We start from the raw sequence: 113,933 nt of genomic DNA, 5'->3' as shown, positions 1-113,933 counted from the left end.
TCCGTATCAATGCCGGGACCTTTAAAGGTGACATAGCCGTTTGGCTGGATGCAACTATAGGTTGATGCACTGGTGGTGGAAGCCATACCGTAGGTCGGATCGGATGCGCTATAACCGCAATATTGACTGGCGCCCTGGCCTGGCAGTGAGCTGATCCTGATCAGATCTGCGCGAATTGGGCTGAAATCTTTGACCCGGATCTGGATCTTGCCAGTGCTGGTGGTCACGTAGCTGGTAATTGGCGTTTGTTGCCAGTAGCGTGTGAACTCCAGACCGGAATTCAGATGGGTCAGTTTAATGCCCACATAAGGAAAATAGGTGGCGAAGTAATTAGGATAGCCGTCCAACGCACCAAGATCGTAATAACCGCCCACCCGATCGTCACCGTTGGTGGCGAACACTTCATAGATATCGCCGGCGTCGCTGGCATCGCATTCGTACAGCACTTTCTCCGGATCGGGATAGCGCACGCCGGTGGTCAGGTTAAATACGCTGCTGCCGAGCGGCGTGCCGACCGGTTGCAGATAGGTACTGGTCAGGTTCACCCGGCCAAGCCCGATGCCGACGCCGCAAGCGTCGCACCCTGCGTCGATCGTCGGGGATACGCGGGTGCAGGTGGCGAAGACGGGCGCCGTGGCGAAGGGGAGCAGCAAAAATAATCCCGCCCGTAGATAGGCAATAATTCTCATGAACAATCTCTCCTGATATTGACGGTTTATCGGCATGGGGCGCTGAGCCGTTGGATCGGCGCATCTTCAGCCGCGGGCGCGCGGTAATGCAGGCGGCACTGCTGGTTTGCCTGTTTCCCCCATTGCAGCGTCAAGGTATCCTCGGTTTTGTCACTGCGCAGATAGATCTGGTTGCCCTGGCCCACCATGCCGACATTCTTGCCGGCGGAATCCAACACGGCGGTTCCCATTGGGATAGTGCCGTTGCCAGGGTGCTGTGCGGTAATCAACAGCGCCTGGCCGCGCACGGTGTTGAAGTTGAGCCTTACCGTGGCGCCAGCGTAGGGCGCCACGCGTTTTTGCCCATCCTCCAGCTCTGTTTTGTTGCTCATCCCCTCAGGGTTTAGGGCGATGGTGTTGTAGTGATAAGGGGTTAATGCCGGCGCCAGTGCGTAGCCGAAACGATCGATACGCGCGCCCTGGCCATCCATCACCTTCGCACCGTTGGCGCCCGGCGCTTCGATCAGCGCGAAGCTGTCGCCTACGTACGGCCCGAGCGTTACGCCGCCACGGTGCGCTACCACGGCGCCCTGCAGCGATGCCGAACCCTGCCAGTATTGGCGCGAGGTGGAAGCAGAACCGGTTACGTTGGCATAAGGCAGGCTGGTTTGCAGGTTGCCGCCCCACAGGTTTTGCCGGGTATCGTCGTCGGTTGAGAAGTTAAGCCCGTAGCTGACGGGGTGTTCTTCGCCAACGTTGCCGGAAAGCACGGCCTGGTAGTTGCTGCCCTGCCCCTGGCTGTGGTTAGCCAGCAGCGAAGCGCTTGGCGCCGAGGATGAACGCCCCAGAGGGAAGCTGAACGTCAGTGCGGTAACGGTCTGTTTAGTTGTGCTGGTCTGCGCATTGCCATAGATGTTGTCATAGCTATAGGCACTGGTGCTATAGCTGTTGCTCAGTGTGCGTGTTTTGGTCACAGACAGGTTAAGCGCCACGCCGTTGCCGAAGGTTTTGCCCCAGCCGAACTGTAACTGGTTATCTCGGCCGCGTTTGTCGCGGTAATCCTGGGTCGAGCCGGATAGCATCAGGTTGCCCAGCGGGCCCATTCCCTGATTTAAGGCCACTTCAAAACGCGAGCGCTGGCGATAGGTGTCGGATGTCCAGTTCTGGCCGTGGACGGCGGCATTGCGCACGCCAAGCACGTCGTTCAGATCGCGAAACCCTTCGGTGGAATAGCGGTAGCCGGCGATGGAGAGCGTGGTGTTGGTCGGGGTAAACGTCCGGCTGTAGGACAGGTGCATCATCCAGCCGCTGGTACTGTCATCCGGCAGGCTGGCGTGCGAATAGGTAGTGTCCATGCCAAACGCCCCCAGCCAACTGCTGTAAACGCCACCCAGCATAAACGCCTGGTAGCCGTCGGCCAGTTGGTTGCCAGCGTTGAAGGTTAGTGCGTTGGTCACCCCCTGCTGCCAGGTGATTTCGCTGAACAGATCGTTATCCCCGACGTAACGCGAACGGCCAATCGTGGCGGCATAGCGCGATTGGCCGGGGCGGATGGATTCCGGCACGGCGGCGAAAGGTACGGTAAAGGTGTTTCTGCTGCCGTCTGCTTCGGTAACCACAACGGTCAGATCGCCCGCATAATTGGTGGCGTACAGATCGTTGATGCTGAAGGGGCCTGGCGCCACAGTGGTTTCATACAAAGTGTTTTTGCCTTGCAATACCGTTACCCGCGCGTTGCTTTTGGCAATGCCGCGCACTACCGGCGCATAGCCGCGCTGGGAGTCCGGCAGCATGCGATCGTCTGAGCTTAGCTGCAGGCCGCGAAACCCCAGCCCAGAGAAAAAATGGCCGCTGGTGAATCCTTCACCCAGCAGGATTTCGCTGCGCAAAGGCAGAATGGCGCGCTGTACATAGCGGCGGTTGGTGTCCCAGTGGTTGCCGTTTTCCTTGTCATAATGGAAGCTGGACTGCTGGCGGTAGCGCCATAGCCCTAGGTTGAGGCCGCCGTTAAGGCTGGCGTAAGTGGAGTCCAGATCGCTGGCCTGGGTTTGCCGATAGCTGACGTGATATTGGCTGACGTTATAGTTGATAAAACCCATGGTTTCGCCGCTGTCCAAGCTGTCGGCGCTAACGCTGCCGCGCGGCGGGCGGTTCATCATCGCCTGCGGGATGCTCAGATCCAGGCGGAGTTGGGCAATATTCACCTGCGCGGTGATGTCTGGCACATCCTGCCCGGGTTGCAGGCAAGCGTCCGCCGCTGCTTTGGGCTGCTTTTTCAACCCGAAGCGCGCCAGTTGGCTCGGTGTAAAACAGGGCTGAACTTTTTCCGCCTTTCCGCGCACCAACTGCACACGGGTACGTTCGATGAAAACGCCGTTGATAAACAGATCGACCCGATAGTGGCCCGGTTTTACCGTATCTTGTTGGTTAAACTGGCTGAGTTCACTGTTGCTTAGCACGCTGCCGCGCAACAGGGACGCGTCGAATGTGTAAGTGTCATCGGCGGCTTGCGCCAGACAACTGAAAGGCAAGGCTAAAAACAGGCTGCGGGCAAGCAACGATAACCTTGTGTTAAGCATAATCATTAGAACGTCCCTGTCCTTGTTTAGTGTGATGGTGTAAGCGTACGCGTAACCTCAACGCCATAATCGTTGACCACGCGCAGCGTAATCTTCACTTCCCCTGCAGGAAACTGTGCCAGCGGCCAAGTGGCTTCTGAAAAGGGCGGGATCATCTCTGCTTGCGGGATCCTGGCGTGCTTGCCACCCATTTCGGCTACGGCATAGCTGATGTTGGCGTAATATGGCGTCGGGTTGCTGACCCGCAGCGCCTTGCCGGCACGTTGGATGGTTAATTGTTCAACGACGTGATTGGCTTCTCCAGCCAGACCTTCAGGGCGATAAAAAACTTTCAGCCGGTTGGTCAGCAGCAGCATCAGTTTGTTTTTGTCGCTGTCCGTCTGCTTGACGGCGGGGACCTGTAGAAAATTGAGGTAAAACAGCGATTCGCGATCGGTGGGCAGCTTCTTTTGCCCGGAAAAGACCAGGCGAACCATCTGCCCGCTGTGCGGCGCCATACGGAAGATCTGCGGCGAGGCAATAAAAGGTGCGTCTGCGGTTTCCGGCGTGGACTTCGGATTGTTGATGTCCAGCCAGATCTGTATCAATGCCGGCGTTGCGTCGTCATTGCTGAATTGCAGCGTTTTCTCACGCGCCTGGGCGGGGTAAATCACCCGGTTGCCAAGCAGGGTTACGCTGGCTGAAGCGATATTTAAAGTGGTAAATAGCAGGCATAGCAGAAGTACCACCAGTTGAGTGACTGTGCGTGCTGTGTGTGCCATAAAATAAACCGATTGATGAGATTAATAAATCAGCGCTGCCCACGAAGGCCGGGCAGCGCTGGCGTTATTAATGATTTACGTTTATTGGTAGCTGATGGCGTATTGCGCAGTCGCAATGACTGAACCCGCAGTTACACCGGTGCTTTCCGCGTAATAACGGGCAACCAGATCCTGTGAAGTTGACGTTGCGCCTGAAGCCAGCGTCATGGCGCTAGTGGTCGCAACGGAACCCGAAGAGAAGGACAACGCTGTGTTGGCGTCGCTATCCAGCAGTTGGATAGAAACGTTAGTTGCGTCACCGGTGTTACCCAGGTTGCCATTGCTGGTGACGTTGTTGCCGGCAAATACTGTTTTAATTGCCGTGCTGCTATCAGCATTCGCAGTACAGCCTGTTACGTTCACTGTGAAAGTAGTAGCACCAGCTGCTGAACCTGCGGTAGCCAAAGTACTTGCTGCAACCGTTGGTAGTAATACTACTGGGTTAGATTCATTACCATTAATATTAACAGAACAGGTCTGGGTGCTGACTTCGCCTCTAAACTGAACCGTGTTTGCAGAGTCTGCAAAAGCGGCGCCAGAGAAAGTGACCAAGGCGAGTGCAACTAATTTCAGTTTCATAAGAAATACCCTTTAATTTACTTTTTTTGAAAGCAGTCCTGACAGTATTCGTATACTGCCGTGTTTGCATTTATATAAAGCATGTTACGTATATGTTTGTTCATGCGGAATGCGAGGGCATCTTAGCAGGATGAGAATTTTCCCAACACTTGATTTTTTTGCTTGTGAAACCAATATAAATCAATGTAACGTTTTGTTACATTTGTACTGCTATGGTGCATGAAAAAAATAGATCTATATCACTAAGTTACGCTTTTATTGGGTTGTTTATTTATTTGTTTGAAATGATTTGAAACATTTGTACTATTTTAGGTCTTATTTTATGTGCTACCAAGTTGTTAAAATAAATGGCGATGTCAAGGGGGAGTTTTAATCTTTTTAGACCAGACTAATGCCCCCAAAAATGAGACATGACAGAAAGCATGTTGATGGGTTATTAAGGAGTGTTTTAAATATCTGGATAGGAGATCCAATATGAGCGTGATTTATGTTGATCAATCGCCGTTGTGTTGGTATGGAATAAGGGCGTTATTGCCGAGAAGAGTATCTTTCTTTCCATTTCCACATATTAATCAGTTAAGCCCTCTGGGGTTATTACCCGAATTGGTGATCATGGATTTTCCGAGAAAAATTTACTTGTTCAATGAATATGTCTTATTTTTAAATTATCTCCGCTTCTGTAATCCGAATCTTAAAACGTTATTTTTTATCGATAATACCTCTCCCTTGGCGCTGTCACTGATTGCCAGAACTGCACCGGACGCCCTGTTGTACAAGGGGGAAAAACTGCAGACGGTACTCGATGTCTGCCTGGGGTTGTTGCAGCAGGGGAAGCCGGCGGGCGGTGGCCGGTTGCGTGGGATGCCGAAACCCGCGGTAATCACCCGTAGCGAAGCGCTGGTGCTGTGCGAAACTTCCCGTTGTGCCAATGTTGCCAGCGTGGCATGGCGATTAAACCTGAGCCCAAAAACGGTCTATGCCCATTTGGGCAGCGCCGTGCGGAAATTCGGCCTGAGCAACCGCGTGGAACTGCTCAAAATGATGGCATTGTGTCGTTAGCCCCATGCTGGGGAACGGGCTGGCCCGGAAAATATCAAGAGAGCCGCCAACATGCCGGCAATCAATAAGTCCAGGAAATTAAGAAGTAGGCTACGCAAGTATCACGCGGTGACCAAGAGGATGTTCGTGTCTCTCCCTGTATGGGGGTAAACATCGAACTGCATTGATTATTGCTTTCTGTGTGCTGGCCTGTTTCGGGCTGCTGGCTCTCAGGCTGTGAGTTTACATGGCCCTTTTTTCTCTGTTTTCCGCCAGCTTGTGCTGGAATTTTTCCAGGCTCCACGCATTACTGAGGGCTTCGCGTACCACCGCCTGCTGGTTTTTAGGCCCCTGATTGCCCAACGACGTATTGGCGTCGCAGTTGGTGGGGAAGGCATATCCGCGCGCCGCTATGTTGATCACGCTATTGAGCGCATCTGCGGCCAGTGTGCTGTTTTTTAACAACGGGTAGATGTTGTGCAGGATTTGTTCATGGTCGATCTCTTCCCGTGGAACGCAAAAGGCAGAAGACACCTGCAACAGGTTGGTCGTTCTCACCCGATCGGTGGTGGCATTATTGCCCTCGGTATGAAATAGCGCCGGATTAAAAAACAGACCGTCACCTTTATTGAGCGGCACTTGTACGTAATGCTCGGCGAAGTATTCGCTAAAATCCGCGCGCTGATACGCCATATAGATCAGTTCGTACTGATGCGACCATGGCAGCAGCCGCATAGGGCCGCAGGCGAGCGGCACATCAGTATGCGCGATCACGCCCCGTAGCGTCAGATACTGCGACAGAAGCTGCACGGGAATGGGGAATTGCGCGGCAAATGCGCTTTGCTGAATGCTGAGGTGATCATCGCGCTGCGGCGGTTGCACTGCGCCCCCAGGGCGCACCTGATGTACCTGCGAGGCCATGAGCCAGGTGGGGCCGAGCCACGCCTGGCAAATCAAGTTCAACATGGGGTTGGCATAATACTCGACGAAGGCTTCAGGGCTGGTTGCGGCCAGTTTTTGTAGCGCCAGCAAGATGCGTTGGCTATTACCGGCACCGGCCTGCGGGAAACGGTTGGCCCGAATTTTCGCTTTTGCTTCCGCCCGCATAATCTCTTCAAAAACGTGCGAAGTGCGATCAACGCTTTCTTCGTCGCTGTACAGCCCGCGCACAACAAAAACGCCTGGGCCATAAGAGAGTGCCCGGTGAAGTTCGCTCAAGACCGCTTTTTTATCCCGCTTAGCCGCCGCCGCTAACGTTAACCGATTATAAATAAGGACATCGGATACGGCTTCGCTCGCCAAAGGATACTCTGAAATATTGACACTTTGATCACAAAAGGCTTTGAAATCTTCAATAGAGATCTGGTCTTCATGCATAAAGTAGAGCGCTGTCATAATGACCTCATCATTTTGATATTTATTAGATAAAATGAAATTAATCATGCGCCGTGGAAGGCTGTTTCAGCGGCATGACAGGATTGATGTCTACAACATTAACAGTTACATTCTTTTAACATTAAATCAAAAAAACCTCATCGATACGTCATGTGATCTATGCCTAAATTTACGCAGAAACAGATTTCCGCTCAGTCAGGCTTAAGCCTGGCGACCATAGATCGCGCGTTGCACAACCGCGGGCACGTGCATCCACAAACGTTGCACCGCATTCAGCAAGCGATAGTCGATCTTGAATTGCAGCAGAAAATCAGTCTGGCGCAGGGAAGAACCCTCTATTTTGATGTGATCATTCACGCTCCCGAACGGTTCAGCGAGCTGGTGAAAGCGGCGTTCAGCAGCCAGATATCCAGCTTTAATTCGTTTAAAATTCAGCTGCGTTTTCACTGCAGGGAACATATGTCGGTGGACGAGGCCGAGCAGCTATTAAAAAAATGCTCGTTAAACACGCACGGTATCATCTTGAAGGCGATGAACTCGGAAAAGCTCATCCCGGTGATTAATAACCTGATTAAACAACGCATCCCGGTTGTGACCATCGTGACGGATATCATCGGTAGCGCCCGGCTACGGTATATCGGCATGGATAATTTTAATGCGGGGAAATCTTCCGCGTTTCTGATGGCCAAATGGCTGGCTAACGATAAGTGCACGATTGCCGCCATCACCGGCAGCCAGGATTTCATCGGCGAGCAGGAAAGAATCCAGGGCTTTGTGGAAGGGATGAAGACGTTTGCGCCGCAGAGTGAAATCAAGATCATTGCCGACGGGTTTGGCATTGATCACCTGATGTACGCGTGCTTAAAAACGTTCCTGCGTGAACACCCCCAGATTGATGCGGTATACACCGTCGGCGGCGGCAACAGCGGTATCTTGCGTGCCTTTAGCGAGCGGAATATTCAGCTAAAAGCCGTGATCGGCCACGATCTCGATCGTGAAAATAGGGCGTTAATGCAGGCAGGGAAAATCGATGCGCTGATCGACCATAATCTGCAGCTTGATGCGCAACACGCGTTTAAAATCCTGCTGGAGTTTCACGGTTTTTTGCCTGCCGAGAGCAACCATGCTTCCTATTCCCGCATTAACATCATTATGCGCTTTAATATGTATGCCTGAATGGATAAAGCCTGAAAAATCAGGCTTTATTATGCTGTTGCCGGCGTTTAACCATACTTGGGTTTGATCCACACCGCTCCTTGTTCGTGGCTGTCGACGACCGCATCCACGAAAGCAACGCCTTTCAACCCATCGGCGATTTGCGGAATTATCGCGCCGATGCCTTGCGGAGCCTGGTTCGCATCGCGTGCGCGGAGCGCCGCGGCGAAGCCGTTGTAGAGATTGCTGAACGCTTCGATATAGCCTTCAGGATGGCCTGGCGGCGTGCGGGTTCGCGCCTGAGTCAGCGCATCAAGATCGTCGCGGCCGCGTTTGATGATTTGTGTGTAGCCTTCCAGCGGCGTGTAGAGCAATTCGTTGGGCTGTTCCTGCGCCCAGGTCAGGCTGCCGGTTTCGCCGAACACGCGCAGCCGCAGCGAATTCGAACAGCCGATCGCCACCTGCGATGCCCACAGCATGCCGCGGGCGCCGCCTTCATAGCGAATGAGAACATGCGCGTTGTCATCCAGCGCCCGCCCTTCGACAAAAGTGGCCAGATCCGCCATCACGCTATCCACTTTCAGGCCGGTGACAAAGCCGGCAAGATGAAACGCATGGGTGCCGATGTCGCCAATAGCGCCGCCGCGCCCGTTCTTTTTAGGATCAACGCGCCAGGCGGCTTGTTGATTGTTCTTCAGTTCAACGCCGGTCGCCATCCATTCCAGTGGATACTCTACCTGCACGGTGCGCACCTTGCCGATCAGGCCCGCCTGAACGCGCGAACGGGCCTCCATGATCAGCGGATAGCCGGAGTAGGTGTAGGTTACGCCAAGAAAACGCCCCGTCTGGCTCACCATTTCCGCCATGGCTTCAGCATCTTGTAAGGTGGTGGTGAGCGGTTTTTCGCAAATCACATCAATACCCGCCGCAAGGAAGGCGCGGGCGATAGGGTAATGGGTGAAATTGGGGGTACAGATGGCGGCCACGTCAATGCCATCGTCGCGCGCGGCTTCGCCCGCGATCATGGCGGTGTAATCGTCGTAGGCGCGTTCCGGCGCGATAAAGTTCTGCGCGGCGAAACGGTGGCCGCGTTCGGCGTCAACATCGAATGCGCCCGCCACCAGCTCGAACTGATCGTCCAGGCGGGCGGCGAAGCGGTGGATCCCGCCAATATAAGCGCCAGTACCGCCGCCGACCATCCCCAGCCGAATACGCCGGCCTTTCAGTGATGACTTACTCATTGCTGCCTCCTTCAATACCCAATATTTTTCTGTTGAGCGAGCGATCCGCATAGGATTTACAAAAATCGTCAAAGGACTTATCCGTCACGCGAATAATGTGATCGCTGATGAATTGCGCGCCTTCACGCGCGCCATCTTCCGGATTTTTAAAGCAGCATTCCCATTCGAGCACCGCCCACCCATCAAAGCCGTAGCCAGTGAGTTTTGAGAAAATGCCGGTGAAGTCGGTCTGCCCGTCACCGGGCGAACGGAAGCGGCCGGCACGGCTGCTCCAGGGTTGATAGCCGCCATAAGCGCCGGTCTTGCCGTTCGGGCGGAATTCGGCGTCTTTCACGTGAAAGGCTTTGATGCGCTCGTGGTAGTGATCGATATAGGCCAGATAATCAATGCCCTGCAGTACCAGATGGCTCGGATCGTACATAATCTGGCAGCGTGTATGATTGCCGGTTTTTTCCAGGAAGCGCTCAAACGTCAGGCCGTCATGCAGATCCTCGGTGGGATGAATTTCGTAGCACAGATCGATCCCCTGTTCATCAAAGGCGTTCAGGAGCGGTGTCCAGCGGCGCGCCAACTCATTGAAGCCTTCATCAATTAAGCCCTCTGGCCATTGCGGATAGGGATAAAAATACGGCCAGAGCAGCGTACCGGAAAAGGTGACGTGCTTTGCCAGCCCCAGGCGGCGCGATGCCCGTGCGGCGAGATACAGCTGTTCCGTTGCCCACTGCTGGCGCGCCTGCGGGTTAGCGCGCACGAAGGCCGGCGCGAAGCTATCCGCCGGCAAATCAAACGCTGGGTGCAGGGCCACCAGCTGCCCCTGCAGATGGCTGGCGAGATCGGTGAGCACCAGCCCGTGTTCCTGCAGCGTGCCGATAATATCATCGGCGTAACTCTGGCTTTCCGCCGCTTTTTTCAGATCGATTAGCCGCGTATCCCAACTGGGGATTTCTACGCCTTTAAAGCCTTTTTCCGCCGCCCAGGCGGCCATGCCGCTTAGGGTATTAAACGGCGCTTCGTCGCCGGCAAACTGCGCCAGGAAAACCGCCGGGCCTTTAACCGTTTTCATAACCTCTCCTAAATCAAAACAGGTGCTGCAACCCACGCTGTTTCGCAGGCTGCAGAACGCACCTTGGTTAATTGGTCATAAACTTCTGGTAGTTTTCCGGTGTCACCAGTTGGAACGGAATAAAGTGGATATCCTGTATGCTTTCGCCCTTGGCAGCTTTCTCCGCCATATCCACCGCACCGTAAGCCTGTGATTTGGCGTCCTGGAACACGGTGACGGTTAACAGCCCGGTTTTTATCGCCTGCAGACCGTTCGGGCCGCCATCGGTACCGCCGACTAAAATATCCGTGCCGATTTTTATGCCGTTGCTTTTTATCGCCATGGCGGCGCCGATAGCCATTTCATCGGCGTTTGCGGAAAGAATGTCGATTTTGTCGCCTGATAAAATCCAGTTATTCATCAGGTTCATCCCGTCTTCACGCATCCATTTCGCCGTATCTTCAACAATCACGTGCATATTCGGGTGCTTGGCAATCACTTCTTTTGCGCCTTGGGTTCTAAAGCGGGTAGCATCATTACTTAACAACCCTTTCATGATGGCGACATTCACACTTTTTCGGTCTTTCACTTTATCGGCCAGGTACTGCATCTGTAGGCGCCCGGCTTCAATTTCATCGCTGCCGATGTAGCTTACGCCATTGCCCATTTTCGAATCGGAGGGCATCCTGTTGAGATATATCAGCGGGATTTTGGCCGCACGCGCCGCATCGGTCATATTTTTGGTGCCTTGGGTATCAACCGGATTAACAATAATTACGTCCACTTTGCCGTTAATAAAGTTTTGTACCTGGCTTAGCTGTTTATCGACGGCGCCTTGTGCATCTTCAAACTGAATTTTCATGTCGGGATATGTTTTCCCTTGCTCGATAATGTAACCACGCAGGCGGGAAAGGAACACATCATCCATTTGCGCAATACTGACGCCGACTTGTACTGCAAATACAGCAGGGCTGAGAGAGAAGAGAATAAGACAAAATAAAATTAATCTTTTCATGATGGTTATCTACCGTAATTATGGAGGCCAGAATAGATCTGACGTCTCAGGTTTTATTATCAAAATACGTTTCGTAGGGTTTACTGCTTTGACTACAATGCCGACGACTTAGCGATTTTTCTTGTTACGATACATATCAACAGAGACCGCACTCACAATAATAATCCCCTTAATAATGTCCTGAATATAAGCATCAATACCAATAAAGGTGAAACCGCTCTTAATTAAACCCAATATGCACGCGCCAATCAGCGTCCCCGTGATGCGGCCAACGCCGCCCATCAGGCTACTGCCGCCGATCACCGCGGCGGCGATCGCATCAAGTTCGTAGGAAACCCCCATGCTGGATTGCCCGCTGCTGACGCGTGCGGCAAGCACCACGCCGGCTAAACCGGCTAACCCGCCGGCAATGGTATACACCAGCACCAGGTATTTCTTCACGTTGATGCCGGAAACCTGCGCCGAAACAATATTCCCACCGATGGCATAGATGTATTTCCCGTAACGCGTGGAGCGCAGCGCCACATGGAATACGAAGGCCACCAGCAGAAATATCACCACCGGCATCGCACCCTGACCAATAGCGGTAAAACTGTCGGAAAGAAAACTGACCGGGTTGCCCTGGGTGTAATATTGCGCCAGGCCGCGGGCGGAAACCATCATCCCCAAGGTGGCGATAAAGGGAGGAATGCCCGTTCGGGTAATTAATATTCCATTGATAAAGCCACAGATAATCCCAACGCCAATACCGGCCGCGATCGGAACGATAGCGGGTAAATCCACCAGTGAAGGATAAACCGGTGAGATACTGTCCGAGGTTTGTGCCAGGCTGGCGGAAATAACGGCCGTTAACGCAATCAATGAGCCTGAGGATAAATCGATGCCGGCGGTAATAATGACCTGAGTCACCCCGACGGCGATAATGCCGATGATGGCGACCTGCAAAATAATCAGGAGCAATCTGTTGGTATTCAGCAGAAAAGATTGATCGCGTAAATACCATCCCGCACATTCAAATACGAGAGCGATTAATACCATAACAACAAATATGCCGGTATCTTTCGGCAGGCTACGGCGCAAAGACTGCCAGTTAAATGAAGGTTTTACTTCATTGACTTCAGTTGAATTACTGTCAGACATAACATTCTCCTCGTATTTCTTTCAGTACGCAGAAGCATAAAGCCAGAGCCAGACCTCCCTGCCTGACGTGATGCGTGAATTAGAGGGTTATCCAGCTTCTTTCTCGGGAAGAAGCAATCGCGGCATCAACCAGTTTCTGAATTTCAAAGGCTTCTTTGAAATCCGGGCCGGCGATATTGCCATCGGTGATAGCGTGAATAAATTCCAGCATTTCAATCGTCTTAAGATCGTTAAAGCCAAGCTGATGCCCCGGTGCCGGGCAGAACAGGCCGTAAGGATAATGCTCCGGCCCCGCTACCAGCGTGATAAAGCCGTTTGTATTTTCCGTTTCCGAGAAGCGGAAATATTGCAACTCATTGAAGCGTTCCTGATTGAAGATCAGCGCGCCTTGGGTGCCGGTGATTTCAAAGCCCAACTGCATTTTATGCCCGGATGCGATCCAGTTCGCTTCGATATGGCCGCTGCAACCGCGGGCGAATTTCACCGTCAGCCGGGCGATGTCATCCACTTCCACCGCTTTGCGCACCGTGGCGCCGGGGTTTTCCGGGCGCGATGTGATCACCGTTTCCAGATCGGCGAACAGTTCCGTCACCGGGCCGAGCAGAAAACGCGCCATGCTGAGAATATGGCTGCCCAGATCGGCAACCGCGCCTGCGCCGCCGGCCGGATCGACCCGCCACGACCACGGAACCGCCGGACTTGCCATAAAATCTTCGGCATGAATGCCCCTGAAACCGGTAATCTCACCCAGATCGCCCTCGGCGATCATCTTCCTGGCCAGCTTCAGCAGCGGGTTTTTGATGTAGTTAAACCCCACCTGGGTGACTACGCCGGCCTGCTCGGCGGCGCGATACATGCGTTCCGCGGTGGCGCTGTCCGGCGCCAGCGGCTTTTCGCAGTGCACATGTTTGCCAGCGGCAATCGCGGCGAGAGACTGTTCGGCGTGGAAACGGTTGGGCGTGGTGATGGAAATGACGTCAATCTCCGGATCGTGAATCAGATCCTGCCAGTTATTCGTCCAGCGCTGGAAGCCGAACTGTTGCTGGGCGCGCTGCGCCGCGTCGCTATCAATGTCCGCCACGCTGACCAGCACCGGCTGTACATCGCCCGAAAATGAAGCGGCCGATTTCCATGCCATGGCGTGTGAACGCCCCATAAAGCCCGTGCCAATCAGGCCAATACCTAACTTGCGCATCGTGGTGTTCCTCAATTCACGTTGACAACCGTAAGCGTGTCCGCAGAGCGCTGCGCGGCATCCGCCAGTTTTAACGCCTGACAACCGTCGTGGACGGTTATCGGTACTGCGCCATCGTTGCCGATGGCAGAAATGAATGATTCCATTTCAAGGTGATAAGCCTCGCTGTAGCGCTGCATAAAGAAGTTAAGCAGCGGGCCGCGGGCTTCCGTCGTCTGTGCGCCGAAGTGGCGCACGGTGGTTTCGCGCTGATTGTCGTTCAGCATCATGCCGCCGGCGCCAAAAACCTCCAGGCGTTGGTCATAGCCATACGCCGCCCGGCGGCTACAGTTGATCTGGCACTGTTTCCCGGAGGCGGTGCGCAACTGCACCATCACCGTGTCGTAGTCGCCCAACGCTTCCAGCGCCGGTTCGAACAGGCGGCTGCCGGTGGCGAATACTTCTACTGGTTCCTCACCGAGTATCCAGCGCGCCAGATCGAAATCATGAATCACCATGTCGCGGAAGATGCCGCCGGAGTGTTTCAGGTAGTTCATCGGCGCAAGGCCCGGATCGCGGCTGGTGATGATCACCTGATGCAGATCGCCGATGTCACCGTTGCGGATACGCCGATGGATTTCGTTAAAACCGGGATCAAAGCGGCGGTTGAACCCCAGCATGACGCGCCGGGCGTGCTGGCCAAGCGCACGTTCGGCTTCCAGGGCTTTGCCGATGTCGAGATCGACCGGCTTTTCGCACAGCACGGCTTTGCCGGCGCTGGCGGCCGCCAGCATGAGTTCGACGTGGGTATCGGTAGGGGAGCAGATCACCACCGCATCAATATCGGGATGGTTGATCGCATCAAGCGGGTTGTTCACCGCCTTCCCGCCATATTGCGCGGCGAGGGCTCTGGCGTTGTCGATCAAGGGATCGGCAACCAGCGCCAGTTGAGCATCGCGATGGCGTGCAACGTTCGCTGCATGCACCTGGCCGATGCGGCCGGCGCCGAGGATGGCAATCTTGAGCATGATATTCTCCGGTAAGAGGCGTTATTGTTCTCAGGGCTGTTGACTCATCAGCTTGTTAAGCTGCAGAACCTGCTTATTCACCACCAGTTCAGTATCCAGTTGGCCGTTGAAATACGTGACGATGTTTGTCGCCGCACACACCGACATACGGATCGCCGCTTCTTCGGTCAGGCCCGCCGAATGCGGGCTGAGTATTAGGCGGTCGGTTTGCGCCAGCAGGGCTGAGTGCAGGCGGGGTGGTTCGTCCTGCAACACGTCCAGTCCTGCGCCGCCAAGCGCGCCATTTTGCAACGCCCTGGCGAGCGCCTCTTCATCCACAATCCCGCCGCGTGCGGTGTTGATCAGCAGTGCGCCGTGCTTCATCTGCAACAGTTCCACCGCGCCGATAAGGGGTTTATCGCCGCTCAGCGGCAGATGCACCGTCACGGCGTCGGCCTGCTGCAAGCCGGCCGCGATCTCGGTTATCCGCCTTACGCCGTGCTCGGCGAACACCGAGTCAGGCAGGAAGGGATCGTAAGCGATGATCTGCATGCGGAAATTTTTTGCCAGGTTCGCTACCTCCCGGCCGATGCGGCCAAAGCCGAGGATAAACAGTGTTCTTCCCGCCAGTTCAACGGCGGAAAAACTGTTGCGGCGATTCCAATGCCCCTCGCGGACACTGCGATCGAAATAGCAGACGCGTTTTGCCAGCGCCAGCAGCAGCGACAGGGTATGTTCGGCCACCGAAAGCGAATTGACGTCGCCGACGATGGTCAGCGGAATATTGCGGGCGGTTAAGGCGTCAACATCCACCGAGTCGTAGCCCACACCGTGGCGGGAAACGATGCGCAGCTTGGGCGCGGCGTTGACTTCGCGCGCGGTTAACGGCTGGGTGCGAATCAGTAACGCATCGGCGTCGTTGAGGAACGGCGTGTAGCTATCCACGCTGATCTCGGAAACCTGTTTTATGTGGAAGCCCGCGGCATTGTGCAGAATCTCAAGGCCGGCCTGATGGATTTTGCCGGCGACCAGAATATTAGCCATCTCAGTATCCTCCCGGCTGGTCATGCCGGCCGGCCGCAGGCCCGTTGCCGTTGCGTTCGCGGAATTGTTGTACGCTGGCCGCGGCGGCGGAACGCAGCAGTTGTACATCGTTGGAGAGCGTGACCAAATCGAACCCCCATTCCGCCGCCTGCGCGGCGTAGGCCGCCGAACCGTTGTGGAGGCCGGCCTTTTTGCCGGCGCGGTGCGCGGTATGCAGGATATGTTTGATGGTTTCGACGATTTCCGGCTCCGTGCGGTCAAATCCCGTGCGGTATTTCCGCCCGGTCAGTCCCAGTGTTAAATCGGCAGGGCCGATATACACGCCGTCAAGGCCGGGTGTGGCGACGATCTCGTCAAGGTTTGCCACCGCTTCGGCGGTTTCAATCATGGCGAAACACACTACCTGATCGTCGGCGTGTTGGCCGTAATCCTGGCCGGCGGAGAAACTGACGCGCGTTGGCCCGAAGCTGCGGCTGCCGGTGGGCGGATAGCGCACGCAGGAAACCAGCGTTTGGGCTTGTTGCGCAGTGTTCACCATCGGGCAGATGATGCCCCAGGCGCCCGCGTCGAGCGCTTTCATGATGATACCCGGCTCCAGCCATGGCACGCGCACCATTGGCGCCACGCCGCTGGCGCGCATGGCTTGCAGCATATGCGTCGCCTGCTCGTAGCCGACGAAACCGTGTTGCAAATCAATGGTGAGCGCGTCGTAACCCTGTTCCGCCATGATTTCTGCCGTGAAGGCGCTGGCGATGCTCAACCAGCCGTTGAGCACTGTGCGCCCGTCATTCCAGCATGTTTTGATGTTGTTCTGTTTCATCACCCGCTCCTTACACCACGATTTGGGCCAGCTTGACGTTCATATAGTCATGAATGCCTTCACTGCCGCCTTCGCGCCCCATGCCGCTGGCTTTGATGCCGCCGAAAGGCACTTCGGCGGCGGCCAATGCATAGCTGTTGATGCCTACCATGCCGGATTCCAGGCGTGCGACCGTTTCGCGGATGCGGGCCGGATCGCGGGTGAAGGCGTAGGCGGCGAGGGCAAACTCAGAGTTGTTCACCCGGCGCCATAAATCTTCACTGTCGCTGAATGATGTGATGGCGGCGATAGGGCCGAAGTTTTCCGCCGCGATGGCCAGCGCGTCGTCCGGCACGTCGGTAATCACCGTGGGGGCATAGAAGAACCCTCCTTCCAGGGCGATGCGCTGGCCGCCGGTGACGATGCGGCCCCCCTTGCTGCGGGCATCCTCGACGATGGCTTCAATGGCCTTGAGGCGGCGCAGATTGATAAGCGGCCCCACCTGCGTGTCTTCTTTCAGGCCGTAACCCACTTTCAGCTTGCTGGCGCGCTCGGCAAAGCCCTGCACAAAGTCGTCATAGCGGCTTGCGTGGACATAAAAGCGATCGCAGGTGACGCAAACCTGGCCGCAGTTGGCAAATTTGGTTGCGACGGAGAGATCCAGCGCCGTTTCCAGATCGGCATCTTCATAGATGATGACCGGTGCGTTGCCGCCTAACTCCATGCTTAGGCGCTTAATGGTGGCCGCCGAATCACGGATCATCTGTTGGCCTAGCTGCGTGGAGCCGGTTAATGAGACTTTTTTGACGATCGGGGAGGCGATCAGCGGTTCATAGGTGTCCGCCGTGGCGCCGACCACTAGGTTCGCCACGCCGGCGGGCAGGCCGGCCTTGCGCAGGCATTCAAAAATCATCATGGCGGAGCCGGGCACTTCGCTGGACGGGCGCAGCACCACCGTGCAGCCGGCCGCCAACGCGGGGGCAAGCTTGCGTGCCACCAGCACCACCGGGAAATTCCAGGCGGTGAAGGCGGCGACAACGCCGACCGGTTCGTGCAGCACTTCGCAACGCCCGCCGGGCGCGCGGCTTTCAACAATGCGGCCATAAATGCGGCGTGCCTCTTCGGCGTACCAAACGAACTGATCGATGGACAATTCCCACTCGCGTTTGGCCTGTGCCAGCGGTTTTCCGCTCTCTTTCGATATCACCTCAATAGCGTCGTTGGTGCAAAGCGCCATGTGGCGCGCCACGTCTTGCAGTAAATCGGCGCGCGCCCAGTGCCGGGTCGCCTTCCAACTGCCCAGAGCGTGTTCCGCGCTGGCAAGCGCTTTCAGTGTGTCCGCCGCGGTGGCAGCCGGAATCTCTCCCAGCGATTTGCCATTGCCCGGATCGGTCACGATCACGGCTTCTTGGCTGCTGCCTGTACACCACTGGCCATTGATGAATTGTCCAAAATCTTGATACATGATGTTTCGATCCTCCGGCATCTGTTTCAGGCGTCGCCGATATGCGGTAAACCTGAATACGGGTTCGCTGTTGGGGTTCGCCGACTGAGCAAAAAAACCGCAAAAGCATCAATAGTTGCAATACTAGTTTCTTGGCAATAAAAATTGCAACGTGGTGCGAGCGATGAGGTCAAATTGAGGTGTTTTGTATTTTTTCATTTATTAATCAATGGTTAGTGTTATTTTCACTGGTCTGATTTGGCATGAAAATGATAATGAAATGTTAATTTTTAGAAGCGAATCACAAATATCGCGAAGAGTTTTTCCCAGGTTGTTGCAAATGCGTTAGAACTAATTGCATAAAACTTTAAATTGCAATTTTTATTGCGTTTGCGGGCCGGTGAGTTGAGCAGTTGAGCTGCAAAGGAATGATTGATGAGTAAAAGCGAGAAGCGTGAGGCCGTAGCGAAATCACTGCCCCATGAAAACTACGAGCAGATTGTGGATGAAATTACTCAGCGCTATCCACAGCTGTCGGTACGCCATCAGCAGGCCGCGCGGTACATCACCCAGAATCCGAACACCGTGGCGCTGGAGTCGATTAATGCCGTTGCCGCGAAATGCGGCGTGCACCCTTCGGTGCTGGTGCGTTTTGCGCAGGTGTTTGGCTACAGCGGTTTTAAGCAGATGCAAAGCGTCTTTCAGACGCGCCTTGCAACCGCCGCGCCGGGGTATAACGAGCGGATTACCGCGCTGGAAAATGACCTGCGCAAGAATGAACAAAAGGGCAGCCATGGTTTTCTGCAAAGCCTGGTGATCCGCGATATCGCAACGTTGCAGGAACTGCTGGGTAGCGTGACGCAGGCCGATCTGGATACCACCGCCGCCTTGCTGAAGGCGGCAGGGACTATCTATATCGCCGGCCAGCTGCGTTCTGAGCCGATCGCCTCGCTGTTGCGTTATCTGCTGACGATGCTCAATCGCCAGGTGATCCTGCTGGATTCCGCCGGCGGGTTGGCGCCGCAGATGGCGAAATGTATGCGCGACAACGATGTGCTGATCGCCATTGCGTTTCGTCATTATGCCAAAGAGGTGGTCGCCATTGCCGATGATGCCGGTGGCCGCCACATACCGGTGGTGGCGATCACCGACAGCCCGTTATCGCCATTGGCGAAGAACGCCAAGGTGCTGTTCACCATCCCGGAAGAGGAGTACAGCTTCTCACGTTCGCTGGCGGCGCCGGTTTGTTTGGTGCAAAGCATTGCGATGGCATTGGCGGCGGTGCTGCAGCCTGCGGGCACGCAGCCGCGCATTGAAACCATTACGGAACGCGAAAAACGCGCGGAAACCCAGCGCAAACGCAAACGTAGTAATCCGTCTTAACCGCTCCCGCCCGCGCTCATGCGGGAGCTTTATCGCCAGAAATTGCAACTTTTATTGCCGTGTCTAGTATTCGGCAATTTATGTTGCCGATCGAAACGCGATGCTGCTGCATGGCATCTACTAAGAGTGAGTGAAGATATGGCTACGATTCGTTGCACGACGGCTCAGGCAATAGTTCGCTATCTGAGCAACCAGTTTACCGAAATAGACGGCAAGCGAGTGCCGCTATTCCCCGGTGTTTACGCCATTTTTGGCCACGGCAATGTGACCTGTTTGGGGGAAGCGCTGGAAGCCGCGCAGGACACGCTGCCGACCTGGCGTGGCCAGAATGAACAGTCGATGGCATTCGCGGCGGTGGGGTTCGCCAAAGCGATGGTTCGCCGGCAGATTATGGTGGTGACGGCGTCAATCGGCCCTGGGACCACCAATCTGTTGACCGCAGCGGGTGTCGCGCATACCAGCCGCCTGCCGTTGCTGATGATTTGCGGCGACAGCTTTGCCCGCCGTCATCCCGATCCGGTTATGCAGCAGGTGGAGCACTTCAGCGATCCGACGCAAACCGTCAACGATGCGTTTAAAAGCGTTTCGCGCTATTGGGATCGCATCACTTATCCCGAGCAAATTCTCTCTTCCCTGCCGCAGGCGGTGGCAACCCTGTTGGATCCGGGGAATTGCGGCCCGGCCTTTATCGGCGTTTGCCAGGATGTGCAGGAGATGGCATGGGATTTCCCGGAAGCATTCTTCGCGCCGCGCCAGCACCTGATGCCGCGCCCACGGCCTGACCGTTTACTGCTTGCCCGCGCGGTGGAATGCCTGAAGCGCGCCAAGCGGCCGCTGATTATTGCCGGCGGCGGCGTGCGTTATTCGCAGGCCGAGGCTGAACTGGAACAGTTCGCTGTCGCCCACGGCATTCCGGTGGCGGAAACCATCGCCGGAAAGGGGACGTTTTCGCACGATAACCCGGTGCATATCGGGCCGATCGGCATTCTTGGCTCCACCTCGGCCAACGCCCTGGCGGCCAGCGCGGATGTGGTGATCGCCGTGGGAACGCGGCTGATGGATTTCGTGACCGGTTCCTGGACGGTCTTTGAACATAAAGCACAATTTATCTCGCTGAATGCGGCCCGTTTCGATGCGCATAAGCACTTTGCCATCCCCCTGGTGTGCGACGCCCGCGAAGGGATTGCCGAGTTGAACCAGGCGTTAGGGCAGTGGAAGGCCGGCGATGGCTGGCTGGAGAAGGGGCGTGAGGAATTCGCCAAATGGAATGCGCTGATTGCGCAAAGGCAGGCGCGCACGGTGACGGAAGGCGAGCCTACCTATGCGCAGGTGATTGGCGTGGTGAATGCGGCTGCCGCGCCGGAAGACTACATCATCAGCGCGGCGGGCGGCCTGCCGGGGGAGCTGGTGAAAGGCTGGCGGGTGAAAAATGCCGGCACTTTCGATTGCGAATTCGGTTTTTCCTGCATGGGCTATGAGCTTTCCGCCGGCTGGGGGGCGGCCATGGCGCGCCAGGATCGGGACGTTTTCGTGATGATTGGCGATGGCACCTACATGATGATGAATTCCGATATCTATTCCAGCGTGCTGGCCGGCCATAAATTCATTCTGCTGGTGTGCGATAACGGCGGCTTTGCCGTGATTAACCGCCTGCAGAACGCCAAAGGCGGCGCGTCGTTCAATAACTTGCTGAAAGATTGCCGCGTGAAGGAGCCGTTCCACGTCGATTTTGTCGCCCATGCGCAGGCCATGGGGGCGCTGGCGCGGAAAGTCACCTCACTGGATGAGCTGGAGGCGGCGATCCGCTGGGCGAAAGGCAACGATCGTACTACGGTGATTTCGATTGCCACCCATCCGGCCGACTGGACGCCGGGCGACGCGTGGTGGGATGTCGGCGTACCTGAAGTCAGCGCCCGCGAAAGCGTGAATCAGGCGTATGCGGAACATCTTCAAGGCCGCCAAAAACAACGTATAGGCATTTAATCGGGAGAACTTCACATGGTGCTTAAAGCAAAACTGGGTATTGCCCCTATCGCCTGGTCTAATGACGATCTCCCGCAACTGGGCGGCGACACGCCGCTGACCATCTGTCTGGCGGAGAGTCGCCAGGCCGGTTTCCAGGGCGTTGAAACGGGCGGCAAATTCCCCAAAACCACGGCCGAACTGTCCGCCGTATTGCGCGAATATCAGCTTGAGCTGGTCTCTGGCTGGTACTCCGGCACACTGCTGGACAATACCGTCGAAGAAGAGATTAAAAAGGCGTTGCCGCAGTTGCAGTTATTCCGCGATTGCGGCGCGGCGTGCCTGGTTTACGGCGAAACCGCCGGAACCATACAGAATCGGCAGGATGTGCCGTTGGCGAAGCGCCGCCGTCTTAACGACGAACAGATGCAGGCATATGCGGAAAAACTGTCGCGCTTTGCCGCATTTTGTCGTGATTTTGGCGTCCCGCTGGCGTTCCATCACCATATGGGCACCGCCATTGAAGACGAACACGATATCGATCGTTTAATGGCGGCCACTTCGGCGGAGGTGGGGCTGCTGTTTGATGCCGGCCACCTGGTGTTTGCCGGTGTAGATCCGCTGGCCATTCTGGCAAAACACGGCGCGCGTATTAATCACGTCCACACCAAAGACGTGCGCGCGGCGGTGTTGCAAGCGTTGAACTGGCAGCGTGACTCCTTCCTTGATGCCGTCTTAAAAGGCATTTACACCGTGCCCGGCGACGGCATGATTGATTTCAGCACCATTATCAACAAGCTGGCGCAAATAGGCTATGAGGGCTGGTTCGTGGTGGAAGCGGAGCAGGATCCGGCCAAGGCGCCGCCGCTGGAGTATGCGCAAATTGGTTACAAGACGCTTTGTTCTGCGTTGGACAAAGCAGGGTACACCCTGATTAAAGGAGCATTCTAATGGGGCAGTTGCACGGTAAGGTCGCCGTCGTCACCGGCGGCACGCAGGGACTCGGCGCCGCGATAGCGCGCCATTTTGCACAACAGGGCGCCGCCGCAGTGATCGTTTGTGGGCGTAATCAGGAGAAGGGCGAACAGATCGCACAACGGCTGAATAATGAAAACACCGGCAGTGTCGCTTTCGTCCGTGCGGATTTGTCTAAGGTTGAAGATTGCCGCCGGGTGATCGCCACGGCAGATGAGCGGTATGGCAGGGTGGATATTCTGGTTAACGCCGGCGGTATGACCGACCGCGGCACGATTCTTGATACCGAACCTGAGCTGTTTGATAGCATTTTCGCCACTAACGTGCGCGGCCCTTTTTTCCTGATGCAGGAAACGATTAAGGTCATGCGGCGCGAAAAGATTAACGGCAGCATCGTGAATATCTGCTCGATGTCCGCGCTCGCCGGCCAGCCGTTTATTGCCGCCTATTGCTCTTCGAAGGGGGCGCTGGCGACGCTAACGCGCAATACGGCCTATGCGCTGCTGCGCAACCGCATCCGTGTCAATGGGTTGAATATCGGCTGGATGGCGTCGGAAGGCGAAGACCGAATCATGAAGACGTATCACAATGCCGAGGATAACTGGTTGGAGAAAGCGGCGGCGGCGCAGCCGTTTGGCCGGTTGATCCAGCCGGAAGAGGTGGCGCGCGCCGTGGCATTCCTGGCGAGCGACGAGTCCGGTTTGATGACCGGCTCGGTGGTGGAGTTCGATCAGTCGGTCTGGGGCGGATACGATCAGGCGGCGGCGCCCGCGGCGCCGCTCTGAGGCTGATGTTATCAGCCTGCGTTGCGGGCTGATTGCTTATGTTTCTTTGACAGTGAGAAAAATATCCCGCAGCACCGCTGTCTTATCAACGGATGGGCAATATGGCCGTGCAACTGCAATTTGTATTCTCGGCATTTATTCTCACGCTGTTATTGGCGATTACCGATTTCAGTTTAGTTACCTCAACCAGAATCATCATTGCTCATTGATTTATGCGGAGGTTGAACCATGAACGTTTTTGCCCTTGAAGCTGAAGGCATCAGTAAATTTTTCCCCGGCGTGAAGGCGCTTGATAATGTGTCATTACGCGTGCGCCCCGGAACGGTGCATGCCCTGATGGGCGAAAACGGTGCGGGTAAATCCACGTTAATGAAATGCCTGATCGGGATATACCATCCCGACACCGGTTCTATTCGCATCAAGGGCGAACCGGTGAAGTTCCAGGATACGATGGACGCCCTGCGCTCCGGTATTTCGATGATTCACCAAGAGTTAAACCTGGTCACCCATATGACGGTGGCGGAGAATATCTGGCTGGGGCGTGAGCCCACGCGGTATGGCTTTGTCGATCACCGCAAACTCAATCAGCAGACCAGGGAACTGCTGGATAAGCTGAATATTCGTTTATCGCCGCAGAAGATGGTGGGCGAGCTGAGCATCGCTGCCCAGCAAATGGTGGAAATTGCCAAAGCGATGTCATGGGATGCGGACGTGGTTATTATGGATGAACCCACCTCTGCATTAACGGAAAGCGAGGTTGTTCACCTTTTCAATATTATTCGTGATTTACGCAAGCAGGGAAAAGCCATTATCTATATCAGCCATAAAATGGATGAAATATTTACCATTACCGATGAAATCAGCGTTTTTCGCGATGGCGCCTGGCTCGGCAGTAAGCAGACTTCGGAGTTTACCCGTCAGTCGTTGATCACCCAAATGGTCGGCCGTGAATTAACCCAGCTGTTCCCCAAATTTAATAACACCATTGGCGAAGATGTGCTGACGGTGCGTAATCTATGCCGCCAAGGGCATTTCCAGAATATCAACTTCAGCGTCCGGCGCGGGGAGATCCTCGGCGTCGCCGGCCTGGTGGGAGCCGGCCGTACTGAGGTGATGGAAAGCCTGTTTGGCATGGAGCGCTTTGACAGCGGCGAGGTGCTGATTGATGGCGTTCCGGTCAATATTGATTCTCCTTCGGTGGCGATTGATAACGGCATGGCGCTGCTGACGGAGGATCGTAAAAAGTCCGGTTTATTCCTGGTGCTGTCGGTATTAGAGAACATGAGTATCGTCAATATGCCGGAATATGTCGGCAAGAGCGGGTTCATCAAACACGTGAAAATGGCCCAGGACTGCATGAACCAAATCCATCGGCTGAATATAAAAACCCCGACCATGGATCAGATCATTAATAACCTGAGCGGCGGCAACCAGCAGAAGGTGTTAATTTCCCGTTGGCTATTGGCGCAGCCGAAAATCCTGATCCTGGATGAACCAACCCGTGGCATTGACGTAGGGGCGAAAGCGGAAATTTATCACCTGATCAGTGAACTGGCGAACCGCGGCGTCGCCATCATTATGGTGTCTTCTGAATTACCCGAGATTTTGGGAATGAGCGACCGTGTGATGGTCATGCATGAAGGGCGTATCACTGGCATTCTTGACCGGGAAGAGGCGGATCAGGAAACCATTTTGTCGTTGGCATCCCGTTGATCGAGGCTGCTGCGGCCGCCGTCATCGGTGGGCGCAGCATATAATACGAGTTCATTGGCTCGTCTGCGCGCCGATCCACGCGGCGCCGCGCACACCGCTGCTGTCGCCATGCCGTGCCGGTACGATCGGGGTGCAAAACCGGTCGGTAAAGGCATAGGCGCCGACGCTGGGGGCGAGATCCTGATACAGCGCCGGTGCGTTGGAAAGCCCGCCGCCGATGACGATCACCCCGGGATCGATCAGGTTGACGATCGTCGCCAGCATTCTGGCCAGGCGATCGCGATAGCGTGCGCATTGCTGTACCGCTTCGGCTTCGCCGCTTTCCGCCCGCGCGATAATTTCCTGCGGTGTGGCTTGCCGGCCGGTCGCCAGCTTATAGCGTTCGGCCAGCCCGGTGCCGGAAACAAAAGACTCCACGCAGTTGAACTGCCCGCAATAGCAGCGGACGGGCGGCCCATCGTTGGCCGGATCGTACCCCGGCAGCGGGTTGTGCCCGCATTCCGCCGCGTTGCCGTAGCCGCCGGTAATCAACTGCTGGTTGATCACCAGCCCGCCGCCGCAGCCGGTGCCGAGCGTCACGCCGAATACGCTATTGTGGCCCTTGCCGGCGCCGTCGGTGGCTTCAGACAGGGCGAAGCAGTTGGCGTCGTTGGCGATGGCGACGCGCTGCTTTAGCCGCTGCTGCAAATCCTGCTGTAGCGGCTGGCCGTTGAGCGGCAGAATGTTGGAATTCCTGATTAAACCGCTTTGCGGCGAAATGCTGCCCGGCAAAGCAATGCCGATCGATAACGGAACGTTAAACTTGCCCTGAAGCGTGGTGATTAGCTGGCAAACGTCGTGCAGGAACTGCGCGTAACTCTCTTTGCGCGTGGCAGTGCGTTGTTGCAGCAACAGCGCGCCATCCCCATCCAGCACCGCGGCGGCGATTTTTGTGCCGCCGATATCCAGGCCTAAATGCAGCATTTTCCCTCCTGTGGAGGGCAGGCGAGCCTGCCTGCCCTGGCTTGAGTAGCTTAGTACAGGTTGGCTTTGCCGGTGGAACCGAACAGCGCCATTTTGTGGCGGATCACCGCTTTGGCCGCTTTGATTGGTTCCGGGTAGATGGCGTTCGGATCCCACCAGGTTTCCCGGCTTAAGATTTCGCGCGCCTTCTGGAAGTAAGCGTACTTCATGTCGCTGGAAATGTTGATTTTGCCCACCCCCAGCGTGACCGCTTCGGCAATTTCAGCATCTGGGTTGGCGGAGCCGCCGTGCAGCACCAGCGGGATCGACAGCCGTTCGGCAATGTCGCGCAGAATGTGCATTTGCAACGCCGGCTTCAGGTCTTTCGGGTAGATGCCGTGTGCGGTGCCGATCGCCACTGCCAGCGTATCCACGCCGGTGCGTTTGACGAAATCTTCCGCCTGCGCCGGATCGGTATAGATCACCTTGGTGACGCCGCCTTCGATCGTGGTGCCGGTATCGCCGATGGTGCCCAGTTCACCTTCCACGGAAACGCCTACCGCGTGCGCCAGCTCCACCACCTGGCGCGTCAGCGCCACGTTTTCCTCATAGGGCAACAGCGAGCCGTCGATCATCACCGAGGTGAAGCCGCACTGGATGGCGCGCAGTACATGGGCGATCGACGCGCCGTGATCCAGGTGGATCACAAAGGGCACCGGGCTGCGCAGCGTGCGCTCGCGAACGTAGGCAAAGAATTCGTCGGTAACAAATTCCAGTTCGCTGGGGTGGATCGAAATAATCGCTGGGGTATGGGTGGATTCCGCTTCCTCCACCACCGCACGGATAAAGCAGCTGTCCGCCACGTTGAAAGCCCCAATGGCGAAATGGTGCTCGCGGGTGGGTTTTAGCATTTCGTGCATTGAAATCAACATGTTACTCTCCTTCAGTGTCTGGTTAAGGGTAAAGCTTTCCCGCACCGGTGCGGGGCACCGATGGTCTTACGTGAACGTGTGAAACGCGGCTTAGGCTTGTTGGGCGGAGCCGGACCAGCTTAGGTACTCGAACACCACTTCGCGGCTGGCGGCTTCCATCACCGCCATCAGATCGGCCAGTTCGCTGGCCGGGTGTTGTTGCAGGGCCTGTTGCAGCGCGCTTTTGCCGGCGGCGAACACCGCGGCGCCGACGTTGATCTTCGCCACGCCGTGCTGGCTGACGCGGCGAATATCTTCGGCGCGGGTGCCGCTGCCGCCGTGCAGCGCCAGCGGCACCGACGAGGCCTCATGCAGCGCGGCCAGGCGCTCAAAGTTAATCTGCGGCGTGACGTTCGGCGGATAGAGCCCGTGCGCGGTGCCGACCGAAACCGCCAGCAGATCGATACCGGTCTGGCTGATAAACGGCTGCACGTCCGCTACCTGTGTCATCTTCACGGCGGCATCGGCCAGATCGTAAACCGGTGCATCGGCGATATGGCCCAGTTCGCCTTCCACACACACCTCGGCGGTGGCGGCGATCTGCACCACCTGGCGGGTCTGGCGAATGTTTTCCGCCAGCGGGTGGCTGGAAGCATCGATCATCAGGCCGCTGAAACCGGCGCGGAATGCCTGGCCGATCAGATCAAACGCGTTGCCGTGATCTAGGCTAAGCGCCACCGGCACCGTGGCCTGCTGTGCCAGCGCGCTGACTACCGCCACCGCGACCGGGGGCGGAAAGTGCGCGCTGTGCCCCTGGTAAACGTTGAGGATCAACGGCGCCCGCTGCTGCTCGGCGGCGCTGATGGCGGCCCGCGCGGTTTCCAGGTTGAAACAGTTGATCGCCAGCACGGCATACCGCCGCTGATAGGCGTCGGCAATAACGGCTTTCATTGAGGCGTACATAGCCACTCCTGTTATTCAAGGGTGAATTTGATGTCTTCATCGCGCACGTTGCTGTCATCGGTATCGTCGAACTCTTCGTCCGCCTGCGTGACGCGTTTTTTCAGCAGCGACAGCATCACGCCGCAGATCGCCGTGCCGATGCCCAACGCCAGGCAGAACATCAGCGGTTTGGTGAACAACGGCACCACGAACATGCCGCCGTGCGGCACCGGCGCTTCCACCCCCCAGACCATGATCAGGCCGCCGGCGATGGCCGAAGCGACCACGCAGCTGGCGACGACGCGCAGCAGATCGCGCGCGGCGATCGGGATCACCCCTTCGGTGATCATGCAGATCCCCATCGGGAAGGCGGCCTTCAGCGCTTCTTTCTCTGCTTTGGTGTATTTATGGCGCGTCAGCAGGAAGGAGAGGGTGATGCCGAATGGCGGGATGATCGAACCGACAAACTTCACCGCTTCCGGGCCGTAGATGCCGTCCACCAGCATGCCGTCGGCGAACAGCGACATGGTTTTGTTCACCGGGCCGCCAAAATCAAAGGTGGCCATGGCGCCGAGGATCGCGCCCATCAGGAACTTCGATCCGCCCTGCATGGATTCCAGCAGGTGGATCAGCGCCTTTTGCAGCCAGACGATCGGCTGGCCGATAAACGTCATCATCAGCAAGCCGGCGATGATGGTGCTGAGCACCGGTAGGATCATCACCGGCATCAGCCCCTGCATCGAGGCCGGCAGTTTGATATAGCGGCGCAGCAGCAGCACGGTGTAGCCCACCAGAAAGCCGCCGAGGATGCCGCCGATAAAGCCGGTTTGGATCTGCCCGCAGATAAAGCCGACGATAAGCCCGGGAGCAAAGCCGGGGCGATCGGCGATCGAGTAGGCGATCGCCGCGCTGATCAGCGGTACGATCAGCCCCATGCCCCAACCGCCGATCTGGTTGAGCATCCAGGCGAAGCTGCCGGTTTTTTCTGCCACGTTGGTGCCGCCAATCACCTGGCCGAGGGCGATACAGATACCGGCGGCGACGATCAGCGGGATCATCCAGGAAATACCGGTGAGCAGGTGCCCCTTTATTTCCTGGCCTAGTTTATGTTTGCTGTCGTTCATAATGTTATTCCCGAAAGTTAGTCTTCAGGCGCGTTCCAGCGAGCCTGCCACTTTTTCCAGAAACTTCACCGGGGACTTAATCACCACCTCGGTTTTTACCCGCACAACCGGTTTGTCTTTGAACCTTTCTTCCCCGTTGATTTTGATGTCGATGGCCAGGATCACCACGTCGGCCGCGGCGATATCCTCGGCGGATAACGCGTTTTCCGTGCCGATGGTGCCCTGGGTTTCCACCTTGATGTCGTGATTCAGCGCCCTGGCGCCCTTGATCAGTTTTTCGCGCGCGATGTAGGTATGCGCGATGCCTGCCGTGCAGGCGGCTACACAAACTATTTTCATGTTATGCCTCGTCTTTTCCGGGTTAGCAGAGGTCTGTTTCTGCGTACAGGCTGAACAATTGAATAATTTTTTCCGGGTCTGGCTCGTCTAGCAGCCGGGCAATGACCTGCTCGTCGGCCAACGCACTGGCAACCTGCGACAGCAGGCGGATATGCGTGGTGTTCTGGTCTTCCAGGCGCACGGCGAAAAGAATGATGCAGCGGACGTTGCTGCCATCCAGCGTTTCCCAGGGAATGTCCTGGCGGGTGCGACCGATGGCCAGCGTGGTTTGCGTCACCGCGGCGGATTTTCCGTGCGGGATGGCGATATGATTTTCAAAACCGGTGGAGCCTTCGGCTTCGCGCAGCCAAACATCGCGGATAAAGGCGTCTTTGCAGGTAATGGCGCCGTCCTGATACAGCAGTTCGGTCAGTTCCTGAATAACTTCTTCTTTGTTCTTCGCCGTCATGGCTAATTTGACGCGATTGGCATTGAGAATCTTGTTAATGTCCATCCACTTCACCTCAAACAATTAAAGGAACCAGGCTGTATCCCGCAATAGTGCGTGAGTGCCGCTGGCGGTCATTGTGCTGCGCGTCAAGGCGCGAGCCGTACAGTTTGGCGGGCCCAAATAAACGGCGTGCAACGCAGAAGCGCGGCCCAATGGCCCCAGCCCGGAGGGGCGTGCCCCAAAGCCCCTCCTCTGTGTTATCGGGCTTGAACATAGGCCCACTATGCCCTGCGCCCGCAGCCTTGATGACGGGCTTTGGACGCAACGACGGCACCACGACCTATTACGGGACACAGCCTAATATTCAGCCGCCGGGAGTAAATTCACCGCCTGATGCAGTTGACTGGCAATCACCTTTTCCGTGACGCGTTTGATGTCGTCGTCATTAAAAAACGCCGAGACATAGACAATGGGCGTTTGCTGCTCTTTCAGGTGGATGGTGGAGATCACCAGATCCACCTGTTCCTGCAGGCAAAACGCCGCCATATTGCTGGCCGAAACCACGCCGACGATGATCCAGTCCGGGAAGGCACGCAGGATGCGGCTTTTCAGCAAGTGCGAGGTGCCCACGCCGCTGGAACACACCACCAGAATGCGCCGGTGGGCGATTTGCCGCTCCAGCGCCGCCTGGAAATGCACCGTCAGATAGCCCACCTCGTCTTCGGCGATCGGCTGGAGTTGAAAACGTTGGCACAGCTGCTGCGTCACCTGTTCGGTAATGTGGTAAATGTCGTGCAGCTCGTTTTTTATATCTTCCAGCAGCGGATTGCGGATGCGAATATGGTATTTCAGGCGGTTAAGCAAAGGCTTAATATGAATCAGCAGGCCGTCATACAATAATGTGTCTGAGCGCAGATCGATATTTATCATATCGGAGAAAATATCAATCAGGCTCAGCGTCATACGCCGTGATTCACCATTGGATAATTGCTGCCTGGCGGCAGAATTATCGCCGTGTTCTTCAATAACGATGCCGGAAGAAACAATATATTGATAAATAAACCAGACTTCATCATTGGGCAGGCGGTTATTAATGCGCTGCTCTATTTGTTGAACCATACTTTCCGCAATGCTGAATATAGGGCGGTCAACCTGGTTTTTCAGCGTTTCTTCGCCCAGCGGCAGCGAATTCCCCAGCGCCATACGGTGCATCATAATTAATATATGGGTGAAAATATTAATATAATAAGGCTCCCCCAGCGGGTAAGAGAGCTGCTGTTCCATTTCCTGTAGTAGCTGCTGAACAAACACCACGTCCGGTTCGCCAAAATAGTGAATGAGCGCATGGTAGCTGCCGGGATCAAGGCGCGAGTGGTTAAGGCTGCCCGGTTCTTTGTGGTTCATCACTTCATTAATCAGCGTTGCCATCGCCTGGCGCACCTGGTTTTCGTTTCCTTCAATATGGGTGCCGCTCTGGCTGCGGATCAGGCTCAACCCCAGCGGCTGGATCCAGCTTTCGATAATCTTTAAATCGTTGACGATCGAGGCATTGCTGATGAAGTAGCGCTCGGCTAACTTGCTGATGGAGGTTTCCATCGGCGTGTCGCTGAGCAACTGCGAGGCGATTTTCACCCGGCGTGCATTGTTGGCCAGCGCGTCTGAATAGCCATCGTCTGCGGCGAGTTGCTGCTCCAGTTGAATCAGGTTTTTTGCATCTTCGGCGATCAGCAAAATCCCTGCGCCCACCTTCTTTTCCGGATAAATATTCCAGGCCGCCAGGAAATCTTCAATAAACTGCATGTCGCGGTGAATGGTCTTTTCTGAGACAGCCAGATACTGTGCAATATTTTTAACCGGTATATGCGTTTGGTGTTGCAGCAAATATTTCAATAATCTATTCTGTCGCGAGGTAAGTGGGTGCATAATATAACCCTTTTATGCTTCGCTATACCCGCCATACTTCAAGCTGCAGGTGTGTTGGCTTTCCTCACTCACCCCAGTCACTTACTTCAGTAAGCTCCTGGGGATTCGCTGCGTTGCCGCCTTCCTGCAACTCGAATTATTTTGGGTATATACAAGATGTTAATTATTATTCGTTAAATGTCCATTTGCTCTTGCTTACCGCTTTTCCGTAATAATGAATATAGAAGTTGGCGTAAATAACAACAATACTAAAAACTGTCCCGTGGTTGGGACAGGATTAAAAGGTTGGCGACTGTAGGGGATTAATTTCGGTTGGATCACACTTTTCTGGCCATTAAGTGTGACTGCGATCTCATCTTGGCCGATAATAATATTATCCGCTAACAAAATATATTGTCTGCCGTACAAAAACGATGCCTTTCATCCCGTTTTTTAGCCTACCCGCCACGTTGTGATCTAGCCCGCATTGCTGATTGAAACCGGTTGCAGACGCGGTACGCTTTGCGTAATCCTGTTACTGAAACCGGTTTCAGTTGTGATTGATACCCATTGGGGATGCATCGTAACCACACAGAGGTGACATGATGGCGGCAATCAGGGATTACGTTCAGTTGGCGGCGGATATCCTCCGGGAAGTCGGGGGTGAAAAAAATATTGCGGGTTTTTCCCGATGTGCAACCCGGCTGCGGTTGGTACTGGATGAAACCCCGGCCGGCGCCAAACAGGCGATCCAGAGCCTGCCGGGCGTGATCGCCGTGGTGGAAAGCGGCGGGCAATTCCAGGTGGTGATCGGCACCCACGTCGCCGATGTGTTCAACGCTATGTCCGGTTTGGTTGATCCGCAGCGCCAACAGCAAGCGGCGCCGAAACAGCGCTGGTTGGACGCGGTGATCGGCACCATGTCCGCCGTGTTCGCCCCCATTGTGTATATCCTGGCCGCCGCGGGTATTCTGCAGGGCGTGCTGATTGTGATTACGCTGTTTGCCGAAACCTTCAAAGACACCGGCACCTACGGCGTGCTGAACTTTATGTCCTGGACGCCGTTCGCTTTTTTGCCGGTGTTTATTGCCATCACCGCGGCGCGCCATTTCAAGTGCAACCCCTATATTGCCGTGCTGTGCTGCTGCGCCTTGATCAATCCGGAATGGACGGCGATGGCCGGCCGGATTGCCCAAGGGGAGAGTATTCACTTTCTGTTTTTCCCGCTGGCGGAAACCGTTTACACCTCGTCTGTATTGCCGCCGCTGTTCCTGGTCTGGGCGTTATCCTGGGTGGAACGGCGGGTGGAAAAAGCCATTCCGGAAGTGGTCAGCGCCCTGTTTACCCCGCTTATCTGTTTCCTGATTATCGTGCCGCTGACGCTGCTGGTGATCGGCCCGATAACCACCTACGCCGCGCTGGGCATCGCCAGCGGCTATAACGCGCTGTTTAACGCCTTCCCGGCGTTGGCGGCGGCGGTGATTGGCGGCGTATGGCAGATCATTGTGATTTTTGGCGTGCACTGGGGCATTACGCCGGTGGTGATGGCCAACTTTGATACCCAGGGTTATGACTCGTTCCAGGCCTACCAGACCATTGCGGTGGTGGCGCAAATGGCGGCGGTGTTCGGTTGCTTTATTAAAACCAAAAACCGGCAGTTGAAAACCACCTCGCTGTCGGCTGGGGTAACGGCGATATTCGGTATTACCGAACCGGCGATTTACGGCGTGACGCTGCGGCTGAAAAAGCCCTTTATCTGCGGCTGTATCGGCGGGGCGATCGGCGCCGTCGTCGCCAGCTTCTTTGGTTCGCTGTACTACGCCTATGCCGCTTTGCCTGGCCTGTTTACCTTGGTGAATGCCATTAGCCCGGCGGCGCCGATGTCGTTTATCGGTGAGCTTGCCGGCAGCGCGGTGGCGATGGTGGTCAGCATCGGTTTGATCCAGATCGTCGGCTTTGACGATCCGAAAAACGAAAGCGCCGCCGGCCCGGCGGTTGGCGCGCCAACGGCGCCCGCTGCGGCACCGCTCAGCCACCAGCGCATCTCACTGTTAAGCCCGGTCAGCGGCGAACTGGTGGCGCTGGAAAGCGTGGCGGATGAAACCTTTTCCCAGAAACTGTTGGGAGATGGCGTGGCGATTAAGCCGACCCAGGGCACGATAACCGCCCCGTGCGATGCCACCGTCATGACGTTGATTGAATCACACCATGCCATTGGTCTGGCGTGCGATAACGGCGCGGAGCTGCTGATTCACGTTGGGCTGAATACGGTGGCGTTGCAGGGCAAATATTTCCGTCCGCTGGTGAAAGCCGGCGATCGCGTGCAGGCGGGCACGCCGCTGCTGGCCTTTGATCTGGCAGCGATCGCGCGTGAAGGCTACGACCTGACCACGCCGGTGCTGGTGGTCAACAGCGATGATTTCACGCTGAACCGGGAACGGTCACAAGGGCCGGTTATCTGTGGGCAGCCATTAATGAATGTTATCTAAGTAAGGGAGAAAAACATGAAAAGCCAATTACCGGATAATTTCTTGTGGGGCGGCGCCGTGGCCGCGCACCAGTTGGAGGGGGGCTGGGATCAGGCGGGCAAAGGGGTGAGCGTGGTGGATGTGCTGACCGCCGGCGCCCACGGCAAGCTGAGAAAGATCACGGATGGCGTGCTCGACGGTGAAGCCTACCCGAACCAGCAGGCGATCGATTTTTACCATCGCTATAAAGAAGACATTAAGCTATTCGCGGAAATGGGGTTCAAATGCTTTCGTACCAGCATCGCCTGGACGCGTATTTTCCCCAATGGCGATGAAAACGCGCCTTGCGAAGCCGGGCTGCAGTTTTATGACGATCTGATCGACGAGTTGCTGAAATACAATATCGAGCCGGTGATCACCCTCAGCCATTTTGAAATGCCGTACCACCTGGCAACCCACTACGATGGCTGGATGAGCCGCAAAACCATCGACTTCTTTGTGAAGTTCTCGCTAACGGTGATTGAGCGCTACAAACACAAAGTGAAATACTGGATGACGTTTAATGAAATCAACAATCAGAAAAACGTCGATGCCGATATTTTTGGCTGGATGTGCTCGGGCGTGAAGTTTACCCAAAAGCCGAAGCCGGAAGAGGCGATGTATCAGGCGGTGCATCATCAGTTCCTCGCCAGCGCGCTGGTGGTGAAAAAGGGCCATGAAATCAACCCCGATCTGCGCATCGGCTGCATGTGTTCGTTCGTGCCTTACTACCCGTACTCCTGTAACCCTGAAGACGTGATGCTGGCCGAAGTCGCGATGCGCGATCGGTTCTATTTTTCCGATGTACACATCCGCGGCTACTATCCTTCCTACGCGAAAAAAGAGTGGGCGGCCAAGGGCTACCATATCCAGATGGAACCGGAAGACGAACGGATCCTGCGTGAAGGCAAGGCAGATTACCTCGGCTTTAGCTACTACATGTCGAATGTGGTGAAGGCCGATGTGGCCAACACCAATACCGCGGAAAGCATGGACGGCAGCTCGCCGCATTCGGTGAAAAACCCTTATTTGCAGGCCAGCGACTGGGGCTGGCAGATTGACCCAACCGGCCTGCGCTATGCGTTGGCGACGCTGTATGAACGCTATGAAGTGCCGCTGTTCATCGTGGAAAACGGCCTGGGTGCCGCCGATAAGCCGGATGCCAACGGCTACTGCCAGGATGATTACCGCATTGATTACCTGCGCGCGCACATTGAGCAAATGAAAAAGGCGGTGGCGATCGACGGTGTGGATCTGATGGGCTACACCCCTTGGGGCTGTATCGATCTGGTGTCGTTCACCACCGGTGAAATGGCGAAGCGCTACGGCTTTATCTATGTGGATAAGCACGATGACGGCACCGGCAACTTGAACCGCACGCCGAAAAAATCCTTCTATTGGTATAAAGGTGTAATCGCCTCCAACGGCGAAGCGCTTTAACCGCTACCTGCGGTATCCCTACCCCAAACCAACAGGGGTAGGGGAGCCGCTTTGCTATGGCCCGGTTCAGTTTTCATTTCTGTACACATTATGTATACTTCCCCGAACGTTTCCATAAAGGTTGGTAATCAGGTGGCTGCTAACAACACTAACCCCCCGGAAAAACTTGGGGAATTGGCCTATCAGGCCTTGCACAGAATGATTCTGGAAAAAACTTTGCGTAGCGGCGGCCCGGTGGTGGAAGGGCGGCTGGTCGAAGAGTTGAATATTTCAAGAACGCCATTGCGTGAGGCATTGCTGCGCCTGGAAGGCGAAGGTTTGCTGGTTCGCTCCGGCGCGCGTTCTTATTCCGTGCGTTTCGTCAGCGCGCAGGAATATTTCCAACTGATGAAAGTGCGCGAGCTGCTGGAGCCGGAAGCCATCGCGCTGGCGATGCATAAAATTGATAAAAGCGAGATCGACGCGTTGATTGAAAAGATCAACGGGTTGAGCCAGGGGCAGCAGGAAAACGCCCACTGGCAGGTGGACGATCAGGTGCACACCCTGTTTGCCAACGCCTCCGGCAACCCGGTTTTGGCCCGCATGATCGCCCAGGCGCGCACTCACAGCCGGCTGTTCGAGCTGGTTAGTCCATTTAACCGCATTGAAGAGGATCGCCAGGAGCATTTGGCTATCCTGCAGGCCTATCTGGCCGGCGATACGGAAGCTGCCCGTGAGGCGGTGCGTACTCACCTGAAGAACCTGAGCAGCTTTGTGTTAAACCGCCTGAGCGGCGGTCTGTAACGCAGGTTTTTATGGCAATGACGGCGCCTGCGGCGCCGTTTTTCTTTGGTAGCGGAGCTGTTCTACATTGCGGCATCTTGCCCGAATGGGATTTCGATAAACCTCAATAACACACACCTGGAAAGCCTCATTTGTTCACGTTCTCGCAACGGATAGGACCATCTCCCCAACTTTTACCTTGACCATTCTTGCACTGCTTCATTGAATTAACGCCCACAACGGTGAACGGTTTGGGCTGTAATAACGTACATATGGAGGTAGCTCCTGATAGTTACCCGAAAATTAGCCGTTAACGAACCCGAGCTGCTCTGTGGAAATGAAACAGCGAGTCCGGTCATTAAAGACTTATCCAGGACAAGTTTGCTGAATATTCTCCCCCTGCCAACGGTTGGATGTACGATAAACGTGCGGAATTGGGATAGGGGGAAAAATTGTGCTTTAGGTTAGGTTGTACTATCCCCATATTGGGGGTATTTTATCCTCAGGTTAAGGGGGGTTTGGGGGTATGGAAGCCTTATTTATTGAATTACCGCCGTTCGAGCGGCATCGTGCCGAGTATCTCACCGATGATGAATTTCGTGATTTTCAGCAGATGCTGCTGAAGAACCCGGCGTGTGGTGATTTGATCCAGCATACTGGTGGGTTGCGCAAGGTGCGTTTTGGCGATGCGAGGCGTAACAAAGGGAAGCGTGGCGGGATTCGGGTGATCTACCACTGGTATCTGGAAAAGTCCCACTTCCTGCTGTTCACCCTGTATGACAAAGACCAGAAAGACGATTTAACGAAAGCGCAGCGCGATAGCTTGCGTGAAATGCTTGAACTGGCCAAGAAACGAGGGCTGTGATGAAAGAACGTGACATTTTTGGCGAACTGCAAGAAGGCATGGAGGCGTGGGGGCAGTTTAATGAGGGGAAGAAAACGCTGCGCACACACCGTGTCAGCATTAAGCCTGTCTCCATGACGCCAGCAGAGGTGAAAGCGGTACGTGAAAAACTGAAGTTGTCGCAGGCTGTTTTCGCACAGTACCTACATACCGGAGTAACCACACTACAGAATTGGGAGCAGGGATTGGCCAAACCCAATAAACAGGCCGTCTTGCTCATCAAGATGGTTGAACGAAATCCGCATATGTTGAACGAGCTGGCGGCGCTGTAGCGCCGCCAAACGTTGTGCTGTGCGATGACTATCAGGGATAAGGCCATCAACGGGTCATCATTGCTATTAAAGAAGGGTCTTTATTTGCCCGCGCCGCTTGGTTTAGCGGCTGGGCGTTTTATTCACCCGGTAGGCCGGCGCGCAGCAGCTGCAGCCTGCGCCATGCGGGTTGATGGCCGGCGGCGGCGTGGGCGCCGTTTGCCGGCGCAGCAGCACCGGTTGATAGTTGGCTTTGCGCTGTGCGGGGCGTTGGCACTGGGGGCAGGCCAGCGGCGCATCCCGTTCGGCCACCGGGCGCCGGTATTCAAACAGGCCGCAGCATTCGCAGGCATATTCATAGAACGGCATCGTCGTTACCTCACCAGTATTTCCCCAGCTCGCCACGGGGCACAAAGCGCCCCTGGCCGTTTTTGCCCAGCCACAGGCCGCCGTCGATCAGCAACTGGCCGCGCAGTAGCACCTGTTTCACTTTCCCCTGCACCTGGCGGCCCTCGAACAGCGTGAAATCGCAGTCGCTGTGCTGGGTTTCGGCGCTGATGGTCTGGGTTTCGTTAGGATCGAAGATCACGATATCGGCGTCGCTGCCAACGGCGATGGTGCCTTTGCGCGGGAACAGCCCAAACAGCTTCGCCGGCGCGGTAGACATTAGCTCCACAAAACGGTTCAACGAGATGCGCCCGGTGCGCACCCCGCCGTCATACACCACGGTCATGCGGGTTTCCACCCCCGGGATGCCGTTCGGGATTTTGGAAAAGTCGTCCGCACCGAACGGTTTTTGGTTGATTCTGCCCTGGTGCCCCTCTTTCATGCAGTAGGGGCAGTGATCGGTGGAGATCAACTGCAGATCGTCGGTTTTCAGCGCCGTCCACAGCGCGTTCTGCGACTCTTTCGAGCGCAGCGGCGGGCTCATGACAAAGCGGGCGTTGTCGAAGCTGTCTTCGTCGTCGCTGTCGGCGTAGGCCGATTCATCGAAGAACAGATAGTGCGGGCAGGTTTCGGCAAACACCGGGATGCCCAAATCGCGGGCTTCGATCACGTGTTTCAGTGCTTCTTTCGCCGAAAGGTGAACAAAATAGACCGGCGCTTCCGCCAGTTCGGCCAGCTTGATGCCGCGGTGGGTGGCCTCGCCTTCAAGGATCGCCGGGCGCGTCAGGGCGTGGTAGCGCGGTGAGGTGTGCCCCTGCGCCAGCGCTTCTTTGATCAGCAGTTCCACCACGGTGCCGTTTTCCGCATGCAGGGCGACCATGCCGCCGTGCTGGCCGACCATCCGCATTGCTTGGAAGATCGCCGCGTCGTCGGACATTACCGTTCCCGGATAAGCCATGAACATTTTGAAGCTGGAGACGCCTTCGTGGCGGATCGCGTAGCGCATATCTTCCAGCACCTGATGGTCAACGTGGGTGACGATGACATGAAAGCCGTAGTCGATATTGGCCACGCAGTCGGCCTTCGACTGTGCGCGTTCAATCGCCTGCAGCGGCGTGGTGCCGGGGTTCTGCAACGCAAAATCGATGATGGTGGTGGTGCCGCCCCAGGCGGCCGAACGGGTGCCGGAATCGAAATTATCGGCGGTGGTCGATGGGCCGAAGGTGTTTTCCATATGGGTATGGCAGTCAACCCCGCCGGGGAAGATCAGCATGCCGGCGGCGTCAATCACCTTGGTGCCTTCAGCGGCGGGAAGATTAAGGCCGATGCAGGCGATCCGTTCGCCGTCGATCAGGATATCCGCTTCATAGTCGTCTACGGCGGTAACGATGCGGCCACCGCGTATCAGGGTCAAAGACATTATAACCTCCGTTCTGGGGTGCTGGGGCGTTGGTAAGCACCGGCGTGGGCCAGTGCCGCTTCAAGGTGTTGGTACTGTGCGCGATCGAGGATCGGGATCGGCGCGCGCGTGGTGGCGCAGGGAAAGCGCCCCAGCATATGCAAACAGGCTTTCAGGCGGGCATTGGCATGGGTGCCGGGCTGGGTGCCGTAAATCGCCTTGGCCAGCGGGTAGATGTATTCATGCAGCCGGCGCGCTTCGCCAAGATCCATCGCCTGGACGGCGCGGTAGAGCGCCACCACCAGATCCGGGATCACCGCGGCCAGGCTGACGAGGCTGCCGTCGGTGCCGAGCGCAAAGCAAGTGAACAGGTGCTCGTCGCCCGAAGCCATCACGGCCACGTGCGGGGCGATATGCTGCATCAGGCGGCGGTTGGCGTCGTAGGCGGCGGTTTCCCAACTGCCTTCCTTCACCGCGACGATGTTTGGCAACTGCACCAGCGCCCGCAGGATGTCAGGCGTATAGGCCATGCCGCCGGTGCCGACGCCGGACTGGTAAAGCATCATCGGCATTTGGGCGTTGGCGTTGGTGATGCGGTGGTGATTGAGCACCGTGGCGGCGTCGGTGGACAGCGTCCAGGAGTACGGCGGGAACAACAGCAGGGCGTTGGCGCCGGCCTGCTTGGCGTCGTCGGCCTGGGCCTGGGCATCGAAGCTGTCTTCGGCGTTGATCCCGGCAATCAGGATGCTGTGCGCCGGGCACACCTGGCGGGCAATGTCCACTACGCGGCGTTTCTCCGCCCGCGTCAGGGCAAAGTTTTCCCCGGCATGGCCATTAATCAACAGGCCGCGGATGCCTTCAACCTGTGAGATTTCCTGCATATGCGTCGCCAGGATCTCTTCGTCGATGTTGCGCCCGGTGGCGTCCATTGGGCACAGCGTCGCCGCATAGACGCCGTGAAAAGGATGTGCTGTTAACATGTCTTGGCCTCTGTCTTGGTATGTTGACCATTTGCCCCGGATGGATACAGCCGGGCCGGATCGAAGAGTGGCATTTCAGGCTGCTGGCCGAGTATCTGCTGCGCCAGCAGCTTGCCCATATAAGGGCCGCTGGTGTAACCGGAATGAACACAGCCGATGACCCAGGCGTCGGGGTGATCCGGCAGTTCGCCGATCATCGGCATCGCATCGGCGGTTTCCGATTCCAGCCCCAGCCAGATACGGGCGACGCGGGCATCGCCCAGCGCCGGAATCACATGCTGGCCCAGCCGCAGATTGCCGATCAGGTTGTCCGGGATGGTCTCCACCCCGCCGCGCTCGCGGTCGCCGCGGCCCTGCCAGCCGCCGCCGATCACCACCGTGCCGTTGGCGAACTGCTTCATCGACAGCAGGCCGTTGGCGATGCTCAGTACGGAACGCATCGCCGGCGGGATTCTTTCGGTGACGATCAACTGGTTAATCAGCGTTTTCACCGGGATGGTCACGCCCAGCATTGCCAGCATTGGCTCCAGCCACACACCGCCGGCCAATACCAGGCGCGCGGCGTTAATGCTGTGTTGGTTGTCCTGCGAGCGGATCTGATAGCCGCTGCCGTGCCGGGCGATATGGCTGACCGCCGTGTGTTCCGCGATCGTGACGCCCGCGGCGCGCAGCGCGGTATGGAACGCCCGCCCGGTGAGGTAGGAACTGGCGAAGCCGTCGATCTCGCAGTAGGCGGCTTCAAGCACCGCCGGATTCAGGCCGGGCTCGATGGCCCGCGCGGCCTGCGGCGTGAGCAGCTTGATATCGGCGCCATATTCGCGGCGGGCGGCGGCGCGGGCCGCCAGCATTTCCCGTTCGTTTTCCGTGAACGCCAGCGACAGGCCGGGGGCGGCGGTTGCCAGCACGCCGTTGCCCAGCCAGGCTCCGGGGTTCATCCACATATCCCAGGCCTTGATGGCGTAGGGCACCAGGGCGGCGCGCGTCATATGCAGCGTGAGCGTCCCGGCGTTGACGCCCGAGGCGCTGCGGCACAGCGCGTGGCGCTCGAGCAGGGTTACGCGCATGCCGGCTTTGGCGAGAAACAGGGCGGTGCTGCACCCCATGACGCCACCGCCGACGACGCACACGTCGACATTTTGGCTGTTATTGACTGAAATATTCACAGTGGGGCCGCCTTGGGAATCGGGATGTCGTCATAGTCGAAGTCGCCGGTCAGGGCTTTGATCGTCAGTGGGCGCAGCGGCGTGCGCGCGGAGAACACCCCGACTTTTTCACGCGGCGCCTGCTGCTGGCGTGCCAGCAGTTCGGCCGCCACATCGCCGCAGGTGCGGCCCTGGCACGGCCCCATGCCGCAGCGCGTCCAGGCTTTCAACTGGTTGACATCCCGGGCGCCCGCGTTGCAAGCCGCTTCGATATCGGCGCGGGTGACGTCTTCGCAGCGGCAAACCACGGTTGCCGGTTCAATGCTGTCCACGTGGCCTTCACGCAGCGCCATCAGCCCCGCCATGGTGCGGCCGAAGCGGGCCGCGCGCGCGTATTGCTTGCCGGCCGCCCGCGCGGATGCCGCCAGCCCGGCCGAAGGCGCGCCGGGTTTTAATTGCTGGATGCAGGCCAGTGCCGCCAGCGTGCCGTGAATTCCCGCGGCGGCGGCGCCGGCAATGCCGGCGGCATCGCCGACCACAAACAGACGTTCGCGCGAGGTTTGCCCGTTGGCGTCGGTAACGGCAATCCAGCCGCCGGCCCGGCGGGAATAGCGGTGCTGCGCGTGCAGCAGGCGCGTAATATCGGTCGACGGGGTGAGTCCGTGGCCGACGGCCACGCAGTCCGCCAGGATGCGTTTTCTCTCACCGGCAATCGGTCGGCCGGCCGCATCGCAGGGGGCCAGTTCCGCACACAGTTGCTCCCCGGCGTTGCTGACGCGCACCAGCGTGTGGCGTGAAAAGATCGGCACGCCGGCTTTTTTGATCGCCCAGGCATAGCCGGCGCCCTGGCGCAGGATATCCGGCCGCGCCAGCATCGCCGGTGCGGTGCGCAGCCAGTCGCCGATGCCGGCGATATCCACGATGCCTGTCACTTCGCCGCCGGCTTTTAATGTGCCGCCGGCCACCGCCGCCAGCAGCGGGCCGCAGCCGGCCACCAGCGTAGTTTTACCCGGCAGGGTTTTCTGCGATTTCAATAGGATAGTGGCAGACGCCAGCCCGATGACGCCCGGCAGTGTCCAGCCTTCAAACGGCACGACCCGCTCGGTGGTGCCGGCGGCGACAATCAAAATACGCGCCCGATAGCTGGCCGGCCCCTGCGGGCCGAGGGCATCGATGCGGTAGTCTTCGGTGATTGCCCAAATTTGGTGCCCCATAAACACCCGCACCGGGCTTTTTGCCAGTTGATGGCGCAGACTTTCCCCTGCCAGAAAATCGGCGTTGCGTTCATTATCGGCGGCGACTACCGGGGCACGGTAAACCTGGCCGCCCGCCGCACCGTTTTCATCAAACAAGCCCACGCGCAGCCCGGCGTCGGCGGCCGTCAGGGCGGCATTGATACCAGCCGGGCCCGCGCCGATTACGATGATGTCAAAGTCATTCATGGCGGTTCACATCCGGTACCTGAGAGATGCTCAGCCCCGCTTTGGCCTCGGTCTTGCAAGCCAGTACTCGGCTACCGTTAACCATGACCAGGCATTCCTGGCACGACCCCATCATGCAGAACATGCCGCGTGGCTGCCGTTGCTGCGGGCTGAAGCGCAATGTTCTGACACCCTGTGAAAACAGGGCGGCGGCGATACTCTGGCCCTGCAGGGCGGAGTAGGGCTTCCCTTCGAAAGAGAAGCCGACGACTTTGGGTGTGGAATTTGGCATGGGCACGTCCTCTAAACGGTGTGAAAACTGACCAATGATGCTTGACAAGTTTTTCAGCATAGTATCATATACGAATCGTATACGTAAAGTATGCGAAAGAGCGACGATATTTGTCTCGCCTTATCGCGGTCTTGCCACACTTCACACTTTGACTGGGGATTACACACATGAAGCGATCCGGAACGTTCAGCCGGTTAATGGCCGTTAGCTGCATTGCCTGCGCCCTGTTTGGCGCCACGCAGGCCAATGCGCGCTCGCTGGAGCAGATACTTGATTCAAAGAAAATCATCATTGGCGTGAATCCCAACTTGCCGCCGCTGGGGGTTTATGACGAAAAGAACGAAATTTCCGGGTTTGACGCCAGCGTGGCGCACAAGATTGCCGATTCGCTGGGGGTGAAGCTGGAGCTGGTGGCTATCGGTTCAAACGATCGCATTCCGTTTATTTTGTCGGACAAGATTGACGCGGTGATGGGCGGCATGACGCGCAATGCCGATCGCATGAAAGTGGTGGACTTCACCGATCCGGTGAATACCGAAGTGCTCGGCATCCTGACCACCGAGAGCAAGCCTTATAAAGACTGGCATCAACTGAACGATCCGGCGGTGCGCTTGGTTCAGGTGCGTGGAACCACGCCGATCAAGTTTATTCAGGAAAACATTCCCAAGGCTCAACTGCTGATTCTGGATAACTATCCGGATGCGGTGCGCGCCATTGCCCAGGGGCGGGCCGATGCGTTGATCGACGTGCTCGATTTCATGTTCGGCTACACCAAGAACTACCCGACCAAATGGCGCGTGGTGGACGATCCGTTAGAGGTGGATTATGACTGCATCGGCGTGCGTAAGGGCAACACGGCGCTGACGCAAAAACTCAACCAAATCATTGCGGAACAGCATAAGTCCGGCTTTATCGCCGACAGCTGGACCAAATGGTTCGGCCACCCGATGTTGCACGATCCAACGCAATCGCCAACGCAACAATAACCCTGCTCTGCAATGAGCCATGACGCCTTATACCTGGTATACGGCGTCAATTATTTGACGAGAAAAATGCTCAGATGAACCTGAATTTTCAACCTTTGCTTGATCAACTGCCTTACCTGCTGGGTGGGGCGTGGGTGAGCTTACAGATCGCTGTTCTGGCATTTGCCTTCGGCATGATCATTGCCCTGTGCTGCACGGCCATTCTGCGCTATGGGCCGCGTTTGGCGGGGCAGGTGGTGAACGCCTATGTGGTTTTCGCCACCAACACCCCTCAACTGGTGCAAATCTATTTTTTGTTTTTCGCCTTGCCAGAAGTGGGGATATTGCTGTCGCCTTTTACCGCCGTGTTGATTGGCGCCACCTTTAACGCCGGCGCCTATTTGTGCGAGATCCAGCGCGCCGGGTTTGATTCGGTGCACCGCCTGGAGGTGGAAGCGGCGGAGGTGCTGGGGTTTTCACGCATGCAAATCATCCGCTACGTGATTTTACCGCACGTGATGAAAGTGATGTTCCGTCCGTTGTCCAATCAGTTCATCGTGATGACGCTTGGCACTTCTATGGCTTCGATGTTCGGTGTGGAAGAGCTGACGGGGCGCACCTATAACCTGAGTTCGGAAACATATTTATCGGTTGAAGCTTTCTCTATCGCAGCCGTGCTGTACATCATCATTACTATCATGGCCACGCTGGCTCTGGCAGTCGTCGGGCGTTTCCTCTTCCGCGCTAAAATAGAGGCCTTCTGATGAACTACCTGGATCTGCCTGAACTGGCACAGTTGTTTTCCTACTATAACGTGCTGCTGCTGCTCGAGGGGTTGCTCAGTACGCTGTTGCTGTCGGCGGGCGGGTGCCTGATTGGCTTCCTGGCCGGTTTTCTGATCGCTATTATCCGCACCACCCGGTCGAAAGCCGTGGCGCCGCTGCGTGCAGCCGCCTTTGTTTACTGCTTCCTGTTCCGCCGTATCCCCTTTTTGGTGACGCTGATGCTGGTGTTTTTTATCAGCCAATATGTCGGGCTGGCGCTTTCCACTTTCTCGGTGGCGCTGGTGTGCGTGTGCATTATCGCCGCGGCCTATTTGGGGGAAATCATCCGCAGTGGTATTGATTCGGTGCACAAGAATCAATGGGAGGCCGCGCAGACGCTGAACTTCACCTACTTGCAAAGCCTGCGTTACGTGATTATTCCGCAGTCGTTGAAGGTGGTGATCCCGCCGACGTTCAGTTTTTTCATCATGTACATCAAAGACACGGCGCTGGCCTCGCAAATCGGGGTGATGGAGCTGACCTCCGCCAGCAAGGTGCTCACCAACAAAGGGTTTTCCGCCGCGTTGGTGTACGCCACGGTGTTGGTCCTGTATTTCCTGATCTCTTACCCACTATCGCGCTTTGGTAAGCGCCTGGAGAAGAAAATTGCCGCAACTCGAAATCGTTAACCTTAAAGCCTCGTACGGCCAGCAGAGCGTCCTGGAGCAGGTCAACCTTTCCGTTGAGAAAGGCGAAATCGTCAGCCTGATCGGCCCTTCCGGATCGGGGAAAAGCACGCTGCTGCGCGTGCTGATGGGGCTGCTTCCTCCAGAAGCCGGCACGGTACGGCTCGATGGTAAAACCGTGAATTATGCCCATAAGGGCGAACTGCGTGCGCTGCGCTCGTCCATCGCCATCGTGTTTCAACAGTACAACCTGTTCCAGAACATGACGGTGCTGGAGAACGTGATGATCACGCCGACCAAAATCAAAGGCTGGCCGAAAAAGCAGGTGGAGGCCGACGCCCGGCGCCTGCTGACCCGGGTGGGGCTGGAGCACCGGCTGCACGCCTACCCGGACGAGCTTTCCGGCGGCCAACAGCAGCGCGTGGCGATCGCCCGCGCACTGGCGCTAAAGCCAACGGTACTGCTGCTTGATGAAGTCACCGCGGCGCTCGATCCGGAGATGGTCAACGAAGTGCTCGATACCATCCGCGAGCTGGCATCGGAAGGCATCACCCTGTTTCTGGTGTCTCACGAGATGAGTTTTGTGCGCGAAGTGTCCAGCAAAGTGGTGTTTATGGCCGATGGCGCAGTGGTGGAAACCGGGGCGCCGCAGCAGATTTTCGATGCGCCGCAGCAGCCGCGCACGCGTCACTTCGTCGGGAAAATCCTGCGCCACTGATCCGCTATGCGGAAAGACCAATCACTATCAATAAGGAGAAGTCAGATGGATATCGCCCAATATCCGCAAATCAATCCACCGGCACGGTTGCTGATGGGGCCGGGGCCGATCAATGCCGATCCGCGCGTGCTGCGTGCGATGTCGGCGCAGTTGATCGGCCAGTACGATCCGGCGATGACGCAGTATATGAATGAGGTGATGGCGCTGTATCGCGCGCTGTTTCGCACCGAAAACCGCTGGACGATGCTGATTGACGGCACTTCGCGCGCCGGTATCGAAGCCATTCTGCTGTCGGCGATCCGCCCCGGCGACAAGGTGCTGGTGCCGGTCTTTGGGCGCTTTGGCCACCTGTTGTGTGAAATCGCCCGCCGCTGCCGCGCCGAGGTGCACACCATTGAAGCGCCATGGGGCACGGTGTTCACGCCGGATCGCATCGAGGACGCCGTTAAACGCCTGCGCCCGCGTTTATTGCTGACGGTGCAGGGCGATACCTCCACCACCATGTTGCAGCCGCTGGCGGAACTGGGGGAAATTTGCCGCCGCTATGACGTGCTGTTGTATACCGATGCCACGGCGTCGTTTGGCGGCAACGCGCTGGAAACCGACGCCTGGGGGCTGGATGCAGTGTCTGCCGGCATGCAAAAATGCCTGGGCGGGCCTTCCGGTACTGCGCCGGTCACCCTTAGCCCACGGATGGAGGCGGCGATCCGCCGGCGACGCTGCGTGGAAGCCGGCATCCGCACCGCGGCGCACCAGGATGGCGAAGAAGAAATGATCTACTCCAACTACTTTGATCTGGGCATGATCATGGATTACTGGGGGCCGGAGCGGCTGAATCACCACACCGAAGCCACCAGCGCGCTGTTCGGCGCCCGCGAATGCGCCCGGCTGCTGCTGCAGGAAGGGCTGGATCACAGCATTGCGCGCCACAAGCGCCATGGCGACGCGCTGCTCAAAGGGATCCAGGCGATGGGGTTGGCGACCTTCGGCGATCTGGCTCACCGGATGAACAACGTGCTTGGGGTGATGATCCCGCCGGGCATCGATGGCGAGCAGGTGCGCAAGCTGTTGCTGGAAGACTTCGCGATTGAGATCGGCACCTCGTTCGGGCCGCTGATCGGCAAGGTCTGGCGGATTGGTACCATGGGTTACAACGCGCGTAAGGACTGTGTGCTGCAAACGCTGGCGGCGCTGGAAGCGGTGTTGAACCATCTGGGCTTCAACACCGTGCAGGGGGCGGCCATGCAGGCGGCCTGGGACCATTACGCGCAGGAGGGCAACGCCTGAATTGCGGCGTTCAACGATACTCCTGATACACCTTGGCGACCCGTTTGAAATAGTCGGTCAGGTAATTGATGCACACCTGAACTTTCAGCGGCAGCTTGTCTTTTTCGGTGTACAGGGCATAGACCGGGCGCGGATCCGACTGATAGCGCCTGAACAGGATCTCGATCTCGCCGCGTTTGATCTCCTCGATCACCCACATCAGCGGCGCATATGCGATCCCAGCGCCTGCTTTTAACCAACGGATCATGGTTTGCGAATCGTTGGTGACGAAGCGGCCGTGAGGCGAAATGCGCGTGCTGATGCCTTCCGGGGCGATCAGCTCAAACTCGCTGTCCGGGCGCACGCTGTATTCCAGCCAGGAAAAATTCACCATGTCGCTCGGTTTTTGCGGCGTGCCGTGCTGCGCCAGGTAGCTTTTGGCGGCGCAGACCACCATCGGCATAGAGCCCAGGCGGCGGGAAAACAGGCTGGAATCCTGCAGCGCACCAACGCGGATCACCACGTCCAGCCCATCGGCGATCAGATCCGGCGCCGGGATGCCCGTCACCAGGTTAACCGTCAGGCCGGGGTATTCTTTCAACATGTCGGCGGTCATGGTGGCCAGCACGTTTTGCGCCATGGTGGAGGAACTGCCGATGCGCAAAGTGCCGGTGGGCGTATTGTTGAAGGCGTACAGCTGTTCATGCACCTCACTCACTTCCTGCAACATACGCCGGCAGCCCTGATAGTAAATCTTGCCGGCTTCGGTCAGGCCGATGCTGCGGGTGCTGCGGTTGAGCAGCTTGACCTGGAGTTCATTTTCCAGTTTGGAGACGGTCTGGCTGATCGATGAAACGCTCATACCCAGTTGGCGCGCCGCCGCGGTAAATGAGCCGCACTCAACGACTTTCGCGAATACCGACATCCTTTTTAGTCTTTCCATTATTCACTCTGGCTTAAAAGTGATTTAGATCACAGTTTGTTGATTGGGTGATAGTAAGCACGCTAATATAATGCTCGCTGGGTGATGCCCCGCGTACGCCTGAGCGTGGCCGATGAGGTAAGGCGGCCGCGTCGCCGCAGGCAACTCTGCCGGTGCCCTCGTATTCCCTTTCATGGATACATGTCCCAAGAGTTTAACCCCTTTTCAGCTTTGCGGCCCGGTGCGCCGTCAGGCTACGGCGTAGGGCATGCCTGTGTTAAATTGTAAACAGGATGTGATACAAAAGGTGCAGCATCCCGGTATTGTGAACAATCAAGGAAAAAGGTATGAGTTTGCTTCCGGTCATCGTGATTTTCGGGCTGTCGTTCCCCCCGGTATTTTTTTTGCTGCTGGTTTCGCTGGCAGTTTTTTTTGTGCTGCGCCGCGTGCTGCAGCCAACGGGGATCTATGATGTTGTCTGGCATCCGGCACTGTTTAATACCGCGCTGTTTTGTTGCCTGTTTTATTTGATTTCATGTCTTTTTTTCTGAGGCCGCTGTGAAAACGTTATTAATAAAAATAATCCGTATCGCGATTACGTTGCTCCTGGTGCTGTTGGGGATCGTCGCCGTGTTTAAGGTCTGGATGTTCTATACCGAATCGCCCTGGACGCGCGACGCCAAATTTTCTGCCGATGTGGTGGCGATCGCCCCGGACGTCAGCGGCCTGTTGACCGATGTGCCGGTGGTGGATAACCAACTGGTGACGAAGGGGCAGACGCTGTTTGTCATCGATCAGCCGCGCTATCAGCAGGCGTTGGATCAGGCGAATGCCGATGTGGCCTACTATCAGGCACTGGTTGCGGAGAAAAAGCGTGAAGCAAGTCGCCGTGTGAATCTGGGGCCGGATGCCATGTCGCGCGAAGAGATTGAGCAGGCGAGCAATGCGTTGCTGACCGCGCAGCAGCAGTTGGCGAAAGCGACTGCGGCGCGCGATCTGGCCCGGCTCGATCTGGAACGCACCGTGGTGCGTGCCCCGGCGGACGGCTGGGTGACCAACCTTAACGTGCATACCGGCGAGTTTATTACCCGTGGCGCCACGGCTGTGGCGCTGGTGAAGAAAAACAGCTTCTACATGCTGGCCTACCTGGAAGAAACCAAGCTGCATGGCCTGAATAAGGGCGACCGCGCGGAAATTACTCCGTTGGGCAGCAACCGCATTATGCACGGCACTGTGGACAGCGTGGCGGCGGCGGTGAACAACAGCAGCAGCACCAGCAACAGTAAAGGGCTGGCTTCGGTTGACAGCAACCTGGAGTGGGTGCGCCTGGCTCAGCGCGTGCCGGTTAAAATCGTGCTGGATGATAAAGACCAGCAGCACCCGTACCCGGCGGGTACCACCGCTACCGTGGTGATTACCGGCAAACAGGATCGTCCCGCCAATGATGGCTCGCCGTTTACCCGCTTGATGCATCGGCTGCGCGAGTTCGGTTAAGGCCGCGTTCGCCCGTTTCCGAAAGGATGTTGTTATGTTCGGCGCTACTTTTATTCGGTTGAGGTTTGCCTGCAAGCTCAGTTTCGCGATCGTCTTCGCGCTGTTTGTCGGCTTTCATCTCAACCTGGAAACCCCACGCTGGTCGGTGATGACCGCGGCCATCGTCGCGGCCGGCCCGGCATTTGCCGCCGGCGGCGAGCCCTTCTCCGGCGCAATCCGCTACCGCGGCTGGCTGCGGATTATCGGCACCTTCATCGGTTGTTTCGTCGGCCTGGCGATTATCGTCACCACGGCGCGTGCGCCGGTGGTGATGCTGTTTTTATGCTGCGCCTGGGCCGGTTTTTGCAGCTGGATTTCTTCATTAATCCGCGTCGAGAACTCCTACGCCTGGGGCCTGGCGGGCTATACCGCGCTGATCATCATTGTGACCGTCGCCACCAGCGAATCCCACCTGCTGGAAGCGCCGCGCTTTGCCATTGAGCGCTGTAGCGAGATTGTGCTGGGGATCGTTAGCGCCGTGCTGGCGGATTTGCTGTTTTCCCCGCGCTCGATCAAACAGGATATCGATCGGCTGCTGGATAAACTGCTGGTGGATCACTACCAACTGATGCAGATGTGCCTGAGCAACGCGCCGAAAGAGGATATCGATCGTGCCTGGAGCAATCTGGTGAAGGGCACCACGGCGCTCAACGGCATGCGCAACAATCTGATGCTGGAATCCTCGCGTTGGCACAAGATGAACCGTCGGGTGCGGGCGCTGCATACCCTGTCGCTGACGCTGATCACCCAGTCGTGTGAAAGCTACCTGATTTTGCAGGATCACCCCGGCGCTGTATCGGAAAGGCTGCGCGAGCTGTTGCTGGCGCCGGCGCAAACGCCGCAGGAGGTTCACCAGCGCCTGAAGCTACTGCGCCAGGTGTTGGCTTCCCACCGCACGCAGGACACGCTGCCGACCGTCACCGGGTGGATCGGCACCGCCACGCGCTATCTGTTGCTGGCGAAGGGCGCGCACACCAACAGCAGCATCAGCGCGGTGGAAGAGGACATCTTGCGTGGCGAGGTGGTGGTGAAACCCACCTCGGCGGAAGGGCACCATGCGATGATCAACGGCTTGCGCACCTTTGTCGCCACCGTCTTCGGCTGCGCGCTGTGGCTGTGGAGCGGCTGGACCGCCGGCAGCGCGTTTATGGTAATCATTACGGTGATCACCTCACTGGCGATGCGTACCCCTAATCCGCGCATGGTGGCGATGGACTTTGTGATCGGCATGATGGCCGCCATTCCAGTGGGCGGGCTGTTTTTTATGGTGATCATCCCGGCGACGCAGCAAAGCCTGTTGTTGCTCTGTTTGAGCCTGGGGCTGATGGCGTTTTTTATCGGTATCGAAGTGCAGAAACGGCGGCTGGGTACCTTGGGGCTGCTGGCCGGCACCATCAATATCCTGGTGTTGAGCAACCCGATGGTATTTAACGTACCGCTGTTTCTGGATTCGGCCTTTGGCCAGTTTATCGGCAGCTGTGTGGGGCTGATGGTGCTGCTGTTGATTCGTGATAATTCGCGTGAACGCACCGGCCGCACGTTATTGAACCAGTTGGTCAGCCGTGCGGTGTCGGCGTTGACCACCAAAGCGGCCAAACGCCGGGAAAACCACCTGCCGGCGCTGTATCAGCAGTTGAATCAACTGTTGATGATGTTCCCCAACGACATCGCCAAGTACCGCCTGGCGCTGAACTTGATCATCGCGCACCAGCGTATGCAGCGCACGGAGATCCCGGCTAGCGAAGCGCTTTCCGCCTTTCACCGGCAGATCCGCAAAACCGCCGACAGCGTGGTGAGTGCGAAAAACGACGTTAAACGGGCGTATTACTACGATCGCCTGCTGGGCGAAATGAACGAATACCAGCAAAAGCTGGTGGAAAGCCAGGCGCCGCTCAGCGTCACCGGGCCGGTCAGGCGTCTGGCGGAAATGCTGCATCGCTATCGCCACGCCCTGATTGATTAGCCACTGTGACGCACGGCAGCGGCCCCGCTAACCCTGCCGTGCGCTTTCGGATATTGCCGGGTGCCAGCCTGCAGTAAAAACGTTATATTTTGTTAATCATTCATTCATCAGTTTTGGCTATATATCTGGCAGGTGCCATAGCCAGCGGTAACGATTTTCAGGGAATTTATGAACAAGCGGATCCTGGTGGCGATGGCGATCGCCGTGGTGATAGCCGGTTTCAGCGCGTTGCGCGCCCCCCGGCAGCCGGCGTCGGCCAACGTGCCGGCCACGGCGGCGGCGGAAAGTATCGATCGGTTGACGCAGCAGGCGCGGGTGGTGAGCTATCTGAAACAGCGCCAGCGCTTGCCGGATTATTACATCAGCAAAAAGCAGGCGCGTGAGCAGGGATGGGATGCGCGCGACGGCAATTTGTGCTCGGTGTTGCCGGGCAAAGCCATTGGCGGCGATCGTTTCTCCAACCGCGAAGGGCAACTGCCGGCGGCCAGTAACCGCATCTGGCGTGAAGCGGATATCAACTACCGCTGTGGCCGGCGCGGCGCAGAACGCCTATTGTTCTCTAATGACGGGCTGATTTTCGTCACGCATGACCATTATAAAAACTTCATTCGGGTGGAGTAAGTCTGATGGCAAAAGTAGAGTTCGATTTTAATCAGATAGCCGATTTGCCGGCGTTCTACCGTGCCTTTGCGCAGAAATTCGCGTTAGATGAAAGCTTTGGCGCCAATCTGGATGCGCTGTGGGACGTGGTGACCGGGGAGATCCGTTTGCCGGTGGAGATCGAGTTCACCAATCTGAGCACCCGTAGCAAACGCCGCTTCGGCGCGATCATTTTGCTGTTTGAAGAAGCCGAAGAAGAGCTGGACGGCGGCCTGCATTTTAATATGCATGAAAGCCGTGAGCCGGCTCACCACCGGGGATGAACGGCAACGTTCATCCCGCAGCGGCAGTGCGGCAGGGGATCAGTCGGCGGCCTCGGCCAGTTCGCGCAGATACTGGAAAATCTGGCGGTAAGCCTTAGGCGGCTTGTTACCGGCTTTCTCTTTTTGCGCGTTGCGTACGAGCGCGCGCAACTGCTGGCGATCGGCCTGTGGATAAAGTTCCAGGATGGTTGGGATCGCATCGTCGCCCTGTTCCACCAGGTTGTCGCGCAGCGTTTCCAACTTGTGGAACAGCGCAACCTGCTGGTTGTGGCGGTTTTTCAGCTTGTCCAGCGCGGTCTGGATCGGCTCGACGTCGCGGGCGCGCAGCATCTTGCCGATTAACTGCAGTTGGCGGCGGCGGCCCTCTTTTTTGATCTTCTGCGCCAGCTCAATGGCGGCCCGCAGATCGTCATCCATCGGGATGCGCTCCAGGGCGTTTTTCCCCAGTTCGACCAGCTCAACGCCCAGATCTTTCAGCGCTTGCGCATCACGTTTAATTTCACTCTTACTGACCCAGATAATCTCGTCATCGTCCTCGTCTTCACTCCCCGGGACATCGTCGAGCCAATCTTCAGGCTGTTTGTTCATGGTAGGCTCCGTTAAAAAGAGGCTAATCCTAACAGGTTGCCGTCTTTATGCGAAATTCCATGCAGTTCCTGTTAGACTCAATGGCATTAATCCAATACCCGTCATACTTCAAATTGCAGGTGTGTTGGCTGCACGCAGTCACCCGAATCACTTACCGGCGTAAGCGCATCGGGATTAATGAGAGACATCCTGTCTCTCACCGGAGGCCAACCGTTGGTTGGTCAAATTCGTTCCCGACGAATTTGTCCTTCGATTGCCGCCTGCCTGCAACTCGAATTATCTTGGGTATCAGATTTTCGCGCGCCAGCACGCGCACAATCAACGCCGCCACGGCACTTTTCTCAACGATTCTAAATTATGGCAGATTGATGAAAGTAGTCACCCAAGTTGCAGAACAGCGTAAAGCGCTGGAACAGGCCGTTTCGCAGGCCCTGGAACTGGCGCGCGCCGGTTCTGATGCGGCGGAAGTCGCCGTGACCAAAACCACCGGCATCGGCGTCAGCACCCGTTTTGGCGAAGTCGAAAACGTCGAATTCAACAGCGACGGCGCCCTGGGCATCACCGTGTATTACCAGCAGCGTAAAGGCAGCGCATCGTCCACCGATCTCTCCCCCGACGCTATCGCCCGCACCGTGCAGGCCGCGCTGGATATCGCCCGTTATACCTCGCCGGATCCTTGCGCCGGGCCGGCAGAAAAAGATCTGCTGGCGTTTGACGCGCCGGATCTGGATCTGTTTCACCCCGCCGAGCTGGACGCCGAGCGCGGTATTGAACTGGCCGCGCGCGCCGAACAGGCTTCACTGGCGGCGGATAAGCGCATCACCAATACCGAAGGCGGCAGCTTCAACAGCCACTACGGTATAAAAGTCTTCGGCAATAGCCATGGCATGCTGCAGAGCTACTGCTCCAGCCGCCATTCGCTGTCGAGCTGTGTGATTGCCGAGCATGAAGGCGATATGGAGCGTGATTACGCCTACACCATCGGCCGTGCAATGGACGATTTGCAAAGCCCGGAATGGGTGGGGCAGGAGTGCGCGCGCCGCACGCTGTCGCGCCTGGCGCCGCGCAAGCTGTCGACCATGAAGGCGCCGGTGCTGTTTGGCCGTGAGGTGGCGACCGGGCTGTTTGGCCACCTGGTTGGCGCCATCAGCGGCGGCAGCGTGTACCGCAAATCCACTTTTCTGCTCGACGCGCTCGGCACGCAGATTTTGCCGTCGTGGCTGACCATCGAAGAGCATCCGCACCTGCTGAAAGGGCTGGCCTCCACCCCGTTCGACAGCGAAGGCGTGCGCACCCAGCGCCGCGACATCGTGAAGGACGGCGTGCTGCAAACCTGGCTGCTGACCAGCTACGCGGCGCGCAAGTTGGGCCTGCACAGCACCGGCCATGCGGGCGGCATCCACAACTGGCGCATTGCCGGCCAGGGCGATGATTTTGCTGGCATGCTCCGGCAACTGGGCACCGGCCTGCTGGTGACCGAGCTGATGGGGCAGGGCGTTAGCGGCGTGACCGGCGACTATTCCCGCGGCGCCGCCGGGTTCTGGGTGGAAAACGGCGAAATCCAGTATCCGGTCAGCGAGATCACCATCGCCGGCAACCTAAAAGACATGCTGCGCAATATCGTCAGCGTGGGTAACGATATCGAAACCCGCAGTAACATCCAGTGCGGCTCGGTGCTGCTGCCGGAAATGAAAATCGCCGGGCAATAAGCCCGGATGCGGCCGGTGTTCTGCCGGCCGCACCACTCTTTAACCTTCCTTACAAACACCTGAAGCTGCTTTACCCTTTCATCCTCTATGGTTAGGCTGTATCACACCATGGCGTAGCGGCGTATGTGCCTGAATAATTTTTATAAGCCTTGGCGTGAGTGATATTTCTCGTGGTTAACATTCAATAATTGGAAGGGTGAGCATGAATAAGACACTGAAAGCATTGGCGTTGGTCACGCTGCTGGGCGCCAGTTCGCTGGCGATGGCCGATATCGCGGATGATATGGATATTATTGCCGACAATTACGACACGGCGCTCAAGACCGATAGCGCCGATGTGTTCCAGCAGAGCCTGGAAAAAATGCGCGCGGCGGCGCTGGATTCCCAGAAACAAACGCCACCGTCGCTGGATGGCAAAGCCGACGACAGCCCGGAAATGAAGGATTACCGCCACGGGTTTGATATTCTGGTGGGCCAGATCGATCAGTCATTGGCGCTGGCGAAGCAGGGCAAGCTGGCCGACGCCAAACGCTTGGCCGAAGAGTTTAAACAAACCCGCAACACCTACCATAAGAAATACCGCTAATCATACAGGCGCCCCCGCCACGGCGGGGCGCCTGCATCCATCACTGCCTGGCCTATGCTTTAACGGTACAACGCGGCTTTACCTACCGAGCCAAACAAGGCCATTTTCGCCGCGACCACCTCGCTTGCCGCCTGCATGGGTTTGAGGAACAATGCGTTAGGCTCATGCCCGCCCTGTTTCAGCTCTTCTTCCAGTGCGACAAAAAACGCTTTTTTCATATCGCTTGAAATATTGATTTTCCCCACGCCATAACGGATAGACTCCGCCACTTCACTGTCTTTATTGCCGGAACCGCCATGCAACACCAGCGGGATCCCGACCCGTTTACGGATTAGCTGTAAGCGTTCAATGTCGAGCCTGGGTTGTTTCCCTTTTGGGTACAGCCCGTGGGAGGTGCCGATAGCGACGGCCAGCGTGTCCGTACCGGTTTCCCGCACAAAGGTTTCGGCCTGTTGCGGATCGGTATAGAGAATCTCGTTGCTGCCGCCTTCTGCGCTGCCTTCCGCCACGCCAATGGTGCCCAGTTCAGCCTCGACGGAGACATTGATCGCGTGGGCGATGTCGACGATTTTTTTCGTCAGCAGTATGTTTTGCTCAAAAGGCTGGGAAGACGCGTCAATCATTACCGAGGTAAAACCGGCGTAAATCGCCTTCATCACCTCTTCCAGCGTGCGGCCATGGTCAAGATGAATAACAACCGGTATACGCGCCTGAATGGCCAGCGTGCGCAGGTAGCCGATGAATTCTGGCCCGGTAAAGGCCATCTCATCAGGGTGAATTTCCAGAATCAGCGGGGAATCAAGCCGCTCCGCTGTTTCGACGGCCAGCCGGCCAAATTCGGCGCTGGCGATGTTGAATGCGCCCACGCCAAACTGGTGGTGTTGAGCGACGCTAAGCAGATCTTTCATGGTGTACAGCATGGTATTTATCCTTGGTTAGCAGGAACGGGAACGTCTTTTTTAATCACCCGCAGGATCAGCGCTGTCAGTAAGCTGCCCGCGGCGATCGCTAACAGGTAACCCAGCACATTGCTGATGACGTTAGGAATGAAGATGACAAATATGCCGCCGTGTGGTGCGCGGGAGGCGCAGCCGAGGATCATGGAAAGCGCCCCCGCCAGCCCGGAACCGGCGACGATGGCGGGGATCACCCGCAACGGATCGGCTACGGCATACGGGATCGCGCCTTCAGTAATGAAGGACAAACCGAGGATGTAGGTGACCTTACCGGTTTCACGCTCCTGTTCGGTGAACTTGCGGCGAAAGAGCGTGGTCGCCAGAGCAATACCCAGCGGCGGAACCATACCCGCCGCCATGCAGGCGGCGATCGGCCCGTAGATACCGCTCGACATCAGCCCGATAGCGAACATGCAGACGGTTTTATTCAGCGGCCCGCCCATATCGAAGGCCACCATCATGCCGAACAGCAGGCCCAGAATGGCGGAGTTGGCGTTTCCCAGCGAATTGAGGAAATCGGTCAGCCATCCCAGCAGCATCTTGATTGGCTCACCGATCAGCAAGGCCATTAACGCGCCGGTCAGCAGCACGCTAAGCAGGGGCACAATCAAAATCGGTTTTAACCCGGCGATCGCTTTCGGCAAACGAATGTGATTGACGATAAGCAGGGTGATATAGCCCGCCAGAAAACCGGCGATTAAGGCGCCAAGGAAGCCCGAGCCGGTATGAATCGCCATCATGCCGCCCACGGCTCCGGCGGCAATGCCCATTTTCCCGCTGATTGACTGGCTGATCCCCAAGGCGAGGATCGGCAGCATCAGCGCGAAGGCGGAGCCGCCGCCGATGTCGGACAGCATTTTGGCGATGGGGCTGAAGTGCGCATCGCCCGGCGTGGCCGCGGTAATCCCGAAGGAAAAACTCACGGCAATCAGGATACCGCCGGCGATAACGAACGGAATCATCAGGTTAACGCCGGTAATCAGGTGCACATAGATTTGTGAGATAAAGGAACGTGAATTTGCGTCATCTTTTTCCGCGCTTGCGGGCGCAGCCGCGGCGGTATCCTGGAGCAGCCGCGGTGCCAATTCACCGCTGATAATTGCCCTAAGCAGGCCTTCGGCATCTTTTGCCGCGCGGGTGACGGGAACTTCAATGACATTTTTATGCTGAAAGCGCGACAGTTCGATTTTCTTGTCAGCAGCAATTAATACAATATCAGCCTGATTAATATCTTCATCACTAAAGACATATTCACTTTCAACTGCACCGTGTGTTTCAACTAAAACATGGATTCCCATTTTCTTAGCCGCTTTCTTTAAATTACTTTCGGCCAGGTAAGTATGGGCGACCCCCGTAGGACAGGCGGTAATGGCAATAATGTTCATAAACGTTCTCCAGTAATCAGGAAACGATTTGATGTGTTTTTATTTTTACTGAGATAGCTACGGCAAAGTAGCGTATAAAAATATTATTGTGACTTTTTACGTCACCGTATTATTTATGGCGCCAGACTATACTCTAAATAATTCGAGTTGCAGGAAGGCGGCGACGCAGCGAATCCCCAGGAGCTTACTTCAGTAAGTGACTGGGGTGAGCGAGGAAAGCCAACACACCTGCGACTTGAAGTATGACGAGTAGATATGAATCAGACGCCAGAGTGTGATAACAGCAAATGAAATATCTCTTCCCTGTTTTTAACATGAAGAAGTTGATCGACGACGTCTTCATCGCCTAATGCAATAGATATTTTTGCCAGCATTTTTATATGCCCGACATCCTTATCCGATTCTTTCACGGCAAACAGAATAACCAGCCGTACTTTGGTTCCGTCAATGGTTTCCCAAGGGATATCACGGCGTAAGCGGCCCACGGCGATACGTGTTTTAGCGACCGCCACCGATTTGCCATGTGGGATTGCAATATGATTTTCAAAACCGGTGGAGCCCAATTCCTCGCGCAGATAAACGTCGTTCAGAAACGTTTCTTTATTCGTCACGGCGCCGGTTTGGCAGAGCAGATCCGTCAGTTTGGCAATAATTTGTTCCTTACTTTGGCAATCCGCATCGAGAATAATGCACTCTTGTTGCAATACATCGTTAATAGCAACGGTTGTGTTCATAATACATCCCATCCCATTGTGATTAATTAATCGAATTGGCGACCAGACACTCGGTCACTCTGGCAATATCTTTCGCCGAGAACAGCGCTGACACATACACCACCGGCTTTTCCAGTGGCTCCAGCCTGATGGTGGAAATCACTACATCGCACTCATGCCGTTGCAGCGACGCGGCAATGTTTTTTCCCGGCACCACATCGATGATTTTCCAGTCAGGGAATGCGCGGATAATTCGGCCATACAGCAACTGCGATGTGCCAAGCCCACTGGAACAGACCAGTAAAACCCGTTTTACCTTGATACTGTTCTCAATCGCCGCCTGTATATGCACCGTGAGATAGGCCACTTCATCATCACTGATTTCATCCAAACCGTATTCTTGCGCCAACTGGTTGATCACGCTTTTCACCGTAGCAAACACGCCGCCCAGCTCGGTTTGAATATCATGCAGCAGCGGGTTTTTAATACGAATGCGGTAGGCCAGCCGGTTCAGCATGGGCTTAATATGCGAAGACAGCGAAGCCAGTAAGTTTTCATCGCCGGCTATATCGACATGAATTCGCTGGGCGACACGGCCGATCAGCGCTTCGGCAAAGCGGGTTTCACGCTGGCAAACCAGCGGCCGATCGTAAGGCGCAGCATCGCCGCCCGCCTTGCCTGAAGAGACCAGGTATTGATAAATCGAGTATGCTTCTTCCGCCACCAATACGGTGCCGTAAGCCGCTTCAATACGTTCAATCACCGCCAGCGAAACCTGCCATGCGTGCTGGTCGTGCACCGAATTCACCCACACGGCACGTGCATCGGTTCTCTGCAACGGGGAATGGCTGCGATGGATCAGGACCAGAATATGCGTGAATAAATTGATGTAGTAAGGATCGCTGATCGTGTACTGAAGCTGTTGCTCAATAAAGTTAATTAATTGCAGGATAAAATGGACGGCCTGTTTGCCAAATTTCTCTGCCAGTTCATGTAGCGTGCCTTCATCAAGCCGGCTTTCCAGCATGTCTTGGTGATTATAAATGGATTTCAATACCAGTGCTTTCATGGCTACACGGATATTCTGGTCGCTGCCTTTAATACTGGTGCCGCTTCGGCTTTTCATTAATGTTAAATCAAATTTATGTAACCAGCTTTCCAGCGTTTTCAGATCGTTCACAATGGATGCCCGGCTGATAAAATATTTATCGGCCATCTCACTGATGGAAGAGCCCCGCGGCGATAACATTAATAGGTCAGAGGCGATTTTCAACACGCGGAAATTACGCTTAAACTCGTCGATTTCCGTAGAGAAAATACGGCGGGCGGATATTTCCGCTTGCGCATCGGCAAATTTAATGGTGATTCCGCGCCCGCTTTTTCCACACAAAGTTATCCCCTGTGCTGACAGCCTATCGTTAATATCGGCGATATCGCGTCTGAGTGTGCGTGTTGAAATTTGGATTTTTTCAGACATGCAACGCAGGCTCACATAGCTGTTGTGAGAGATAAGCTGCCGCATTATATTCAGTTGCCGCTCAGTCAGCCCCTTCATCATTGCCAGGCTCCGCTTAAGGATGTCACCGCTTTGTGAGTTGTCATCTAAGCAAAGTGAATATGCTATGTAAATATTAAAAAGTGGCCACAAGGTGGTGCGGAAACTGACCATCATCAGCGTGCCGATATACCCTGCATACTTCGCCTGGGATAAACATCTGATAGTAGAAATGTGGGGGCTGCAGTGGGATGTTGTGCCGTTCAATAACCGATAAGAAGGCTCTTCTGATTGACGGCTTTCTATATCGGTATTCACGACTGAACGCCGGCATTGCCGGTTGAGCCGGAGGCTACGCCTCCGGCTCGGATGCCTATTGGTAAGAGAATGTGATGCTGGCTAAAGCGTTGGCGGTGCCCGGAGTAATCGCACCGGTACGGATATAGCGCGCTTGGAATGGTAAAGATAGGTTTTCTGCCTGAGATGTGCTGGTGATAAAGAATTGGTTGGGAGTGGAATTGAGCGAACTGTCTGGCCCCAGAGATAATGGCCCTGTACCGTTATAGAAAAATTGTACGCCAACGCCCGTTGCGGTGGAATCCGGTGTTAGAGAAACGATTTGTGAGATATTGCTTTGGTCTGTTTGGTCGGTAATAACGGCGTTCAGTGAGATATTAGCATCACACTGCAGGCTGACATTGAAGTTTTTCAGTTCGGATGTGCTGTCTACCGCGCTTAGGATATGCATATCAACCGTACCCAAATTGATAGCTACACTGGGTGTGCTGATAGTGCAGCCAGTTGCGCTTACGATTACGGTAGTAGAATTAATGATGACTTTAGCCGTGGCCGTTTCGTTATTGTAAGCCGTCAGTACGGCAGCGGTAATTGAGGGAATGGTATAGTTACCACTTTTCAGTGGTGAGCCGGTTTTAATGAAAGAGACTTTTGCTGACCACCCTAAATCGTTAGCGGAGCTATTGGCTTCATCTGTTGGATAGGTTTGTATGATTTCTGTCTGCAGTGGAATCCAGGTAGTGGCATTTGTATCTTTCAAGCCTAGTATAAAGCCGATACCGGGGATGCCGGTTTCAAATACGCTATAGTTTACGCCATCCATGACCACGGTTTCTCCAGTCGGGACGATAGAGCTGGAGGCCTCCATTGTTCCCTTGCTGCAGGTAAAAATCCAGCCGCACCAGAATACTTGGCTAACGCTTTGCGTGGCGCTCCAGTTGTTACCGATAATACTACCGCCGGTGACGGAGTCAGCCGGGCCAGAATAGGTAAGAGTGGCGGGCGATAATATGATATCAGATTTCCATTCCAATGCCTGTGTGGGGCTGGCGGTTAACGCCGTCAGGAAAGCGAGCAGAAAAAGATAATAAGCGTGTAGTTTCATTGGTTGAGTGTCTCGTAAAAATACAGTTTATGCGTACCGGCGTGATCGTTGTTTATAAGTATTCAACGGTATAGGTTGCCGTTGCCGCCACCTTGCCCGCAGTTACTGGAATTTTGGTTGCAACCAGACGGGCATAAAAAAGAATATCGAGACTTTGTTGATTAGCTAAGCCATAGATAGAAGTGGTACTGTTCAGCGCGATCACTTCGTTCTTATTGTCCATAATGGCTACGGCTATGCCAGAGGCCTCACCGTCATCTATTTTCAGATACTGGCTATCGTTATCATCGGCTATGCCGCTAAATGTAATTTTTGCACCTTCAAACGTTGGGCCACATTCTTCCAGCCGGATAGTGAATGATGTCTTTATCTGACTGACATCACCCACGTTCAGAAATTGACGATTAGAAATATTTCCCAGCGGGATATAGATGTTTTTTGACTCGCTGGCAATTGTACAGGTATTTCCACTGATCACACCCGTTACGCTAAGGAAAACATCATAACTTTTTGCTGGCATTATCCACATTGCTAAAGTAATTGTGGCCGATAATAACATGACTCTTGCTCTGCTTATTCGCATTTCAGCTCCTGTGTATAGATATTCGTCTCATGGTTATAATTATCTTTTTTCAGCGCGAATGTGCTTGTGCAACGTTGTTCGGATCCGGTTCCCCATTCTGCCAGCAATGTACCGCTTTGAGGTAAACCGGAAATCCAGGTGACCCCGTTGTTACCCACAATACCGTTTACCGTTTTATCCCCTATAAGGGTAACAGGCGTACCGAATGGTAACGCGGACCTGCCTCGTTTCAGCGTTAATAGCGCTCTGAAACCAATTTTTGTCTTCAACGTCGCTCGCACCAACGCACCTTCAGACGGTATATTGCTGACGATTGATTGCGGTAGCTCTATATTTTCACCAAGGGTTTTTACATCGAGATCAACACGATTTTCCCGATAAGGTGAGGCGTATGGGATAACGGCATAGCCGCGGGAGTCGGTATAAATTCCAGTTTGATTATTGATCTTCACGTTAGCGGCACCGGGTGCTTTAACGAGAATATTGGTATTCCCCAGTGGTTGGCTGAAAGTTATGCCGTCACGGTGTACTACCACACCGCCATTAATTCCGGCACTGTAATAACGTGAATTATTTGTGTAGCTGTAACCTGCATTATAAACCCCATTGCTTCCCTGATATTGTAGTGCCATATCTGCACCGTTCTGGTTATTATTTCGCGTGCCATATCGTGCATTCAGATTGTAATTGAAATTGTCATAGCCCGGTACATAACCGCTAACCCCTATGCTGTGCGATGTGCTGGTTTCTGCACTGTGAGTCATTCCATAGCGAATTTGTGTTCCGGGAAGTAATTCGTTTAGTGGTATAGATAATGAAAGGGAAAATATATTATCGCTTTTGTCTGACCAGATATTGTTATTATGTTGCCAGGCTGCGCTCAATGAGATGGCCTTCCATGATGTATTGTAAGAGAATTGCATACTGTTATTAGTTTTATTTGTATTCCAGTAGCGCTGTTGGTTGTATGAAATAGCAACAGAACCATAGTCACTTAGTCTTTGCGAGAGTAAAATCTGATTCTGCAATTTGCGTGCATAGCGTAGATTGTAATAATTACCGTAATCGATTACAATCTGACCGTTTTTATCAAGTGAAATATCATTTTCACCACCATACATATGGCGGTAGGCTGTATCACTAAGGGTATAAAAACCGCTGGTGGTATAATGCCAGGAATAAAAATTGAGCGTTGTGCCGAGCGTATTGAGTGCTTTAGCGTAGCGGAAGCGTACTGAGTTACCGCTGTAATTTTTGTTATTGGCCAGTGTACTGCCAGCATGGATGGTATCCAGTGAGTAAGCCCCCAGTTTGCCCAGGTTCTGGCCGATCCCGGCGGCGAAAGCGCGGTAATTATCGGAATACTGAGCGCCGCCATAAAACGTCAGATCGTAACGCCAACCGTAAAAAAAATCTCCCTGCAGGAAAAAAGGTGATGATTGATTGTATCCGCTGCGATATCGGCCCGCACTGAACGAGTATTTGGCCTGACCGGGCCTTACCAGATTAGGTACGCTGGCAAATGGCACGGTATAGCTTGTTACTTGGCCATCATTTTCTTCAATCGAAACCTGGAGGTCCCCTCCTGATGAAGTGGGATAGAGATCATTAATGATGAAGGCGCCTGGGGGGACGCTGGTCTGATAAATGATGTTGTTGTTTTGACGAATACGGACCGTGGCATTGCTGCGTGCAATACCGTGAACTTCTGGCGCATAGCCGCGCTGGCTGTTGGGAAGCATATTTTCGTCAGAAGTTAATTGCACACCGCGAACGCCGACAGAGTCAAAGATTGCCGATGAGCTCCAGGTTTCTCCCAGCGTTAGTTGCGCTCTTAACGGGACGATATCGCGTTGCAATGCTGTGCGAACATGCGCCAATTGCCCGCCTTGACTATTCGTCCAGGCCCAGGTCGAATTATCACGCAGCCGCCATGCGCCCAGGTTAATACCGCTGTTCAGCCCCAAAAAGTAATTCGTGCGTTTCAGGCTAATGTCACTGTGGTACTCGCTCTGCGATCCATTCATGCTGTAGCTTAGAAACGCAGAACTAATACCGCTTTCCCAGCGAGTTGGGCTGATATGCCCGCGTGGGCGATGCAGCATCAACGCCTGAGGTAGGGTGTATCTCAGTACCAGTTTACCAACGTCGAAATGTCTTGTGATGCCCTGATGTTGATACAGTTTTTCCAGAATCAGGCAGTTCTCCTGCGGCGCAACCTTCAGCGCTTTTGTCAGATCGATGCCCAGGCTGTCTATTTCTATTGCGCTGAAACAGGGCAACAACAGGTGATTACCGTTTGACTCGTCAGTGACAAATTTTATTTCTATATTATCGACGTATTTATCGTTAATAAAAACCGTTGTGTTATATTTCCCTGGAGGAAGATCCGCTCCATTTTCAAGCCATGATAAATCTGCCACCTTGCCATTTTTTCCGGTAAGGAACATCGGGTTGAAATTGTATTTTACCTGAGCGTATATAGTGTGCATTGTGAGGAAAAGAGTTAATGCTAGTATGCTGTCACGAACAATTAGGTAATTATTCATAGGCCAATAATTAATAATGTATTAGTGTCATTTTATTTGATGTTTATTGTTGCCGTTTCGGTAATGGCGCCATAATCATTGGTGGTCTGATATTCTGCTTTTTTTGCATTAGCGAATGTACCGGTAAGTGTTATTTTATTTTTTGGTGCGATCATTAATGGGGTGACTTTCTTGCCATCGATCGTTAAAGAAGAGAGCGTAATGTAATAAGGCGTAGGGTTATGTAGCGTTACCTTTCCTGTATTGAATGTTCCCTCAAGGCGTTTCCATGCATCACTTGGCGCGATGGGCAAATTAGTTGGGCGATAAAAGACTTTAATACGGCTGGCTGCAGCCATCTGCAACGTGTTTTTTTCATGTGGCGCAGATTGTGGGATTGCCTTCACCGTCATCCAGTAAAGAGTCTCTCGGTCTTGCGGCAACCCCTGGCCGGTAAACATAATACGAAGCGTGTTTTCAGATTTGGGTTGTAGTACCGCAAGCGGCGGCACAACGACGAAATCAGTGGTTTGCTCATTGTTGGCGTTATCCAGCCAGGTTTCAATTAAATATGGATCGTTTTCATTGGTGTTGCGGACACCAAGCGCAGCCTGTTTATCCCCGGCCTGGTAAACCAGGCGTGTAGCCCCTAGGCCCACGCCGCCTGCATATGCCAAAAGAGGCGAAAGCAGAGTTGCTACTGTTAACAGAACATGTGAAATACGCATGATTACATGACCTCTCATTTCAGTGGGAAAAGGCCCGGAACAGTAGCCCGTTCCGGGGTTTTACTATCAAGAGTAAGTCAAGGTATAAGTAGCAACGGCACTGGCATCACCGGCGGTTACACTGCCTTTTTCCGTGTGATATTTGGCTGTAAAGGTCAGGATGTTGCTCCCCCCCGTCAGGGCTGTTGCTGTACTGGCCTCGTTCAGTTTCACTTGCGTACCGGATGAGTTAAAGAAACGGATCCCCAGATTCTGTGCGTAGGTGCTGTTCCCGGCAACGCCTACGGCCAGTGTTGTCGGATCATTGGCATCGGCAACGCCGGTAAATGTGATTGCAATGTTTGTATAAACACTGGTATCGCAGTCCGTTAGTTGGATAGTGAATTCTTTGCCTGTGGACAGGGTGGTACCCGCTGTCGCAAGGTTCGGTGTGCCTACCTGGCCCATATTAATGCTCTGGGTAGCGGAACTGCTGGACAGTGCGCAGGCGGTTGTCACTACGCTTCCCTCAAAGTTGAGAGTTCCACCATCAACGGTCACCGCTGCGTAAGTAAGGGTTGGTAATAGTGATAAAGCACTGCTGATAAAAGCAGCCATTGCCGATTTGGTAATAATACGCATAAGAGACATTCCTCCTTGATTATGTAGATTATTATGGTTTTTCAACTTAGCCAGCACCGCATAGCTGATGACGAACATTAAATAAAATCCATTATTTTATTTCATATTTGTCAGCGTGCTTTGTGGTGCGGATAATAATAGTTTTATGCTTGCTGTTGTTAATATTTATTTTGCACTTCTACCCGTGCTACATATATACCTTTTATACTTCAAGCTACAGGTGTGTTGGCTTTATTTCCTGGGCCATCACCGGGTTTTGTCACGATGTAGCCGTCGCTGCGTGATTCGGCCTAAGTTCTTCGTGGCCAGCGCTGGCGTTGCTCAAAAACGTGCTTGCGTTTTCCCGGTAACTCGAATTGTTTTTAAAATATGTGGAAGTATAAAAACATGATTTAAAGAAGGCAGCAACTAAATTATTTGTTTATTTTGCATTTGGTTTTTTGTTCTGTTTTTTTAATTTAATTATATTTTTATTTTGATGGAATTAATGAAAAGTATAACCATACCATTAGATTTACAGTTTTATGCTCGTCATCCTACAGGTTGCAGATGCGTTGGCGTTATTACTCAGCCTATCTTTGGGCCCTGCCACAAAGAGGCCGCGGCTTGCAGCGTTAAAATATGCTTCCGGCAGCTTTGTCGCTCACCCCAGTCACTTACCCAAGTGAGTGACTGGGGATTGAATGAGAGATATCCTGTCTTTCACCGCTGGCCAGCAGTTGGCTGGCCAAATTCGTTCCCGACGAATTTGTCGCAGCAACGCCGCGTGATGCGGCCATACGGCTTCATCCCTTCAGTGCCAGCGTTGTGCAAAAACGCTTTTGCATTTTTGTCCTGTAACTCGAATTATTTTAGATCTAGCGCTTTACTGGCTACGTTATTTCCACTTTGAACTGGAAAAAAACACGCTACACAGACCATGCTTGCAGCGCTAGGGTTAAGCCATCAGAGATACCTGTTATACGTCAAGTTACGGATGCGTTGGTTGTTTTGCCATACATGCTCGTCAGCTTCACATTTTGGCCGGGCCAATGCCGGTGCTGTTCAAAAAACGTTGTTAGCGTTCCGCCCAGCGGCTTGAAGTATGAAAGGTATGAAGCAGGTTATTCGTCCGTTTTGTTATAGGGCGATGGTTCGCGGCACTTAGAGGTATTGAAAAGTGAATGAAGGATCTGAACAGGCAATTTTACCACCGGCGGATGGCGAGCGGGTGGCGGTAATCACCACACAGCTGTTGGCCGATATTACCGCGATGTTAAACGCAGAGAATATTTATACCAACAGTGTGCAGCAACAAATGCTGGAATCGCATGTTCGCGCCATGGTGCAGCGTTCTATTACCGGCGAGCCCTTACCTGAGGTGGATAAATCTTTATTTGATGAAATTTCGGCGCATTCCATGCAAATGGCCCAGCGCGTGGTGGATCAGCTTAAAACGCTGCCGATAGAAGAGGCTTATTTGCTTTCCGTACATTTTGAAGTAGCAAAAGATAATAACGCATCATCAACAAATTAATCAGGAGAATACCGTGGGAAATATTACCGTAGTGATTGGCGATCGTCTGGGGAAGGGGCAGAAAGTGGGCCTGGGTGTGGAAAGCGCCGGCGGCAAGGCCGTGGTGATCCCCGGCATGGCGGCGGACATGAAGCTGGGTGACGTGATGAAAGCCGAAAATGCGCAACTGGGCATCTCTTTTTGCGGCAGCGGCGGCGCCGGCGCCATTACTGCCCAGACGAAATATGGCTATAAGGCGAAATACGGCATGCGTTCGATCGAAGAGGGCGTTACGGCAATTAATGAGGGCTGCAATGTGCTGGGTTTCGGTTTTATGGATAAGGAAGAGCTGGGTAAAAAACTGGTGGAAGCCTACATAAAAAAACACGGTAACGCATGATGAAAGAACAATATACCACATCAGTCATGGTTTCTGGCCGGGGCGACAGCAAAGCAAAGGCTTTTGCCAGCGCGTTGGCGAATGTGCAGGGTGCGGTATTAAAGTCTACCAATAATATTCTGCTGCGCATTGAGCCGCAGGATATCAGCGTATTAAGCGCGGAAGAAAAAATAATTAAAGAGAAGTTCCTTTTTTTCTTTCTGCCGCGTGTAAGAAAAAGCTATGCCGTTTCTCTGGAAATAACCGTGAGTGTGACAATCATCAATACCGAAAAGGTTGTCTTCACCACGAAATAATATATTGGCATATCTCCGGCGGTTGTACGTTACAGGATAGTGGCGAAGCGAACCCGTAAGCGCTTGCATCACCGATGCGGCTAGGCCGGGCGGCAACGCGAACACGCCTGCAACCTGCAAAGCGCAGGGGAGCAAGGGGCGACTGATGTTTCTAATTATCTTACTTAAGTCGATTATTATCGGCGGGCTGGTCGGCGTGGGCGTTGGCGCCGGTGCGGCACGTATGTTTCATGCGCCAACCACACAGGGCATGGGGGCCTTCCGCACGCTGGGCGAACTGAACTCCTGCGAAGGCGATCCCGCATCACACTTCTCATTCGGCCTGGGCTTTTTCTTTAACGCCTGGGCGTCCTCGGTGGCGGCCGGCGCCTTCACGCAGGATGTCGATCACCGCATTATCCCTAACTGGGGCGCGGCGGCGCTGATGATCAAAAACCGTAACCTGGGGCAAACCCTGCACGATCCGAAAAAAATGGCCATTGCCTGCGGCATTATCGGCGCGCTGGTGGTGGCGTTCCTCAATACCACTGCGTCTGCCGTGCCGGCCGCGCTGCAGGTGACGGCGATCAAGGTGCTGGTACCGGCCGCCAACCTGCTGGTGAATACCGTGATGCCAGTGATCTTCTGGCTAGCGGCGATTGAGGCGGGCAAGCGCTCCGGCTTCTGGGGCACCATTTTCGGCGGCCTGGCGCAGCTGATCATGGGCAATGCGGTGCCGGGCCTGGTGCTGGGCATTCTGATCGGCAAAGGCGTTGAAGAGAGCGGCTGGAACCGCGTCACCAAAATCATGATGGCGGCGATCGTCCTACTGTTCGTGCTGAGCGGCTTCTTCCGCGGCTTTGATATGAAACTTCTCGAATCCTTCAGCCTGGGCGTGCCGGACTGGCTGAACATCATCCATAACAGCCTGAGCGGCAAATAAGGAGCGCAATGATGGAAGATCAAACCCAAAAAGGCTTTTGGTACGCCGACTGGTCGTTCCCGATTTTTGTCGGCCTGCTCTCTTCCGGGGTCTTCGCCGGGACGCACATGTACTACCTGTACGGCATCGGCGCCTTCAACGAAGTGGCCTTCGTTTCTATGCTGCGGGCCGGCATGGACACCGGCGTTTACGGCGCGGTGGCGGCGTTTGGTGCCAGCTTCCTGTTTGCCCGCATCATTGAAGGCTCGCTGGTGGGTATTTTGGACATCGGCGGGGCGATCCAGACCGGCGTGGGGCTGGGCGTGCCGGCGCTGTTGCTGGGGGCCGGGATCGTCTTCCCGGTGGCCAACTTTGCCGCTTCGCTGGCGACCGGCCTGATCATCGGCCTGGCCATCGGCTATGTGATCATTTTGGCGCGCAAATTCACCATTAACCAAAGCAATTCCACCTACGGCGCCGATGTGATGATGGGGGCCGGCAACTCATCTGGCCGTTTCCTCGGGCCGTTGATCATCCTGTCGGCCATGACGGCGTCGATCCCTATCGGTCTGGGCTCTCTGCTCGGCGCGCTGCTGTTCTATGTCTGGGGCAAGCCGATTACCGGCGGCGCGATCCTTGGCGCGATGATCCTGGGGGCGTTTTTCCCGGTGGCGATCGGCTAAGCCGCGATCGCCAGGCCAGGTGGCGCCGCAACCGGCGCCGCCGATGAATACGGAGTAACGAATGATGTATGACTTGATTATCCGGCGTGCCAGGCTGGTGGACGATAGCCTGGCCGATATTGCGATCCGTGCCGGCGAGATTGTGGCGGTGGGCACGCTGCCAACGGCGGCCGGCGCCAAACGCCAGCTGGATCTGGCCGGGCGTTATTACGCGAGCGCCGGCTGGATCGATAGCCACGTGCACTGTTATCCCGCCTCGCCGATCTACCATGACGAGCCGGATCGGGTGGGGATCGCCAGCGGCGTGACCACGGTGATCGACGCCGGCAGCACCGGCGCCAACGATATTGATGATTTTTATACCCTGACGCGCAGCGCTAAAACCAACGTGTTTGCTTTCCTGAACATTTCCCGCACCGGCATCTCGGCCCAGAATGAGCTGGCCGATATGGCGCAGATCGATGCGCAGGGCGTGCAGCAGGCGGTGGCCGATTACCCGGATTTTATCGTCGGCATCAAGGCGCGCATGAGCAGCAGCGTGGTCGGCCAGAACGGCATCAAGCCGCTGGTGCGCGCCAAAGCGATCCAGCAGCAAAACCATCAGTTGCCGCTGATGGTACATATCGGCAATAACCCGCCTGATTTGGACGAAATCGCCGATCTGTTGACCCAGGGCGACATTATCACCCACTGCTACAACGGCAAACCCAACCGGATCCTGACGCCGGCCGGCGAGCTACGGGCTTCCATTCAGCGCGCGCTGAAACGCGGCGTGTTGCTGGACGTTGGCCACGGCAGCGCCAGCTTCAGCTTCGAGGTGGCGCGCCAGGCGATCCAACTGGGCATCCTGCCCTACACCATCAGCTCCGATATTTACTGCCGCAACCGGATCAACGGGCCGGTGTACAGCCTGGCGGCGGTGATGTCGAAATTTTTTGTCTGCGGCCTGTCGCTGCCGCAGGTGATCGACTGCGTGACCCGCCACGCGGCGGCAGCGTTGCGCCTGGCGCGCAAGGGCCAGCTGCGCGCCGGTTTTGACGCCGATTTGACGCTGTTTGATGTCCGCCGCGGGCCGCAGGTGTTTACCGATTCCGAAGGGCAGACTGCCGAGAGCGAACAACTGCTGGTGCCGCTGGCCGCGGTGGTGGCCGGGGACGTCCTGTTAACCGATGAAGGGAAAGCCGCTCATGTCTTCGATTTATGAAAAATACCATTTAAAACCGGTCATTAATACCTCTGGCCGCATGACGATCCTTGGCGTTTCCACGCCGGCACAGGATGTGATCGATGCCGTGGATTACGGCCTGAATCACTACTTTGAAATCAAGGATCTGGTCAACAAGACCGGCGCCTATATCGCCGATTTGCTGAACGTGGAAAGCGCGGTGGTGGTTTCCTGCGCTTCCGCCGGCATCGCCCAGGCGGTGGCGGGCATCATCGTCAAGGATAACGCCAACCTGTTGGTCAACCTACACCGGTCGCCGGTGAACGAGCCGCGCGAGATCGTGTTGCCGCGCGGGCACAACGTTAACTTCGGCGCCCCGGTGGATACCATGGTGGCGCTCGGCGGCGGCCGGGTGGTGGAGGCCGGCTATGCCAACGAATGCTCGCCGCAACAGTTGGCGGCCTGCATCACGCCGCAGACGGCGGCGATTCTGTATATCAAATCCCACCACTGCGTGCAGAAAAGCATCCTGTCGGTAGAGCAGGCGGTGGCGGTGGCGCGCCAGCATGATCTGCCGCTGATCGTCGATGCCGCCGCGGAAGAAGATCTGATGTGTTACTACCAAATGGGCGCGGATCTGGTGATTTACAGCGGCGCCAAAGCGATCGAAGGGCCGACCAGCGGCCTGGTGATTGGCAGAAAGCGCTACGTGGAGTGGGTGAAGCGGCAGGCCGCCGGCATCGGGCGCGCGATGAAAGTGGGTAAAGAAGGGATTCTGGGGCTGACGCAGGCGATTGAAAGCTACCTGCGGCGCGAAAAAACCAGCGGGGCGCAGATGGTAGAGCGCATGGCGGCGTTTATCGACAACCTCAATACCCTGAACGGTGTGAGCGCCAGCGTGGTGTGGGACAGCGCCGGGCGCGATATCGCCCGAGCCGAGATCGCCTTTGATGAGGCGGCGATCGGCATCTCGACCAGCGAGATCGTGCAGGCGTTGAAAGAGGGCGCTATCGCCATTTACTTCCGCGGCTACAAAGCCAACGAAGGCAAGATCGAAGTCGACGTGCGCAGCGTTGATGAACAACAACTGATGACCGTATTTACCTGCCTGAAGAATTTGCTGGAGAAACAAGCATGAGCATGAAGCTGAAGCCGAATTACTACCGTGACCGCGTGTGCCTGAACGTGTTGGCGGGGTCAAAAGACAACGCGCAGGAAATCTATCAGGCGGCGGAAGGGCATGTGCTGGTCGGCGTGCTTTCGAAAAACTACCCGGACGTAGACAGCGCGGTGGCGGATATGGCGAGCTATGCGCAACTGATTGATAACGCGCTGTCGGTGGGGCTGGGGGCCGGTGATCCGAAGCAATCGGCGATGGTCAGCCTGATTGCCCGGCAGGTGCAGCCGCAGCACGTGAACCAGGTCTTTACCGGCGTGGGCGCCAGCCGCGCGCTGCTCGGCCAGAACGAGACGGTGGTCAACGGTCTGGTTTCGCCGACCGGCCGCATCGGCTTCGTCAAAATTTCCACTGGGCCGCTGAGCGCCCAGGCACCGGACGGCATTGTGCCGGTGGAAACGGCGATCGCGTTGCTTAAAGACATGGGCGGCAGCTCAATCAAATATTTCCCGATGGGTGGGCTGAAATGCCGCGATGAGTTCCGCTACGTGGCGCAAGCCTGCGCTGAGCATGATTTTTTACTGGAGCCGACCGGCGGGATCGATTTGGAGAACGTTGAACCGATCTTGCAGATCGCCCTTGAGGCCGGCGTCAAACAGGTGATCCCGCACGTATACAGCTCCATCATCGATGCGGCAAGCGGCAATACGCGCCCGCAGGATGTGAAAAGCCTGCTGGCGATCGTCAAACGGTTGGTGGGTTAACCACCTGATATCAACGGCACGGCTTGCCGTGCCCCTGTGAATACAAAGGGCAATTATGCGTAACTGGCAAACAAACGTCCCGTTGTGGGGCGCGGCTTCCCTGCTGCTGCTGGCGATGGCCAGCCCGGCGTTGCATGCGCAAGAGGCAACGCCGTATTTCGCTTATATCGGCACATACAACCCCAACGGCGAGGGCGTGTATCGCGTGCAGGTTGATCCGGCCAGCGGCGCGCTCAGCGGTAAAACGTTGGTGAGCTCCTTGCCTAACCCGGCGCAGCTGGTGGCGGATGCCAAGGGGCAAGTGTTGTATGTGGCCAGCGAAGTGGCCGATTACAACGGCGGCAAGCACGGCAGCATTAGCGCGTTGCGTATCAATGCCCAGGACGGCAGCCTGGCGCCGCTGAATCAGGTGGATTCCCAGGGCGCCGGCCCGGTATTTATTTCTTTAACGCCGGACGGCCGCCATCTGCTGGCCGCCAACTACGTCAGCGGCAGCATTGCCGTGTTCCCGATCGCTGCGGACGGCACACTGGGCGCAGCGGTTGCGGTGCAACAACAGCAGGGCCCGGCCGGGGCCGGCAAGCCGGCGGCAGCGGTGGAAGGCAGTTTTGCCATTAGCGATCACGATGGCCCGCATGCGCATATGATCGCCAGCGATCCCAGCGGGAAGTTTGTCTTTTCAACCGATCTGGGGTTGGATCGTATTTATCAATGGCGGTTTGATCCGGTCGGCGGGAAGCTGACGCCAAACGATCCGCCGTGGATCGCCGCGTCTTCCGCCGGCGCCGGCCCGCGCCATTTCGTCTTCCACCCGGACGGTAAAACCGTGCTGTTGGTGAATGAGGAAGCCTCGACCCTGACCCGTTACCGTTTCGATGCGCAAAAGGGCACGCTGGCGCCGTTGCAGACGCTTTCTACATTGCCGGCGCAGTATAAAGGCACCAACTTTACCGCCGGGCTGGCGCTGAGCGCCGACGGTAAAAACCTGTACGTGGCGAACCGCCTGCATAACAGTGTGGCGCAGTTTAGCATCGGCCACGGCGGTGAGCTGCAACTGCTGGGCGAGGTATGGACGCGCGGCGACTATCCGCGCACCATCACGCTGGATCCCAGCGGACGCTATCTGTATGTGCTAAACCAGCGCAGCGATAACGTGACACGCTTTAGCGTGGATAAACACAATGGCAAACTGCATTTTATTGAGGGCTACACGCCGGTAGGCAGCCCTTCACAGATGGTGTTTGTGCCTGGCGTAAAATAATCAGCCGCCCGCCGGGCAACCTGGCGGGCACTTAGACAATGGAAAGAGCATGGTGAGATTTCCGTACCCGCGTTTGGCTTATCTGTTTGATGCGCTGCAGGCTGAAACCCTGCCGCAGGATGAGCTGGCGAAGCGTTTTTCCGTATCGACCCGTACGGTGCGCGCTGATATTGCTGCGCTCAACGATATTCTGGAGCAATACGGCGCGCGCTTTATGCATAGCCGCGGAGAGGGCTACCGGCTGCAGGTGAATGACGCCGCCCTGTTCGGTACCCTGCAGCAGGAAAAGAAACGGCGCGCTACGCCGCGCAGCGCCCAGGAGCGGGTGCACGCGTTGCTGATTCGTTTTTTGACCTCGGCCTTCTCGCTGAAACTGGAGGATCTGGCTGATGAATGGTTCGTCAGCCGTGGCACGCTGCAAAGTGATATGGCGGAGGTGCGTGAGCGGCTGGCGCAGTACGCTTTAACCATTGAGGCCAGGCCGCGCTACGGTATGAAACTGTTCGGGCCTGAAAAGGCGATTCGCGACTGCCTGACGGACCTGCTATTTCAATTGCACCTGGACGATCCGGAAAACCCGCTGCTGGAGAACGATATTCTACACCAGCCGCAGGTGGCGACCTTTGCCGGCTTGCTGCACCCGCTGATGTCGCAGTACGCCATCCGTCTGACCGACGAGAGCGAACAGTACCTGATTTTTTACTGCGCGGTGGCGCTGCGCCGCATTCGCGACGGTTACCCACTGCCGGATTTCGACGTGGAGGACGGTGACGAAGCCGTGCGCAAAGTGTCTGTCTGGCTGGCCGGGGAGTTGCGCAAGCTGGCCGGCAAAGAGATCTCACCGGCGGAGGAAGCCTACCTGCGGGTGAATATCGCCGCGCGCAGGGTGCAGGAGGTGCGCCCGACGGAAATCAACGCCGACGATGAAGAAGCGCTGGTGGATTACATTCTGGCGTATATCAACGCGCACTATAACTATAACCTGCAAGGGGACAAGCAACTGCGCGCCGATTTGCTCACCCATATCAAGACCATGATTACCCGGGTGAAATACCAGATCAACATCCCCAATCCGCTGTTGGCCAATATCAAACAACATTACCCAATGGCCTATGACGTGACGCTGGCGGCGGTCACCAGTTGGGGCAAATACACGCCCTATACTCTGAGCGAGAATGAGATCGGCTATCTGGTTTTACATATCGGCGTGGGCTTGGAACGGCACTACAACATTGGCTACGAGCGCTATCCGCAGGTGATGCTGGTATGCGATACCGGCAATTCGACGGTGCGGATGATCCAGGCGCAAATCGCGCGCAAGTTCCCGCAGTTGGTGATGACGCGCATTGTTTCGCTGCGCGACTACGAAGTGTTGCCGCAGATCGAAGAAGATTTTGTGATTTCCAACGCCCGCGTCAGTGAGAAAAACAAGCCGGTGGTGGTGATGTCGCCGTTTCCGACGGAGTATCAGTTGGAGCAGCTCGGCAAGCTGGTGCTGGTCGATCGCACTAAGCCATATATGCTGGAGAAGTTTTTCGACGCCGGCCATTTTATGGTGATCAATGAGCCGCTCGATCAAAAAAGCCTGTTCAAGAAAGTGTGCGATCTGCTGGAGCAGGAAGGCTACGTCGGCGATGATTTTTACCCTTCGGTGGTGGAGCGTGAGGCGATTGTTTCCACCTTGTTGGGCGAGGGGATTGCGCTGCCGCACTCACTCGGGTTGTTGGCGAAGAAAACCGTGGTGGTGACCATCCTGGCGCCGCAGGGCATCGCCTGGGGCGACGGCGAGCGGGCGTATGTAATTTTCCTGCTGGCGATCAGTAAAAGCGATTACGAAGAGGCGATGGCGATTTACGAGCTGTTCGTGACCTTTGTGCGCGAACGCTCAATGAGCCGTCTGCTGGGCAGTGAGGATTTCGACAGTTTTAAATCGGTGGCGCTGGATTGCCTGAGCCGGATTTAATGCCCTTCACCCTCACCCCGGCCCTCTCCCATAGGGAGAGGGGGCGTACGCTGTAAGGCTAGTGCTTTTGGAGTGAACCTTCCTTCGACTCTGAACTACCCCCTCTCCCCTTGGGAGAGGGTTGGGGTGAGGGAAAAGGAGGGAAAAGGGCGGGAGTGGCGCTAATCCTCATCAAACCCGGCGTTGAACAGCTCGATCACGGCTGCCAGGGCTTTTTCTTCCTCCGGCCCGCTGGCTTCCACCTCGATCTGCCGCCCCTGGGCGGAATCCAACATCAGCAACGCAATCACGCTGCTGGCTTCGGCCTCGGTGCCGCTGTCGTTGCGCAGTATCACTTCGGCGTCAAAGCTTTGCACCAGCTCAAACAGCTTCATCGCCGGGCGGGCGTGCATGCCAAGCTTGTTTTTGATTTCTACCGTTTGCCTGACCGTCATGGTTTGCGTTTTTCCAGCGTGCGGTGGCGCGATTGCACATTTTTCCCGCGTGAACGGAAATAGTCGGCCAGTTGTTCAGCCACATACACCGAGCGATGTTTACCGCCGGTACAGCCAATAGCCACCGTCAGGTAGCTGCGGTTGTTGGTTTCCAGCATCGGCAGCCACTGCTCCAGATAGCTGCGCGTCTGGTAGATAAAATTGTGCACCTCGGTATGGCGATCGAGGAACGAGGCGACCGGTTTATCCAGCCCGGTCATCGGGCGCAGCTTAGGATCCCAGTGCGGGTTCGGCAGAAAGCGCACGTCGAACACGTAGTCGGCGTCGATCGGGATACCGTGCTTAAAGCCAAAGGATTCAAACACCATGGTCAGCTCGCGTTCGCGTTTGCCCAGCAGGCGCGTGCGCAGCATTTCCGCCAGCTCATGCACCGACATTTCCGAAGTGTCGATAATCAGATCGGCGCGTGAACGCAGCGGTTCGAGCAGATCGTTCTCTTCGTCGATCGCGCTTTCCAGCGACAGGTTTTTGCTAGAGAGGGGATGCAGGCGGCGGGTATCGCTGTAACGGCGGATCAGGGTATTGCGGTCGGCATCGAGGAAAAGTAACTGTGGTGAGAAGGTATCCGGCAACTGCGTCATCGCGTATTCAAAGACTTCCGGCGATTCCGGCATATTGCGTACGTCAATACTGACTGCCGCGGAGCTATTGCGTTCCGCTAACGTTTGGGCTAGCTGCGGCAGCAGCACCACCGGCAGGTTGTCAACGCAGTAAAAACCCATGTCTTCCAGCGCCCGTAGAGCGACGGATTTTCCTGAGCCGGAACGGCCGCTGACTATCATCAGCACCATGTGGCAACTCCCCTGGCATCGGAGTGGCATTCATCGCCACCGTTAGAAACATGATTATCCTGGCATTAGCCGGGATCCATTCCCTGAAACAGTATCGCTACCGCGGCGTGAAGTCACGCCGCCGGGCGGCTTACTCGGTAATAATTTGGTAAAGCTCTTCATCGCTTTGCGCCGCGCGCAGGCGGCGGCAGACGGTTTTATCGCCCAGGCGTTTGGCGACCAGCGACAGGGTGTGCAAATGCGCCTGGCACTGATTGGCCGGCACCAATAAGGCGAACAACAGATCCACCGGCTGGTTATCAACGGCGTCGAACGCAATCGGCTGCTCAAGGCGCAAAAATACGCCGATGGCGCGCAGGGTATCTTCTTCCAGTTTGCCGTGCGGGATCGCGATACCGTTGCCAATGCCGGTACTGCCCATTCTTTCACGGGTGAGCACCGCGTCGAACACCACCTGTGACGGCAGGTTGAGCTGTTTGGCCGCCAGTTCGCTGATAATTTCCAAAGCCCGTTTTTTACTGGTGCAGTGTACCGCGCCTTTGGTGCACTCCATATTGAGCACCGTGCTAAGTTGCATAGGTTCGTTGTTCATTTTATTTTCACTTAAAAACCATCATGAAGCCGTTTTGCCGGCAGGTGGCGAGCCCAAAGGCCGCGTGGATTGTTGCCCGCTGGCCGCGCTGCAATGGCCTGCGCTGCCTGGCTTGATGAACCGGTTTTTTCGCATTTTGGCCCTGATGGCTTATCGGCGCGTTATCCGCAAGAATAACGCGCCGATGGTTACCCGGTAGCCCAGCGGCTACGTTGGGGGAGCACCCCTTAACAGAATGCTCCTTCATATCAATATTGTTTTAACTTTTCTTTGTGTTTGTTCAATTGACGCGCCAGCTTGTCGATCAGGCTGTCGATAGAGGCATACATATTTTCGTCTTCCGAAGTGGCGTGCAACTCGCCGCCATTGACGTGCAGCGTTGCTTCGGCAATCTGCTGCACTTTCTCCACGCGGAGAACCACATACACCTGGTTGATGCGATCAAAATACTGCTCAAGCTTAGCGAACTTGGTGTTCACAAACTCGCGCAGGGGATCGGTGATGTCAATATTGTGGCCGGTGATATTGAGTTGCATAGTGTCTTCCTTCTCTGTTGAGGTCAAATCAACTGCTTGCGTTGGTTTGACGGCGGGATGGACAACGACTCTCGGTACTTGGCGACGGTACGGCGGGCAACCATGATCCCCTGATCGGAAAGCAAGGTTGCCAGCTTGCTGTCGCTCAGTGGTTTGGCGGGGTTTTCCGCCGCGATTAATTTCTTCACCAGGGCACGAATCGCCGTCGAGGAGGCTTCGCCGCCGCTGTCGGTATTCACGTGGCTGGAGAAGAAATATTTTAATTCGAAAATGCCGCGCGGGCTGTGCAGGAACTTCTGCGTGGTGACACGCGAAATGGTCGATTCATGCATGTCCACGGCCTGGGCGATATCGGCCAGCACCATCGGTTTCATGAACTCTTCCCCCTGCTCGAAAAACGCCTGCTGTTGATCCACGATGCAGCGCGTGACCTTGAGCAGCGTTTCGTTACGGCTTTCCAGGCTTTTAATCAGCCATTTGGCTTCCTGCAGGTTGCTGCGGATAAACTGGCCGTCCGCTTCGTTGCGCGCGCTGTTGCCCAGCGCGGCGTACTGCTGATTGATCTTCAGCCGCGGCACGCTGTCGGTATTGAGCTCCACCGTCCATTTGCCGTGCGCCTTGCGCACCAGCACGTCCGGGATCACATATTCCGATTCGCCGGTATTGATCGACTGGCCGGGGCGCGGATCGAGCGACTGAATCAGCACCATGGCTTCTTTCAGTGTATCTTCTTTCAACCGCGTTGCCCGCATCAGGCTGCGGAAATCGTGGTTTGCCAGCAGATCGAGGTGATCGCTGATAATCAGCCGCGCTTCGGCCAGATACGGCGTGTCTTTGGCATACTGTGAAAGCTGAACTAGCAGGCAGTCGCGCAGATCGCGCGCGGCGACGCCGACCGGATCAAAACGCTGCACGCGTTTTAACACCGCTTCCACCTCGTCCATTGTCACATTCTCGTCACCCATGCTCTCCAGAATGTCTTCCAGAGGGACGGTGAGGTAGCCGGTGTCGTCGACGGCGTCGACGATCGAGGTGGCGATGGCGGCGTCGGTGTCGGAAAACGGCGTTAAATCAACCTGCCACATCAGGTAATCCTGCAGCGTTTGGGTGGTTTCACCCTGGTACACCGGCAGTTCGTCATCGCTATAGTCGGTGCCGGTGCCTGAAGGCGTGCCGGCGGTGTAAATTTCATCCCAGGTGGCGTCCAGCGGCAGCTCTTCCGGCATGTCCTTTTGTTCCAGCGCCTCGCGGGTATCCAGCCCTTCGGTTTCGTTGTTTTCTTTGGCGTCGACTTCGTCGTGCAGATCGGTCTGTTCAAGCAGCGGATTGCTCTCTAACGCCAGTTGGATCTCCTGCTGGAGTTCGAGCGTGGACAACTGCAGCAGACGGATGGCCTGCTGTAGCTGCGGGGTCATGGCCAGCTGTTGGCTGAGCCTGAGTTGCAAACCTTGCTTCATATCTTCACTACTTCCGTTAACAGTCGTCTCTCAGGACGCGCTGGTGCTTACAGGCGGAATTCCTCACCCAGATAAACGCGTTTCACCTGTTCATCGGCCAGAATAGCATCCGGCGTGCCATGAGCAATCAATTTGCCTTGGCTGACGATATAGGCGCGTTCACATACGTCCAGCGTTTCGCGCACGTTGTGGTCGGTGATCAGCACGCCCAAACCGCTGTCCCGCAGGTGCTCGATGATTTTTTTTATATCGATAACGGAAATGGGGTCAACCCCGGCAAACGGTTCATCCAACAGGATAAACTTCGGGTTGGCGGCCAACGCCCGGGCGATCTCCACGCGGCGGCGTTCACCGCCTGACAACGATTGGCCCAGGCTGTCGCGCAGGTGGCTGATGTGAAACTCTTCCATCAGTTCCACCGCACGGTCTTCACGCTGTTCGCTGCTCAGATCCTGGCGGATTTGCAGCACGGCCATCAGGTTGTCATACACGCTCAGGCGGCGGAAGATCGAGGCCTCCTGCGGCAGGTAGCCGATGCCGCGGCGCGCACGGGCGTGCAACGGCAGAATGCTGATGTCTTCTTCGTCGATCACGATGCGCCCGGCATCGCGCTGCACGATGCCTACCACCATGTAGAAGGTGGTGGTTTTGCCTGCGCCGTTCGGGCCGAGCAGGCCGACGATCTCGCCAGAGTTCACTTTCAGGCTGACGTCTTCAACGACTTTGCGGCCCTTGTAGGCTTTCGCCAGATTTTCTGCGATGAGTGTTGCCATAAGTGATTAGTTACTCTTCGTTTGCCCGTTTTTATCCTGCAACTGCGACGGTACCAGGATCGTCGTTACGCGGCTGCCTTTATCGCTAAACGCCTGCATTTGCTGCTGTTGAACCAGATAGGTAATGCGATCGCCCTTCACGTTGCTGTCGAGCTGCTCCAGGTAAGCGTTGCCCGTCAGGGTGACCAGTTGCGGCGCCACGTCATAGCGGACTTTCTGCGCATGGCCTTTCACCGGTTTGCCGTTGTCCTGCATTTGATAGAAGGTGACCGGCTTACCGAACGCTTCGATATACATTTTGTTTTGATCGCCGCCAGGGCGGGTGACCACCACTTTATCGGCTTTGATTTCGATCGTCCCTTGCTTGATCACCACGTTATCGGTGAAGGTGCTGACGTTGTTTTGCATATCCAGGGACTGCTGCAGCGAATCAATATTGATAGGCTGGCTGGAGTCAGACTTGAGCGCGAACACGGGGCCGCTTGCCGCCAGGATGAGGCTTCCGATCAACAGATTACGGATTTGTTTTTGGGTTCTGGATTTCATAGTTGGTCTTGACCTTATCAATCAACTCAGCGGTTTTGGCCCGCAGGTTCCCACGCATTTTCATGCCGTTAGAGGTGAAATTGGTGCCGTATAACGTCACTTCGTCGTCGGACATCACGTCCTGGGTCACCAGATTCACCTGAGCATTGTCCGTTTTAATTTTTTCCAATTGCGACGTGGTGGTCAGGCTGTCCACCTCGACGTGGCCATACAGATACAGCATCCGGTCTTTGGTCAATTTGGCGCGATCGGAGCGCACCGACCAAATGGCCACCGCGTTGTCGTCAAACAGCGTCATCACGGGGGCGGTGAACCAGCTCAGTTCATCCGTGGCGTAATACTTTACGTCTTCCGACACCAGTTTGTAATTCAGTTTGCCGGTGGGATTGTACACTACCGTGACCGTATGTTGGCTCTGATAGGTGGGGTCTTTATCATTTACCACCGGCGCCGTGGCGTCATCGCTGAAATCCGCCATGTTCCAGCCGATCAGGGACAGCGCGATCACCGCCAGCACAATAGTGATCCAAAGTTTGGTTTTGCTCATATCGACAGCCCCTTGGCGCCCTCCAGCTTGTTCTGCGCCAGCAGTATGATGTCACACAGCTCACGCACGGCGCCTTTGCCGCCGGCAATCCGGGTAACGTAGTGGGCGCGCGGCAGCAGCAATGGGTGGGCGTTGGCCACGGCCACCGCCAGCCCGACCTGTTCCATGACCGGCCAGTCGATCAGATCATCGCCGATATAGGCCACCTGATCCGCCGCCAGCGACAGTGTATCCAACAGTTCGCGGAAGGCCAAAAGCTTATCTGACTGCCCCTGATACAGGTGGCTGATGCCCAGCGTTTGCGCCCGATCCTCCAGCAGCCGCGCCGAGCGGCCGGTAATGATCGCCACCTCGATGCCCGACGTTTTCAGGCAGCGGATGCCGTATCCGTCGCGCACGTTGAAGGCTTTCAGCTCTTCGCCGCTGTTGCCCATGTAGATCAGGCCGTCTGACAGTACACCGTCGACATCGCAAATCAGCAGGCGGATTTTCCCGGCCCGGGCCATGACGTCGTTTGCTATCGGCCCGTAACAGGTCTCAATCAGACTCATTGAATTCCCTCAAAAAAGATAAATGCTCGCTCGCTTGTCTCCGTGAGCCGGCCGGTCGGGCAAATGCCGCTCGGTTTAAACGACGCCGGCGCGCAGCATGTCATGCATATGTACCACACCCAGCAATTGGTCGCCATCGGCAACCAGCAGGGCGGTGATGTGCCGTTGTTGCATCAGGTTCAGCGCATCGACCGCCAAGGTATTTGGGGGCACCCGGATGCCGCCGGGCGTCATCAGATCGGCGATTTTAGCATTGTTGAGGTCGATCCCCATGTCAAACACGCGGCGCAGGTCGCCATCGGTAAAAATACCGGCGATTTTCATCGGTTCGCGGCAGATTACCGTCATGCCCAGGTTTTTGTGGGTGATTTCCAGCAAGGCGTCACGCAGCGAAGCCTCGGCGCTGACGTAGGGGAGCTCATCGCCGCTGTGCATGATATCGCTGACGCGCAGCAGCAGGCGGCGGCCCAGCGCGCCGCCGGGGTGCGACAGGGCGAAATCTTCCGGCGTAAAACCACGCGCCTGCAGCAGCGCCACCGCCAACGCATCGCCCATCACCAGGGTGGCGGTGGTGCTGGTGGTCGGCGCCAGGCCCAGCGGGCACGCTTCCTGCGGCACTTTAATGCACAGGTGCAGATCCGCCGCTTTCCCCATGGTGCTTTCCGGGTTGTTGGTCATGCAAATTAGCGTGATTTGCTGGCGTTTAAGCACCGGGATCAGCGCCTGAATTTCAGCGGATTCACCGGAATTGGAGATGGCCAACACGATGTCCTGGCGGGAAACCATGCCGAGATCGCCGTGGCTGGCTTCTGCCGGATGCACGAAAAACGCAGGCGTGCCGGTGCTGGCGAGGGTGGCCGCAATTTTACGGCCGATATGGCCGGATTTGCCCATACCCATCACCACCACTTTGCCGCTGCATGCGGCGATGGCCTGGCAGGCGCGGGTGAAGTCTGCATTGATATACTGATCGAGCTGGGCCAGGCCTTCAAGCTCGAGCCGCAGTACCTCTTTGCCGGCCTGCTGGTAATCAAAGCCGGGTTGCAACTGAATGTTCGACATACGTCATTCCCATCGGTTTGTATTCGCCACGCTTAACGCTATAACAGCGTTGTTTTAGCGGGCCGGCGCACGCACGGTTGCCGTTGGTCTGTTGCCGCAGGCTATTGGCCGAAGCCGAACGTACTGAGCGGCGTAAAGAACAGCACCGCCAGGTACGCAATAAAGCCACATAATAACAGAGCGCCCGCCAGATGACCGATGCGATGTTTACGGCCGATGCACAGCGCGCTGAAAACGATACTGACCGCCAACATGATCCAGTAATCGCGGTGGAAGGCGGCTGGATCAACGCTGCCTGGCGACAGCAGGGCGGGCACGCCCAGCACGATCACCGTGTTGAATATATTCGAACCGATGATGTTGCCGATCGCCATGTCATCTTCGCCCTTCAGCGCGCCGGCGATAGACGTGGCCAGTTCCGGCAGGCTGGTGCCGACCGCGATAATCGTCAGGCCGACCACCAGTTCGCTCAGGCCGAAGTAGTGGGCGATCACCGTGGCGTTGTCGACAATCATCTTCGACGAGAGCGGCAGGATGATAAACGCCAACACCAGCCACAGGATGGCGACGGTATTGCTGCTGTCCTGCGGCAGCTCGGCCAACTGCTCGACGGTCAGGCTGTCACTGCCCTGTTGCTGGGCCCGGCGGGCGATCTTCAACATCAGCAGAATAAACCCGGCCGCCGCAGCCAACAGCAGCAGGCCGTCCAGCCGGCTAAGGGTGTTATTCATCAGCACGAAGCCGCACAGCACTGTGACTGCCAACATTAGCGGGAGTTCGCGCCGCAGGATTTCGGATTGGACCGAAAGCGGGTGAATCAGCGCGGCTACACCAAGAATCAGTAATATATTGGTAATGTTGGAACCTAAAACGTTTCCCACTGCCATATCTATCTGCCCGTTCAACGCGGCGGTGACGGAAACAATCAGCTCCGGCAGCGACGTGCCGATTCCGACGATGGTCATCCCGATGATCAACGGCGGCACGCCGAGCGAACGGGAAATCACGGCCGCACCGTAAACTAAACGGTCGGCGCCATACACCAGTAAAAATAAACCAACGATCAATAACGCGATTGCGAGAAACATGCAGAGCCCTTTAGTGGATAATCATCCTGGTTCGTTGGTTAAAAATCACTGCGCGGCTGTCTTTATGCGCGGCGTTGGGGGCCGCGGTGGTGCATAAAAGCGTTGCCGGCTAACATTTGAACAGCTTCGTTTTTTTCATTTATGTGGCTAATTTTGACCGTGTGCGGGGCAAAAGTAAAATCAGTCATCGCGCTGCGCTGGTGCAGCAGAATCGCACCAGCGCTGGGCCTGCAATAAGCGCTTTTGCGCCGGCCTCACCGGCCGTTATTCGGCGTGCGGCTGAAGGTAAGTTTTTGTAAAAATGAGACGTATCGGGCGCATTGTTTTAACATACGGATAAGTAAATGCCGCAAAGGGCTCATCAATATGCAGCAAAAGGCAGAAAATCTGGTCGAAGTGCGCGGGATGCATTTTTCTCGCGGCGATCGGCTGGTATTCGAAGACATTAACCTGGTGGTTCCCCGTGGCAAGGTTACGGCGATCATGGGGCCGTCCGGCATAGGCAAAACTACGCTGCTGCGCCTGATTGGCGGCCAGTTGGCGCCCGATCGCGGTGAAATCTGGTTTGATGGCGATAATATCCCGGCGCTCTCGCGGCACCAGCTGTATCACGCACGTAAAAAAATGAGCATGCTGTTCCAGTCGGGCGCGCTGTTTACCGATCTGAGCGTGTTTGAAAACGTCGCTTATCCGCTGCGGGAACACAGCCGTTTGCCGGAGCCGCTGTTGCACAGCACGGTGATGATGAAGCTCGAGGCCGTGGGGCTGCGTGGGGCGGCCAACCTGATGCCCAACGAGCTGTCCGGCGGCATGGCCCGGCGTGCGGCGCTGGCGCGCGCGATTGCGCTGGACCCGGCTTTGATCATGTTCGACGAGCCGTTCGTTGGCCAGGATCCTATCACCATGGGGGTGCTGGTGAAGCTTATCGATGAATTGAACCATGCGCTGGGCATCACCTGCATTGTGGTTTCGCACGACGTGCCGGAGGTGCTGAGCATTGCCGACTATGCCTATCTGATTGCCGATCACCATGTAATTGCACATGGGAGCACGCAGCAATTACAAAGCAACCCCGATGCGCGCGTGCGCCAGTTCCTGGATGGTATTGCCGATGGGCCGGTTCCGTTTCGTTATCCGGCCGGCGATTATCAGGCCGATCTGCTAGGTAAGAGGGAGTAAGTATCCTTATGTTATTACAGGCGTTAGCGGCCCTGGGGCGCCGCGGCATCCATACCAGCGCCATCTTCGGGCGTGCCGGTTTGATGTTGTTCGGCGCGCTGGTTGGGCGGCCTGAGCCGCGTAAGCAATGGCCGCTCTTGATCAAGCAGCTATACAACGTCGGCGTGCAATCGTTATTGATTATCATGGTCTCCGGGCTGTTTATCGGCATGGTGCTGGGGCTGCAGGGCTACCTGGTGCTCACCACGTACAGCGCGGAAGCCAGCCTGGGCATGATGGTGGCGCTGTCGCTGCTGCGTGAGCTTGGGCCGGTGGTCACCGCGTTGCTGTTCGCCGGCCGCGCCGGCTCAGCGTTGACGGCGGAAATCGGCTTGATGAAGGCGACGGAGCAACTCTCCAGCCTGGAAATGATGGCGGTCGATCCGCTGCGCCGTATTGTTTCCCCCCGCTTTTGGGCCGGGCTTATCAGCATGCCGTTATTGACGATCATCTTCGTGGCCGTCGGCATCTGGGGCGGTTCGGTGGTGGGTGTGGATTGGAAGGGCATCGACAGCGGCTTTTTCTGGTCGGCGATGCAAGGGGCGGTCGAATGGCGGCAGGATTTGCTCAACTGCCTGATCAAAAGCGTGGTGTTTGCCATTACCGTTAGCTGGATTGCTATCTTTAACGGTTACGATGCCATTCCGACCTCCGAAGGAATTAGCCGGGCAACGACCCGTACCGTGGTGCACTCGTCGCTGGCGGTGCTGGGATTGGATTTCGTGCTGACAGCACTGATGTTTGGGAATTGATTCGATGCAAACGAAGAAGAGTGAAATCTGGGTTGGGCTATTCATGCTGATTGCGCTGGGCGCCATCATTTTTATCTGCCTGCAGGTGGCCAACCTGAAATCAATCGGTAGCGAACACACCTATCGCATCTACGCCACCTTCGACAATATCGGCGGTTTGAAAGCGCGTTCCCCGGTGAAGATCGGCGGCGTGGTGATTGGGCGCGTGGCGGATATTTCGCTCGATCCCAATACCTATACCCCGCGGGTGGCGATAGATATTCAAGAGCAATACAACCACATTCCCGATACCAGTTCGTTGGCGATCCGCACCTCCGGCCTGCTGGGCGAGCAGTATCTGGCGCTGAACATGGGGTTTGAGGATCCGGAAATGGGCACGGCCATTCTGAAGAACGGCGGCTCTATTCAAGACACCAAATCCGCCATGGTGCTGGAAGATTTGATCGGCCAATTCCTGTATAAAAGCGGCGGCCAGGACAGCGCAGCCAAACCGGAAGACGCGGCCGCGGCACCTACTAACGGTAGCGCACCGCAACCGACCCCTGAACACTGAGAGAGGAAGCCTGCATGTTTAAACGTTTAATGATGGTCGCTCTGCTGGCCGTAGTTGCCCCGCTGGCAATGGCGGCAGATCAGACCAACCCCTACAGCATGATGCAAGAGGCGGCACAGAAAACCTTCGATCGCCTGAAAAACGAACAGCCGAAAATCAAGCAGGATCCCAACTATCTGCGTACCATTGTGCATGAAGAACTGATGCCGTATGTGCAGGTGAAATATGCGGGTGCATTGGTGCTGGGACGTTATTACAAAGACGCGACCCCGGCGCAGCGTGAAGCCTACTTCACCGCGTTCCAGTCTTATCTGGAGCAGGCATACGGTCAGGCGCTGGCGCTGTATCATGGGCAAACGTACCAGATTGCGCCGCAACAGCCGTTGGGCGATGCCAGCATTATCGCTATCCGCGTTACCATCATTGATAACGGCGGCCGCCCGCCGGTGCGCCTGGACTTCCAGTGGCGCAAAAATACCCGCACGGGCTACTGGCAGGCTTACGATATGATTGCCGAAGGCGTCAGCATGATCACCACCAAACAGAACGAATGGGCCTCCACCCTGCGCACCGCCGGTGTGGACGGGCTGACGAAACAACTGCAGGCCGCTGCACAGCAGCCGATTACGCTGGATCAGAAAAAGTAATGGCGGACGCACTGCGTTTTGAGGAACAGCAGGATCGGCTGGTGCTAAGCGGCTACCTAGATCGCGATACCCTGCTGCCGCTGTGGCAGCAGCGCGATAAGCTGCTGGCCGGCAAAAAGGCCATCGACGTGGCGCAACTGCAGCGCGTTGATTCCTCCGGCCTGGCGCTGTTGCTGCATCTGCGCGAACAGCAGCGGCAGCGCGGCGTGGATCTGCGTATCGATGGGGTTACCGATAAGCTCAACACCCTGATTACGCTCTATAATCTGCGCGACATCATGCCGGTGGGCGCTGTGCAAGAAGCGTAACGCCCCATCACCTGGCAATCACATGCCGGTCAGCTATGCATGACCGGCATTTTTTTATCGCGTGTTCCACACCCGCTCCGCAGCAATAAAAACTCCAGCCCCCGCCTTTGTGCGTTTTTCTTTGGTTTAAGAACGCGCCGTATTCCACTAAGATGTCAGGCTGTTTATGATCCTTTTGCAGCAGAACTGGATACTATGGAAAATAATGAAATTAAAGACGTGCTGATGAACGCGTTGGCACTGGATGAAGTACATGTTTCGGGTGACGGCAGTCACTTTCAGGTGATCGTCGTGGGTGAGATGTTTGCCGCGATGAGCCGCGTAAAAAAACAGCAGACGGTTTATGCGCCGCTGATGGAGTATATCGCTGATAACCGCATCCATGCCTTGTCGATCAAGGCCTTTACGCCGGAAGAGTGGCAGCGTGATCGCAAACTCAATGGATTTTAAGGCGGCTCGTCCCTTCGGCTAGCGGCTTGTTGAATGAATAACTGAGAGTAGTCAAATGGATAAATTTCGTGTGCAGGGCCGGACCCGCCTGAGTGGGGAAGTGGCTATTTCCGGGGCGAAAAATGCCGCCCTGCCAATTCTGTTTGCCGCCTTGCTGGCGGAAGAGCCGGTCGAGCTGCAGAATGTTCCCAAACTGAGGGATATCGACACCACCATTAAGCTACTCAATCAATTGGGTGCCAAAATTGAGCGCAATGGTTCCGTGTATGTGGATGCCAGCGGCGTTGATGAGTACTGCGCGCCGTACGATTTGGTGAAAACCATGCGCGCTTCCATCTGGGCGCTAGGCCCGCTGGTTGCGCGCTTTGGCCGTGGCCAGGTTTCCCTTCCCGGCGGCTGCGCAATTGGCGCCCGCCCGGTCGATCTGCACATTACCGGCCTTGAACAACTGGGCGCCGAGATCAAGCTTGAAGAAGGCTACGTCAAGGCCTCTGTCGATGGCCGCCTGAAGGGCGCGCATATCGTCATGGATAAAGTGAGTGTGGGCGCGACGGTCACCATCATGAGCGCAGCAACGCTGGCGACGGGCACCACCATCATTGAAAACGCCGCGCGTGAGCCGGAAATCGTCGATACGGCGAACTTCCTCAACACCCTGGGCGCCAAAATCAGCGGCGCGGGTACCGATAAAATCACCATCGAGGGCGTAGAGCGCCTGGGCGGCGGCGTGTACCGCGTGTTGCCAGACCGTATCGAAACCGGGACCTTCCTGGTGGCTGCTGCGATTTCCGGCGGTAAAGTGATTTGCCGCAACACGCGCCCAGACACGCTGGATGCGGTGCTGGCGAAACTGCGCGAAGCAGGGGCGGATATCGAAGTCGGCGAGGACTGGATCAGCCTGGACATGCATGGAAAACGCCCGAAGGCGGTCAGCGTGCGCACGGCGCCGCATCCCGGCTTCCCGACCGACATGCAGGCGCAGTTCAGCCTATTGAACCTGGTGGCGGAAGGCACGGGGGTAATCACCGAAACTATCTTTGAAAACCGCTTCATGCACGTGCCTGAACTGATTCGTATGGGCGCCCGTGCGGAAATCGAAAGCAACACTGTGATTTGCCATGGCGTTGAGCAGCTTTCCGGCGCGCAGGTGATGGCGACCGATTTGCGCGCTTCCGCCAGCCTAGTGTTAGCCGGCTGTATTGCCGACGGCGTGACGACGGTTGACCGTATTTATCACATCGATCGTGGCTATGAGCGTATTGAAGACAAGCTGCGCGCGTTGGGCGCCAATATCGAGCGAGTGAAAGAAACAGACGAGTAATCGCTGCCCAACGGTGGTTTGCCGAACCCCTTCTCGCCAAGCGTGAGAGGGGGTTTTATTTTATGGCGACGGCGACAATGGGCCGATGCCGGCCGTTAGCTGTTTGAATCACTGTACTCAGGGAACTCGCCCACCACCATTTTCAGCGTCATCGGTTTACCGCTGCGCACCACCACCACTGGGATCTCGGTACCCGGGCGGATTTCCGCCACCTGGTCCATGGTTTCCAGCACCGATACCGCCGGTTTATTGTCGACCTTGATGATAATGTCTTTAACGCGCAACCCCGCGTTGGCCGCCGGGCCGTCTTGTTCGATTTTAGTGACCATGATGCCGCCCTGCAGGGTTTCGGCACCGTTGATGCCGAAATAGCCGCGGATCACCCGGCCGTCGCGGATCAGCTTATCCATGATCTTGGTGGCCAACGCGACCGGGATGGCAAAGCCCAGCCCTTCAGGGGTTTCGCCGTCGGTGATTTTGTCGTAGGTGAGGGTATTGATGCCAATCAGTTCGCCCACGGAGTTCACCAGCGCACCGCCGGAGTTGCCGTGGTTAATCGAGGCATCGGTTTGCAGGAAGGTTTGGCGGCCGGTGGTGCTCATACTGATACGCCCGGTGGCGCTGAGGATCCCCTGCGTGATGGTTTGCCCCAGGTTATAGGGGTTGCCGATGGCGAGCACGATGTCGCCGACGTGTGCGACGCGCTGGGCATTGATCGGGATGACCGGCAAATTGCCCGGGGCGATTTTCAACACCGCCAGATCGGTCAGGCCATCAGAGCCGACCAGCAAAGCTTCATACTTGCGCCCGTCTTGCAGCACCACGGTGATTTGCTGGGCGTCTTTGATCACATGGCGGTTAGTGATGATGTAACCGCGCTCGTTCATGATCACCCCCGAGCCGAGCGAGAGGGCATTGACGGAACCGTCGACATTGCGGTTGTAAATATTGACCACCGCAGGCGCGGCACGGCGCACTGCCTTATTAAAGCTCAGTGGCTCTTCGCTGCTGGTGTTCTCACGCTTTTCTGCAAACAGGCTATTGGTGTGGCGCAGCATGGGCAGGGCGACCAGCAGCAGCCCGGCGACGATCAGACCAATAACGATAGAACGTAACAGATTAGCGAACATGGGGTTTTAGTATGTGAGAGAAGTTATCCACGGAGGATAACATGAGTTAACCGGGCACAGTAATGTTACCGTGCCCGGTTGTTTAACCCAAATCAGCGCAACAGCAGATACAGCGTTTCACCGCCGCGGGCGATGTTGAGCGCCATCACCGGCGGCTTGGCTTCCAGCACCTTACGCAGATCGGTGACGTTTTTCACACGCTGGCGGTTAACGCCGATGATCACATCGCCTTTCTGCAGGCCAGCCTGTGCAGCCGGGCTGTCTTTGGCCACGTTGTCGATCTTCACACCCGGATCGCCGCTCGCCAACGCGCCGTTGCTAAGCGATGCGCCCTGCAGGGCCGGCGACAGGGTTTCGGCATTGGTACTGGCGCTTTCGCTATTTTCCAGCGTAACGGCCACTTCCAGCGGCTTGCCGTCGCGCAGCAGGCCAACTTTGATGGTGGTGCCCGGCGCGGTGGTGCCCACTTTGGCACGCAGTTCGGCGAAGCTGCTCACTGGCTTACCATCGATGGAGGTCAGAATATCACCGGCCTTGATGCCGGCTTTCGCGGCGGCAGATTTCGGCATGACTTCGCTGACAAAGGCGCCGCGCTGGGCGGTGGTATTAAATGCTTTCGCCATTTCCGCGGTCATCTCGCTGCCCTTGATGCCCAACAGGCCGCGTTTCACTTCGCCGAACTCAATCAACTGTTGGCTCAGTTTCTGCGCCATGTTGCTTGGGATGGCAAAGCCGATGCCGACGTTGCCGCCGCTAGGCGCCAGGATGGCGGTATTGATGCCGATCAGCTCGCCGTTAAGGTTGACCAGCGCGCCGCCGGAGTTGCCGCGGTTGATTGACGCATCGGTCTGGATGAAGTTTTCCAGTCCTTCCAGGTTTAAACCGCTGCGCCCCAGCGCGGAAATAATGCCGGAGGTGGCGGTTTGGCCGAGGCCGAAGGGGTTACCCACGGCAACGGCGAAATCACCGACGCGCAACTGGTCGGAATCGGCCATTTTCACGGCGGTCAGGTTGGTGGCGCTCACCTGCAGCAGGGCGATATCCGTTTGTTCATCACGGCCGATCAGCTTGGCGTCAAACTCGCGCCCGTCGTTCAACTGCACCTTGATTTTGTCGGCGTTGTTGATCACGTGGTTGTTGGTGAGGATATAGCCTTTGGCGGCGTCGATAATCACGCCGGAACCCAGCCCTTCAAACGGGCGGGCGTTTTGCCGCTGGGTGGGGAAATTTGGGCCGAAGAAGCGTTTGAACTCTTCCGGCAACTGCTGGCTCTGTACCTGGGTGCCTTCAACATGGACGCTGACCACCGCAGGCAAGACTTTTTCCAGCATAGGCGCCAGGCTCGGCATCTGTTGCCCCTGAACGGCCACCGGCAGCGTGGCGTTGGCGGCCGGCACAGCGGCGACGGATAAACCGATAGCCATCGCTAATATACTAAGGATTAAAGATTTTTTATTCATTGATGATAACTCTCTCAATACTTGCTGGTGTAATAATGATAATAGAATACAGACGACATGCTGGTGAACTCTAAGACCGTGAATTTGCGTGAAAAGTTCACCGGGTTCCGTAAAGGTCCGTAAAGGATAGCGTGACGGCGGGCGGGGGATAATCAAGCGGGCGGAAGGTAAAACCCGTGGGGGAGCGAGCCCACGGGCTGAAACCAGAAGATTAGTCGCGGCGCGGCTCGCCGCGCAGCAGGCCGGAGGCGCCTTCAGAGTAGTCGCGCGGCATCTCGACCGGCGCCTGATCGTTATCCGCTTCGGACTCGGTCAGGCGATAGCGGAATGGGTTATCCTGCATCGGCAGATCCGGCAGCAGGTTATTCGAGCTTTTCGCCATGTGCTGGTACAGCTGGCGGTAGTCGCGCGCCATGTTATCCAACAGCTCGGCGCTGCGGGCGAAGTGGCCAACCAGCTCCTGGCGGTATTCTTCAAGCTCGGCTTTGCTCTTGTCCAGTTCGTTTTGCAGAACCTGTTGTTGACGTAATTTACGGTTACCAAAACGCATCGCTACCGCACCGATGACGATACCGACCACCAAACCAATCAGCGCATACTCCCAGGTCATGATGACTCCTATTTTGACTTCGTTGTTCCGCAGGGATTTTTCATTTAATAATGTCCACTATAACCGTTAACCTTGTCCAAGTGGAATCCTGATGCGCTTTTGCCCGCGGCTCGGCGGGGCACAGTGGTTATCGCAGTGGCGATAACGGTGGCGATAACGGTGCGAAGCAGCGCCGATAAGCGTCGAAAATTGGCAAAATAAATATTAGCCGTAATTAGATTTCAAGATGTGGCGGAGGTGGCATGCAGGCCGCAGCTTGATTGATAAAAAGGCTAAATGTTTTAGGAAATAGGGAACAGATGCAGGCACAGTCACCGTTAGCACGTTACCAGCAGGCGCTGGCGGCGGGCGAGTATCAGCCCGACGAGGTTCAACACCAGGCCGTTACCCGCCTGGAGGGGATTTACCATGAGTTGCTACAGCGGACGCCGGCCGCGCCGGCACAGGCCGCCGGGCTGCGCGGCGCGCTCAGCCGTTGGCTGGGCAAGAGCGCCCCGGCGGCGGCAACGCGCCCGGTGCAGGGGCTGTACATGTGGGGCGGCGTCGGGCGCGGCAAAACCTGGCTGATGGATCTGTTTTTCCACAGCCTGCCCGGCGATCGCAAGCTGCGCCTGCATTTCCACCGTTTTATGCTGCGGGTGCATGAGGAACTGGCCGAATTGCAAGGGCATGAAAACCCGTTGGAGATCGTCGCCGACGGCTTTAAGGCGCAGGCCGACGTGCTGTGCTTCGATGAGTTTTTTGTCTCGGACATTACCGATGCCATGCTGCTGGCAACGCTGCTGCAGGCGCTGTTCGCCCGCGGCATTACGCTGGTGGCGACCTCGAACATCCCGCCGGACGATCTGTACCGCAACGGGTTGCAGCGCGCCCGTTTTCTGCCGGCGATCGCGCTGATCAATGAGTTCTGTGAGGTGATGAACGTCGACGCGGGCATTGACTACCGGCTGCGTACGCTAACGCAAGCGCATCTGTATCTGGCGCCGCTGAACGCGCAAACGCGGCAGGAAATGGATCAGATGTTCCTGCGGCTGGCGGGCCGGCCCGGCGACGATGCCCCGGTGCTGACGATCAACCACCGCCCGTTACCGGCGATCCGCGCAGTAGATGGCGTGCTGGCGGTTGATTTCCATACCCTGTGCGAAGAAGCGCGCAGCCAGCTCGACTATATTGCGCTGTCGCGGCTGTACCACAGCGTTATGCTGTACAATGTGCAGATCATGGGCATGGAGGCGGAAAACACCGCGCGGCGCTTCCTGGCGTTGGTGGATGAATTCTATGAGCGCAACGTTAAGCTGGTGATCGCCGCGGCCGCGCCGATGGCGGAAATCTATCAGGGCACACAGCTTCAGTTTGAATATCAGCGCTGCCTGTCGCGCTTGCAAGAGATGCAGAGCGAAGCGTACCTGCAGCGCCCGCATTTGCCGTGATCGCATTCGGGGCCCGCTTCTCCGGGCCCATTTCGGCAGATAAATGCCTTTTCAATTCAAAAACTGTTCGATCTTTGCAAGCGACTTCTCTATAATCTTGCGACCCCACGTTACAACAAAGTTTTTTTCCCAAAAACTTTATAGTGCCGGCAATGGCTATTCGAAGGGGTAGGTTTGCTGGACTTGATGGTCGTGTGAGCCTCAACTGTTTTCGAGCGTTTGGGTGTTCACCAACGTGTAACTAATTATTGGGTAAGCTTTTAATGAAAACTTTTACAGCTAAACCAGAAACCGTAAAACGCGACTGGTACGTTGTTGATGCGGACGGTAAAACTTTGGGCCGTCTCGCTACTGAACTGGCTCGTCGTCTGCGCGGCAAGCATAAAGCGGAATACACTCCGCACGTTGATACCGGTGATTACATCATCGTTCTGAACGCTGAAAAAATTGCTGTAACCGGCAACAAGCGTAATGACAAAATGTACTACCACCACACCGGCCACATCGGTGGTATCAAAGAAGCGACCTTTGAAGAGATGATTGCCCGCCGTCCTGAGCGTGTGATTGAAATCGCGGTTAAAGGCATGCTGCCAAAGGGTCCGCTGGGTCGTGCAATGTTCCGTAAACTGAAAGTTTACGCGGGCACTGAGCACAATCACGCGGCACAGCAACCGCAAGTTCTGGACATTTAATCGGGATTAATGGCAATGGCTGAAAATCAATACTACGGCACTGGTCGCCGCAAAAGCTCCGCCGCTCGCGTCTTCATCAAGCCGGGCAACGGTAACATCGTTATCAACCAACGCAGCCTGGAACAGTACTTCGGCCGCGAAACTGCCCGCATGGTAGTTCGCCAGCCGCTGGAACTGGTTGACATGGTTGGTAAACTGGATCTGTACATCACCGTTAAAGGTGGTGGTATTTCCGGTCAGGCGGGCGCTATCCGTCACGGTATCACCCGTGCACTGATGGAGTACGATGAGACTCTGCGTTCTGAACTGCGTAAAGCTGGCTTCGTCACTCGTGATGCTCGTCAAGTTGAACGTAAGAAAGTCGGTCTGCGTAAAGCACGCCGTCGTCCGCAGTTCTCCAAGCGTTAATTTTTACTGCTCCGGCAGTATGGTTTACGCGAAAACCCGGTGTTTCACCGGGTTTTTTTATGCCTGGCGTTCGGCGCGCGCCGCCGGAATCGATGGCGGGCAAAACAATTCAGCACGAAATGGCCGCACGGCCCCCACAAAACAGACAAAATCTGGTAAACTATTATCCACTTTTGCGCCTGTTCGCCGAGCAGTTGCCGTCAGTTTACCTCCGAGGCCGGTTTCCCCAGACCCAAGGTTTATCTGCCAGCTGCTGGCTGCGGTCAAGACCATTCAGGATAGCAGCCTGAAATACCCGCACTGGAAGTATGACGGGTATACCCGATAGATTTCACGTGCAGCAAAGGGCAAGCGAAAGCGCCACTGCAGTCTGAAAGCTGGCGGGGAGCGTTGGCTATTCGCAGTATTTTCTAAATAACTTGGAGGTTTTCATGGCTGTCGCTGCCAACAAACGTTCGGTAATGACGCTGTTTTCTGGCCCGACCGACATTTTTAGCCATCAAGTACGTATTGTACTGGCGGAAAAAGGTGTTAGCGTCGAGATCGAGCAGGTTGATATGGATAACCTGCCGCAGGATCTGATTGACCTCAATCCCTACCAAACGGTGCCTACTCTGGTTGATCGCGAGCTCACGCTGTATGAATCCCGCATCATTATGGAATACCTTGATGAGCGTTTCCCACACCCGCCGCTGATGCCGGTTTACCCCGTCGCGCGTGGTGAAAGCCGTTTGATGATGCTGCGCATTGAGAAAAACTGGTATTCGCTGATGTACAAAATCGAGCAGAGCAACGGCCAGGAGGCAGAATCCGCCCGCCGCCAACTGCGCGAAGAACTGCTGGCGATCGCCCCGATCTTCGGCCAGACGCCGTATTTCATGAGCGAAGAGTTCAGCCTGGTGGATTGCTATCTGGCGCCGCTGTTGTGGCGTTTGCCGCAGCTGGGTATTGAGCTGAGCGGTGCGGGTTCAAAAGAGCTGAAAGGCTACATGACCCGCGTATTTGAACGCGATGCGTTCCTGGCATCCCTGACCGAAGCCGAGCGTGAAATGCGCTTGCAGACCCGGGGCTAAGCGTTATGGATATGTCTCAGATGACCCCGCGCCGTCCGTATCTGCTGCGGGCCTTCTATGACTGGCTGTTGGATAACAACCTGACGCCGCATTTGGTGGTTGATGTGACGCGTCCTGACGTAATGGTGCCGATGGAGTTTGCCCGCGATGGCCAGATTGTGCTGAACATTGCGCCGCGCGCGGTGGGCAATCTGCAACTGGGCGATGATGGCGTGCTGTTTAACGCCCGCTTTGGCGGCGTGCCGCGCCAGGTCTCGGTACCGATGGCCGCTGTGCTGGCGATCTACGCCCGTGAAAACGGCGCGGGCACGTTGTTCGAATCGGAACCGGCCTATGAGGCGGGCAACGAAGCCGAAAGCAGCGCTGAAGATAGCGCGCCGGCTGATAATCTCTCGGTTATCGATGGCGATCGCCCGGATACTGGCGATGACAACGGGCCGGATGATGAGCCGCCGCAGCCGCCGCGTGATGGCCGCCCGGCACTGCGCGTGGTGAAGTAACGCTTTGCTACCGCTCGTTTTTCCAGACGACAGAACGGCCCAACACGGGGCCGTTTTTTTTGCCTTCAGGCCAGCGGTTTAACCGATCAATACCCGTGGCAAATCGCGCTTGAGCGCCGCGAAAGCCGGCTGCTTGTCGGCGTTGCTATCGGTAATCAACAGCGCGATCTCACTCGGCGTGGCGTAAACCATTCGGCTGGTTGCGCCGAGCTTGCTGTGATCGGCCAGCAGCACCAGTTGGTTTGCCTGTTGCGCCATTGCCCGCGCAATGGCGGCTTCATACGGGTGGAAGCTGGTGGCGCCGCTGCGGGCGTCGATCCCTACCGGAGAAAGCATCGCTACGTCGGCGCGATAGCGGTAAATCTCGTTGACCGTAAGATCGCCGCGCGTTTCTTTGGCCCCGGCCTGCATGCTGCCGCCGAGCAGGATCACCGTGTTTTTCATCGCTTCATATTCTTCGGTGGCGCTCAACACCAGCGCCGCATTGAGGCTATTGGTAATGATGGTGATGCCGGCCAGTGAACGCAGCTCTTCGGCCAGCATGGTGGTGGTGCTGCCAGCATCGATAAATAGCGTCTGGCCTGGGTGCAGCAACTGTGCCGCCGCTCTGGCGATGGCGCGCTTTTCTTTGGCCTGCACGGTGCTGCGCACGTTGAGCGGCAGCTCCGGCGCCGTATCAACCGCCACGATCCCGCCGTGAACGCGCCGCGCCGCCCCTTGCGATTCAAGCTCAATAATGTCGCGCCGGGCGGTTTCACGTGAAATGCCCAGTTCTTTGATAATTTGTTCCGTACTCACCTGGTTAAGCGTGGTGAGTAGGGCACGGATGCGATGCAATCGGGTTTCCTGCAGCATAGTTTTCTTCGGTTGGTGAGCGCGTGTTGCCCTTTGCGGGGTATTGGGTGATTTTGTGCTTTTTTGTCGCTGTTTTGCAAAAGATTTTTTTGGCCGCTTTGCCGCAGTGCCGGCGGTGACGCTGATCCAAAAAAGTGCAATGCCATGCCCTGATTTTGTGCGTTAATATGTAGTTGTGTATTTTATTGCATTTTAATAAAAATACGCCATGATAGTGGGCAGATGAGGGTACTGACGATCCTTTGTTCTCTAATCAGCCTTACACCACTTTGAATGGGAGTGACCATGGCAACGCGTTCAACAATCATGGATACCAACAGTTTTCGCGCCGAGCATGCGGACGAACTGGATGCCGACATTCGCAAACTGACCGACAAACGCCAGCAGGTTCTGGGGGAGTCGTATCGGCTGTTTTACCGTAAGCCGGTGCACCTGGTGCGCGGCAAAGGCCAGTATCTGTGGGATGCCGCCGGTAATCAGTATCTTGACGTGTATAACAACGTCGCCAGTATCGGCCACTGCCATCCGGCGGTGATTGAGGCGGTGCATCAGCAAATGATGCAGCTCAACACCCATACCCGTTATCTGCATGAGCGCATCCTGGATTATTCAGAAGCGCTGCTGGCCACCATGCCGGCAGAGATCGATCGCGCGATGTACATGTGCACCGGCTCTGAAGCCAACGACCTGGCGATTCGCGTTGCGCGCGCTTACAGCGGCGGCACCGGCATCATCGTCAGCCAGGAGGCTTACCACGGCACCAGCGATTTAACCTCCGGGGCTTCGCCGGCGCTGGGCAGCGGCCAGGCATTGGCGCCCACCACCCGCCTGGTGCCGCCGCCGGATCGTTACCGCGTTGGCGCGGCGGATTTGGGGGCGTGGTTTGCCAACGAGATCCAAAAGCAAATCGACGATATGGCCGCGCACGGCATCAAGTTCGCCGGTTTCCTGGCGGATTCCATTTTCTCTTCCGACGGCGTGCTGCCTGGCCCGAAAGGCTTCTTGCAGCAGGCGGTGGACGTGGTGCATAAAAACGGTGGTATTTTCATTGCCGATGAAGTGCAGCCGGGCTTTGCCCGCACCGGTGATGCCTTCTGGGGTTTTGCCCGCCACGGCGTGGTGCCGGATATTGTGACCACCGGTAAACCGATGGGCAACGGCATTCCGGTGTCGGCGCTGCTGGCTAAAAATACCGTGCTTTCGGCATTTAGCGATCAAATCCCTTACTTCAATACCTTTGGCGGCAACCCGGTGGCGATGGCCGCTGCGCAGGCCGTGCTGCAGGTGATTAAAGACGAAGGCTTGCAGGAGCATAGCCGGGTCGTCGGGGAAGAGCTGCTGGCGGCGCTGCGTACGTTGATGGACAAATACGCATGCGTGGGGGATGTGCGCGGCGCCGGGTTGTTCATTGGCTTTGAGCTGGTCAGCGATCGTGAAACAAAAACGCCGGACAAGCAGCTGGCGCTGGATCTGATCGAAAAGCTGCGTGAAAACCGGGTGCTGACCTCGGTTGCCGGGCCGTATGGCAACGTGCTGAAATTGCGCCCGCCGTTGGCTTTCCAGCGCGAGGATATCGACTGGCTGGTCGGGGCGCTGGATAAATCGCTGGCGGCGCTCAACGCGGTGTAAGCCAACGCGGCCATGTTTGCCAGGCGATAAAAAAATGCCAGTCAGTACAACTGACTGGCATTTTCGTTAGCGCAAGCAGGCTTTGCCGGCTCAGACTTCCAGGTAGTTCATGATGCCGTCGGCGGCTTTGCGCCCTTCGGCGATCGCCGTCACCACCAGATCCGAACCGCGCACCGCATCGCCCCCGGCAAAGATTTTCGGGTTGCTGGTTTGGAAGGCGTTTTCGCAGCCTTCCGGCGCCACGATACGGCCCTGTTTATCGAGCTGTACGTCGTGCTGGGCCAGCCATTCCATTTTGTGCGGGCGGAAGCCGAACGCCATGATAACCGCATCGGCATCCAGAACGTGTTCCGAGCCGGGCACCTGTTCCGCCGCCCGGCGCCCATTGGCATCCGGCTCGCCTAACTGGGTACGCACCATCTTCACGCCGCATACGCGCCCAGCGCTGTTGAGTTCGATACTCAATGGTTGCAGGTTGAACTTGAATTCAACGCCTTCTTCGCGCGCGTTCTTCACTTCACGCTTGGAACCCGGCATGTTGGCTTCATCACGGCGGTAGGCACAGCTCACCTGGGTGGCGCCCTGGCGCACCGAGGTGCGAACGCAGTCCATCGCGGTATCGCCGCCGCCCAGCACCAGCACGCGCTGGCCTTGCAGATTGACGTACGGTTCGTGCTCTGGCGAGGCGTAGCCCATCAGGTTTTTGGTGTTGGCGATCAGGAACGGCAGGGCATCGTACACGCCCGGCGCGTCTTCGTTTTCCAGCCCACCGCGCATCGACTGATAGGTACCCACGCCCAGGAACACGGCGTCGTAGTCGGCCAGCAGCGTTTCCATAGCGATATCTTTGCCGACTTCGGTATTGAGCTGGAATTCAATGCCCATCTCGCTGAAGATCTCGCGGCGTTTTACCATCACTTCTTTTTCCAGCTTGAACGCCGGGATGCCGAAGGTCAGCAGGCCGCCGATTTCCGGGTGACGATCGTAGACCACCGCTTTTACGCCGTTGCGGGTCAGCACGTCGGCACAGGCCAGGCCGGCCGGACCGGCGCCGACAATCGCCACGCGTTTGCCGGTGGGCTGCACGTTGGACATATCCGGCTTCCAGCCCATCTCGATCGCTTTATCGTTGATATAGCGCTCAATATTACCGATGGTCACGGCGCCGAACTCACTGCTCAGGGTACAGGAGCCTTCGCATAGGCGATCTTGCGGGCACACGCGACCGCAGACTTCCGGCAGGCTGTTGGTCTGGTGCGCCAGATCGGCCGCTTCCATAATGCGGCCTTCGTTCGCCAGCTTCAGCCAGTTTGGAATGTAATTGTGAACCGGGCATTTCCATTCGCAGTAAGGGTTGCCACAGGCCAGACAACGGTCGGCCTGCGCTTTCGCCTGGGTTTCTGAAAACGGTTCGTAAATCTCGATAAATTCAATTTTACGGATCTTCAGCGGTTTTTTCGGCGGATCAACGCGCTGCAAGTCGATAAATTGATAAACATTCTGACTCATTAATAACCTCTTACTGCGCCTGAACCCGCAGCTCGGCTGCGGAACGACTACGGTGACCCAACAATGCTTTGACATCACTGGACTTCGGCTTGACCAACGCAAACTTTGGCGCCCATTCCGGCCAGTTGGCCAAAATCTCTTCCGCGCGCGTAGAGCCTGTCGCCTGCACGTGTTCCGTAATCAGGCCGCGCAGGTGCTCTTCGTGAATGGCCAGTTGATCGACGTCCAGCACTTCCACCAGCTCTGCGTTGACGCGTTTACGGAATTCACCGTCTTCATCCAGCACATAGGCGAAGCCGCCCGTCATACCGGCGCCGAAGTTGATGCCGGTTTTGCCCAGCACGCAGACGATGCCGCCGGTCATGTATTCGCAGCCGTTATCGCCGATGCCTTCCACCACGGTGATGGCGCCGGAGTTACGCACCGCAAAGCGTTCGCCCGCACGGCCGGCGGCGAACAGTTTACCGCCGGTGGCGCCATACAGGCAGGTGTTGCCGATGATGCTGGCTTCATGGCTGCGGAAGGCTGAGCCCACCGGTGGGCGCACTGCGATGCGGCCGCCGGCCATGCCTTTGCCCACGTAGTCGTTGGCGTCGCCGGTCAGGGTCATTTCCACACCACCGGCGTTCCAGACGCCGAAGCTCTGGCCCGCGGTGCCGGAGAAGTGCACCCGGATCGGATCTGCCGCCATGCCCTGATCGCCATGCGCCGCGGCAATTGCGCCGGACAGCGTTGCCCCGACAGAACGATCGGTATTGCGGATATCAAAGTAGAAGGTTTTGCTTTGCTTCGCTTCGATATGGGGTTCCGCCTGCGCCATCAGCTCCTTGTTCAGCAGCCCCTGGTCAAACGGCGGGTTGCTGCCTTCGGTGCAGTACAGGGCTTTGCCCGGATGCGGCGTGGCGGTTTGCAGCAACGGCGACAGATCCAGCTTGTGTTGCTTGGCTGAAATGCCTTCCAGCTCCGTCAGGAACTCGGTGCGGCCAATCAGATCCACCAGTTGGCTCACGCCCAGTTCCGCCATGATCTCGCGGGTTTCACGCGCGATGAAGCTGAAATAGTTTGTCACGCGTTCCGGCAGGCCGTGGAAATGGTCGCGGCGCAGCTTCTCATCCTGCGTGGCGACGCCGGTCGCGCAGTTGTTCAGGTGGCAGATACGCAGGTATTTGCACCCCAGCGCCACCATCGGGCCGGTGCCGAAGCCGAAGCTCTCCGCACCGAGGATCGCCGCTTTAATGATGTCGGCGCCGGTTTTCAGACCGCCGTCCACTTGCAGGCGGATTTTGTGGCGCAGGCCGTTGGCCACCAGCGCCTGCTGAGTTTCCACCAGGCCCAGTTCCCACGGGCAGCCGGCATATTTGACGGAGGTGAGCGGGCTGGCGCCGGTGCCGCCGTCGTAGCCGGCGATGGTGATCAGATCGGCATAGGCCTTGGCCACGCCGGTGGCGATGGTGCCAACACCCGGTTCAGAGACCAGTTTCACCGAAATCACCGCCTTCGGGTTCACCTGCTTCAGGTCAAAGATCAACTGAGCCAAATCTTCGATCGAGTAGATATCATGGTGCGGCGGTGGCGAAATCAGGGTTACGCCCGGTACCGAATAGCGCAGCTTGGCGATATACGGGGTGACTTTATCGCCCGGCAACTGGCCGCCTTCGCCCGGCTTGGCGCCCTGCGCCACTTTGATCTGGATTACGTCGGCGTTAACCAGGTACGCCGGGGTGACGCCAAAGCGGCCAGAGGCTACCTGTTTAATGCGTGATACTTTGTTGGTGCCGTAGCGCGCCGGGTCTTCGCCGCCTTCGCCGGAGTTGGAGAAACCGCCGAGGCTGTTCATCGCCAGCGCAAGGGACTCATGGGCTTCCGGGCTGAGGGCGCCGATGGACATCGCCGCGGTATCAAAGCGTTTGAACAGCGATTCCGCCGGTTCCACCTGATCCACCGGGATCGGCGTGCCCTGCGGTTTGATCGCCAGCAGATCGCGCAGCATCGCCACCGGGCGTTCGTTCACCAGCTTGGCATAGGTTTGGTAATCACGGTATTCGCCGCTGTGCACCGCTTTTTGCAGCGTGCTGACCACGTCCGGGTTGTAGGCGTGGTATTCGCCGCCGTAGACGAATTTCAGCAGGCCGCCCTGTTCGAGCGGTTTGCGTTTCAGCCAGGCGCGCTTGGCCAGGTTTTGCAGATCCTGCTGGAAATCGCTGAAGCTGGCGCCGCCGATACGGCTGACCACGCCCTGGAAGCAGAGGTTGGTCAGATCGCGGTGCAGGCCGACGGCTTCAAACAGCTTGGCGCAGCGGTAAGAGGCGACGGTAGAAATGCCCATCTTGGACATAATCTTGTACAACCCCTTGTTGATGCCGTTGCGGTAGTTGAGCATTACGTCGCGGTATTTTTTGTCGCCCATCGCCTGGGCATCCACCAGACTGGCCAGCGTTTCGTAGGCCAGATACGGGTAAATGGCGGTGGCGCCGAAGCCCAGCAGCACCGCAAAGTGGTGCGGATCGCGCGCGCTGGCCGTTTCGACAATGATGTTGGCGTCGCAGCGCAGGCTCTTTTCCACCAGGCGGGTTTGCAGGGCGCCGACGGCCATCGGCGCCGGCACCGGCAGGCGGCTCGGGCTGATGGCGCGATCGGACAGCACCAGCAGCACTGCGCCGGCGCGGACTTTTTGCTCCGCTTCTTCGCACAGTGCGTGGACTTTTTGCTCCAGATCCTGCTGTGCCGGATCGAAGGTCAGATCGAGGGTTTCGACCTGATAGTGTTCCCCTTCCAGCGAGGTCAGCTGTTTGAAATCGGAATACAGCAGGATCGGCGATTTGAAGCTCAGGCGGTGCGCCTGGCCTTCGGCTTCGCAGAAGACGTTCATTTCGCGGCCGATACAGGTGGCCAGCGACATCACGTGCGCTTCGCGCAGCGGATCGATCGGAGGGTTGGTCACCTGGGCGAACTGCTGGCGGAAATAGTCATAAATGATGCGCGGACGGCTGGAGAGCACGGCAAACGGGGTGTCGTCGCCCATTGAGCCGGTGGCTTCCTGGCCGTTCTCGCCCAGCACGCGGATCACCTGATCCAGCTCTTCGCTGGTGTAGCCGAATTGCTTCTGGTAGGTTTCCAACTGCGCGTCATCCAGCTCGCGGGTGCCCACTTGCTCATCAGACAGCTCTTCGAACGGCACCAGGCGTTTGACGTTCTTTTCCATCCACTCTTTATACGGGTGGCGGCTTTTCAGATCGTTATCGGTTTCGCTTGAGTGCAGGATGCGGCCGGCGCGGGTGTCGATCACCATCAGTTCGCCAGGGCCGACGCGGCCTTTTTCCACCACTTCATCCGGCTGGTAATCCCAAATGCCGACTTCGGAAGCGCAGGTAATCAGCTTGTCTTTGGTGATGACATAGCGCGCCGGGCGCAGGCCGTTGCGATCCAGATTACAGGCCGCATAGCGCCCGTCGGACATCACGATGCCGGCCGGGCCGTCCCACGGCTCCATGTGCATTGAGTTAAAGTCGAAGAAGGCGCGTAGCTCCGGATCCATATCCGGGTTGTTTTGCCATGCCGGCGGCACCAGCAGACGCATGGCGCGGATGATGTCCATCCCGCCGCTCAGGAACAGTTCCAGCATGTTGTCCAGCGAGCTGGAGTCAGAGCCGGTTTCATTCACAAAGGGCGCGGCGTCGCGCAGATCCGGGATCAGCGGGGTTTTGAATTTGTAGGCGCGGGCGCGGGCCCATTGGCGGTTACCGGCGATGGTGTTGATCTCGCCGTTGTGCGCCAGGTAGCGGAACGGTTGCGCCAGCGGCCAGCGTGGCACGGTATTGGTTGAAAAGCGCTGGTGGAACAGGCAGATTGCCGATTCCAAACGCAGATCGGCCAGATCGAGATAAAAGCGCGGCAAATCCGCCGGCATGCACAGGCCTTTATAGATCGTCACCAGGTTGGAGAAGCTGCAGACGTAGAAATCCTTATCGGTGATACGTTTTTCTATGCGGCGGCGCGCCATAAACAGGCGGCGTTCCATATCACTTTGCAGCCAGCCGGCAGGAGCGTTGACGAAAATCTGCTCAATGCGTGGCAGGGAAGAGAGGGCGATTTCGCCCAAAACGTCCGGGTTGGTCGGCACTTCGCGCCAGCCCACGATCGACAGCGTTTCGTTCTGCAGCTCTTCTTCCACAATGCGGCGGCTGGCACGGGCTTCTTCCTCATCCTGGCTGAGGAACAGCATGCCCACGGCGTAGTTTTTGGCCAAGCGCCAGCCGCGCTCCTCCGCAACCATACGGAAGAAACGATCGGGTTTTTGTAATAACAGGCCGCAGCCGTCGCCGGTTTTGCCGTCGGCAAGGATTGCGCCACGGTGCTGCATACGGGCCAGTGCGTGAATGGCGGTGCGCACTACCTTGTGGCTAGGTTCGCCTTCTATGTGGGCGATCAGGCCGAAACCACAGTTGTCCCTATCTTGGGATTTATCGTACAACATAATCAGTGAACCTCCCCAGGCTCTGTGCGACTCCCATAACCGGTTTACGAGCTGCCTTCTTATCTCCGGGCCGGCTGTCAGGCGGCGTTATTTCTAGCGTCCATCAGCACGTTTGCCCTTCGTTAGCAGCCTCTCGTGACGGCTATCACAAGTGGTTAATGACTTGTTTTCAGAGGGAGTCTTAAATTACTGCATAAATATGACGAGACGACGTGACCTTTTGTCCGTCTAGAAAGCTTCCAGTGGACTTCCAACTTAGCGAGAAAGATTACGCAGGTCAAATATAGGGGTAAATGGCGCTTGCAGACGAAGAATGGCGTCTAATATTTTGAAAAATATATTATTTACCACCCGTTTTATGCTTATGAGTTATTGGTACAAGTAGACGGAAATGTGAACTGTATCACTATAGTGCAAGCCCTGAATCTCTGCACCATGCTAGTGCGAATGGGAATGGTGGCGTTTTATGCTGATAAACTCAATTTGCGCGATTTTTGTCACTGTTTTTAATACCGTTGTCATATTGGCCGCCATCCCTCCCGCAAAATTAAAAAAAATCATTGTGCGCCAAATGCGTTTATTTGCATTTATGTTGAATGATTATTCATTCGCATTTTCGGGGGTAAGGCAGGTTGATCTCTGTCATCGCGGGGAAAGCCGTTTGTCATTAGCATCGGCGGCTTTGAACAGAAAGAGCGCTCAAGATTATGCAGTTGCCGGAATTAGTCAATACGTTTGGTGCGGATCTTCAACGCCGTTTTGGCGAAAAGATCCATAAACTCACGCTGCACGGCGGGTTTAACTGCCCCAACCGCGACGGCACGCTGGGGCGGGGCGGCTGCACGTTCTGCAATGTGGCGTCATTCGCCGATGAACAGATGCAGCAGCAGAGCATCAGCGAACAGTTGGCGGCGCAGGCGCACAAGGTTAACCGGGCAAAACGCTACCTCGCTTATTTCCAGGCGTATACCAGTACTTATGCAGAAGTAGCGGTACTGGAAGTGATGTATCGCCAGGCGTTGCAGCAGGCGGATATGGTGGGGCTGTGCGTCGGCACCCGGCCGGACTGCGTGCCCGTGGAAGCGCTCGATCTGCTGGCGGGCTACCGCGATCGCGGTTATGAAGTGTGGCTCGAGCTGGGGTTGCAGACGGCGCACGATAAAACACTGAAACGCATCAACCGCGGCCATGATTTCTGCTGTTACCAGCAAACCACGCAGCGGGCGCGTGAACGGGGCCTGAAAGTGTGCTGCCACCTGATTGTCGGGCTACCCGGCGAGACGCGCGCTGACCATCTGGCGACGCTCCAGGCGGTGGTGGCCTGCGGCGTGGATGGCATCAAGCTGCACCCTTTGCATATTGTGGCCGGCAGCACCATGGCGCGCGCCTGGCAGGCCGGGCGCATTGCTGAGCTGCCGCTGGATGAATATGCGGCCAGCGCCGGCGAAATGATCCGCCATACCCCCGGCGCGGTGGTTTATCACCGCATTTCCGCCAGCGCGCGGCGGCCAACCCTGCTGGCACCATTATGGTGCGAAAACCGCTGGAACGGCATGCAGGCGGTGGGGCACTACCTGCAGCAATACGGCGGCCAGGGATCGGCGCTGGCTGCGCCGTTGCACTACCGCCCGTGAGCGCGGCCAAGCGCACAATCTTTCTCTATCCGTCGGCGTTTGGCGCCTTATCTCCCCCGAGTTTTGCGGTATGATTCTGTCATTATGGTTTTTGGGAGCCGCTCATGAAGCAAATCCGGGTATTAGCCCAGTATTACGTTGATCTGATGGTGAAACTGGGGCTGGTGCGTTTTTCGCTGCTGTTGGCCTCGGCGCTGGTGGTGCTGGCCATGCTGGTACAGATGGCGGTGACCATGCTGCTGCGTGGCGAGGTCGAGAGCATCGACGTGGTGCGCTCTATTTTCTTCGGCCTGCTGATAACCCCCTGGGCGGTCTATTTTCTGTCGGTCGTGGTCGAGCAACTGGAAGAGTCGCGCCAGCGGCTGGCCAGGCTGGTGGATAAGCTTGAAGAGATGCGCAACCGCGATCTGCAACTGAATCAACAACTGCAAGACAACATTACCCAGCTCAATCAGGAAATCGCCGACCGCGTGAAGGCGGAAGAAGAGCGCCTGCAGGTGATGGATAAGCTTAAGGAAGAGATGGAACAGCGCGAGATGACGCAGATTGAGCTGGGCCAACAGTCGGCGCTGCTGCGCTCGTTCCTGGATGCCTCGCCGGACCTGGTGTATTACCGCAATGAAGACAAAGAGTTTTCCGGCTGCAACCGCGCGATGGAGCTGCTAACCGGCAAGAGCGAAAAACAGCTGATCGGCTTGACGCCGAATGATGTCTACGGCAAGGATATCGCCGATAAAGTGGTCGAGACTGACGAAAAAGTGTTCCGCCATAATGTTTCGCTCACTTATGAACAGTGGTTGGTCTATCCCGATGGCCGTAAGGCCTGCTTTGAACTGCGCAAAGTGCCGTTTTACGATCGCGTTGGCAAACGCCATGGACTGATGGGCTTTGGCCGCGATATTACCGAGCGCAAGCGCTACCAGGACGCGCTGGAGAATGCCAGCCGGGATAAGACCACCTTTATCTCCACCATCAGCCACGAGCTGCGCACGCCGCTTAACGGCATCGTCGGGCTTAGCCGCATCCTGCTGGATACCGATCTCAACGAGGAACAGCAAAAATACCTGAAGACGATTCACGTTAGCGCCATCACGCTTGGCAACATTTTCAATGACATCATTGAGATGGATAAGCTGGAGCGGCGCAAGGTGCAGTTGGATAACCAACCGATTGATTTTACCGGCTTCCTGGCGGATCTGGAAAACCTCTCCGGGCTATTGGCCCAGCCGAAAGGCCTGCAGTTTGTGATGGAGCCGCAACTGCCGCTGCCGCATAAGGTGATCACCGACGGCACGCGCCTGCGCCAGATCCTGTGGAACCTGATCGGCAATGCCGTGAAGTTTACCCCACAGGGGCGGATTGTGGTGCGCGTGCGCTGCGAACAGCCGGATCTGCTGCTGTTTGAGGTAGAGGATTCCGGCATGGGGATCCCTGAGGATGAGCAGGAAAAGATTTTTGCCATGTATTATCAGGTGAAGGATCAGCGCGGCGGGCACCCGGCGACCGGTACCGGCATTGGGCTGGCGGTCTCCAAGCGCCTGGCGCAAAGCATGGGCGGCGATATTACGGTGAAAAGCGAACCCGGCCACGGCTCATGCTTTACGCTGATCATCAAGGCGCCGGCCGTGGAGGAAGAGGTGAGCGAGGCGCAGGAAGAGGATGATTTGCCGCTGCCGGCGCTGCATATCCTGCTGGTAGAAGACATCGAGCTGAATGTGATTGTGGCGCGCTCGGTGCTGGAAAAGCTCGGCAACAGCGTTGAGGTGGCGATGAACGGCCACGACGCGCTGGCGATGTTCGATCCGGACGAGTTCGATCTGGTGCTGTTGGATATTCAACTGCCGGATATGACCGGCCTGGATATCGCGCGCGAACTGCGCCACCGTTACGCCGGGCAGTCGTTGCCGCCGTTGATTGCGCTGACCGCCAACGTGCTGAAAGACAAAAAAGAATATCTTGAAGCCGGTATGGATGACGTACTGAGCAAACCGCTGTCTGTGCCGGCGCTCACCCGGGTGATTCAACATTATTGGGATCATCAACCGGCGCAGATCCCCCCTCAAAATACGGAGCACAAGGCGATGCAGATTAATGAAGCGCTACTGGATACCGCGATGCTGGAGCAGTACATGGAGCTGGTTGGGCCGCAGTTGATTCACCAGAGCCTGGCAGTTTTCGAACAGATGATGCCTGGCTACTTGGCGGTGCTGGATTCCAATATGACGGCACGCGATCAGAAAGGCATTGTTGAAGAAGGCCATAAGATCAAAGGGGCCGCGGGATCGGTCGGGCTGCGTCACCTGCAACAACTGGCACAACAGATACAAACGCCAACATTGCCGGCATGGTGGGATAATGTGCAGGAATGGGTTGATGAACTGAAACAGGAGTGGCGTAACGACGTGGCGGTGCTGCGTGTATGGGTTGAGAACGCTGAAAAAAAATAACCCCGGCCTGAGCCGGGGTGCGCGAATATTGCGCCAACACCAGGGAAATCATTAACCTGCGTAGTTGTTTTTTCTATTTTCATCTCGCAAGCCGTTACTAGTTGTCTACCATCATACCGCTAACGGCGGGGTAAATGTAAGTCTTGTTGTGAGTTGATTCATTAAAATGTGTGATGTGGATTGGCATTTGTAAATTTAACTGGCGCGCCAGGCACCGGTCTTGATGGGGAGAATGGAGCATGAAACAGGTTGGAGTGGTACTCAGTGGATGTGGTGTTTATGACGGTTCGGAGATCCACGAAGCGGTATTAACCTTGCTGGCATTGGACCGGGCCGGGGTGCAGGCGGTGTGTTTTGCGCCCGATAAGCCACAACATGTTGTTATTAATCATGTATCTGGTGACGCTATGCCGGAATTGCGTAATGTGCTGGTGGAATCTTCCCGTATCGCCAGGGGCAAAATTCAACCGCTGGCCCAGGCCGATGCCGCATTTTTGGACGCGCTGATCGTTCCCGGTGGTTTCGGCGCGGCGAACAATCTCAGTACTTTTGCCAGTGCGGCAGAAGAATGTCATGTCGATCCCGATTTGGCAAAGCTCGTGCAAGAAATGCATAAGTTGAATAAACCAATTGGGCTGATATGCATCGCCCCTGTGCTGTTGCCGAAGTTGCTCGATCGGCCGGTGCGCTTAACCATAGGCAACGATCCCGATCTGGGTGAGGTGATTGACGCCATGGGCGGTGTGCCGGTGACTTGCCCGGTGGACGATATTGTCATTGATAATGAGAATAACGTGGTGACGACGCCGGCCTATATGCTGGCCCAATCCATTGGCGAAGTGGCGCAGGGGGTGGATAAGCTGGTCGCGCGGATAGTGGAACTGGCGAATGCGTAACTCTTCTCGTGGCCTGGTTGCGCGCGCTTTGGGCTGGTTGAAGCGCGGCGTTATCGCCGTTGTCGGCCTGTGGCTGGTCGGGATCGTGCTTTTCGCCTTCCTGCCGGTGCCATTTTCCGCCGTGATGGTTGAGCGGCAAGTGAGCGCCTGGCTGCGCGGCGATTTCAGCTATGTCGCCCATTCCGACTGGGTGTCGATGGATGACATTTCACCTTACATGGCGCTGGCGGTGATCGCCGCTGAAGATCAAAAATTCCCCGACCACTGGGGGTTTGATATCGAAGCGATTGAAAAGGCGTTCAGCCATAACGAACGCCGGCCGGCGCGTATCCGCGGCGCTTCAACGCTGTCGCAGCAGACGGCAAAAAACCTTTTCCTTTGGGACGGCCGCAGTTGGCTGCGTAAAGGGCTTGAAGCGGGTGTCACCAGCGGCATTGAGCTGGTATGGACCAAGCGGCGGATCCTGACGGTATACCTGAATATCATTGAGCTGGGAAGCGGCGTGTTCGGCGTGGAAGCGGCGTCACAGCGTTTTTTCCACAAACCGGCCAAGCGCCTTACCGCCTCGGAAGCCGCGCTGCTGGCGGCGGTACTGCCCAATCCGCACCGCTTTAATCCGGCGGCGCCTTCAGGCTATGTGATCCAACGCCAGCAGTGGATACTGCGCCAGATGCGGCAACTAGGCGGCGAAGGGTTCTTAAAGGAAAACAAGCTGGATTGATCCGTTAAAAGAGCACGTAACTAAAGGAAGCCTCCGCCCTCACCCCAACCCTCTCCCAGTGGGAGAGGGGGCGTACGGTGCACGGGTTTGTACCTCCTCACCCAGGCCTACCGGGGAACGAGCATGTTAGAGAATATTCTTCTGCAAACACCCAGAGGGCGAGAGTGAGTCACTTACTGTAAAGACGGCTTCGGGCTGCTCCCTCTCCCTGCAGGAGAGGGTTGGGGTGAGGGCTATTTCACATAGGTAAACGCAGTCGTGACATGCTTCACGCCGCTCACTTGGCTGGCAATCTGGGCCGCGGACTGCCCTTCCTGTTGCGTAACCAGGCCCAGCAAGAACACTTCGCCATTCTCGGTCGTCACCTTCACATTGGAAGATTTCACCGTGTCGCTGGTCAGTAGCTGTGAACGCACCTTCGTGGTGATCCAGGTATCTGACGACGCGGTGCTCAGGCTAACCGGCGTGCCCTGGCGGATTTCGTTATACACTTCGGTTGCGCCATCAACCCCCATGGCGATCTGTTTCGCACGGCTGGAAAGCTCCGGCGTCGGCGCCTGGCCGGTCAACAACACCTTGCCCTTATAGGCGGTGGCGACCACGCGGGCATCTTTCTTCAGTTGTTCGTCCTTACTCAGTGCGTTTTCAACCCGCGCTTCCAGCGTACCATCATCGACCTGCGTGCCGATGCTGCGGGGATCGGTCGCGGTTTTGGTGGCAACGGCGGCGCTGCCGACGACAACTGCGCCGACACAACCTTGTAACAGCAGGGCGCTGAACAGCACTGCAAATGTGGCTTTAAGCTTCATCTCAGTTCCTTAATCGTCCTGGTGAGGAAACAACGTGTTATCTATCAAATCACACAGGCAGTTCACGGTTAGCATATGCATTTCTTGAATGCGCGAACTCCGGTGTGACGGGATACGGATTTCAACATCCTGTTGGCCGAGCAACCCCGCCAACTCTCCGCCGTCGTAACCGGTAAGTGCGACGATAGTCATATCGCGCGTTACCGCGGCTTCGACCGCCTTCACAATATCACGGCTGTTGCCACGGGTGGAAATTGCCAGCAGCACGTCGCCGGCATGGCCCAGTGCCCGAACCTGCTTGGCGTAGATTTCATCGTGCAGCCGATCGTTGGCGATGGCGGTCAGCACCACGTTGTCGGCGTTGAGCGCAATGGCCGGCAGGCTGGGGCGTTCGGTTTCAAAACGGTTGATCATGCTGGCGGCAAAATGCTGGGCGTTAGCCGCCGAGGTGCCGTTGCCGCAGCACAGGATTTTATTGCCATTGAGCAACGATTGAACCAGCGTCATCGCCGCGCGGGAGATGGCATCCGGCAGCGCTTCCGCCGCCGCTATCTGGGTTTGGATGCTTTCGGTAAAACAGACTTTGATTCTATCCAGCACGTTGTTTTAATCCACGAGTTCAAAGGGCCGACCGGCACCGGTATTAATCCGCATTGAAGGCATTGGGTATCCATTCTAACTGGTTACCGGTGAAGGCCAATACATCAAAACGGCAAGCTGATGTGTCAAAACTGGCTCCGCGCCCCGCCAGCCAAACGGCGGCGGCGTGCAGCAAGCGCTGTTGCTTGCGATAGGTCACGCTGGCGGCCGCGCCGCCAAATGCGGCATTGCGGCGGTAACGCACTTCAACGAAGACCCAGGTTTGCCCATCACGCATAATGAGATCGAGCTCACCGCCACGCAGCGCCACGTTGGCGGCGATGAAGGTGAGCCCGGCGCGTTCCAGATAGCGGCGGGCCTGTAATTCATAGCCCGCCCCCTTGGCGCGTTGGCTCAGGAGACCGGAACGACCATTCCCTGACGGTATTGCAGCCAAGGGAGTTTCCTGTTGATGACGCAGTTCGGCGAAGAGGTCAGCACGCCGGTAGTGCCAGAAACCTGGAACCCCGGCAACTGGCGCATTTCAGCAAAGTGATTGGCCAATGTCCAGGCATCTATGCCCATGGCGTACAAACGAACCAGCGAGTAGTCGCTGTGGAATTTCGCACTGGCCTGCTGCAATGCCTGCGGGTTGGCGCCGGCCAACAGCGGAATATCGCTGAACTGCAGCCCTTCCATTTCCAGGCGGAAGTCCGGGCCTGCGCCGGCCTGGTAGCTGCGGGAGCTGGCATACATCGCCGGTTTGCTGCGTGATGACGTGGTCATGTCGATCATCGGCTTAATCAGGGTCAACTGCGCCTGGCTAGCGACGATATACACGGCGTCAACGTTGCCGTCCGTGGTTGGCGCTTCACTCGGCGGCGCAGGGATAGTCAGCCCGGCAATGGTCACCGACTGAGCCGCCGGCGCGCTGGTGGCAACAGGCGTGCCGGTCATGCGTATCCCACCGCTGTTGACCATCTGGCGCAGTTCGCTGGTGGAGCCAATGCTCTGTTTTAATACGCTCTGGCCGCCCAGTGCCTGCCACTCTTGTGCAAAGGCGTTGGCAACCCGATCGCCGAATGTGCCGTTCGGCACCAGCAGCAGAGGCTGGCGTTTTTGCTGTTCCCAGATGTGGTGGGCGGCGTCGCGCGCTTCATCTTCCGGCGCCAGGGCAAAGTAGCAGATGTTCGGCGTGTCTTTCGGCGTTTCCGGCTGATTCAGCGCCAGGACGTTCAGGCTGGTGGCGGCGGTGGAAATCTGATCGACTTCGTTTTTCAGCAGCGGCCCGACGACCAG

General features: G+C 56.4%; 111 protein-coding genes (2 of these 111 cut by a window edge). 52 read left to right on the top strand and 59 right to left on the bottom strand.

What is annotated here, in order from left to right; all coding sequences use genetic code 11:
* From AC559G_RS22605 to AC559G_RS22590, 4 genes are all read right to left on the bottom strand, one after another.
* Nucleotides 1-689 carry the 5' portion of a fimbrial protein gene (locus AC559G_RS22605; RefSeq protein WP_498914838.1) on the bottom strand. It extends 646 nt beyond the left edge of the window, so only the first 689 of its 1,335 coding nucleotides appear in the window; it begins with the start codon at nt 687-689; its stop codon lies off the left edge, out of view.
* A gap of 26 nt (nt 690-715) precedes the next feature.
* A complete protein-coding gene (locus tag AC559G_RS22600) occupies nt 716-3,253 on the bottom strand; it encodes a fimbria/pilus outer membrane usher protein (RefSeq protein WP_498914837.1) in 2,538 nt (845 codons plus the stop codon).
* Nucleotides 3,254-3,273: 20 nt separating this feature from the next.
* A complete protein-coding gene (locus tag AC559G_RS22595) occupies nt 3,274-4,008 on the bottom strand; it encodes a fimbrial biogenesis chaperone (RefSeq protein ID WP_498914836.1) in 735 nt (244 codons plus the stop codon).
* A gap of 81 nt (nt 4,009-4,089) precedes the next feature.
* The gene (locus AC559G_RS22590; protein WP_498914835.1) at nt 4,090-4,626 is read right to left on the bottom strand and encodes a fimbrial protein; all 537 of its coding nucleotides are present in this window, start codon (nt 4,624-4,626) and stop codon (nt 4,090-4,092) included.
* A gap of 474 nt (nt 4,627-5,100) precedes the next feature.
* Here AC559G_RS22590 and AC559G_RS22585 point away from each other — a divergent pair, with 474 nt between their 5' ends.
* Nucleotides 5,101-5,685: a helix-turn-helix transcriptional regulator gene (locus AC559G_RS22585; protein ID WP_498914833.1), complete on the top strand. Its 585-nt coding sequence runs from the start codon at nt 5,101-5,103 to the stop codon at nt 5,683-5,685.
* A gap of 222 nt (nt 5,686-5,907) precedes the next feature.
* On the opposite strand, the gene AC559G_RS22580 is transcribed toward AC559G_RS22585, so the two are convergent.
* Nucleotides 5,908-7,059: a 2OG-Fe(II) oxygenase family protein gene (locus AC559G_RS22580; RefSeq protein WP_498914831.1), complete on the bottom strand. Its 1,152-nt coding sequence runs from the start codon at nt 7,057-7,059 to the stop codon at nt 5,908-5,910.
* A 159-nt stretch (nt 7,060-7,218) separates the two neighbouring features.
* On the opposite strand from AC559G_RS22580, the gene AC559G_RS22575 reads away from it, so the two are divergent.
* Nucleotides 7,219-8,235 (top strand): substrate-binding domain-containing protein, encoded by a 1,017-nt coding sequence (locus AC559G_RS22575; protein ID WP_498914829.1) that lies wholly within the window; start codon nt 7,219-7,221, stop codon nt 8,233-8,235.
* 47 nt (nt 8,236-8,282) lie between these two features.
* Here AC559G_RS22575 and AC559G_RS22570 read toward each other — a convergent pair whose 3' ends face one another.
* The 9 genes from AC559G_RS22570 to AC559G_RS22530 form a co-directional block, all read right to left on the bottom strand.
* Nucleotides 8,283-9,455 (bottom strand): Gfo/Idh/MocA family protein, encoded by a 1,173-nt coding sequence (locus AC559G_RS22570; protein ID WP_498914827.1) that lies wholly within the window; start codon nt 9,453-9,455, stop codon nt 8,283-8,285.
* A complete protein-coding gene (locus AC559G_RS22565) occupies nt 9,448-10,518 on the bottom strand; it encodes a sugar phosphate isomerase/epimerase family protein (protein WP_498914825.1) in 1,071 nt (356 codons plus the stop codon). Before AC559G_RS22565 ends, AC559G_RS22570 begins: the two co-directional genes overlap by 8 nt.
* A gap of 67 nt (nt 10,519-10,585) precedes the next feature.
* Complete coding sequence (locus tag AC559G_RS22560; RefSeq protein ID WP_498914823.1) at nt 10,586-11,512, bottom strand: sugar ABC transporter substrate-binding protein; 927 nt, start codon at nt 11,510-11,512, stop codon at nt 10,586-10,588.
* A 108-nt stretch (nt 11,513-11,620) separates the two neighbouring features.
* Nucleotides 11,621-12,652, bottom strand: coding sequence for an ABC transporter permease (locus tag AC559G_RS22555; RefSeq protein WP_498914821.1), 1,032 nt, complete (start codon nt 12,650-12,652; stop codon nt 11,621-11,623).
* A gap of 79 nt (nt 12,653-12,731) precedes the next feature.
* Nucleotides 12,732-13,847 (bottom strand): Gfo/Idh/MocA family protein, encoded by a 1,116-nt coding sequence (locus AC559G_RS22550; protein ID WP_498914819.1) that lies wholly within the window; start codon nt 13,845-13,847, stop codon nt 12,732-12,734.
* Between the two features lie 11 nt (nt 13,848-13,858).
* Nucleotides 13,859-14,854, bottom strand: coding sequence for an inositol 2-dehydrogenase (gene iolG / locus AC559G_RS22545; protein WP_498914818.1), 996 nt, complete (start codon nt 14,852-14,854; stop codon nt 13,859-13,861).
* Between the two features lie 30 nt (nt 14,855-14,884).
* Entirely contained in the window at nt 14,885-15,877 is a 993-nt protein-coding gene (locus AC559G_RS22540; RefSeq protein WP_498914816.1) for a hydroxyacid dehydrogenase, read from the bottom strand.
* A gap of 1 nt (nt 15,878) precedes the next feature.
* Nucleotides 15,879-16,697 carry an HpcH/HpaI aldolase family protein gene (locus AC559G_RS22535; protein WP_498914814.1) on the bottom strand — a complete coding sequence of 273 codons (819 nt, stop codon included), beginning with the start codon at nt 16,695-16,697 and terminating at the stop codon, nt 15,879-15,881.
* A 10-nt stretch (nt 16,698-16,707) separates the two neighbouring features.
* Nucleotides 16,708-18,141 carry an NAD-dependent succinate-semialdehyde dehydrogenase gene (locus AC559G_RS22530; protein WP_498914813.1) on the bottom strand — a complete coding sequence of 478 codons (1,434 nt, stop codon included), beginning with the start codon at nt 18,139-18,141 and terminating at the stop codon, nt 16,708-16,710.
* Between the two features lie 414 nt (nt 18,142-18,555).
* Between AC559G_RS22530 and AC559G_RS22525 the strand changes: the two genes are divergently transcribed.
* The 5 genes from AC559G_RS22525 to AC559G_RS22505 all read left to right on the top strand — a co-directional run bounded on the left by AC559G_RS22525 (nt 18,556) and on the right by AC559G_RS22505 (nt 24,938).
* Nucleotides 18,556-19,503: a MurR/RpiR family transcriptional regulator gene (locus tag AC559G_RS22525; RefSeq protein WP_095847035.1), complete on the top strand. Its 948-nt coding sequence runs from the start codon at nt 18,556-18,558 to the stop codon at nt 19,501-19,503.
* A gap of 138 nt (nt 19,504-19,641) precedes the next feature.
* A complete protein-coding gene (gene iolD, locus AC559G_RS22520) occupies nt 19,642-21,486 on the top strand; it encodes a 3D-(3,5/4)-trihydroxycyclohexane-1,2-dione acylhydrolase (decyclizing) (RefSeq protein WP_498914810.1) in 1,845 nt (614 codons plus the stop codon).
* A gap of 15 nt (nt 21,487-21,501) precedes the next feature.
* Nucleotides 21,502-22,416: a myo-inosose-2 dehydratase gene (gene iolE, locus AC559G_RS22515; protein ID WP_498914808.1), complete on the top strand. Its 915-nt coding sequence runs from the start codon at nt 21,502-21,504 to the stop codon at nt 22,414-22,416.
* On the top strand, nt 22,416-23,225 hold the full coding sequence (locus tag AC559G_RS22510) for an SDR family oxidoreductase (RefSeq protein ID WP_498914807.1): 810 nt from the start codon (nt 22,416-22,418) through the stop codon (nt 23,223-23,225). Before iolE ends, AC559G_RS22510 begins: the two co-directional genes overlap by 1 nt.
* A gap of 228 nt (nt 23,226-23,453) precedes the next feature.
* Nucleotides 23,454-24,938, top strand: coding sequence for a sugar ABC transporter ATP-binding protein (locus tag AC559G_RS22505; protein ID WP_498914806.1), 1,485 nt, complete (start codon nt 23,454-23,456; stop codon nt 24,936-24,938).
* A gap of 51 nt (nt 24,939-24,989) precedes the next feature.
* Here AC559G_RS22505 and AC559G_RS22500 read toward each other — a convergent pair whose 3' ends face one another.
* From AC559G_RS22500 to AC559G_RS22470, 7 genes are all read right to left on the bottom strand, one after another.
* Nucleotides 24,990-25,901 (bottom strand): ROK family protein, encoded by a 912-nt coding sequence (locus AC559G_RS22500; RefSeq protein WP_498914804.1) that lies wholly within the window; start codon nt 25,899-25,901, stop codon nt 24,990-24,992.
* A gap of 50 nt (nt 25,902-25,951) precedes the next feature.
* Nucleotides 25,952-26,812: a ketose-bisphosphate aldolase gene (locus AC559G_RS22495; RefSeq protein WP_121554206.1), complete on the bottom strand. Its 861-nt coding sequence runs from the start codon at nt 26,810-26,812 to the stop codon at nt 25,952-25,954.
* Between the two features lie 90 nt (nt 26,813-26,902).
* The gene (locus AC559G_RS22490) at nt 26,903-27,754 is read right to left on the bottom strand and encodes a class II fructose-bisphosphate aldolase (protein WP_498914802.1); all 852 of its coding nucleotides are present in this window, start codon (nt 27,752-27,754) and stop codon (nt 26,903-26,905) included.
* Between the two features lie 11 nt (nt 27,755-27,765).
* Complete coding sequence (locus AC559G_RS22485; RefSeq protein ID WP_498914800.1) at nt 27,766-28,857, bottom strand: PTS fructose transporter subunit IIC; 1,092 nt, start codon at nt 28,855-28,857, stop codon at nt 27,766-27,768.
* Between the two features lie 24 nt (nt 28,858-28,881).
* A complete protein-coding gene (locus tag AC559G_RS22480) occupies nt 28,882-29,196 on the bottom strand; it encodes a PTS fructose transporter subunit IIB (protein ID WP_498914798.1) in 315 nt (104 codons plus the stop codon).
* Between the two features lie 22 nt (nt 29,197-29,218).
* Entirely contained in the window at nt 29,219-29,689 is a 471-nt protein-coding gene (locus AC559G_RS22475; protein WP_095847044.1) for a PTS sugar transporter subunit IIA, read from the bottom strand.
* A gap of 294 nt (nt 29,690-29,983) precedes the next feature.
* A complete protein-coding gene (locus AC559G_RS22470) occupies nt 29,984-31,549 on the bottom strand; it encodes a BglG family transcription antiterminator (protein ID WP_498914796.1) in 1,566 nt (521 codons plus the stop codon).
* Between the two features lie 584 nt (nt 31,550-32,133).
* On the opposite strand from AC559G_RS22470, the gene AC559G_RS22465 reads away from it, so the two are divergent.
* The 5 genes from AC559G_RS22465 (at nt 32,134) to AC559G_RS22445 (ending at nt 37,413) form a co-directional block, all read left to right on the top strand.
* The gene (locus tag AC559G_RS22465; protein ID WP_498914883.1) at nt 32,134-34,017 is read left to right on the top strand and encodes a beta-glucoside-specific PTS transporter subunit IIABC; all 1,884 of its coding nucleotides are present in this window, start codon (nt 32,134-32,136) and stop codon (nt 34,015-34,017) included.
* A 15-nt stretch (nt 34,018-34,032) separates the two neighbouring features.
* A complete protein-coding gene (locus AC559G_RS22460) occupies nt 34,033-35,475 on the top strand; it encodes a glycoside hydrolase family protein (RefSeq protein ID WP_498914794.1) in 1,443 nt (480 codons plus the stop codon).
* 132 nt (nt 35,476-35,607) lie between these two features.
* On the top strand, nt 35,608-36,258 hold the full coding sequence (locus tag AC559G_RS22455) for a GntR family transcriptional regulator (protein ID WP_498914793.1): 651 nt from the start codon (nt 35,608-35,610) through the stop codon (nt 36,256-36,258).
* A 505-nt stretch (nt 36,259-36,763) separates the two neighbouring features.
* The gene (locus AC559G_RS22450) at nt 36,764-37,102 is read left to right on the top strand and encodes a toxin (RefSeq protein WP_498914792.1); all 339 of its coding nucleotides are present in this window, start codon (nt 36,764-36,766) and stop codon (nt 37,100-37,102) included.
* Nucleotides 37,102-37,413 carry a helix-turn-helix domain-containing protein gene (locus AC559G_RS22445; RefSeq protein WP_346081591.1) on the top strand — a complete coding sequence of 104 codons (312 nt, stop codon included), beginning with the start codon at nt 37,102-37,104 and terminating at the stop codon, nt 37,411-37,413. The genes AC559G_RS22450 and AC559G_RS22445 overlap by 1 nt, the downstream gene beginning before the upstream one ends.
* A 102-nt stretch (nt 37,414-37,515) precedes the next feature.
* Here AC559G_RS22445 and AC559G_RS22440 read toward each other — a convergent pair whose 3' ends face one another.
* The 6 genes from AC559G_RS22440 to AC559G_RS22415 are packed head-to-tail and all read right to left on the bottom strand — an operon-like array spanning nt 37,516 to nt 43,013.
* Nucleotides 37,516-37,761: an FmdB family zinc ribbon protein gene (locus AC559G_RS22440; RefSeq protein ID WP_498914790.1), complete on the bottom strand. Its 246-nt coding sequence runs from the start codon at nt 37,759-37,761 to the stop codon at nt 37,516-37,518.
* 10 nt (nt 37,762-37,771) lie between these two features.
* Complete coding sequence (gene hydA, locus AC559G_RS22435) at nt 37,772-39,199, bottom strand: dihydropyrimidinase (RefSeq protein ID WP_279025702.1); 1,428 nt, start codon at nt 39,197-39,199, stop codon at nt 37,772-37,774.
* Nucleotides 39,199-40,158 carry a dihydrodipicolinate synthase family protein gene (locus tag AC559G_RS22430; RefSeq protein ID WP_498914787.1) on the bottom strand — a complete coding sequence of 320 codons (960 nt, stop codon included), beginning with the start codon at nt 40,156-40,158 and terminating at the stop codon, nt 39,199-39,201. The genes hydA and AC559G_RS22430 overlap by 1 nt, the downstream gene beginning before the upstream one ends.
* A complete protein-coding gene (locus AC559G_RS22425; RefSeq protein WP_498914786.1) occupies nt 40,152-41,321 on the bottom strand; it encodes an NAD(P)/FAD-dependent oxidoreductase in 1,170 nt (389 codons plus the stop codon). The genes AC559G_RS22430 and AC559G_RS22425 overlap by 7 nt, the downstream gene beginning before the upstream one ends.
* Nucleotides 41,318-42,742 carry an FAD-dependent oxidoreductase gene (locus AC559G_RS22420; protein ID WP_498914785.1) on the bottom strand — a complete coding sequence of 475 codons (1,425 nt, stop codon included), beginning with the start codon at nt 42,740-42,742 and terminating at the stop codon, nt 41,318-41,320. Before AC559G_RS22420 ends, AC559G_RS22425 begins: the two co-directional genes overlap by 4 nt.
* On the bottom strand, nt 42,735-43,013 hold the full coding sequence (locus tag AC559G_RS22415) for a (2Fe-2S)-binding protein (protein WP_498914783.1): 279 nt from the start codon (nt 43,011-43,013) through the stop codon (nt 42,735-42,737). The genes AC559G_RS22420 and AC559G_RS22415 overlap by 8 nt, the downstream gene beginning before the upstream one ends.
* Nucleotides 43,014-43,180: 167 nt before the next feature.
* Between AC559G_RS22415 and AC559G_RS22410 the strand changes: the two genes are divergently transcribed.
* From AC559G_RS22410 to AC559G_RS22390, 5 genes are all read left to right on the top strand, one after another.
* Nucleotides 43,181-43,999 (top strand): transporter substrate-binding domain-containing protein, encoded by an 819-nt coding sequence (locus AC559G_RS22410; RefSeq protein ID WP_095847054.1) that lies wholly within the window; start codon nt 43,181-43,183, stop codon nt 43,997-43,999.
* A 74-nt stretch (nt 44,000-44,073) separates the two neighbouring features.
* Nucleotides 44,074-44,742, top strand: coding sequence for an amino acid ABC transporter permease (locus AC559G_RS22405; protein WP_095847055.1), 669 nt, complete (start codon nt 44,074-44,076; stop codon nt 44,740-44,742).
* Nucleotides 44,742-45,431 (top strand): amino acid ABC transporter permease, encoded by a 690-nt coding sequence (locus AC559G_RS22400; RefSeq protein WP_498914781.1) that lies wholly within the window; start codon nt 44,742-44,744, stop codon nt 45,429-45,431. Before AC559G_RS22405 ends, AC559G_RS22400 begins: the two co-directional genes overlap by 1 nt.
* Nucleotides 45,409-46,146 carry an amino acid ABC transporter ATP-binding protein gene (locus AC559G_RS22395; protein ID WP_095847057.1) on the top strand — a complete coding sequence of 246 codons (738 nt, stop codon included), beginning with the start codon at nt 45,409-45,411 and terminating at the stop codon, nt 46,144-46,146. Before AC559G_RS22400 ends, AC559G_RS22395 begins: the two co-directional genes overlap by 23 nt.
* Nucleotides 46,147-46,191: 45 nt before the next feature.
* Nucleotides 46,192-47,433 (top strand): pyridoxal-phosphate-dependent aminotransferase family protein, encoded by a 1,242-nt coding sequence (locus AC559G_RS22390; protein WP_121554221.1) that lies wholly within the window; start codon nt 46,192-46,194, stop codon nt 47,431-47,433.
* A gap of 10 nt (nt 47,434-47,443) precedes the next feature.
* On the opposite strand, the gene aaeR is transcribed toward AC559G_RS22390, so the two are convergent.
* Complete coding sequence (gene aaeR / locus AC559G_RS22385) at nt 47,444-48,355, bottom strand: HTH-type transcriptional activator AaeR (protein WP_095847059.1); 912 nt, start codon at nt 48,353-48,355, stop codon at nt 47,444-47,446.
* Nucleotides 48,356-48,681: 326 nt separating this feature from the next.
* Between aaeR and aaeX the strand changes: the two genes are divergently transcribed.
* From aaeX to AC559G_RS22360, 5 genes are all read left to right on the top strand, one after another.
* Entirely contained in the window at nt 48,682-48,885 is a 204-nt protein-coding gene (gene aaeX, locus AC559G_RS22380) for a p-hydroxybenzoic acid efflux pump operon protein AaeX (protein ID WP_095847060.1), read from the top strand.
* Between the two features lie 7 nt (nt 48,886-48,892).
* A complete protein-coding gene (gene aaeA, locus AC559G_RS22375; RefSeq protein WP_498914778.1) occupies nt 48,893-49,828 on the top strand; it encodes a p-hydroxybenzoic acid efflux pump subunit AaeA in 936 nt (311 codons plus the stop codon).
* A 34-nt stretch (nt 49,829-49,862) separates the two neighbouring features.
* The gene (gene aaeB / locus AC559G_RS22370) at nt 49,863-51,830 is read left to right on the top strand and encodes a p-hydroxybenzoic acid efflux pump subunit AaeB (RefSeq protein WP_438598096.1); all 1,968 of its coding nucleotides are present in this window, start codon (nt 49,863-49,865) and stop codon (nt 51,828-51,830) included.
* A gap of 168 nt (nt 51,831-51,998) precedes the next feature.
* Nucleotides 51,999-52,451 (top strand): ribonuclease domain-containing protein, encoded by a 453-nt coding sequence (locus AC559G_RS22365; protein WP_498914775.1) that lies wholly within the window; start codon nt 51,999-52,001, stop codon nt 52,449-52,451.
* Nucleotides 52,452-52,456: 5 nt separating this feature from the next.
* Nucleotides 52,457-52,753, top strand: a complete 297-nt coding sequence (locus tag AC559G_RS22360) for a barstar family protein (RefSeq protein ID WP_498914773.1) — start codon at nt 52,457-52,459, stop codon at nt 52,751-52,753.
* Between the two features lie 39 nt (nt 52,754-52,792).
* Here the strand turns inward: AC559G_RS22360 and yjgA are convergent, their stop codons facing one another.
* Nucleotides 52,793-53,341, bottom strand: coding sequence for a DarP family protein (yjgA, locus tag AC559G_RS22355; protein WP_498914771.1), 549 nt, complete (start codon nt 53,339-53,341; stop codon nt 52,793-52,795).
* A 368-nt stretch (nt 53,342-53,709) separates the two neighbouring features.
* Here yjgA and pmbA point away from each other — a divergent pair, with 368 nt between their 5' ends.
* Both pmbA and cybC read left to right on the top strand, forming a co-directional pair.
* On the top strand, nt 53,710-55,050 hold the full coding sequence (gene pmbA, locus AC559G_RS22350; protein WP_498914769.1) for a metalloprotease PmbA: 1,341 nt from the start codon (nt 53,710-53,712) through the stop codon (nt 55,048-55,050).
* 202 nt (nt 55,051-55,252) lie between these two features.
* Nucleotides 55,253-55,636, top strand: coding sequence for a cytochrome b562 (cybC, locus tag AC559G_RS22345; RefSeq protein ID WP_438597675.1), 384 nt, complete (start codon nt 55,253-55,255; stop codon nt 55,634-55,636).
* Between the two features lie 59 nt (nt 55,637-55,695).
* On the opposite strand, the gene AC559G_RS22340 is transcribed toward cybC, so the two are convergent.
* From AC559G_RS22340 to AC559G_RS22300, 9 genes are all read right to left on the bottom strand, one after another.
* Nucleotides 55,696-56,556: a beta/alpha barrel domain-containing protein gene (locus AC559G_RS22340; RefSeq protein WP_498914767.1), complete on the bottom strand. Its 861-nt coding sequence runs from the start codon at nt 56,554-56,556 to the stop codon at nt 55,696-55,698.
* Nucleotides 56,557-56,561: 5 nt separating this feature from the next.
* Nucleotides 56,562-57,977, bottom strand: coding sequence for a PTS fructose transporter subunit IIC (locus AC559G_RS22335; protein WP_498914765.1), 1,416 nt, complete (start codon nt 57,975-57,977; stop codon nt 56,562-56,564).
* A 260-nt stretch (nt 57,978-58,237) separates the two neighbouring features.
* Nucleotides 58,238-58,711 (bottom strand): PTS sugar transporter subunit IIA, encoded by a 474-nt coding sequence (locus AC559G_RS22330; RefSeq protein WP_498914763.1) that lies wholly within the window; start codon nt 58,709-58,711, stop codon nt 58,238-58,240.
* 22 nt (nt 58,712-58,733) lie between these two features.
* Nucleotides 58,734-60,245 (bottom strand): BglG family transcription antiterminator, encoded by a 1,512-nt coding sequence (locus AC559G_RS22325; protein WP_498914882.1) that lies wholly within the window; start codon nt 60,243-60,245, stop codon nt 58,734-58,736.
* Between the two features lie 313 nt (nt 60,246-60,558).
* Entirely contained in the window at nt 60,559-61,587 is a 1,029-nt protein-coding gene (locus AC559G_RS22320) for a fimbrial protein (RefSeq protein WP_498914761.1), read from the bottom strand.
* A gap of 52 nt (nt 61,588-61,639) precedes the next feature.
* Nucleotides 61,640-62,170: a fimbrial protein gene (locus AC559G_RS22315; protein ID WP_498914759.1), complete on the bottom strand. Its 531-nt coding sequence runs from the start codon at nt 62,168-62,170 to the stop codon at nt 61,640-61,642.
* Entirely contained in the window at nt 62,161-64,719 is a 2,559-nt protein-coding gene (locus AC559G_RS22310; protein ID WP_498914757.1) for a fimbria/pilus outer membrane usher protein, read from the bottom strand. The genes AC559G_RS22315 and AC559G_RS22310 overlap by 10 nt, the downstream gene beginning before the upstream one ends.
* A 32-nt stretch (nt 64,720-64,751) precedes the next feature.
* Complete coding sequence (locus tag AC559G_RS22305) at nt 64,752-65,426, bottom strand: fimbrial biogenesis chaperone (protein WP_498914755.1); 675 nt, start codon at nt 65,424-65,426, stop codon at nt 64,752-64,754.
* 66 nt (nt 65,427-65,492) lie between these two features.
* The gene (locus AC559G_RS22300; protein ID WP_498914753.1) at nt 65,493-66,125 is read right to left on the bottom strand and encodes a fimbrial protein; all 633 of its coding nucleotides are present in this window, start codon (nt 66,123-66,125) and stop codon (nt 65,493-65,495) included.
* A 1,105-nt stretch (nt 66,126-67,230) separates the two neighbouring features.
* Here AC559G_RS22300 and AC559G_RS22295 point away from each other — a divergent pair.
* The 10 genes from AC559G_RS22295 (at nt 67,231) to AC559G_RS22250 (ending at nt 76,092) form a co-directional block, all read left to right on the top strand.
* Nucleotides 67,231-67,563, top strand: coding sequence for a glycine dehydrogenase (locus AC559G_RS22295; protein ID WP_498914880.1), 333 nt, complete (start codon nt 67,231-67,233; stop codon nt 67,561-67,563).
* Between the two features lie 13 nt (nt 67,564-67,576).
* Complete coding sequence (locus AC559G_RS22290; RefSeq protein WP_438599364.1) at nt 67,577-67,942, top strand: glycine-rich SFCGS family protein; 366 nt, start codon at nt 67,577-67,579, stop codon at nt 67,940-67,942.
* Nucleotides 67,942-68,238 (top strand): DUF4312 family protein, encoded by a 297-nt coding sequence (locus AC559G_RS22285; RefSeq protein ID WP_498914878.1) that lies wholly within the window; start codon nt 67,942-67,944, stop codon nt 68,236-68,238. The genes AC559G_RS22290 and AC559G_RS22285 overlap by 1 nt, the downstream gene beginning before the upstream one ends.
* 145 nt (nt 68,239-68,383) lie before the next feature.
* A complete protein-coding gene (locus tag AC559G_RS22280) occupies nt 68,384-69,160 on the top strand; it encodes a DUF4311 domain-containing protein (protein ID WP_498914751.1) in 777 nt (258 codons plus the stop codon).
* 11 nt (nt 69,161-69,171) lie between these two features.
* Complete coding sequence (locus tag AC559G_RS22275; protein WP_438599366.1) at nt 69,172-69,822, top strand: DUF4310 family protein; 651 nt, start codon at nt 69,172-69,174, stop codon at nt 69,820-69,822.
* 64 nt (nt 69,823-69,886) lie between these two features.
* Nucleotides 69,887-71,026, top strand: coding sequence for an amidohydrolase/deacetylase family metallohydrolase (locus AC559G_RS22270; RefSeq protein WP_498914876.1), 1,140 nt, complete (start codon nt 69,887-69,889; stop codon nt 71,024-71,026).
* Complete coding sequence (locus tag AC559G_RS22265; RefSeq protein ID WP_498914749.1) at nt 71,010-72,125, top strand: DgaE family pyridoxal phosphate-dependent ammonia lyase; 1,116 nt, start codon at nt 71,010-71,012, stop codon at nt 72,123-72,125. The genes AC559G_RS22270 and AC559G_RS22265 overlap by 17 nt, the downstream gene beginning before the upstream one ends.
* A gap of 2 nt (nt 72,126-72,127) precedes the next feature.
* The gene (gene dagF / locus AC559G_RS22260) at nt 72,128-72,868 is read left to right on the top strand and encodes a 2-dehydro-3-deoxy-phosphogluconate aldolase (protein WP_498914874.1); all 741 of its coding nucleotides are present in this window, start codon (nt 72,128-72,130) and stop codon (nt 72,866-72,868) included.
* A gap of 55 nt (nt 72,869-72,923) precedes the next feature.
* Nucleotides 72,924-74,129: a lactonase family protein gene (locus AC559G_RS22255; protein WP_498914747.1), complete on the top strand. Its 1,206-nt coding sequence runs from the start codon at nt 72,924-72,926 to the stop codon at nt 74,127-74,129.
* A 49-nt stretch (nt 74,130-74,178) separates the two neighbouring features.
* Nucleotides 74,179-76,092, top strand: coding sequence for a BglG family transcription antiterminator (locus AC559G_RS22250; RefSeq protein ID WP_498914746.1), 1,914 nt, complete (start codon nt 74,179-74,181; stop codon nt 76,090-76,092).
* Between the two features lie 161 nt (nt 76,093-76,253).
* On the opposite strand, the gene npr is transcribed toward AC559G_RS22250, so the two are convergent.
* The 11 genes from npr to AC559G_RS22195 all read right to left on the bottom strand — a co-directional run bounded on the left by npr (nt 76,254) and on the right by AC559G_RS22195 (nt 84,529).
* On the bottom strand, nt 76,254-76,526 hold the full coding sequence (gene npr / locus AC559G_RS22245) for a PTS phosphocarrier protein NPr (protein WP_438599359.1): 273 nt from the start codon (nt 76,524-76,526) through the stop codon (nt 76,254-76,256).
* Nucleotides 76,523-77,377: an RNase adapter RapZ gene (rapZ, locus tag AC559G_RS22240; RefSeq protein WP_438599358.1), complete on the bottom strand. Its 855-nt coding sequence runs from the start codon at nt 77,375-77,377 to the stop codon at nt 76,523-76,525. Before rapZ ends, npr begins: the two co-directional genes overlap by 4 nt.
* Nucleotides 77,378-77,507: 130 nt before the next feature.
* Complete coding sequence (ptsN, locus tag AC559G_RS22235; protein ID WP_438599357.1) at nt 77,508-77,969, bottom strand: PTS IIA-like nitrogen regulatory protein PtsN; 462 nt, start codon at nt 77,967-77,969, stop codon at nt 77,508-77,510.
* A gap of 248 nt (nt 77,970-78,217) precedes the next feature.
* On the bottom strand, nt 78,218-78,505 hold the full coding sequence (gene hpf / locus AC559G_RS22230) for a ribosome hibernation promoting factor (RefSeq protein WP_095847084.1): 288 nt from the start codon (nt 78,503-78,505) through the stop codon (nt 78,218-78,220).
* 23 nt (nt 78,506-78,528) lie between these two features.
* A complete protein-coding gene (rpoN, locus tag AC559G_RS22225) occupies nt 78,529-79,962 on the bottom strand; it encodes an RNA polymerase factor sigma-54 (RefSeq protein WP_279026285.1) in 1,434 nt (477 codons plus the stop codon).
* A 47-nt stretch (nt 79,963-80,009) separates the two neighbouring features.
* Nucleotides 80,010-80,735, bottom strand: a complete 726-nt coding sequence (lptB, locus tag AC559G_RS22220) for an LPS export ABC transporter ATP-binding protein (protein WP_498914744.1) — start codon at nt 80,733-80,735, stop codon at nt 80,010-80,012.
* Between the two features lie 6 nt (nt 80,736-80,741).
* Nucleotides 80,742-81,281 carry a lipopolysaccharide ABC transporter substrate-binding protein LptA gene (gene lptA, locus AC559G_RS22215; protein ID WP_095847087.1) on the bottom strand — a complete coding sequence of 180 codons (540 nt, stop codon included), beginning with the start codon at nt 81,279-81,281 and terminating at the stop codon, nt 80,742-80,744.
* Entirely contained in the window at nt 81,250-81,828 is a 579-nt protein-coding gene (gene lptC / locus AC559G_RS22210) for an LPS export ABC transporter periplasmic protein LptC (RefSeq protein WP_279026278.1), read from the bottom strand. Before lptC ends, lptA begins: the two co-directional genes overlap by 32 nt.
* Nucleotides 81,825-82,379, bottom strand: coding sequence for a 3-deoxy-manno-octulosonate-8-phosphatase KdsC (gene kdsC / locus AC559G_RS22205; RefSeq protein ID WP_498914742.1), 555 nt, complete (start codon nt 82,377-82,379; stop codon nt 81,825-81,827). Before kdsC ends, lptC begins: the two co-directional genes overlap by 4 nt.
* A gap of 75 nt (nt 82,380-82,454) precedes the next feature.
* Complete coding sequence (gene kdsD / locus AC559G_RS22200) at nt 82,455-83,441, bottom strand: arabinose-5-phosphate isomerase KdsD (RefSeq protein WP_438599356.1); 987 nt, start codon at nt 83,439-83,441, stop codon at nt 82,455-82,457.
* A gap of 101 nt (nt 83,442-83,542) precedes the next feature.
* Nucleotides 83,543-84,529 carry a sodium:calcium antiporter gene (locus tag AC559G_RS22195; RefSeq protein WP_498914740.1) on the bottom strand — a complete coding sequence of 329 codons (987 nt, stop codon included), beginning with the start codon at nt 84,527-84,529 and terminating at the stop codon, nt 83,543-83,545.
* Between the two features lie 366 nt (nt 84,530-84,895).
* Between AC559G_RS22195 and mlaF the strand changes: the two genes are divergently transcribed.
* The 7 genes from mlaF (at nt 84,896) to murA (ending at nt 89,778) form a co-directional block, all read left to right on the top strand.
* Nucleotides 84,896-85,708 carry a phospholipid ABC transporter ATP-binding protein MlaF gene (gene mlaF / locus AC559G_RS22190; RefSeq protein WP_498914739.1) on the top strand — a complete coding sequence of 271 codons (813 nt, stop codon included), beginning with the start codon at nt 84,896-84,898 and terminating at the stop codon, nt 85,706-85,708.
* Between the two features lie 8 nt (nt 85,709-85,716).
* Nucleotides 85,717-86,499 (top strand): lipid asymmetry maintenance ABC transporter permease subunit MlaE, encoded by a 783-nt coding sequence (gene mlaE, locus AC559G_RS22185; protein ID WP_498914737.1) that lies wholly within the window; start codon nt 85,717-85,719, stop codon nt 86,497-86,499.
* A 4-nt stretch (nt 86,500-86,503) separates the two neighbouring features.
* Nucleotides 86,504-87,052 carry an outer membrane lipid asymmetry maintenance protein MlaD gene (mlaD, locus tag AC559G_RS22180; protein ID WP_279026263.1) on the top strand — a complete coding sequence of 183 codons (549 nt, stop codon included), beginning with the start codon at nt 86,504-86,506 and terminating at the stop codon, nt 87,050-87,052.
* Nucleotides 87,053-87,066: 14 nt separating this feature from the next.
* Nucleotides 87,067-87,699, top strand: coding sequence for a phospholipid-binding protein MlaC (mlaC, locus tag AC559G_RS22175; protein WP_498914736.1), 633 nt, complete (start codon nt 87,067-87,069; stop codon nt 87,697-87,699).
* Nucleotides 87,699-88,007 carry a lipid asymmetry maintenance protein MlaB gene (gene mlaB / locus AC559G_RS22170; RefSeq protein WP_462614542.1) on the top strand — a complete coding sequence of 103 codons (309 nt, stop codon included), beginning with the start codon at nt 87,699-87,701 and terminating at the stop codon, nt 88,005-88,007. Before mlaC ends, mlaB begins: the two co-directional genes overlap by 1 nt.
* 195 nt (nt 88,008-88,202) lie before the next feature.
* On the top strand, nt 88,203-88,457 hold the full coding sequence (gene ibaG / locus AC559G_RS22165) for a BolA family iron metabolism protein IbaG (protein ID WP_095847097.1): 255 nt from the start codon (nt 88,203-88,205) through the stop codon (nt 88,455-88,457).
* Nucleotides 88,458-88,512: 55 nt separating this feature from the next.
* Complete coding sequence (gene murA, locus AC559G_RS22160; protein ID WP_095847098.1) at nt 88,513-89,778, top strand: UDP-N-acetylglucosamine 1-carboxyvinyltransferase; 1,266 nt, start codon at nt 88,513-88,515, stop codon at nt 89,776-89,778.
* Nucleotides 89,779-89,873: 95 nt separating this feature from the next.
* Here murA and degS read toward each other — a convergent pair whose 3' ends face one another.
* The 3 genes from degS to zapG all read right to left on the bottom strand — a co-directional run bounded on the left by degS (nt 89,874) and on the right by zapG (nt 92,978).
* Nucleotides 89,874-90,908 (bottom strand): outer membrane-stress sensor serine endopeptidase DegS, encoded by a 1,035-nt coding sequence (degS, locus tag AC559G_RS22155; RefSeq protein WP_498914734.1) that lies wholly within the window; start codon nt 90,906-90,908, stop codon nt 89,874-89,876.
* 92 nt (nt 90,909-91,000) lie between these two features.
* On the bottom strand, nt 91,001-92,368 hold the full coding sequence (gene degQ, locus AC559G_RS22150) for a serine endoprotease DegQ (RefSeq protein WP_498914732.1): 1,368 nt from the start codon (nt 92,366-92,368) through the stop codon (nt 91,001-91,003).
* A 211-nt stretch (nt 92,369-92,579) separates the two neighbouring features.
* A complete protein-coding gene (gene zapG, locus AC559G_RS22145) occupies nt 92,580-92,978 on the bottom strand; it encodes a Z-ring associated protein ZapG (protein ID WP_095847101.1) in 399 nt (132 codons plus the stop codon).
* A 299-nt stretch (nt 92,979-93,277) separates the two neighbouring features.
* On the opposite strand from zapG, the gene zapE reads away from it, so the two are divergent.
* The 5 genes from zapE to sspB all read left to right on the top strand — a co-directional run bounded on the left by zapE (nt 93,278) and on the right by sspB (nt 97,081).
* A complete protein-coding gene (gene zapE / locus AC559G_RS22140; protein ID WP_498914730.1) occupies nt 93,278-94,408 on the top strand; it encodes an AFG1/ZapE family ATPase in 1,131 nt (376 codons plus the stop codon).
* Between the two features lie 263 nt (nt 94,409-94,671).
* Nucleotides 94,672-95,100: a large ribosomal subunit protein uL13 gene (rplM, locus tag AC559G_RS22135; RefSeq protein ID WP_498914728.1), complete on the top strand. Its 429-nt coding sequence runs from the start codon at nt 94,672-94,674 to the stop codon at nt 95,098-95,100.
* Nucleotides 95,101-95,115: 15 nt separating this feature from the next.
* Nucleotides 95,116-95,508, top strand: coding sequence for a 30S ribosomal protein S9 (gene rpsI / locus AC559G_RS22130; protein ID WP_004937080.1), 393 nt, complete (start codon nt 95,116-95,118; stop codon nt 95,506-95,508).
* A gap of 431 nt (nt 95,509-95,939) precedes the next feature.
* Nucleotides 95,940-96,581, top strand: coding sequence for a stringent starvation protein SspA (gene sspA / locus AC559G_RS22125; protein WP_438599044.1), 642 nt, complete (start codon nt 95,940-95,942; stop codon nt 96,579-96,581).
* A gap of 5 nt (nt 96,582-96,586) precedes the next feature.
* A complete protein-coding gene (sspB, locus tag AC559G_RS22120; protein WP_121554244.1) occupies nt 96,587-97,081 on the top strand; it encodes a ClpXP protease specificity-enhancing factor in 495 nt (164 codons plus the stop codon).
* Nucleotides 97,082-97,159: 78 nt separating this feature from the next.
* Here sspB and AC559G_RS22115 read toward each other — a convergent pair whose 3' ends face one another.
* Nucleotides 97,160-97,936, bottom strand: a complete 777-nt coding sequence (locus AC559G_RS22115; RefSeq protein ID WP_095847105.1) for a DeoR/GlpR family DNA-binding transcription regulator — start codon at nt 97,934-97,936, stop codon at nt 97,160-97,162.
* Nucleotides 97,937-98,221: 285 nt separating this feature from the next.
* Here AC559G_RS22115 and AC559G_RS22110 point away from each other — a divergent pair, with 285 nt between their 5' ends.
* On the top strand, nt 98,222-99,565 hold the full coding sequence (locus AC559G_RS22110; protein WP_498914726.1) for an aspartate aminotransferase family protein: 1,344 nt from the start codon (nt 98,222-98,224) through the stop codon (nt 99,563-99,565).
* A gap of 90 nt (nt 99,566-99,655) precedes the next feature.
* On the opposite strand, the gene AC559G_RS22105 is transcribed toward AC559G_RS22110, so the two are convergent.
* Both AC559G_RS22105 and gltB read right to left on the bottom strand, forming a co-directional pair.
* Nucleotides 99,656-101,074: a glutamate synthase small subunit gene (locus tag AC559G_RS22105; protein WP_498914724.1), complete on the bottom strand. Its 1,419-nt coding sequence runs from the start codon at nt 101,072-101,074 to the stop codon at nt 99,656-99,658.
* A gap of 10 nt (nt 101,075-101,084) precedes the next feature.
* A complete protein-coding gene (gene gltB, locus AC559G_RS22100; RefSeq protein ID WP_498914723.1) occupies nt 101,085-105,548 on the bottom strand; it encodes a glutamate synthase large subunit in 4,464 nt (1,487 codons plus the stop codon).
* Nucleotides 105,549-106,014: 466 nt separating this feature from the next.
* Between gltB and AC559G_RS22095 the strand changes: the two genes are divergently transcribed.
* The 5 genes from AC559G_RS22095 (at nt 106,015) to mtgA (ending at nt 111,246) form a co-directional block, all read left to right on the top strand.
* The gene (locus tag AC559G_RS22095) at nt 106,015-106,326 is read left to right on the top strand and encodes a hypothetical protein (protein WP_498914721.1); all 312 of its coding nucleotides are present in this window, start codon (nt 106,015-106,017) and stop codon (nt 106,324-106,326) included.
* The gene (gene mnmL, locus AC559G_RS22090) at nt 106,256-107,182 is read left to right on the top strand and encodes a TIGR01212 family radical SAM protein (RefSeq protein WP_498914720.1); all 927 of its coding nucleotides are present in this window, start codon (nt 106,256-106,258) and stop codon (nt 107,180-107,182) included. The genes AC559G_RS22095 and mnmL overlap by 71 nt, the downstream gene beginning before the upstream one ends.
* 104 nt (nt 107,183-107,286) lie before the next feature.
* Nucleotides 107,287-109,629, top strand: coding sequence for an aerobic respiration two-component sensor histidine kinase ArcB (gene arcB, locus AC559G_RS22085; protein WP_498914718.1), 2,343 nt, complete (start codon nt 107,287-107,289; stop codon nt 109,627-109,629).
* Nucleotides 109,630-109,868: 239 nt separating this feature from the next.
* The gene (elbB, locus tag AC559G_RS22080; protein ID WP_498914716.1) at nt 109,869-110,525 is read left to right on the top strand and encodes an isoprenoid biosynthesis glyoxalase ElbB; all 657 of its coding nucleotides are present in this window, start codon (nt 109,869-109,871) and stop codon (nt 110,523-110,525) included.
* Nucleotides 110,518-111,246: a biosynthetic peptidoglycan transglycosylase gene (mtgA, locus tag AC559G_RS22075; protein ID WP_498914714.1), complete on the top strand. Its 729-nt coding sequence runs from the start codon at nt 110,518-110,520 to the stop codon at nt 111,244-111,246. Before elbB ends, mtgA begins: the two co-directional genes overlap by 8 nt.
* Before the next feature lie 233 nt (nt 111,247-111,479).
* On the opposite strand, the gene dolP is transcribed toward mtgA, so the two are convergent.
* The 4 genes in view from dolP to AC559G_RS22055 are tightly spaced (at most 43 nt apart) and all read right to left on the bottom strand, a layout consistent with a single transcriptional unit that may run on beyond the window.
* Complete coding sequence (dolP, locus tag AC559G_RS22070; protein WP_438599035.1) at nt 111,480-112,055, bottom strand: division/outer membrane stress-associated lipid-binding lipoprotein; 576 nt, start codon at nt 112,053-112,055, stop codon at nt 111,480-111,482.
* Nucleotides 112,056-112,064: 9 nt separating this feature from the next.
* Nucleotides 112,065-112,655: a DnaA initiator-associating protein DiaA gene (gene diaA / locus AC559G_RS22065; RefSeq protein ID WP_095847114.1), complete on the bottom strand. Its 591-nt coding sequence runs from the start codon at nt 112,653-112,655 to the stop codon at nt 112,065-112,067.
* A 43-nt stretch (nt 112,656-112,698) separates the two neighbouring features.
* The gene (locus AC559G_RS22060; RefSeq protein ID WP_183096598.1) at nt 112,699-113,052 is read right to left on the bottom strand and encodes a YraN family protein; all 354 of its coding nucleotides are present in this window, start codon (nt 113,050-113,052) and stop codon (nt 112,699-112,701) included.
* A protein-coding gene (locus tag AC559G_RS22055; protein WP_498914711.1) for a penicillin-binding protein activator crosses the window boundary here: on the bottom strand, nt 113,049-113,933 show its end. The gene runs 1,128 nt beyond the window's last position; the window shows 885 of its 2,013 coding nt (coding positions 1,129-2,013); its start codon lies beyond the right edge, outside the window; it ends in the stop codon at nt 113,049-113,051. Before AC559G_RS22055 ends, AC559G_RS22060 begins: the two co-directional genes overlap by 4 nt.

The sequence above is a fragment of the Gibbsiella greigii genome (assembly GCF_039540155.1).
In the GTDB taxonomy this organism is placed as follows: Bacteria; Pseudomonadota; Gammaproteobacteria; order Enterobacterales; family Enterobacteriaceae; genus Gibbsiella; species Gibbsiella quercinecans.
This window is presented reverse-complemented; position numbering and strand designations above follow the sequence as displayed.

Bases quoted from the DNA above. Each gene is read 5' to 3' on its own strand.
- AC559G_RS22600 (WP_498914837.1), bottom strand. From the start codon at position 3,253: ATGATTATGCTTAACACAAGGTTATCGTTGCTTGCCCGCAGCCTGTTT.
- AC559G_RS22595 (WP_498914836.1), bottom strand. From the start codon at position 4,008: ATGGCACACACAGCACGCACAGTCACTCAACTGGTGGTACTTCTGCTA.
- AC559G_RS22590 (WP_498914835.1), bottom strand. From the start codon at position 4,626: ATGAAACTGAAATTAGTTGCACTCGCCTTGGTCACTTTCTCTGGCGCC.
- AC559G_RS22585 (WP_498914833.1), top strand. From the start codon at position 5,101: ATGAGCGTGATTTATGTTGATCAATCGCCGTTGTGTTGGTATGGAATA.
- AC559G_RS22580 (WP_498914831.1), bottom strand. From the start codon at position 7,059: ATGACAGCGCTCTACTTTATGCATGAAGACCAGATCTCTATTGAAGAT.
- AC559G_RS22575 (WP_498914829.1), top strand. From the start codon at position 7,219: ATGCCTAAATTTACGCAGAAACAGATTTCCGCTCAGTCAGGCTTAAGC.
- AC559G_RS22570 (WP_498914827.1), bottom strand. From the start codon at position 9,455: ATGAGTAAGTCATCACTGAAAGGCCGGCGTATTCGGCTGGGGATGGTC.
- AC559G_RS22565 (WP_498914825.1), bottom strand. From the start codon at position 10,518: ATGAAAACGGTTAAAGGCCCGGCGGTTTTCCTGGCGCAGTTTGCCGGC.
- AC559G_RS22560 (WP_498914823.1), bottom strand. From the start codon at position 11,512: ATGAAAAGATTAATTTTATTTTGTCTTATTCTCTTCTCTCTCAGCCCT.
- AC559G_RS22555 (WP_498914821.1), bottom strand. From the start codon at position 12,652: ATGTCTGACAGTAATTCAACTGAAGTCAATGAAGTAAAACCTTCATTT.
- AC559G_RS22550 (WP_498914819.1), bottom strand. From the start codon at position 13,847: ATGCGCAAGTTAGGTATTGGCCTGATTGGCACGGGCTTTATGGGGCGT.
- iolG (WP_498914818.1), bottom strand. From the start codon at position 14,854: ATGCTCAAGATTGCCATCCTCGGCGCCGGCCGCATCGGCCAGGTGCAT.
- AC559G_RS22540 (WP_498914816.1), bottom strand. From the start codon at position 15,877: ATGGCTAATATTCTGGTCGCCGGCAAAATCCATCAGGCCGGCCTTGAG.
- AC559G_RS22535 (WP_498914814.1), bottom strand. From the start codon at position 16,697: ATGAAACAGAACAACATCAAAACATGCTGGAATGACGGGCGCACAGTG.
- AC559G_RS22530 (WP_498914813.1), bottom strand. From the start codon at position 18,141: ATGTATCAAGATTTTGGACAATTCATCAATGGCCAGTGGTGTACAGGC.
- AC559G_RS22525 (WP_095847035.1), top strand. From the start codon at position 18,556: ATGAGTAAAAGCGAGAAGCGTGAGGCCGTAGCGAAATCACTGCCCCAT.
- iolD (WP_498914810.1), top strand. From the start codon at position 19,642: ATGGCTACGATTCGTTGCACGACGGCTCAGGCAATAGTTCGCTATCTG.
- iolE (WP_498914808.1), top strand. From the start codon at position 21,502: ATGGTGCTTAAAGCAAAACTGGGTATTGCCCCTATCGCCTGGTCTAAT.
- AC559G_RS22510 (WP_498914807.1), top strand. From the start codon at position 22,416: ATGGGGCAGTTGCACGGTAAGGTCGCCGTCGTCACCGGCGGCACGCAG.
- AC559G_RS22505 (WP_498914806.1), top strand. From the start codon at position 23,454: ATGAACGTTTTTGCCCTTGAAGCTGAAGGCATCAGTAAATTTTTCCCC.
- AC559G_RS22500 (WP_498914804.1), bottom strand. From the start codon at position 25,901: ATGCTGCATTTAGGCCTGGATATCGGCGGCACAAAAATCGCCGCCGCG.
- AC559G_RS22495 (WP_121554206.1), bottom strand. From the start codon at position 26,812: ATGTTGATTTCAATGCACGAAATGCTAAAACCCACCCGCGAGCACCAT.
- AC559G_RS22490 (WP_498914802.1), bottom strand. From the start codon at position 27,754: ATGTACGCCTCAATGAAAGCCGTTATTGCCGACGCCTATCAGCGGCGG.
- AC559G_RS22485 (WP_498914800.1), bottom strand. From the start codon at position 28,857: ATGAACGACAGCAAACATAAACTAGGCCAGGAAATAAAGGGGCACCTG.
- AC559G_RS22480 (WP_498914798.1), bottom strand. From the start codon at position 29,196: ATGAAAATAGTTTGTGTAGCCGCCTGCACGGCAGGCATCGCGCATACC.
- AC559G_RS22475 (WP_095847044.1), bottom strand. From the start codon at position 29,689: ATGGACATTAACAAGATTCTCAATGCCAATCGCGTCAAATTAGCCATG.
- AC559G_RS22470 (WP_498914796.1), bottom strand. From the start codon at position 31,549: ATGCACCCACTTACCTCGCGACAGAATAGATTATTGAAATATTTGCTG.
- AC559G_RS22465 (WP_498914883.1), top strand. From the start codon at position 32,134: ATGGCGGCAATCAGGGATTACGTTCAGTTGGCGGCGGATATCCTCCGG.
- AC559G_RS22460 (WP_498914794.1), top strand. From the start codon at position 34,033: ATGAAAAGCCAATTACCGGATAATTTCTTGTGGGGCGGCGCCGTGGCC.
- AC559G_RS22450 (WP_498914792.1), top strand. From the start codon at position 36,764: ATGGAAGCCTTATTTATTGAATTACCGCCGTTCGAGCGGCATCGTGCC.
- AC559G_RS22445 (WP_346081591.1), top strand. From the start codon at position 37,102: ATGAAAGAACGTGACATTTTTGGCGAACTGCAAGAAGGCATGGAGGCG.
- AC559G_RS22440 (WP_498914790.1), bottom strand. From the start codon at position 37,761: ATGCCGTTCTATGAATATGCCTGCGAATGCTGCGGCCTGTTTGAATAC.
- hydA (WP_279025702.1), bottom strand. From the start codon at position 39,199: ATGTCTTTGACCCTGATACGCGGTGGCCGCATCGTTACCGCCGTAGAC.
- AC559G_RS22430 (WP_498914787.1), bottom strand. From the start codon at position 40,158: ATGTTAACAGCACATCCTTTTCACGGCGTCTATGCGGCGACGCTGTGC.
- AC559G_RS22420 (WP_498914785.1), bottom strand. From the start codon at position 42,742: ATGAATGACTTTGACATCATCGTAATCGGCGCGGGCCCGGCTGGTATC.
- AC559G_RS22415 (WP_498914783.1), bottom strand. From the start codon at position 43,013: ATGCCAAATTCCACACCCAAAGTCGTCGGCTTCTCTTTCGAAGGGAAG.
- AC559G_RS22410 (WP_095847054.1), top strand. From the start codon at position 43,181: ATGAAGCGATCCGGAACGTTCAGCCGGTTAATGGCCGTTAGCTGCATT.
- AC559G_RS22405 (WP_095847055.1), top strand. From the start codon at position 44,074: ATGAACCTGAATTTTCAACCTTTGCTTGATCAACTGCCTTACCTGCTG.
- AC559G_RS22400 (WP_498914781.1), top strand. From the start codon at position 44,742: ATGAACTACCTGGATCTGCCTGAACTGGCACAGTTGTTTTCCTACTAT.
- AC559G_RS22390 (WP_121554221.1), top strand. From the start codon at position 46,192: ATGGATATCGCCCAATATCCGCAAATCAATCCACCGGCACGGTTGCTG.
- aaeR (WP_095847059.1), bottom strand. From the start codon at position 48,355: ATGGAAAGACTAAAAAGGATGTCGGTATTCGCGAAAGTCGTTGAGTGC.
- aaeX (WP_095847060.1), top strand. From the start codon at position 48,682: ATGAGTTTGCTTCCGGTCATCGTGATTTTCGGGCTGTCGTTCCCCCCG.
- aaeB (WP_438598096.1), top strand. From the start codon at position 49,863: ATGTTCGGCGCTACTTTTATTCGGTTGAGGTTTGCCTGCAAGCTCAGT.
- AC559G_RS22365 (WP_498914775.1), top strand. From the start codon at position 51,999: ATGAACAAGCGGATCCTGGTGGCGATGGCGATCGCCGTGGTGATAGCC.
- AC559G_RS22360 (WP_498914773.1), top strand. From the start codon at position 52,457: ATGGCAAAAGTAGAGTTCGATTTTAATCAGATAGCCGATTTGCCGGCG.
- yjgA (WP_498914771.1), bottom strand. From the start codon at position 53,341: ATGAACAAACAGCCTGAAGATTGGCTCGACGATGTCCCGGGGAGTGAA.
- pmbA (WP_498914769.1), top strand. From the start codon at position 53,710: ATGAAAGTAGTCACCCAAGTTGCAGAACAGCGTAAAGCGCTGGAACAG.
- cybC (WP_438597675.1), top strand. From the start codon at position 55,253: ATGAATAAGACACTGAAAGCATTGGCGTTGGTCACGCTGCTGGGCGCC.
- AC559G_RS22340 (WP_498914767.1), bottom strand. From the start codon at position 56,556: ATGCTGTACACCATGAAAGATCTGCTTAGCGTCGCTCAACACCACCAG.
- AC559G_RS22335 (WP_498914765.1), bottom strand. From the start codon at position 57,977: ATGAACATTATTGCCATTACCGCCTGTCCTACGGGGGTCGCCCATACT.
- AC559G_RS22330 (WP_498914763.1), bottom strand. From the start codon at position 58,711: ATGAACACAACCGTTGCTATTAACGATGTATTGCAACAAGAGTGCATT.
- AC559G_RS22325 (WP_498914882.1), bottom strand. From the start codon at position 60,245: ATGAAGGGGCTGACTGAGCGGCAACTGAATATAATGCGGCAGCTTATC.
- AC559G_RS22320 (WP_498914761.1), bottom strand. From the start codon at position 61,587: ATGAAACTACACGCTTATTATCTTTTTCTGCTCGCTTTCCTGACGGCG.
- AC559G_RS22315 (WP_498914759.1), bottom strand. From the start codon at position 62,170: ATGCGAATAAGCAGAGCAAGAGTCATGTTATTATCGGCCACAATTACT.
- AC559G_RS22310 (WP_498914757.1), bottom strand. From the start codon at position 64,719: ATGAATAATTACCTAATTGTTCGTGACAGCATACTAGCATTAACTCTT.
- AC559G_RS22305 (WP_498914755.1), bottom strand. From the start codon at position 65,426: ATGCGTATTTCACATGTTCTGTTAACAGTAGCAACTCTGCTTTCGCCT.
- AC559G_RS22300 (WP_498914753.1), bottom strand. From the start codon at position 66,125: ATGTTCGTCATCAGCTATGCGGTGCTGGCTAAGTTGAAAAACCATAAT.
- AC559G_RS22285 (WP_498914878.1), top strand. From the start codon at position 67,942: ATGAAAGAACAATATACCACATCAGTCATGGTTTCTGGCCGGGGCGAC.
- AC559G_RS22280 (WP_498914751.1), top strand. From the start codon at position 68,384: ATGTTTCTAATTATCTTACTTAAGTCGATTATTATCGGCGGGCTGGTC.
- AC559G_RS22275 (WP_438599366.1), top strand. From the start codon at position 69,172: ATGGAAGATCAAACCCAAAAAGGCTTTTGGTACGCCGACTGGTCGTTC.
- AC559G_RS22270 (WP_498914876.1), top strand. From the start codon at position 69,887: ATGTATGACTTGATTATCCGGCGTGCCAGGCTGGTGGACGATAGCCTG.
- AC559G_RS22265 (WP_498914749.1), top strand. From the start codon at position 71,010: ATGTCTTCGATTTATGAAAAATACCATTTAAAACCGGTCATTAATACC.
- dagF (WP_498914874.1), top strand. From the start codon at position 72,128: ATGAAGCTGAAGCCGAATTACTACCGTGACCGCGTGTGCCTGAACGTG.
- AC559G_RS22255 (WP_498914747.1), top strand. From the start codon at position 72,924: ATGCGTAACTGGCAAACAAACGTCCCGTTGTGGGGCGCGGCTTCCCTG.
- AC559G_RS22250 (WP_498914746.1), top strand. From the start codon at position 74,179: ATGGTGAGATTTCCGTACCCGCGTTTGGCTTATCTGTTTGATGCGCTG.
- npr (WP_438599359.1), bottom strand. From the start codon at position 76,526: ATGACGGTCAGGCAAACGGTAGAAATCAAAAACAAGCTTGGCATGCAC.
- rapZ (WP_438599358.1), bottom strand. From the start codon at position 77,377: ATGGTGCTGATGATAGTCAGCGGCCGTTCCGGCTCAGGAAAATCCGTC.
- ptsN (WP_438599357.1), bottom strand. From the start codon at position 77,969: ATGAACAACGAACCTATGCAACTTAGCACGGTGCTCAATATGGAGTGC.
- hpf (WP_095847084.1), bottom strand. From the start codon at position 78,505: ATGCAACTCAATATCACCGGCCACAATATTGACATCACCGATCCCCTG.
- rpoN (WP_279026285.1), bottom strand. From the start codon at position 79,962: ATGAAGCAAGGTTTGCAACTCAGGCTCAGCCAACAGCTGGCCATGACC.
- lptB (WP_498914744.1), bottom strand. From the start codon at position 80,735: ATGGCAACACTCATCGCAGAAAATCTGGCGAAAGCCTACAAGGGCCGC.
- lptA (WP_095847087.1), bottom strand. From the start codon at position 81,281: ATGAAATCCAGAACCCAAAAACAAATCCGTAATCTGTTGATCGGAAGC.
- lptC (WP_279026278.1), bottom strand. From the start codon at position 81,828: ATGAGCAAAACCAAACTTTGGATCACTATTGTGCTGGCGGTGATCGCG.
- kdsC (WP_498914742.1), bottom strand. From the start codon at position 82,379: ATGAGTCTGATTGAGACCTGTTACGGGCCGATAGCAAACGACGTCATG.
- kdsD (WP_438599356.1), bottom strand. From the start codon at position 83,441: ATGTCGAACATTCAGTTGCAACCCGGCTTTGATTACCAGCAGGCCGGC.
- AC559G_RS22195 (WP_498914740.1), bottom strand. From the start codon at position 84,529: ATGTTTCTCGCAATCGCGTTATTGATCGTTGGTTTATTTTTACTGGTG.
- mlaF (WP_498914739.1), top strand. From the start codon at position 84,896: ATGCAGCAAAAGGCAGAAAATCTGGTCGAAGTGCGCGGGATGCATTTT.
- mlaE (WP_498914737.1), top strand. From the start codon at position 85,717: ATGTTATTACAGGCGTTAGCGGCCCTGGGGCGCCGCGGCATCCATACC.
- mlaD (WP_279026263.1), top strand. From the start codon at position 86,504: ATGCAAACGAAGAAGAGTGAAATCTGGGTTGGGCTATTCATGCTGATT.
- mlaC (WP_498914736.1), top strand. From the start codon at position 87,067: ATGTTTAAACGTTTAATGATGGTCGCTCTGCTGGCCGTAGTTGCCCCG.
- mlaB (WP_462614542.1), top strand. From the start codon at position 87,699: ATGGCGGACGCACTGCGTTTTGAGGAACAGCAGGATCGGCTGGTGCTA.
- ibaG (WP_095847097.1), top strand. From the start codon at position 88,203: ATGGAAAATAATGAAATTAAAGACGTGCTGATGAACGCGTTGGCACTG.
- murA (WP_095847098.1), top strand. From the start codon at position 88,513: ATGGATAAATTTCGTGTGCAGGGCCGGACCCGCCTGAGTGGGGAAGTG.
- degS (WP_498914734.1), bottom strand. From the start codon at position 90,908: ATGTTCGCTAATCTGTTACGTTCTATCGTTATTGGTCTGATCGTCGCC.
- degQ (WP_498914732.1), bottom strand. From the start codon at position 92,368: ATGAATAAAAAATCTTTAATCCTTAGTATATTAGCGATGGCTATCGGT.
- zapG (WP_095847101.1), bottom strand. From the start codon at position 92,978: ATGACCTGGGAGTATGCGCTGATTGGTTTGGTGGTCGGTATCGTCATC.
- zapE (WP_498914730.1), top strand. From the start codon at position 93,278: ATGCAGGCACAGTCACCGTTAGCACGTTACCAGCAGGCGCTGGCGGCG.
- rplM (WP_498914728.1), top strand. From the start codon at position 94,672: ATGAAAACTTTTACAGCTAAACCAGAAACCGTAAAACGCGACTGGTAC.
- rpsI (WP_004937080.1), top strand. From the start codon at position 95,116: ATGGCTGAAAATCAATACTACGGCACTGGTCGCCGCAAAAGCTCCGCC.
- sspA (WP_438599044.1), top strand. From the start codon at position 95,940: ATGGCTGTCGCTGCCAACAAACGTTCGGTAATGACGCTGTTTTCTGGC.
- sspB (WP_121554244.1), top strand. From the start codon at position 96,587: ATGGATATGTCTCAGATGACCCCGCGCCGTCCGTATCTGCTGCGGGCC.
- AC559G_RS22115 (WP_095847105.1), bottom strand. From the start codon at position 97,936: ATGCTGCAGGAAACCCGATTGCATCGCATCCGTGCCCTACTCACCACG.
- AC559G_RS22110 (WP_498914726.1), top strand. From the start codon at position 98,222: ATGGCAACGCGTTCAACAATCATGGATACCAACAGTTTTCGCGCCGAG.
- AC559G_RS22105 (WP_498914724.1), bottom strand. From the start codon at position 101,074: ATGAGTCAGAATGTTTATCAATTTATCGACTTGCAGCGCGTTGATCCG.
- gltB (WP_498914723.1), bottom strand. From the start codon at position 105,548: ATGTTGTACGATAAATCCCAAGATAGGGACAACTGTGGTTTCGGCCTG.
- AC559G_RS22095 (WP_498914721.1), top strand. From the start codon at position 106,015: ATGCTGATAAACTCAATTTGCGCGATTTTTGTCACTGTTTTTAATACC.
- mnmL (WP_498914720.1), top strand. From the start codon at position 106,256: ATGCAGTTGCCGGAATTAGTCAATACGTTTGGTGCGGATCTTCAACGC.
- arcB (WP_498914718.1), top strand. From the start codon at position 107,287: ATGAAGCAAATCCGGGTATTAGCCCAGTATTACGTTGATCTGATGGTG.
- elbB (WP_498914716.1), top strand. From the start codon at position 109,869: ATGAAACAGGTTGGAGTGGTACTCAGTGGATGTGGTGTTTATGACGGT.
- mtgA (WP_498914714.1), top strand. From the start codon at position 110,518: ATGCGTAACTCTTCTCGTGGCCTGGTTGCGCGCGCTTTGGGCTGGTTG.
- dolP (WP_438599035.1), bottom strand. From the start codon at position 112,055: ATGAAGCTTAAAGCCACATTTGCAGTGCTGTTCAGCGCCCTGCTGTTA.